Here is a 115343-nt window from a genome sequence, read left to right on the forward strand (position 1 = left end):
GGCATTTGGTGGATGCCTTGGCATGCACAGGCGATGAAGGACGTGATACGCTGCGAAAAGCCGTGGGGAGCTGCGAATGAGCTTTGATCCATGGATCTCCGAATGGGGCAACCCACCTTAAATGCTTGGAAAATCCAAACTGACTGCGGTCGGCTTGGGTTTCCAAGCATTGTTATAAGGTATCTACACCTGAATACATAGGGTGTAAGAAGCGAACGCAGGGAACTGAAACATCTAAGTACCTGCAGGAAAGGACATCAACCGAGACTCCGCAAGTAGTGGCGAGCGAACGCGGACCAGGCCAGTGGCAATTGTGATTAAAGTGGAACGCTCTGGAAAGTGCGGCCGTAGTGGGTGACAGCCCCGTACGCGTAGATATCACGATTGTCCTAGAGTAGGGCGGGACACGAGAAATCCTGTCTGAACATGGGGAGACCACTCTCCAAGCCTAAGTACTCGTGCATGACCGATAGCGAACAAGTACCGTGAGGGAAAGGTGAAAAGCACCCCGACAAGGGGAGTGAAATAGAACCTGAAACCGGATGCCTACAAACAGTCGGAGCCCGCAAGGGTGACGGCGTACCTTTTGTATAATGGGTCAACGACTTAGTGTAACGAGCAAGCTTAAGCCGGTAGGTGTAGGCGAAGCGAAAGCGAGTCTGAATAGGGCGTCATAGTTCGTTGCATTAGACCCGAAACCGAGTGATCTAGCCATGAGCAGGTTGAAGGTTGGGTAACACCAACTGGAGGACCGAACCCGCATCTGTTGCAATAGATTGGGATGACTTGTGGCTAGGGGTGAAAGGCCAATCAAACTCGGAAATAGCTGGTTCTCCGCGAAATCTATTTAGGTAGAGCGTCGAGCGAATACCCCCGGGGGTAGAGCACTGGATGGGCTATGGGGACTCACCGTCTTACTGATCCTAACCAAACTCCGAATACCGGGGAGTACTACTCGGCAGACACACGGCGGGTGCTAACGTCCGTCGTGAAAAGGGCAACAACCCTAACCTCCAGCTAAGGTCCCCAAGTCATGGCTAAGTGGGAAAGGATGTGAGGATCCCAAAACAACCAGGATGTTGGCTTAGAAGCAGCCATCATTTAAAGAAAGCGTAACAGCTCACTGGTCTAAATAAGGGTCTTTGCGCCGAAAATGTAACGGGGCTGAAGCCATGCACCGAAGCTGAGGATGTGTAGCAATACACGTGGTAGCGGAGCGTTCCGTAAGCTGATGAAGGGAGACCCGTGAGGGCTCCTGGAGGTATCGGAAGTGCGAATGTTGACATGAGTAACGATAAAGAGGGTGAGAGACCCTCTCGCCGAAAGACCAAGGGTTCCTGCTTAAAGTTAATCTGAGCAGGGTTAGCCGGCCCCTAAGGCGAGGCAGAAATGCGTAGTCGATGGGAACCACGTTAATATTCGTGGGCCTGGTGGTAGTGACGGATTGCACAAGTTGTTCATTCTTATTGGATTGGATGGGCAGCGGAGCGGTTCCAGGAAATAGCTCCACCGTATAGACCGTACCCGAAACCGACACAGGTGGTCAGGTAGAGTATACCAAGGCGCTTGAGAGAACTATGTTGAAGGAACTCGGCAAATTGCACGCGTAACTTCGGAAGAAGCGTGACCCCATGGTAGGCAACTATTGTGGGGTGGCACAGACCAGGGGGTAGCGACTGTTTATCAAAAACACAGGGCTCTGCGAAGTCGCAAGACGACGTATAGGGTCTGACGCCTGCCCGGTGCTGGAAGGTTAAGAGGAGAGGTGCAAGCTTTGAATCGAAGCCCCAGTAAACGGCGGCCGTAACTATAACGGTCCTAAGGTAGCGAAATTCCTTGTCGGGTAAGTTCCGACCTGCACGAATGGCGTAACGACTTCCCCGCTGTCTCCAACATAGACTCAGTGAAATTGAATTCCCCGTGAAGATGCGGGGTTCCTGCGGTCAGACGGAAAGACCCCGTGCACCTTTACTATAGCTTTACACTGGCATTCGTGTCGGCATGTGTAGGATAGGTGGTAGGCTTTGAAGCGGGGACGCCAGTTTCCGTGGAGCCATCCTTGAAATACCACCCTTATCGTCATGGATGTCTAACCGCGGCCCGTCATCCGGGTCCGGGACAGTGTATGGTGGGTAGTTTGACTGGGGCGGTCGCCTCCGAAAGAGTAACGGAGGCGCGCGATGGTGGGCTCAGACCGGTCGGAAATCGGTCGTCGAGTGCAATGGCATAAGCCCGCCTGACTGCGAGACTGACAAGTCGAGCAGAGACGAAAGTCGGTCATAGTGATCCGGTGGTCCCGCGTGGAAGGGCCATCGCTCAACGGATAAAAGGTACGCCGGGGATAACAGGCTGATGACCCCCAAGAGTCCATATCGACGGGGTTGTTTGGCACCTCGATGTCGGCTCATCGCATCCTGGGGCTGGAGCAGGTCCCAAGGGTTTGGCTGTTCGCCAATTAAAGCGGTACGTGAGCTGGGTTCAGAACGTCGTGAGACAGTTCGGTCCCTATCTGCCGTGGGTGTAGGAATATTGACAGGATCTGTCCCTAGTACGAGAGGACCGGGATGGACATATCTCTGGTGGACCTGTTGTCCTGCCAAGGGCATAGCAGGGTAGCTATATATGGACGGGATAACCGCTGAAGGCATCTAAGCGGGAAACCCACCTGAAAACGAGTATTCCCTATCAGAGCCGTGGAAGACGACCACGTTGATAGGCCGGGTGTGGAAGTGCGGCAACGCATGAAGCTTACCGGTACTAATAGCTCGATCGGCTTGATCGTTCTCATTGACTGTGCTCATCTCAAGGCGACCGCAAAGCGGTCGTCCTGACAAGGCGAAGGCGCCAGCCTTTGCCCGGTCCCGGCGAACACGAAGTGTTCGTCCGGTTGGAGCTCTAAAACGTGTTCAAAACGAAGTCATAGGACTTCACCAGCTTCTCAAACATAAAGTTGCGCTTTGCCGACCTGGTGGTTATGGCGGGGTGGCTGCACCCGTTCCCTTTCCGAACACGGCCGTGAAACGCCCCTGCGCCCATGGTACTTCGTCTTAAGACGCGGGAGAGTAGGTCGCTGCCAGGTCTGCAAAACGCAACTTTAAATCTTCTCACAATGAAACTGACTAACGGCAAACGCCGGAACAAAAGGCCGCTCACAAAGCGGCCTTTCGTGTTATAATACTCAGCAAGTCAATCAGACTTGCCATGGCGCGGGGTGGAGCAGCCCGGTAGCTCGTCAGGCTCATAACCTGAAGGCCGCAGGTTCAAATCCTGCCCCCGCAACCAAACAAATAGCCCGCCTCAGCGCGGGCTTTTTGTTTGGTAACGGGTCGAGGATTTAACGCCTAATCAGGGGCCCGCAAGCAGGCAAAGCCGACGCAGCGGGACAGAAAAATCACAAAGCCTGCCCCCGAAACCAAATCCTTCCCTATCGAAAAAAAAGCCCGCTGCTAAGCGGGCTTTTGGCGTTTTGAGGGCGAGGCGGGATCGCCGGGTGAATAAAGGCGGCATTGCCGTTGCGATCTGTGCGTGGCATCTTCCCGGCGGGGATGCCACGTCTCGCCTCGAGGTCGTTGGATGGCGGGTTTTCCATTTTCATTATCTAAGTCCATCTTCCTAACGGAGACTTGAATGAGTGTTGGCCTGATTGCCCTTCTTGATGACATCGCCGCCTTGGCCAAGGTGGCGGCGGCCTCGCTTGACGATATTGCCGGCCAGGCAGCCAAGGCAGGCGCAAAAGCGGCAGGCGTCGTCATCGATGATGCGGCAGTCACACCCCGCTACGTCACCGGATTTTCGGCGGCACGCGAAGTGCCGATCATCGGCAAGATCGCCGTGGGTTCGCTGAAGAACAAGCTTCTGATTCTGCTTCCCGCGGCGCTTATCCTCAGCCTCGTCGCACCGCAGGCGATCACGCCGCTGCTTATGATCGGCGGACTTTTTCTCTGCTACGAGGGCGTGGAAAAAGTCTACGCAGTGGTGCTGCCGCATGCAGCCCACGCCCATGAATCTGCACTCGAGACGACAAGCCTCGATGCGCAATCGCTCGAAGACGAGAAGGTCGTCGGCGCGATCAAGACCGATTTCATCCTGTCGGCCGAAATCATGGCGATTACGCTCGCCGCGGTGCCATCAGGCAACTTATTCACGCAGGCCGTCATCCTTGCGGTCGTTGGACTGGGGATAACGGCCATGGTCTATGGCGGCGTGGCGCTGATCGTGAAGGCCGATGATCTGGGTCTGATGATGGCGCGCTTGCAGACGGCGCCTCCGGCGGGGGCTTTCCTGCGCGGGATCGGTCGAGGGCTGGTCACGGGCATGCCTTATTTTCTGAAAGTGCTCGGTCTAGTCGGAACGGCTGCGATGATCTGGGTCGGCGGCGGCATCATCGTGCACGGCCTCGAGGCCTATGGCGTGGGCGGCCTTGCGCATCTCATCCATGATGCCGGGGAGGTGGCCTCCCATGCCGTTCCGGTTCTGGCCTCCGTGCTGCGATGGGCCGTCGAGGCCACCGGAGCAGGCATCGTCGGTATTGTCGCCGGCTTGATCACGATTCCGGTCGCAGGCTACGTGATCTCGCCGTTGTGGCGCTACCTCAAATCGCTCCTGCCGCGTCGCCGGCGGAAAGAGGCACTGGCGGACGGGAAAAAATGAAACTCTCGGATTCCCGCCCGCGAATGAGCTGCCCGCTCATCGGTCCGAGCCGCATTTCTGTCAGGATTGACCGACATCCGGGACCATAAGTCCCGCCTTGCGCAGCCCTTCAACGCGGTGGTTAAAGTCCTCTGGGTTTCGGAAGGGGAGGACGCGGCGGCGGCGTTCGATGGAGAAATCCGGATTGATCTGGAGCGCCTTCTCCCACGCCTGTCGGCACTTCTCCGGCCGAGTTGCGGGCGATTACGTGCAATTCGGAGAGCTTCGAGAGGTCGGTGATGATGTCTTCGCTGATCCCGTCGGAGAAATATTCCTGTTCGGCGTCGCCTCTCATGTTGTTGAAGGCCAGCACGGCGATGGAGGGTTTGTCGGGAACGGCCGCAGCTGAAGGCGGTCTCGTCGCGGGCGGTTCTCGCGGCGACCGTGCCGGGGCCGGCTGCGAGACGGGGCCGACCTGCAGCAAATAGACCCGCATCGGCTCAGCGATATTCTTGAGCTGGATTTGGCCGAGATCGGTCACGGCGAGATCAAGCCGCGCTCTCACCTGGCGGTAGGCATCTTCGGAAAGACAGATGGCGCCGGGCCTGGCAACTCCCTCCAAGCGGGCGGCGATGTTGACGCCGTCGCCCATCAGGTCGCCGCCGCTCTCCTCGACCACATCGCCCAGATGGATCCCGACCCGGAACTCGATACGATGCTCGGGGGGCACGCCGATATTGCGCTCGACCATGGCAGTCTGCACCTCGATCGCGCAGCGCACGGCGTCGACGACGCTGCGAAACTCGATGAGGCTTCCATCTCCGGTGCGCTTGACGACACGGCCGTTGTGCACGGCGATGGTCGGATCGACCAGATCGCTGCGCAATGTTCGCAGCCGCGCCAGGATGCGATCCTCGTCCGCACCGGCGAGACGGCTGTAGCCGACCACATCCGCGACCAGGATCGCCGCCAGTTTTCGAGTCACGCTCGTAGCCTCAGTTCGTCTTCGGACCGAAATAGCACAGTGTGACCGGCAACGTCGCCATCGCCTTCATGAGAAGGGGGCGCGTCAGGGCTTGACGATCGTTGGTAAAGCGGACGCGATGCCGCGGCTATTCTCCGTTTTTCAGCGAGAAGGCAAAGACGTAGTCGCCGACATCCCTCGAATATGGGGCGCCGCCAACCGATATCACGACATATTGCTTGCCGGTTTTGGGCGAGACGTAGGTCATCGGCGTTGCACTCGCGCCGACCGGCAGGGGATATTTCCAGAGCTCGTCACCGTTCTCGGCGTCATAGGCGCGGATATAATAATCCTGAAAGCCGGCAAAGAAGACGACACCGCCGGCAGTCGCCGACGTGCCGGCATAACTCGGCAGGCCCATCGGCATGGGCAGATTGCTTTTGATCTTGAATGGCCCGAGCTGTTCGGCAGTCCCGGCCGGGACCTGCCATGCGATCTTGCGGGTGTTCAGATCCACGGCTGTGACGGTACCGAAGGGCGGCTGCGTGCAGGGAACGCGGAGCCGCGATGTCCACATTTCGGTGGCCATGCCGTAAGGTGTTCCGCGCTGCGGGGCGGAGGGACCGTGTGCGGTCGTGGTGAGGGCAAAATCGACATATTCCCCGCGGGGAATGAGGGCGAAGAGGCTGGGCACGCGGATGTCGTTCAGGAAGACCCGGTTGTTGGGCAGATCGACCGATACGCTCCCCCAATTGAGGCCTCCAAGGTTTCCCGGCTGCTGAATCGCATATTGCGGGCCGATCGGGGTGAAATCGCCGTCGTAGCGCATCTTTCGAAAGGCGATGCGGCATGCCAGCTGATCGAACATCGTCAGTCCCCAGGCCGTCTGCTCCGTCACCCGTTCCGCACCGATTGTCGGCATGCCGACGGAATAGGGCTGCGTCGGAGACAATTTCTCCCCGGGCGCGCCGCCTTGCTGCGGCACCGGCTTCTCCTGAACCTCGGCAAGCGGTGCACCGGTCTGGCGGTTGAGCAGGAAAAGCTGCCCGCGCTTGGTGGTTTGCAGGAGAGCAGGGATTGTGGCGCCATTGCCGTCGGGAAGGTCGATCAGAACCGGCTGGGCCGGCAGGTCATAGTCCCAGATATCGTGATGCACGGTCTGGAACTTCCATTTCTCCCGTCCCGTCGTGACATCGATCGCCACCAACGTGGCGTTGTATTGATCGGCGAAGGCCGGACGATTGACGCCGTAATAATCCGGCGTGGTATTGCCGAGAGGCGCATAGATGAGGCCGAGCTTGTCGTCGAATGCGGCCGTCGTCCACATGTTGGGCGTGGCCCGCGTATAAGTCTGGCCCTCCGGCGGGAGTTTGGTGATCTCGGGGTTGCCGAGATCCCATGCCCATTCGAGCTCGCCGGTCACGACATTGAAGGCGCGGATGACGCCCGAGGGTTCGCCGACTTCCTGATTGTCTATGACCCAGCCTCCGATGACGATCAGATTGCGGGCAATCAGTGGCGCCGACGTCTGGAAATAATAACCTGACTTGACTTCACCCATGCCCTGGGAAAGCTGCACGGTGCCATTGTCTCCGAAGTCTCTGCAGGGCGCGCCGGTCTTGCTGTCGATCTCCAGGAGACGGGCATCGATCGTCGTCTGCACCAAGCGTTCATTGCAAAGACCGTCGGCGGATTGGGCCTCCTGGGGCATCTTGTAGTAGCCGAGACCGCGGCAGCGTTGCCAGTAGGGCGCCGCCGCCTTGGGATCGAAGGTCCAGCGGGGTTTGCCCGTATCTGCATCAAGCGCTGCGATCACATTTGTCGGCGTGCAGGTGTAGACCGTATCGCCGATCTGCAGAGGCGTGTTCTGATCGGCGCCATCGCTTTTACCGGTGCGATACGTCCAGGCAAGATCGAGCTTGGCAACATTGCCGCGGTTGATCTGATCGAACGGGGAGTAGCGATCTCCGGCCGTGCTGCGGCCATAGGATGTCCAGTCGGAGGGCGAGTTGTCACCCTTGGCGGTCTTGTAGGCGGGGATGCCGGCGGCGGGGCGAATCAGCCCATGCGGCGTGAAAGCAAGGCTGAAACCGACGGTGAAGAGGATCACCGCAATCAAGGTGCCGCCATAGAAGAGTTTGCGGTTGGCGGTTGGCGAAAGCGACGGCGCAAAGAGAAGTGCAAAGCCCGCCAGCGCGATGGGGGACATCAAACGCGCAAAGAGCGCCCAGAAATTGAAACCCGACTCCCATAGTGCCCAGGGAAGGGTGAAAACGGCGACAAGCAGCACGATAAGGGCGCCTGACGTCCGCCGGCGCCACAGCAGAAGCGCGGCAGCCAGATAGGCAGTCCCGGCGGTCGCGTAATAGGGCGAGCCGCCGAGGCTGAGCAGCAAGACGCCGCCTCCCATCAGACCCAATCCGGCGAAGGCGAGCGCAATAAAAAACAGGGTGGCCAGAAATTTCATGATTTCCTCATCCAATCCGCCGCCCGATCGCCTGGTCCAACTCCGACCGTCGCATGGCGCCCCCGGCAAGTGCAGGGCCATTGGGTCGATGGTCAGCTTTTCTCGTCCTCGGGAGAGGGGCGCTCTCTCGTTCAATTTTTCCTGATGTACCTCTGGTCACTGACACGTGGCCCCGACCCGGCAATGATGCCGCCGCCGCACTGCGGCAACAGTTTGGCATTCCAAATCGAGTCAATACTTCTGAAAGGGCCACAGATGTTTCTCGGCGAAAAGCTTGATCTAGCAAAAGGGCGACCGACAGGATTCGACTATATGCGATTGCTGTTAGCCTTCTCAGTGCTTTGGATACATACGGCCCGTGTCACCTACGGCGATGACCTGTTTCTCTGGGAGTCACCCTTCCGTCCTTTCATCAAATCGGTGCTGCCCATGTTCTTCGTCCTGAGCGGGTTCCTGGTGGCCGGCAGTCTTGAACGGTCGAAGACATTGATCTCCTTTCTCGGTAATCGGTTTATCCGGATCTACCCTGCGCTTGCGGTGGAGGTATTACTGGCTGCCTTTATACTCGGGGCGATCTATACAGAGTATGACCTCAGTGACTATTTCACCGATCCGCAGTTCTTTACCTATCTGCTGAATGTCACAGGTCACATCCACTTCAATCTGCCCGGCGTATTCCTGGATAATCCCGACGCCGCGATGGTGAACGGGCAGCTCTGGACGGTGCCCTTCGAGCTTGAGTGCTATGCCGCGATCGCCGCGCTGTTTCTGCTCGGCGTGGTCAGGCGGCGGGTGATCGCCCTTGTCGCAACGCCGGCTTTGATCATCGGCTTCGGTATCGCAAGGTATTGGAAGCACGAGAGCGATTGGGCAACGATGCCGACGACCGCGTCCGGTAATCTGCTCATCTGTGCGTTTCTCGTGGGGGTGACCTTCTATCTCTACAAGGACAAGGTTCTGTGGGATGTGAGAATTTTCCTTGCCTCGGCGGCAATCATATTATGGGCCTACTGGTTTACTTCCTTTGGGGATTTCATTGCCATTCCGGCAATGGGATATGTCACCGTCTTTCTCGGGCTGACCTCGCCCCGCAAGCTCGGCATTCTCAATGGGGCCGACTATTCCTACGGCGTCTTTCTCTATGGCTATCCCATTCAACAGGCGTTCGTGGCGCTCGGGCCTTGGGCGCATAACTGGTGGTTGAACGGTATTGTCTGCAGCATCGTTGCCACTTGCTTTGCCGCCTTCTCGTGGAGATTCATTGAAAAGCCGGCGTTGAAATTGAGGAAACAGGTCACTTGGCTTGAAAATCTCAGCCTCCAGCGCGGTGTAAAACGGCAATTGGCCGCCGCAGTCCCGAAATAGGCTCATCGATACCAGTCCCGAGGATATCAGCAGGGCTCGCCAGTCACCGGCGAGCCCTGTTTGGTTGAACCGTGGGCGATTGCCGGGGAGGAACATCCGCCTGTTGCGACGGCTGGGCGTGGAGCAGCCTTGCTGGACATCACTGACGTCGTCGCCATCGCCTGCTGGGACGATACCCGCCATTGGATCATCGCGCGTGCAGAGGCGTTATACGCTGCACACCTTCGGATGACATGCATTAAATCTTCCTGCATGCTCCAAGCATCTTTTGGTTTTGGACGACAGGACGGCCCTTGCGCATGAATAGCCGAATATTCTGCGCTTGAGTTGGTCGATTTGCTCAGGGGTTATTAGCAATATTTTAACAATAATCGATAAAATACTTTGATCGGACTTCGTTTCGACTTTGGGTTTGTCATGTCATTGAAGGCAGACGGTGGCTTGAAGGAGGCGTGGACAGAGGAGCAGACTAATGCTGAAGAGCGCGCTTATCGTGGTTGCTGTCTCCATCGCCGCCGGAGCGACCATACGCGCCTCGGCCTTTGCAATATTTGCATTTCTCCTAGTCGTTGCCTGGGGTGCCGTAATCCTGCTGAAAGGTTCTTCCTTTTCGGAAGCGATCGTCTACTGCCTCGAAGCGCTTGTCCTGATGGAAGTAAGCTATCTGGCGGGTCTATTTGCCTATTCGTTATGGGGGCATATCCAAGGGCGCCGGAGAAGGAACTCGATCACAGAACGCTCTCATATGACCGGCAAGCGTCCCCACGGATAATGCCGTGGCGGAGGAGGCAGGATGCGGCCTCGAGCTATTGGGGAAAACGGAACGATCCTATGCGTCCATTTTGGGCAATAGGGCATGCCGGGAAAGCAGAGCTGCCAGAGTCTTTGCCATGATCGCGAAATCCAACGCGAGTGTCCATTTGCGCAGATATTCGACGTCGAGCAAAACGCTGTTCTGATAACTGACGCGTTCGCTGATCTGCCAGTGGCCGGTCAGGCCGGGACGGACCGCGATATAGGCATAGGCATGTTCGCCGTAACGCGGCAGTTCTTCTTTGGGAATGGCGCGAGGCCCGACGAGGCTCATTTGCCCGAGTAGCACGTTGATCAATAGCGGAAGTTTGTCGAGGTTCGATCGCGTCAGGATGTCGCCGACAACAGTCACATGCAGGCCGGCTGTTGCGTCGGCTCCCGTCGTCCGAAACTTCAGGCAATCGAACTCTTTTCCTCTATAGCCGATCCGCCGATCGGAATTGAAGACGGTGCCCCGATCGCTTAGCGCTATGATGACTGCTACCGATAGAAGGATCGGCGACAGAAGGAATAAGAGAGACGCCGAAATGACGATGTCCAATGCACGCTTCAGAATTCTGCTGATCTTAGGGGATTTTGACGAATTGAATGGACGCCCTTGCCGTTGCACGCCGGTGCAATCCTGCCAAGGTTCAGTTAGGTTGATTCCCTGATTTTTTCCCGCCATCCGCGTCTCCGTTGGGCGAATTCCAGAAATAACAGCCAAAGCTTGTTTGAATATAATTTCGACGTCTGTGACTGAGGTCACAATGCTGAATATATTCTTTACTATCTGAAGATGCTCTTGGGGTTATTTAATATATTATTTGTAATGTAAAGCGTATAAGCAAAATGTTACTAATATTAATATGGATCTGTGGCGTTGTGCTTCTATGGTGGAGGTTTATTCTTCAATTAGACAATTGTCGTAAATTGTATAAAAATCCCAGCGTAGTTTCCAGCTGTTGCATCCTGTAGAATTCAATATAGATCGTGTTATATATAAATATGAGTGATCGTCATGATTTATGTATAAATTCAGAATATGTTTTTCTATTATTACTATTTACTTTCTAATTTAACGGATTACGAATGTTGCTGACGATATTAGTCTGCGTGGAGCCGCGCGTATGGACGGGGTGATTAGCACCAGAGATAAAAAGACTAGAGGAAGCGCGGCGCGAAGAGGCGAAGCGGTTACTTGCGGGCCAGTCGGTATTATATACGGCGGCCAAGGGGATTTGGATTACGAGTTCCCGTTTTGCCGTTCGGGTGTTCGAAAGTTTCGCCGCGGTGAGGTGATTGCCGGCGCCGGTGACGCCGTCGACATGTTCGCCCGCGTCCAGCGCGGAATGGTGAGCGCAAGCACGCCGCTTGCAGATGGGCGGGAGTTCATCGTGGAAATCATTCCAAAAGGCGGCTTGATCGGCGAATTGGAGGTGCTGCGCAAGCAATCCCTCAGCCTGGAATATCGGGCCTCATCGGACTGCGAACTGCACTACTTCGATGGTCGTTTGCTGCGGGATCTGTGTGCGAACGATCCGCAATTTCAGGTGAAGATCCTGTCGAAGGCGCTGGCGCGTGTTTCCGAACTCGAGCTGCGGATCATTTCCAACGCCGGATCGAGCCTAAGGCAGAGATTGGCCCGGACGCTGCTGCGCCTTTCTGCCTTGTACAAAGTGGATGCGCTACATAGCGGCGATGAGCTGATCATCTCCCAACATGACCTGGCCGCGACGCTGCCGGCGTCGCGCGAAAAGGTCAACCAGTGTCTGCGGCGCTTGCGCGAAAGCAAAGTGGTCGACGGCACGCAGGGCAAAATCCGCATTCTCAATCGGAAGGCGCTGGAAGCTTATGCCGAGGGTATGGAGTCGCTTGCTTGAGGGGCGCCTCGACAAAAGAATGCGGCAGCGAAAGCCTACAAAACCCGCCGCCGGCGGGTTTTGTGTTTGACGTGGTCGGAGCGGCTTCCCGACAATATAGGTTAGACTTCGCTTTCCGACGCATTCCTCCAGTATTTCCAGCCTTCACCCTGAATGAGCCCGTGATCGGAGAGATCCTTCCAACTTCGGTAGGTGCCGGTATCGTCGCAGACGAAGTCATCCATATCCCTGCTCGAGGAATATACGGCATATTCCTCCGTGTGTTGGGATCGGTGCGCCGCATCGGCAACCTTGTGCACGAAGCTCGACAGGAACTTGAAATGCAGAAGGGCGCCGGATACGCCGAGCGCTCCGCGCATGTCGCCCAAATTCAGGGAAAGCGGCCAGACCTGATGCGATGATTTGAGAAAAAGACGTTCACCCTCGATATAGACCAGAGGTATCTTGTTGAGCGCGGGGCCGTCCCAGAGCCGGTCGTGAAAATAGACCCGCCCGCGAACGCCGCCCTTGATCCATATCGTCTCGTTGCGTTCGTCGAAATGCGCGACATAGCCGGATCGGTCGAAGAGATTGCAGACCTCGAGCGGATTGCGGCCGGGTTCGCATATGTTTTCGAGAACGGGATGCGGGCTGTACATGTCGATCATCACCGAGCGCAGCGAACGGCCGCCGGTGGAGCCGATATAGGCGGTCAGTTGATCGATCGGCCGTGTGTCGCAATGCGGATAGACCAGGAACTCGTCGGCGTCGACATAGAGAACCCATTTCTCCTGGCAGTGCCGGTTGATGACTTCGTTGATCCAATCGTTCCCGAATCTCGCCGCCTTGTAGGATCCGTGCGCAGAAAGAAGGGAGACATCGTCGAAGCCGGACAGCAATTCGGCCGTGCCATCGGTGGAGCCGTTGTCGATGCAGATGAAGTGCTCGAAGCCGAGATCGCGATAATACTGCAGGAAGAATGCCAGCCGGTGGCCCTCGTCGCGGATGACGCAGATGACGACATGACGCGCCTGCTTGAGCCCGCTGCGCAGCAGGTCGTAGCGAACCTGCCGAGCCTTGAGCGAGCGGCGCAGGCGGGCTTTCGTATAGTGCGAAATACTGGCGGCGGAAGCCTTATAGCTCATAGTCTGTCCCGAACATTCGTTGTGCTTCCGCCTGCAAATAGAGGGGCGACCGCGATGCCGAGATCAGTCACGCGGATATTCGTCCTCAGGCGGACCATGCGTCACACGGCGTAATCGCCAACCAGCAGGCTCTGGACCCGCGGACTGGATCCATCCTTCTCGATTGCATGTTCGATGCGCGCCCGCATCGACCGGTACTTATAGAGGAGCTTACGATCGAAGCTTATTCCGCGATACAGCGAGTGGTAAATCGGATGTGCTTTGCGCAGATCGACATAGACTTGGCTTTCTCTATCGGTCCAAGGAAAGAAGGTGCCGTGCCACGGCTTCGGATGCGCCATATAATGGACGATCGACAAGGAGGACATGTTGACCAGATGAAGGAACTGCTTGGGAAAGTTCCAGCGGTTCGATATGAGGATGAGCGATGAACCGCAGACATAATTTAATGCGCCCTGATCATGCTTGCCCTCGCAGGCCTCGGGATTTCTAGCAAAAAGCTCAAGCGCCTCCTGTCCGATCCAGCCGTTGCGGTGGAATTTCAAGACCCCCGCGTTGAAATAGTGGCTGCTCTTTCCGGTGTCGAGGAAGTCATGGATCGCCGTGTAGTCGCGCGCCGCGAAAAACCTGCCCTCGGGCACAAAGGCATTTTCGAGCCTGCCGAGATCGCTGACGATCTGCGTGTCCCCATCGAGGTAGATGATCTGGGTATAGTTGGCAGGCAGGATTTCGCAAAGGACGAGCTTGGCCATCGTGCTGACGCTGATCCGCCCCTGGAAATGTGATCCGTCGAGCTTGCCGAGCGAATCCTGCAGCGCTTCGGTCGCATCGATCAAGTCGACCCCGCTCGCTGCGAGCAGGGCTTTCAGCTCCTCGAAATTATCGAGATGTTCCGACATCAGGACACAGACATCGGTCGCGGGGCTTGCGAATTTCCGAGCCTGAAGCGCCGAGAGAATAGTCGGAAATGAATATTCGACATCCGTGACGTAGACGACGCACTGATTGTTCATGTCCTCATCCTTCCGATCGTTCGCAACAGGGATGAATCGCCGTCGCCTTCCAAGTCGAGGGAACTGTTGTTGATTGAGCCGAAGGGCCTGTCGTATGAAAGCCCAGTCCGGTATATATTGCCGAGATGCAGTCTTGGCCGTTGGCTTATCGGCATCCGGCTGCCGGCGGTTTTCGTGTGTTTCATTGCTGAGATATTCACCATGAAGAATGCCCTGCCTGCGATGAGGCTGCGTTTCGATATCTTCTTCCCCGGCACGACGATGGGGGCCGAGGCGCATGTCGGGATACGGACAGACGAGGTATTCGGATGCTGATCACCGCGCTGATCGCCGCCGTGATTTCGATAGCTGCCGGTGCTTGCATCCGCGCTTGGGCTTTCGCAGTCTTTGCATTGCTTGTGGCCATCGGCTTCGGCGGGGTGGTTTTCGTGGACGGTTCCTCCGCAGTTGCGGCGATCGGATCCGGCATCGCTATCCTCGTGCTGATGGAGATCGGCTATCTGACGGGCGTCTTCCTGTCGGGTGTCCTGCGGCGCAATGCCAGGCTGCGGGAGAGCAATTCCGCAGGCAATGTTTCTGCCGCCAGCGAGCGTCAGCAGGGCTGACATTGAGGCTGCGACAGGCCACCATCCATGACGAAAGTCCTGAGCGGGCGTCATCGCGTTGCAAACATCGGCGCTCTCATTCGAGATGCCGATGCCTCCAGGCGCTGGTTCGCAGGCGATGAGGCCGCCCGATGCCGTGGGGCATAAGGTCCGGCCAGGCAGCCCGCGGCCAGCCCCGCCGAGGTGCTGAACAGCAAGCCGAGATCCGTGCCGCTGCCTGATATCGCCGCGGAGCCGATCTGTGCAATGGATGCCATCACGGCGGCGATTCCGATCGCATGGGTCTCGCGGTCGCCAAATTTGTACCGGCCGGCTGCCCTCACCAGGCTGTAGACGAAGACGGCGAACAGGACGGTGCCGGTCAATCCGACATTGGACAGCAATGCAGCGATGAAACTGGAGGCTCGAACCGTGCCCAGTCCGGCGCCAAAAGTGGCGGTATCGACGAATGCGATCAGTGCCAGCGTGTTCCAAGCGGTGCGCTCTTCGCCGGATTGCGATTGGAGCTTGTCCGATACGGTGGTGGTCAGGAGGCCGGCGATGGAATTCCATGCATCGGGGACAAGGCTGAGCGCGGTGATGGCGCAGGGGATGAAAAACAGCGTGATCGCAAGGAAAGTCACGTGCGGGGTCGTGGCGGGACCGCCGACCAGTCGTTTCAGGCAGAACAGCACGAACATGCAGACAATAAAGGCGCCCGCGACATAGGCGGTTGTCGAGGTGCAGAACACGATGGTGGGGCCGATCAGAAGCGTTGCCAACCCAGCCATACGGCTTTGGACGCGCTCCAGCCAAAGCATGAGCGTGAAGGCGAAATAAGCCAGTGCGACGGCGCCGTACATGCTCGCTTCGGGAAAGGGGCCGACGATACGCTTGAAGCCGTGGATGGTCTCGGCCGTATGCATCGTATAGTTCGCATTTCTGATGATATCGAGCACATGGGCCTGGCCGATCTGGAACGTTGCGAGGTCGATCAGCGCGAAGGCAAAACAGGCTATCGACGCCACGATCAGCTGCTGTGCGATGAAGCGGCCATAGCCGAGCCGGGCAAGCCCGGCGATGACGGCGAAGCAGGCGAGGTCGCCGAGCAGGTAGACGGACTGGCTGAGATTGGACGAACCCGGGGCCAGTGGAGCCGCGACCGTCGACATCATCCCCGAGGGATCTCTGGCGGAGGAGTAAACGAGGGTCGCGCCGGCAAAGATACGGGGTAAGAAGAAGGACGACACCACGGAAAACAGGATGTAGCAGGCAAACCAGAAGCCAGGCCCCGGATAGGCGATGCTGGCGAGCATCGCCTGCGTCTGAACCGGGCGCAGCAGGGCCGTCATGACGAGAAAGAGCACCAGAAGATGGCTCGGCTGGATGCTGCTGCCGCCGAGCGCCGGCAATTGCAGAGCCGCTGCGGCTCCCAGCAGCGTCGAAAGGCAAAGGGCGGTGATGGCAAAGCGCGCGCCGTTGAGCATGCTGAGCACGCCAAGCAGCAAAACCATGAAACCGATCGGCTCTATCGACATGCTTCAGATCCCACGCCGGAGGGCGAGCGGCGGAAGCATCGCTTTTGCCGAAAAGCGGCGTCCATCTTTCGGCGGGATGGGCAAGGCGAAAGCCGCCCGCTGTCGTCGATGATCACAGCCGTCTCCTAATTCGATCCTGACTGGGAGACCCAGCCGGGAGCCGGGCGATTGTCCCCGGCCACATCGGAAGACGGGACCGTCGAGCTCTGTTTCTGCGGTGCAGTCTGCGGCGGCGAAGCTGGCGTCTGAAGGTTGGTATCCAAACCGACCTCGATAAGATCGTGCGGCAGCAATGCGGTTTGCTCGTCCGCCACGATGCTGCGGGAGGTTCCGTCGTCGTTGCGGCGCACGATCCGGTAATTCTTCTGCGCCCTGCCGAGGCCCGGCGCCTCCGTGTTGATCTGCGCGAGTTGAGCGTCATAGCCGGCCTGTTCGCCCAGAAGCTGGGCCACCTGGATGTCGATCGTCGCCCTGCCGATCGCGAGATTGACCTGGTTCAGCAGGTCCTGGTTTTCGCTGTTCTGCCGGTTGACGATGTTGATCTTGGAACGGTCGGCCTCGCTGAGGCCCTGGCGCGCCGTGGTCAGAGCGACTTCGAGATCGATCAGTGTGCCTTGTGCATCCGCAACCCAGCGGTCGACCGAGACCTGGCGCGAATTGCTGACTAGGCCTTTGCTCACCAGGCTGTTGACATTGTCCAGTTCCTTCTGGGCAAGTTCGATCTGCCGTTTTTGTGAACTGATCTTGGCCTCCAGCGACTCGGCCTGCTGGCCATAGAGGCGGGTGAGGTCGTTCGCCGCTTCGATCTGGCTGGCGATGTCGACGCGCCGCAGCCGCATCAGGTTCAATTCCTGGGCCTTCAGCTTGTCCACGTCGGGTGTTCCCAGGAGTTCGGCGGGGATTTCGAAACTCTGCTCGCCGGCGATCTCGGCTCGCAGCCGCGCCTGCCGCATCAACAGATCGCGCCGGTTGAGGGCGGCCGTTCGGTAGGCGCCGGCAGCCTGGATCCGGTCGCGTTCGAAATAGGTATTGTCTTCGCGTTCCCGCAGGAAGCCGCCGGCGATGCTGACGGCCTTCATGACAGTCATGTTGGGCTCAAAAGCATAGCGGCCGGGGGTCTGCACGGTTCCGGTGACGAAAATCGGCGCATGCTCGGCGATCTCCAGGGCGATATACGGCTTGCCCGGAAGTGCGGACTTTTCGGCCAGCGCGCCGGCAATGGCATCGGCAAGTTGCTCGGTCGTCTTTCCATTCGCCTGCAGGTGGCCGGCGATCGGGATCGACAGATTGCCGGCATCATCAATGGTATAGACGCCATCGAGAGCCTCCCAGCTGGCATAGCGGGAATCCGATGACCGCCATTCGACGACGCGCAGCCTGACCTTGTCTTCCGGCACGAGAGTGAATGTTTGCGCGTGAGCGACGCTCCAGCCGGTCAGGCAGCAGAATGCCAGCAAGGCGAGTGCGGCGGAGACGAGGCGATCGAACAAGGATGTAGGCTGCATTGGTCTATCTCCGTTTCGTTGCGATCGACGGCGAAGGCATCTCGCGCGGCGACGGAGTGCCGAACTCGAGAATGCGGGACGGAGAGGCGCGGCCGACAAGAAGATCGGACAGCGCCAGCAAATTGCCGTTCAAACGTCCCCACCGGTCGATCAGGCGGTCCTTCAACAGGGCGCCCGACATATTTGCCAGGATGTTGCGGCCGATCTGCGCGATTGCACGGCCTTTCGACATCGTGCCCTTGCGGATCAGGTAGACAGGATTGGCGACCTGCGAATAGCCGAGCCTTCGGCCGGGCTGGCGTCCGGATCTGACGCCGAGATGCACGCCGCGGGCGCCTTCGACGTGCACGGACCGGCCGTGGCGGGCGATGGTCCTGCTGAAATCGACATCCTCGAGCCAGCCGTAAAGCGGCAGCTGCTCGTCGAAGGTCAGGGCGTGCTCGATAACCGGCGCAAGGCGAACCGCCATGTTGCATCCATAGGCGTTGTAGATATCCGCCACACGTTCGGCGGTTTCGCCGGCCGTCTCGAGAACCTCCAGGGCCTTCGGCATGCTGAGGCCCCCGTCGAGGACGCCGTCGGCCAGCACCTCGCCGGTCGCGATTGCCACCTCTGGCTTTGTTGCAAAGACGGCTGCCATGCGCGCCAGGAAAGTCGCGGCGGGAATGAAGTCGTCATCGAGGAAAATCAGAACGTCTGTATCGGCCGCCGCGGCCTGGATGATCCTGTTGCGCTGGGCGGTCAGGCCGCGGCTGCCGACGATGATTTCCACATCGCGGCGGCCGGCGAGCCCGGCGGCATCCTCGATGACAGGCACGCAGACGATGAGCCGTTCCGCCTGGTCCGGCAGGCCGGTGAGATAGTCGATCGTCTCCCGCAGTATCGAAGGGCGCCCCGCCGAGGCGATCCCCAAGGCAATCCGCAATGGACGGTCCTGTCTTGCTGCTCCTGCCGAAGGTGAGATCATGACTCTATTCTCTTCGGTGCATGGTTGATGATCGCGCCGACGATCTCGGCGCCGACATTGCGCATGGTCTCGATGACGCGCACGGTATCGTCGATCGAGGTGTGCCCATGCGAGGTGACCACGAGGACGCCATCCAGCTCCGGTGCGATCGCATTGGCATCAGGCGAAGTCGAGAATGCGGAAATATCGACGAATATGGCGTCGAATTCCTTTTTCAGGTCGGCGAAGCTCAACTGCGTGCGACGGGAACTGAGACGAACGGCCGGCGTCACTGCTTCCACCTTGCCGAGCGGCAGGAATTTCAGGGTCGGGGTGAGGGGCAACGCCGCCGTCTGGATCAGCTCGCCATTGTCGAGAACATCGACGAGACCTGCGGATGTATGAGGCGCGATCGATTTGCTGAGCGAGGATGTCTGCGCAGCCGCATCGATCAGCAGCGTGTGCGCGCCTGAAAGCGATGACAGCACCGCCAGTTCGCATGCAATGGTCGATGCGCCGCTGCCGGGGTCGACGGCGACGATCCCGATGACGACGCGGCGCTTGCGGCGAAGACCGACGATGGTTGCGCTCAATTCCGCCATGCCGGGAAGAACAGGATAGGCGGCCGTATTGCCGCTGTCCGTGCCGGCGGCGAGGAAGCGGGCAGGATGCCCGGTCCGGTTCTGCTTCGATCTTGCCAGCAAGGTGACGATGGACACTCCGCCGGCATCCGCGATCTGCTGAGGACGGACGATCCGGCGGTCGCTGGCGTGCCTTATCATGGCGAGCGCCATGCCGACGCCGAGGCCGACCGCCCCGGCAAAGGCGATGATGAGCGTGCTGCGCGGCCTTGCCTTCGAAAGAGGCAGTGTGGCCCGCGAGACGATCGTGGCGTCGGAGACGGGGTAGGTTATGCGCTGTTTGGCTTCGGTAAGCTGGGTCAGCGTGCTTTCATAAAGGGTGCGGCGGGCATCCGTCGCGCTCTGCAGCTCCGCAAGCTTGAACTGGTCGCGCGGATTGCTGTTGAATGTGTTCAGGGCGCTGGAGGCATCGGCTAGCCCGCGCTGCTGCTCCCTGATGAATTTTTCCAGCCAGTCGCTATATTGGCGGGAAGCATCGGCCTTCATTGCGATATTCTTCTGGATATATTGCCTGGCGAGCGTATCGGCGATGGCGACGGCCTTCTGAGGGCTCGATGCTGCAGCCGATATCTCGATGATCGTCGAACTCCCGATCCGGCGTATGTCCATCATGCTCTGCAGCGTGGCGATTGCCAGGTCGTGGAGCCGTTCCTCCTCTGTGCGCGGTCTGGGCGGCGTTTCACTCGTTCGCATGCCTGCCGCGTCCTGCCCCGTATCCACTTGAGCAGAAATTCCCAGAAGCCACTCCTTCGTCTTGTCGAGCAGCGAAGGTTTCCAATCGACAAAGTCGGGATCGCTATCAAGATCGAGCGCTCTTACCGTCCCGCCGATGACATCGCTCGATCGGGCAATCTCCAGCTGCCCTTCTATGAAGGCGTCTTCCGCGAAGGCTCTTTGAGCCTCGGAGCTGTTCACCTGGGGGAAGATCACAAGTTGCGTGGTGGCAACGTAAGTCGGCGCGGCGGTGATAAGGTAGCTGCCGGCCATTGCAAGAAAGGCAAAGGTCGTGGCCACGATCCATAGCCAGCGCATTCTGAGAAAAAAGAGCATGTCCCGCAGGGTCAGCGGCGCGTTCCCGCCAGCGGCTGCGGCGGCAGGCAGGGATAGGGGGGAAACACCGCTGAAGATCGTGCTTGAGGTCATGTCGTCCTAGTCCAAAATGGCGAGATTACGGAGCAACGAGGTACTGGCAGCTTGGAGGGGACGGGGAGAGCAGCGTATCTTCCGACTTCGGGCAGGATCGGCAGCTCTCTCATTTGAATGCTCAGTACGAGCCACGCTGCGAAAACAGAGCGGGGATGGTCTTGGCGATGATGATCAAGTCCCGGCCGAACGACCAGTTGTTGAGGTAGTGAACGTCGAGCGAAACCCGATGCTCGTAGCTGACATCGTTGCGCCCGCTGGTCTGCCAGTGACCGGTCAGTCCAGGACGGACGGCCATGTAGGCCCATATGTGCTCGCCGTAGCGCGGCAATTCCTCGGCGGTGATCGGCCGGGGGCCGACCAAGCTCATTTCGCCACGCAGGACATTGAACAGCTGGGGGAGCTCGTCGAGGCTCGACCGCCGCAGGATATCGCCGACGGCCGTGATTCTCGGATCATCCTTCAGCTTGTGCGTCGCTTCCCATTCGCTGCGCGCAGCCGGGCTGTTCTGCAGCAATTCGGCAAGCTGAACGCTCGCATCGGTCTTCATCGTGCGAAATTTGAGGCATCCGAACGGGGCTCCGCCGAAACCGATGCGCGTATGGGAATAAAAGACCGGGCCGCGGTCGGAGCACTTCACGATCATTGCGACGAGCAGCAGAAGCGGGGAAAGCAGGATAAGGGCGGTGATCGCCAACAGAAGGTCGAGGGCGCGCTTGGATGCTCTGGCTGCTGCACCAGGCTGGGACGCATGGATGTCGCCGCTTTTCGCAGGCCGTCCGACACGCGACCATGCCTCGAAACTATGTGCTTCCCATGCCATCGGGGGTCTCCAAAACTTTCCGATTAAGAACCGTTCAAAGTTTGCTGCGCCGCACTCTGGATGTCTGTTACCAAAGTCATAATCCTTAATAAATTCTTTATGCTACTAAAACGGTAGAAGAGAATTCCGATTGTACCTCGATCGATTTATTTTCATTCTAAATAAGAATCTAGCTCTCCTTGGGTGATTAATCTACAAAGCACCATTTCCATTTCTGGATATCCAAATTTGGGTTATTTCCGCTTTTTGATTGATAGGACTTTTCAATAGGCAGATGCATGAAATAATGTGGTCATTATTTTGGCATATCGATATTTTAATCGTCATAAATAATGTATTTTCCTTCTTAATCTAAATGTAGTCTCAATTTTTACACTGCCCATCGGCGATGTTATTTGACTTGGGTATTAAGCCAATATAGATGATGCAGTGCAGCATGCTTAATCGTTATTCGAGTATTGGAGTTATGCGCATGGACGGGGTGACACACGCATCAGATCGTCGGGCCGGCATCGGCAAGGCGGCGATATCGGCCACCAGCGGCATTCATCTCGGCAGCCGCATAGTGCTCGACGATGAATTTCTCTCCTGCCGGTCGAGCGTCCGGCGTTTCCGGCGCGGCGAGGTGATTGCCGGGGCTGGCGTCCTGATCGACATGTTCGCGCGCGTGCATTCGGGGGTGGTCAGCGCAAGCACGATGCTGCCCGACGGCAGGGAATTCATTGTCGAGATCATTCCAAAATCAGGTCTGATCGGCGAGCTTGAAGTTCTGCGCAGGCAGACGCTGAGCCTCGAATATCGAGCCGGCTCCAACTGCGAGCTGCATTTCTTCGAAGGTCGGCTGCTGCGCGACATGTATGCCAGCGATCCCAGCTTCCGCGAAAAGGTCTTTTCCAGGGCGCTGGCGCGTATTTCGGAGCTCGAGCTCCGGATCATCGCGAATGCGGCGTCGAGCCTGCAGTCGAGGCTGGCCAGCACGCTGCTGCGGCTTTCGGCTGTTTATGGAAAAGACCCGGCAAACAGCGGGGACGAATTGATCATCTCGCAAAATGACCTGGCCGCAACGCTGCCGGCGTCGCGCGAGAAGGTCAATCAATGCCTTCGGCGCCTGCGGGAAGGCAAGATCATCGACGGAGGGCAGGGTAAGATCCGCATTCTCAACCGCAAGGCGCTGGAGGCCTGTGCCAACGGCGCGGTTTCGGTGAAGTAATGCGCCCGTCGCTTTCCGAGGGCATCCGATCCACCGCAATAAGCGTCGGCCGCTTTCCCGGCCCCCGCGCGGCAAAGATCGATCGCGTGGTCGTCATCGACGACTATTCGGTGGCCAGAGGCGGCGCGACAGGCCTGGCGGTGCTGTCTGCCAAGCTTTTCCGCGGGCTCGGCATTCCCGTGACCTATATTTGCGGGGATGACGCCGCCAATGCGGAGCTTGCCGCACTCGGGGTCTCGATGGTCGGGCTGAACAGCTGCGACCTGCTCAGCGCCGAGCGTGCGAAGGCGTTCGTCACCGGCATTCACAATGGCGCCGCCGTCCGCATGGTGGCGAACTGGATTGCCGAAAAGGATACCGCCAACACCGTCTACCATGTACACGGCTGGCACCAGATCCTGTCTCCCGCGATTTTCAGGGCGCTGGCGCCGGTCGCCGGACGATGCGTGGTTCACGCGCATGATTTCTTCACGGCCTGCCCGAACGGCGCCTTCTTCGACTATCAGGCGCAGGAAGTCTGCCTGCGACGCCCGCTCGGCGGAAGCTGCATGGCGACGGCTTGCGACAAGAGAAGTTATTCGCACAAATTGTGGCGGGTCGCCCGCGGCTCGAATATCCTCCGGCTCTTGAAGGGGCAGGCCGATTTCGGCCGGATCATTCTGCTGCACGAGAAGATGGCGAGCTTTCTCGTCGGCGCAGGCTATCGGCCGGAACGGCTGACGACGATCCGCAATCCCGTCGCTCCCCTCTCCATCAAACGCATCGAGGCGGAGGCCAACGACGAGTTCGTGTTCATCGGACGGCTGGACGAGGAGAAGGGCGTTGAGGACGCCGTCGCCGCCACGCGCAAAGCCGGCGTCAGGCTCTGCGTGATCGGGGACGGGCCGCTGATGCCGCGGATCGCAGTGTCGGGAGATCACGTCAGGGCGCTCGGCTGGCAGTCGCATGCGGAGATCGGCCCGATCATCCGCAAGGCGCGTGCGCTGTTGATGCCCTCGCGCTATCCCGAGCCGTTCGGTCTCGTCGCGATCGAAGCGGCCAGGAGCGGTCTGCCGGTCATCATGTCGCGCAGCGCCTTTCTCGCCGAGGAAATGGAAAGAGCCGGCATGGCGCTTGCCTGCGATACGGCCGATGAAAGCGCCTTTGCCGATAGTTTGAGGCGATTCAGCCAAATGCCAGCGCAAGAGGTTCGCGCCATGAGCGAGCGGGCTTTCCTGATGTCGCCGGATCTCGCCTCGACACATGAGGAATGGCGCGATGCGCTGCTTGCCGAATACCACAGCCTGATTTCGACGAATGCGGTTTCCGAGCCGGCAGACGGCGCGGCGATACAAGGAGTATTCAGTTGACCCTTAAAGCAACGACCTCTCTTCCCGACGCGAGGGCATTTCTTGCCGATGCGCCCGTCATGGCGAAAAGACGCGCCGCCGAGGCCGGAAGCACAAAAGAGACCGGGAAACTTCGCGTCGCCATTGTGCACTATTGGCTCGTTTCGATGCGCGGTGGCGAGAAGGTTGTCGAAGAGCTGTGCCGGATGTTTCCGCAGGCCGATATTTTCACCCTCGTCTGCAACCGGGATCGCATCAGCGATTTTCTGAAGACGCGGAACATCCGCACGTCCTTCCTGCAGAAGATCCCCGGCGCCCAGCGGCACTATACCAAGATGCTGCCGCTGATGCCCTTCGCGCTCGAGCAGTTCGATCTGCAGGATTACGACCTGGTGCTGTCGAGCGAATCCGGGCCCGCCAAAGGCATCATCACGCGCGCCGACGCTCTCCATGTCTGCTACTGCCATTCGCCGATGCGCTACATCTGGGATCAGTTCCATGTCTATCGCCATGGCCTGCCCTGGGTGGGGCGCGCCTTGATGTCGCTTACCGCGCCCATGCTGCGCGCCTGGGATGTGACGACGTCCTCGCGCGTCGATGTGTTCGTCGCCAACTCCGATTATGTCGCAAGCCGCATCCGCCGCTTCTACGACCGGGACTCCGTCGTCATCCATCCGCCGGTTGCGATCGACGATTTTGCGGTGGGCAAGGGGAAAGGCGAATTCTACCTCTATGCGGGACAGCTCACCACCTATAAGCGGCCGGATATCGCCGTGCGCGCCTGCACCGAGGCCGGCCGGAACCTGGTGGTGATCGGCGAGGGCGAACAACTCCCTTATCTGAAGTCGATCGCCGGACCGACGGTCGAGTTTCTCGGCCATCAGCCCTTCAACGTGCTGCGCGACCACCTGTCGCGATGCCGCGCGCTGTTGTTTCCGGGCACGGAAGATTTCGGCATCCTGCCGGTGGAAGCGATGGCGTCAGGGCGGCCGGTTTTGGCCTTCGATGCCGGCGGCGCCCGGGAAACCGTGTCCGCGCCGCAGGTCGGCTTTCGCTTCGCTGAGCAGACGACGGAAGCCCTTCTGGAAACGATGGCAGCATTCGAAGAGGTCGAGGACGATATCGATCCACATGCCATCCGCGCGCACTCGCTGAAATTCTCCTCCGCCGTATTCCGTGATCGTCTGTCCGGTCTCATCGAGCAACAGCTGTCCAGCCATGAAGGCGGATCTGCCGGCGTCTTCGCAAGGCGGCCGGGCTGAAGCGAAAGGAACGCAGCAGCCCGCTTTGCCGCGCCCCGACCGAAACCGTCTCAACCTCTCGACGAGGAATAGATAAGCAGATCATGTCAAGCGTATCTCAGCGGACGGCGACGGCGAGCATCTGGACCATCAGTGGAAAATTCCTCGCGCGGATGCTCGATTTCGTCAGCCTCCTTGTCCTGGCAAGGCTGCTGAGCCCTGCGGATTTCGGCCTGGTCGCCATCGCGACGTCGGTCCTGGTCATCGTCGAGGCGGTCCTGGACCTGCCGTTGACGCAGGCGCTGATGCGTCAATCGTCGCCTTCGGACGAGATGTTCGCCACGGCCTTCACTCTCAGCCTGCTGAGGGGGCTCGCCATCAGCCTGCTGATGATGACCATCTCCTGGCCAATGGCGCTCATTTACGACGATTCCCGGCTTTTCGCCCTTGTCGCCGTTCTGTCGATCGCGCCTGCCATGCGCAGCATGATCAGCCCGCGCATGGTTCTTTTCATGCAGCGGTTCGATTTCAAACGCGAATTCGCGCTCGATCTCATCGCCAAGGGATCGACATTGCTGTTCGGGGTGGGTGTAGCTGTGGCGACAGGCAGCTATTGGGGGCTGGCGATCGGAGCGGTCGCCGGCCCGACGGCGGCGATGATCACCTCCTATGTCTTTGCGCCAATGCGACCGACGTTCAGCCTTTCCGAATGGAAGCATTTTCAGGACATGATCAGCTGGAATACCGTGTCGCAGGTGCTGAATTCGATCAATTGGCAGCTGGACCGGCTGCTTCTGCCGCGTTTTACGGGCTTGTCGACGTTCGGCGCCTTCAGCGTCGCCGACAATATCGCGGCTATTCCGTATCAAACCTTTGTCGGACCGTTGCTGCGCCCGCTGATGGCGGCCTTCTCCACGGTCGAAGACCGCCGCAACCTGATTGCCGCCTATCTGAAGGCGACGAATGCAATCACCTTCGTCGCGGCACCCGTTCTCATCGCGCTTGCCCTTCTCGCCGAACCGACCGTGCGTATCCTCGTCGGCGAGAAATGGGCATCGTCGGCGCCGATCCTGCAATGGCTGTGCCTTGTCAGCCTGCTCGGTCTTCCCACGAACATGATGCCGCCATTGGCCATGGTCATGAACAATACCCGTTATGTCGCTCTCAGGATGTTTGTCGAGTTCGCCGTGAGGGTGCCGGTCACCATTCTGGGCATCGCTTATTTTCAGGTGGCGGGGGCGCTCGGCGCGCGGATCGTGGCAGTCCTCGTCGCCTACGGCGCGTCGCTCGTCATTACGCGGCGGCTGATCGGCGCGAGTTTTGCCGCGCAATTGAATTCCTTTTGCCGGCCGCTGGCCGCGAGCCTGCCGATGATCGCCTTCCTGCTCTGGATGGAGCCGATGCTCGTCGCCATGCCCGTCGGTGTCACCCTTATCGTCTGCGTCGCGCTTTGCGGCGGGGTGGCAGCGGGCATTTTCTGGGTTGTCGCCTTGCTGCTGTGGCAGATGGTCGGAAGGCCTGATGGTATCGAAACGATCGTCGTTCAAAGGCTCATGCCGCGACGAAACGGGGTTCTCACTTCATGATCGGGAAAAGTGCAGCGCAATGATTGGTTCGGCGTTTTTAAAGGAGTAACAATGCGTTACGGGATATCTGCCAAAGGGCTCGGTCTGCTCGTCGTTCTCGGTCTGGGGGCGTTGCCCGGCCGGCCCAGCGTGGCCCAGGAACCGCTCAATATCGATGCATACCAGCTGACATTCGAGGAGAGTTTCGACAGCCTCGACGTTTCGGCCTGGGGAGAGAAAAGCTCACGCTGGATCGCCCATACGCCTTGGAATGGCGATTTCGGTGATGCCCGCTTCACCGATCCGGCTCCCGGCTTTCCGTTTACCACCGACCAGGGAATTCTGAAGATCGAAGCGCGCAAGGAGGCCGATGGCACCTGGCGCTCGGGCTTGCTGTCGTCGGTGAACCCGAAGGGCGAAGGTTTCTCGCAGCAGTTCGGCTATTTCGAAGCACGGATGAAGCTGCCGCCGGGCAAGGGCGTCTGGCCGGCCTTCTGGCTGATCGGGCTCGACCGGTCGAAATACACCGCCGAAATCGACGTGCTGGAATATTACGGCCGCGCGCCCTACGAATTCAGCATGGGTTTTCATATCTGGCGTCAGAGCCAGGGCGGCCAGAACTCGACCGGCGGCTATTGGAAAACGGTCGAGGACGGAATCTTAAACAGCGAGTATCATACCTACGGCGTCGATATCCAAGCCGACAAGACCACCTTCTATCTGGATCGCCAGTACCTCTGGAGCTTCGACACGCCGAAGGAGTTTCACATGCCGTTTTATCCGCTGGTCAATCTGGCGCTCGGCTCGGGATGGCCGATCGATGAAACGCCGAACCCTTCCATTCTGCTCGTCGACTATATCCATGTTTACAAGCGAAAGCCTGCCGACGCGGCGAATTGAACGACAGCTCACGGCGTCCGACCGGCCTATTGTGTGCGGCGGCAGCTGAGACCCGTTTCCGGGTCGAAGAGATGCATTGCCTCCTCGTCGAAGAAGAGGGTCAGTTTTTCGTTGTCGCCGATCGGCGTGCGCGGCGGCAGGCAGGCCATCAGCCGCTGATTTCCGGCAAAGGCGGTGACGACCAGTTCGGGGCCGGTCAGTTCCGAAACCTCCGCGGTTGCCTCGATCGATAGGCCGACGCCGTCGGTGCGAAGCGCCTCGGGACGGATGCCGAGGACGAGATCGCGGCCGTTGCCGGCCGCATCGCGGAAACGGGCGGGCAGGGGCAGAGTGGCATCGGAACCTGCAATCGCGAGCCGGCCATCGCGCACTGTCGCCTTCAGCAGGTTCATCGGCGGGGCGCCGACGAAGGTGGCGACATAGAGCGTTGCCGGATGGTTGTAGATCTCCTCGGGCGTGCCGAGCTGCTCGATGCGGCCGTCGCGCATGACGGCGATGCGGCTTGCCAGCGTCATCGCCTCGATCTGGTCATGGGTGACATAGACGACCGTGGTCTTCAGCATCTGGTGCAGCCGCTTGATCTCGGTGCGCATCTCCATGCGCAGCTTGGCGTCGAGATTGGAAAGCGGCTCGTCGAAGAGGAAGACCTCCGGCTTGCGCACCAGCGCCCGGCCGATCGCGACGCGCTGGCGCTGGCCGCCGGAGAGCTGGCTCGGCTTGCGGTCGAGGAGATTTTCGATCTGCAGGAGCTTGGCGGCGTCGCGCACCGCCTTGTCGCGATCGGGCGCCGGCACTTTTCGCATTTCCAGGCCGAAACCGATGTTCCGCTGCACCGTCAGATTGGGATAGAGCGCATAGGATTGAAAAACCATGGCGATGTCGCGGTCCTTCGGATGCACGCCGAGCACCGACCGCCCGCCGATCCTGACATCGCCGCTGGTTGCCTCGGCAAGGCCGGCGATGATGTTGAGCAGCGTGGACTTGCCGCAGCCCGACGAGCCGAGCAGCACGAGGAACTCACCGCTTTCCAGGGAAATGTCGATGCCTTTCAGCGTCTCCACCTCGCCATAGGTCTTGCGGATGTTTTGGATGCTGAGCGCGCTCATGACACGGGCTCCTGAGGAGACGATGGCTCGCCATAGCTGCGGGGAAGGGTGGAGATGGCGCGCGAGGCGACCTCGGTCCCCGCTCTCAGGCAGGAAACCAGAGGTTCATCCTTTGCGAGCGCGGCGAGGAAACCGGCGTTGAAGACATCGCCGGCGCCGATCGTATCGACGACCTTGACGACGGGCGCGGCCGCCGACACCGAGAGGCCATCCGGCCCGATCGCGACGGCGCCGTCCGGGCCGCGCTTGACGACGACGATCGCGCCTTCCGGCATATGCGACCTGATCTCACGGGCGGCCTCGATCGGATCGTTGACGCCGGCAAGCGTCGTCGTCTCGACCTCGTTCAGGAGGGCGATGCCGCTGCGGGAAAGCCAGGCGCGGGCGGCATCGCAATTTTTTTCGGTCCAGCCGTCGAGCGGCCAGCCGGTATCGAGCGCGACGGTGATGTCGTGGCTGTCGGCCCAGTCGAAGAAGGCGTCATATTCGCTCGCCAGGTCGTCGGTCAGAAAGCCGCCGCAGAGAAGCGCGTAACCGCCGCGCAGCCTTTCGCCGTCGATGACCGCGAAGACGTCCGCGAGGCTGAAGCGTGGCAGATGGCCGGTCGTCGTGAAGAAGGTGCGCTCGCCGTCCGGATGGGTGATGCCGACGGAAAGCGTCGTTCTCTCGGGGCGCACCGGCCAATTTCTGGAACGATGACCGAAGGCTTCCGCCAGCCAGCGGCCGAACTGGTCGCTGCCGATATTGGCGGCAATCTCGAATTCGATGCCGAGCGCCTGCCAGGCGAGCGCACTGTTGCCGGCCGATCCGCCGACCCTGAGCTCGTCATGATCGACGATGATTTCCGTCCCGGCTTTCGGCCAGGGGGCGGCCGGTCCGAGGATGAGATCGACATTGACGTTGCCGATGACTGCAAGCGGCCGCATTCATTCACTCCGGGTAATCTTGGTGGACCGGACAGGCGTTCCGGCATTCTCCACGCGGGCGTCGGCGAAGGCGATCATCAGCCGCTGGGCAACCGGCAGCATGGCGAAGATCGCCGCGAGGCCCGTCGCCGGGGCAAAACGGATCGTCACCGCCCCGGCGACCGCGGCTTCGTTCGAGGCGTCGAACAGGACGACAGGCGCGCCGGTCTCGACGGCGGAGACCGCCATGGCGGTGACGAGGCCTGATGTCCCGTCCAGGCCGCGGAACAGCACGAGGCCGATCTCCGGTCCCAGCATCTCCATCGGACCATGGCGCAGCTGGCCGCCTTCGAGAGAAAAGCAGGGGCGGCGCGAAAGCTCCGCCAGCCCGAGGGCCAAAGCCTCGGCGACGCCTTGCAGGCGGCGGCCGGAGGTGACGACGGTCGAGACGGTTTCGAGTGCGGCAAGCGCCGCTGAGACGTCATGGTCTTCGGGCGTCTTGAGGACGGCAAGTGCGCCCGTGGGATCTTCACCGAGAGCGGCCAAGATCGCGAGATGCAGGGCGAAGGTCACGGTCAGGCTGCGGGTAGCGGCGAAGGCGAGTTCGGTGCCGCCGCTGCCGATCAGTGAGGGGGCGGTTCTGGCGAGGAAGGAACTGCCTTCGAGCGTCAGGCCGAAGGTCTCCTGCGTGCCGCCGGTCTCGTTGAACCAGCGCACCACTTCAGCGCTCTCGCCGGATTGCGAGGTGACGAAGATTGTCTTGCCGGCGATCGGCAGCGGCTGGCCGAGCTGCTCGGAGAGCGGCAGGGCGACGGCCTCGATGCCGAGGGCGCGGTAGAGCGGCTCGACGGCGCGGTTGACCGCATGCGAGCCGCCCATGCCGATCAAAAGTAGCCGTCCGGTCTTCTTCAGCGAGGCGGCAGCTCTTGCCGCCATGGGGGCGGCGGCTTCATAAGAGGCGATCGCATCGGCGTGCTGGCGCGCCATTTCGCGATCGATCGCCGCAAGTCCGGCCGGCCGGATTCTGTCTGTTGTCATCGTCATCCCTTGACGCCGCCGCTGGTAAGCCCTGAAATCAGGGCGCGTTGCATGACGAGACCGATCAGCACCGGGGGCAGGGCGGCGAGCACGCCTGCCGTGGCGATCAGTCCGTAATCGGAAACGCGCCCGCCGGCGAGATCGGCAATGGCGACGGTCAGCGTCTTGGCGCGCTGGTCCGAGGTGAAGAGCAGCGCATAGAAGAATTCATCCCAGGCAAGCAGGAATGCGAAGAGGCTCGATGTCGCGACCACAGGGGCGGCGAGCGGCAGCGTGATGATCCTCAGCGTCTGGAACAGGCCGGCGCCGTCGATCATCGCGGCGGATTCGATCTCGCGCGGGATGGAATCGAAGCCGGATTTCATCAGCCAGGTGGTGAAGGGCGCCAGGATGGTGAGATAGACCAAGGCAAGGCCGAAGACGTTGTTCAGCATGCCGAGATGAGAAAGCCCCATATAGAGCGGCACGGCGAGCGCCACCGGCGGCAGCATATAGGTGGCGATCACCATCGACAGCGACCACCCCACCGAGGGCGTGCGCGACACGGCCCAGCCGGCCGGAATGGCGAGCGCGATGGCGGCGATCGTCGCCATGCCCGCCACCTCGATGCTGTTGCGCAGCGACGAGGTGAAGGCGGCGCCGGCACTGTTCTCCAGCGTCGAAAGCAGCACGGCGTAACGGGAGAAATCCGCTGTCTGCGGCCACCAGCGCAGCGGCTTTGCGGCAAGGTCGGCGGCCGGCGAGATGCTCATGATGAAGAGCCACAGGATCGGCGCCAGGATGACGGCGGCAAGCAGCAGCGCGCAGACATGGATGAAGGCGGAAAAGAGCGGATTTTGGCGTTCCATCAGGCCGCACTCCCGGCGGTCTTGCGCACTAGGGCGGCATAGCCGGCGGCAAGCAGCGTCACCAGCAGCGTGACGATCAGAGCCAGCGATGCGCCGGAGCCCGCCCGCTGGAACGAGAAAGCTTCCTGATAGACGAGGATCGACAGCGTGCGGGTGCTGTTGGCCGGGCCGCCGCGGGTCATGACCCAGATGATGTCGAAGACCTTGAAGGCTTCGATCGTGCGCAGCACCAGCGCCACCATCAGCGGGCCGGCGAGATAGGGCAGGATGACGAAGCGGAAGCGGGCGAAAGCGCCGGCGCCGTCGACCAGAGAGGCGGCGGTGATGTCGCGCGGCACGGCCTGGAGCGCGGCAAGCGCGATCAGCGCCACCAGCGGGAAGTTCTTCCAGCAGTCGGCGACGATGAGGGCCGCCAGCGCCGTGCCCGGCTCGCCGAGCCAGGAGCGATAGGCATCGAGCAGACCAAGCTGCGTCAGCGCGGCGTTGAGCGCACCGTACTCAGGATTGTAGATCAGCCGCCAGAGCGTAGCGTTGACGACGGTCGGCAGCGCCCAGGGCAGGATCATCAAGGCGCGCAGCGCGGTGCGGCCGCGGAACTGCTGGTTCAGCAGGAGGGCGGCAAGCACGCCGATCACCATCTCGGCGGCGACCGAGACGATCGCGAACCATGCTGTGGTGACGAGCGTGCGCTGGAAATTCGATCCGGAGAGCATCTTCACGTAGTTGTCGATGCCGACGAAATTGCCGCCGGTGCCGACGAGCTTGGCATCGGTGAAGGAGAGGCCGACGGTATCGACCAGCGGCCAGCCGATGACCGAGATCATGACCACGAGAAGCGGCAGCATCAACAGCCACGCGCGCGTTGTCAGCCATGTGCCCGACATCGAGGCGACCCTTTTTCATTCTTAGGTTATCGAGCCGGGCGACGACAGGCGCCGCCCGGGGTTCATGCCGGGCTCAGAGGCCGCTGTTGTCGGCGGCCGACTTCAGTGCGTCCTCAGGCGTCGACTGGCCAAGCAGCGATTCCTGGATCGCCTGCTGCAGCGCCGTCGAAAGTTCCTGATATTTCGGCGTCGTCGGGCGCGGATACATGGCGGCAAGGCCGACCTTGGCGGCCGAGATCAGCTCTTCCTGGCCCTTGGTAACGGCCGGGTCCGCGTAGGAGGAGGCCCAGATCGGCAGGCTGAGCTTGGCATAGGCGTTCTGTGTCGCCTGCGAGGTCATGAAGGTGATGTATTTCCAGGCCTCGTCGGGATGTTTGCTGGCGGAGGTGATGCCGAGGCCCATGGAGCCGTTGACGGCCGAAGCCTCGCTCTTGCCGGCGACACCCGGCGCCGGCACGACGCCGACCTTGCCCGCGACCTTGCTGTCCTTCGGGTCGTTGGCCATGTTGTACATGTAGGTCCAGTTCAGCGCGAAAGCGGCATCGCCGTTTTCGAAGACTTTGCGGACGTCCTCTTCCAGGAACTCCTTGGAGTTCGGATTGGTCAGGCCGGAGGCATAGCTCCCGACCATGTATTTCAGGGCGTCGAGGCCGCCACCGGTCTGGAAGGCCGGCTTGCCGTCCTTGAGGAAATCGCCGCCATAGGCGCTGACGAGGGTGGTGTAGTCGCAGATCGCCGCTTCGGCCTGCGACCAGCTCCAGGCGATCGGGGTGGCGAGCAGACCCTTGTCCTTGATGGTCTTGGCCTGCTCGGTCAGCTCGTCCCAGGTCTTCGGCGGCGCCTTGATGCCGGCCTTTTCGAGGATTTCCTTGTTGTAGAACAGGTATTTGGTATCGAGGATCCACGGCATGCCGTAATATTTGGCGTCATATTGCACGGTGGTCCAGGCGCCCGGCAGTACGCCTTTCTTCATCTCCTCTGTGATGCGGGAGGAGACGTCGACCAGCACCTTGTTGGTGGCATATTCGGCCGGCCAGATGACGTCGAAGAGCACGACGTCGTAACCGCCGCCGGAACCCTGCGCCAGCACGGTCTTGTCGTGCAGGCCTTCATAGGGGACGAATTCGAGATTGACCTTGATATCAGGGTTCGCCTTGGCGAAGGCATCGGTCATGGCGCGCACATCGGCCTCGCTGTAAGCGGCCTGCGCCATGAAAAGCGCGTTCAGCGTCGTCTCGGCGAAAGCGTGCGGTGCAAGAGATGCGCCGATCAAAGCCGCACCCAGAAGCGTCTTGGTAAAGGATTTCAGCATTGCAGCCTCCAGTTTTTGACATTTGCGCATTGCCGAGGGCCTGCGCCATCGGTGTCGAGAAATCGTCTCGGAGCGTCGTCGGAGCCGTTGTCGGCGTCCTGCGTTCCCTGGAACTCTCCGGTCCCTTATTAAGTCAATTGTCTTGACTTATTACTTCTTCAACATTCTACTGGAGTCAAGAGGCAATTGCACATGAATGACAGCAGGCCGATCCGGGCCAAGAGCGGCACCAATCACGAAGGCACCAGCGCGCATAACCGGCGCGTGATGATCGATGCCTTGAGGATCAATGGTCAGCTTTCACGGGCCGATCTGGCGCGGGCGACATGGCTGACCAAGCAAACGGTGTCCAATATCATCGAGGAACTCGAGCGTGATGGGCTCGTCCGCTCGCAGGAGCCGGTGCGCAAGGGCAGGGGGCAGCCTTCGACGCCCTACCGGCTGGTGCCCGAAGGCGCCTTCGCGATCGGCCTGCAGATCGATCGGCATGTGACGCGGGCGGTCGCCGTCGATCTCATCGGCAGCGTTCTCGTGCGCGCAGAAGCCGGCCTTCCGCCCGGAGGCCCGTCGACGGGAACAAAGGTCATCCTCGATCTCGTCGCCGATGTTCGTTCCAGGCTTGCCGGCATCGTCCAGCAGTCGGAAAAGCGGCTGGTCGGCCTCGGTGCCGCCATGCCGGGACCCTTCGGGGTCGCCGGCAGCGGCGACGATCCGTGGATGATGGAGGCCTGGCAGAAGTTTCCGCTGTTGGAAACGCTGACGGCCGGCACCGGGCTCGATGTCGGCCTGCAGAACGATGCCGCGGCGGCGGCGACTGCCGAGCGCATGGTGGGAGCCGCCCATGGCCTTGATCATGCCGTCTGCCTTTTCGTCGGCTACGGCATCGGTGCCGGCATCATTCTGAATGGCGAGCTCTACCGGGGCGCCAACGGCAATGCCGGTGAGATCGGCATGGCGCTGCTGTTTGCCGACGGCAAATCGACGCCGCTCGAACATCGCGCTTCGCTCGCCTCGCTCTATCAGCATCTCGCGGCCGATCCCGCCGACCCTAACCTGCATGCACGCATCAACGACCTTGCCTCAAAGGGCGATCAAAGCATCGAGACCTGGGTCGAGGCGGCGGCGGTGGACCTGCGCTGGAGCATCCATCTCATTGAAACGGTCTTCGATCCGCAGACCGTGATCCTCTGCGGCAGCGCGCCGGAAGCGCTGGTGAACAAGTTGATAGCCGCCATCGGCCCGCTGCTGCCCTCGATCGCCGAACGACCCGGCCGCATGCTGCCGCGCCTGCAGCCCGGCATGGCCGATCCCTGGTCGGTGGCGATCGGCGCTGCCGCCGGACCGATCAGCCGTGCATTCGATCCCCGGTTCGCTGCAATTTTGAAGGATTTCCTCTAATTTCAGAGCTAAAACCAGGCGTTGCACACCAGTGCAATGGCGGGGAGATAGTCGGTTTTGCAAGTTTTCATGCGCCCGTATCTCCGAATAAGGATGCTGCGTTGCAATATAGGCAAATATTGAAAACCCTTGAAATTCATAAATATTCGCATACAAATATAATTGTTCGGCAGTGCGCTGGGGAGGCTGGCGGGGCTTCTCTAAATATAGCCTCGGCTGCGGCAAATAATATCCGAATGAAGGTTTTGTGACGGCACGATTTCGATCGTTTCATGTCATGTAATATTCATTGGCCGCGGCAATATGGACCAGTTAATAGGGCGTGCGCCGAAAGTGCGCGTCCCTTTTACGTTCGAGGTTCTCATGCAATCCAAGCTTCTCGGCGCCGTTGGCGCCCTTCTCGCCACAGCGTTTCTTGCCGGTCCCGCTGCCGCCGCCGAAAAGACCAAGATTGACTTCTGGTTCGGCAATTCCGGTGACATCGCAAAGCGTGTCCAGGAACAGTGCGATCGCTTCAATCAGTCGCAGGCCGATTACGAAGTCGTCTGCACCAGCCAGGGCAGCTACGACGCTTCCCTGCAGAACACGATCGCCGCCTTCCGCGCCGGCAAGCAGCCGACCATCGCGCAGGTCTCCGACGCCGGCACGCTCGATATCATGCTTTCCGGCGCCTACTACCCGGCCAATCAGCTGATGACCGACATGGGTTACACCGTCGACTGGAAAGATTATTTCTCCGGCATCGCAAACTATTATGCGACGTCGAAGGGCGAGATGTATTCCTTCCCCTTCAACTCCTCGACCGCACTGCTCTACTGGAACAAGGATGCCTTCGCCAAGATCGGCAAGGACCATGCTCCGGCCACCTGGCAGGAAGCCGGCGAAGATTTCAAGGCTCTGAAGGATGCCGGTTATGCCTGCCCGCTCGCCTTCGACATCTCCAGCAACGAAGTCTGGCAGTACGTCGAGCAGTTCGAAGCCGTCAACGGCGAAGCGATCGCAACGAAGAAGAACGGCTTTGAAGGCCTCGATGCCGAGCTGACCTACAACAAGAACCCGCTGCTGGTCAGCTACATCAAGGACCTCAAGTCCTGGTACGACAACAAACTTGCCTTCATCAAGAACAAGGCCGTCGGCCAGACCTTCGTCGAAGCCTTCGCCGCCGGCGATTGCCAGGTCATCCTCACCTCGGTCGGCGACCACGGCAATATCGGCCGCACCGCCAAGCAGGGCATGAACTGGGGCGTCGCCATGCTCCCGACCTATGGCACTGCGACCCGCCACAGCTCCTATGTCGGCGGCGCTTCGCTCTGGGTTTTGAAGGGGCATACCGACGCCGAATACAAGGCTGCCGCTGCCTTCTTCAACTTCATCGCCAAGCCGGAAGAAGCCCTCACCTGGTCGACCGTGACCGGCTATATCCCGGTTCGCAACTCCGGCTTCGAATATCTGAAGAAGCAGGGCTTCTACGACAAGGCACCGTACGCCGGCCGCGAACTCGCCATCCAGAGCCTGACCGCATCGCCCGCCGACGATACGGCGCCGCACGGCATCCGCCTCGGCGGTCTGCTGCAGGTTCGCACCGAGCTCGCCAACGGCCTGCAGGCTATCTTCGTCAACAATGCCGACGTCCAGGCTTCGCTCGACGGCGCTGCCGAACGCGGCAACCAGCTGCTGCGCCGCTTCCAGCAGACCTACAAGAACGTTCAGCTCCCCTGATCGGCTGGTATCAGCCGCACCCGGCCCGCTTGCGCGCGCCGGGTGCGTCTCTGCAAGCTTTCTCATCGGTCGCGGATGCGAACTGCCGCCGCGCCTAAACCAATCATGGCGAAAACGACCACTCATGGAAAAGCGCGTCACTTTCTCCTCGACGACGATCGGACTGCTCTTCGCATTTCCGATGCTGCTGCTGATCTTCGTCTTCTTCTACTGGCCGAGTGCGCAGGCGCTCTATTGGGCGTTCACGCTCGAGCAGCCATGGGGCGGCGGCAATGCGTGGGTCGGTTTCGACAATTTCAAGCAGCTGCTCAGCGATCCGATCTATTGGGAGTCGATCACCCGCAGCATGATCTTCGGCTTCAGCTCGACCGCCATTGCCATGGGGATGGCGCTCATCCTGGCGCTGTTGACGGATCGTGAACTGCGCGGCCACAAAATCTACCGGTCGGTCTTCGTCTGGCCTTACGCGATTGCCGCGCCCGCCCTCGGACTCGCCTTCCGCTTCATTCTGGCGCCGGAGGCCGGCCTCCTGTCGGTCATCAACCATGTCTGGCCCGGCCTGTGGAACCCGGCGCTCGACGGCAAGGACGCGATGATTGCCGTCATCATCGCCTTTTCCTGGAAATATATCGGCTATAATTTCATCTTCTTCCTCTCGGCCCTTCAGGGGATTCCGCGCTCGCTGATCGAGGCGGCCGCCATGGACGGCTCCGGGCCGCTGCGCCGCATGTGGGATCTCCAGCTGCCGCTGCTGACGCCGACATTGTTTTTCCTACTCGTCATCAACATCACCGAAAGCTTCCAGGATTCCTTCGGCATCGTCGACGTCATGACCCAGGGCGGACCGGCGCGCGCGACTGAGCTCATGGTCTACAAGATCTATTTCGACGGTTTCAGGGGGCTCGATTATTCGGGCGCTGCCGCCCAGTCGATCATCCTGATGGCGCTCGTTGTTCTTCTCACCATCTTCCAGTTCCGCTTCATCGAGCGGCGCGTGCACTACAAGTGAGGTCGCGGACATGATCGAACGCACGCCGATATTCAACTTCATCTGCTATACCATTCTCGCGCTCGGCATGGTGATCGCGCTTCTGCCATTCGTCATCGTCATCATCGCATCGACGCTCGATCTGGAGACGGTCAATCGCGTGCCGCTGCCGCTGACCCCGGGTTCGCATTTCTGGGAAAATGCGCAGGCTGCCTGGACCCGCGCCGATCTCGGCAACAAGTTGATCCACAGCATCATCTTCGCCACTGCGGTCGGCGCCGGCAAGGTCATCCTTTCGGCCATGGCCGCCTTCTCGATCGTCTACTTCCGCTTCCGCGGCCGGCACCTGATCTTCTGGATCATCTTCATCACGCTGATGCTGCCGCTGGAAGTGCGCATCGTGCCGACCTATTCGATTGCCGCCAACGCGCTGCAGCCTTTCCAGACGATCCTCGATATCACCGGAATCACCGCGCTGGTCGCCTGGGTGTCCGGCATTCAGATCAAGCTCGAATGGGGCCTTTTGAATTCCTATACCGGCCTCGTGGCGCCGCTCGTCGCCACCGCGACCGGCACCTTCCTTTACCGCCAGTTCTACCTGACGGTTCCGGACGAGCTTGCCGAGGCGACGAAGATGGATGGCGCCGGCGCCGTCCGCTTCTTCATCGACATCCTGCTGCCGCTGTCGCGCTCGAACATGATCGCGCTGTTCACCATCATGTTCGTCTGGGCCTGGAACCAGTATCTCTGGCCGCTGCTCGTCACCACCGATCCGAATATCGGAATTGCGGTGACCCAGCTCAAGACCCTCATCCCGTCCGAATTCGGCCTGCCGGACTGGAACGTCGCCATGGCCGGTACACTTATCATCATGTCGCCGCCGTTGCTGCTCGTCATCCTGATGCAGCGCTGGTTCGTGCGCGGCCTTATCTCCACCGAGAAGTGAAGGAGCAGTCCTGTGGCACCGATCTCAATCCGTGATGTGAAGAAAAGCTACGGCAAGCAACCCGTCGTTCACGGCGTCGACCTGGAGATTCAGTCCGGCGAATTCATCGTCATCCTCGGTCCGTCCGGCTGCGGCAAGTCCACGCTGCTGCGCATGATCGCCGGCCTCGAGGAAATCAGCGGCGGCGACATTGCCATCGACGGGCGCGTCGTCAACCAGCTGGAGCCGCGCGAGCGCGGCTGCGCCATGGTGTTCCAGAACTATGCGCTCTATCCGCACATGACGGTCGCGGAGAATATCGGTTATGCCTTGAAGGTGGCCGGTGTGGCGAAGGCCGAGCGCAGCCGCCGCGTCGCCGAGGTTGCCAAGGCGCTCAGCCTCGAACCCTTCCTCGACCGCCGGCCGGCCGCTCTTTCCGGCGGCCAGCGCCAGCGCGTCGCCATGGGGCGCGCGATGATCCGCGAACCGAAGGTGTTCCTCTTCGACGAGCCGCTGTCGAACCTCGACGCCAAGCTGCGCATCGCCATGCGCGCCGAAATCCGCCGCCTGCATCGCCGTCTCGGCGCCACCTCGATCTTCGTCACCCATGATCAGACCGAGGCGATGACGCTGGCCGACCGGCTGGTGGTGATGAACGGCGGTAGGGTCGAGCAGGTCGGCACGCCGGAGGAGGTCTATCATCATCCGGTGTCGCGTTTCGTCGCCGGCTTCGTCGGCACGCCGGCGATGAACCTGCTCGAAGGCACGATCAACGATGAAGGCGTGTTCGTCTACGACCAGAGCCGCAAGGTCGCGCTGCCGCACGAACGCGCCGCATCGCTGAAAGGCAAACGCGTCGTGCTCGGCATGCGCGCCGAGGCCGCCCGTCTGGTGGCGCCGGATGCGCCCGGGGCCTTGGTGGCAACGGCCGACTTCATCGAGGAGCTCGGTGCGAGCCGTGTCGTCCATGCCGATTTCGACGGGCTGCCCTTCGCCGTGGCGTTGACCGAGGCCGTGACCGTGAAGTCGGGTGATCCGATCGGCATCGCGATCGATCACAACGCGATCCACCTTTATGCCGCCGATACAGGCCGGATCATCGAAAACCCTGAGATGAGCGGGGCGGATACGGTTCACGCCTGACGGCGTCGGTATGCATCAGCGATGGATCGGGTCGATCCAGGGCACGTTTTCCGGCTTTTCCACCGGTTCGATATCGAGATTGACGACAACAGGTTCCTGGCCTGAGCGGACGAGCACGCATTCCAGCGTCTCGTCGCGGCTGGCATTGATTTCCTGGTGCGGCACATAGGGCGGGACATAGATGAAGTCGCCGGGGCCGGCCTCGGCGGTAAATTCCAGATGCTCGCCCCAGCGCATGCGGGCCTTGCCTTTGACGACGTAGATGATGCTTTCGAGATCGCCGTGATGATGCGCGCCGGTCTTGGCGTTGGCATGTATCGTCACGGTGCCGGCCCAGATCTTCTCGGCGCCGGCGCGCGCATTGTTGATGGCGGTGGCGCGGTTCATGCCCGGCGTCTGCGCGGTGCTGGGATCGAGCGAATTGCCGGGAATGACCTTGACGCCATGTTCCCGCCAATCGATGTGAGAATGCTCGTGGTCGTCGCTCATGCGCTGCCTCCATCTTCGGTGTAAACAATCTAGGTAGGCGCCGCGCAGCGGCCAAGTGGATTTATCTTCAAGGAAAGCTTTTCACCCGATGAGCCACCTCCCGCAAATCGACTACGAGACGGCTTCGCAAGAGGTTCGCGCGGCGTATGATGAAGAGATCAGGCTGCGCGGACGCATGACCAACATGAAGCGGACTCTCCTGCATTCGCCGGTCGCCCATCGCATCTATGCCGAGTGGTTCACGCTGCGGGCCGAGCTCGATCCCGTCATCAGCGACCGCGAGATCTGGATCTTCTCGCATGCGATCTCGAAGGCGGCGAAATCGAAGATCGCCATCACCTTCTTTCGCCGGGCGCTGATCCGCAAGGGCTTCGATCCCGACGCGCTGGAATTTTCCGAGGAGGAGGCTTTGCTCCACGCCTTCGGCAAGGCGATCGTCGCCGATTCCAACGCCGTTCCGGTCGAGCTCTGGGCGAAGCTGAGACAACGATATGAGACCAAGGTGCTGGTCGATCTCGTCGCCTTTGCCGGCATCATGCTGGCCACCGCCGTCTTCAACAATGTCGTCGGGGTCGATTTCGACCCCGAGCTTGAAGCCTTTGCCGAAGGCGCGGCTTCGACCTAGCCGCCGAGCGAGGCGATCGCCGCCCTGACCGCGTCGGCGCCGGATCTGGTTGGCCGGTATTCCAGGCCGACGGCGCCGTCATAGCCGTTGGCGAAGATCCAGCTGAGGCGGTGGGCAAGGTCGATGCCGCCGGAGCCCGGTTCGTTGCGGCCGGGATGATCGGCGACATGAACATGGAAAACACGGTCGAGACGGCCGTCGAGCACCTCTTCAGTGCGTTCGTCCATCACGGCGGAATGGTAGATGTCGTAGACGATGCCGATCTCGGGACGGGCGACCTCATCGATGATGTCGAGGCCCTCGCGGGTCGAATCGAGGAAATAGCCGACATGGTCGATGCGGATGTTGAGCGGCTCGACGCCGAGGCGCACACCGCTGCCTGCAAGAATATCAGCACCGGCCTTCAGCATTTCGGTGAGCGCCCGGCGCTGCTCTTCGCGGCTCACGCCCGGAAGATCGTTGCCGGCCTGGGCAATCAGCACCGGCGCGCCGAGACGCTTTGCCGCGGCGACAGACTGGGCCAAACCTAGCAGCCAGGCCTGCCGGTTGCCGGCATCGGTCAGCGCGATCATCGGCTCGGCGACGAGGCTGGTAACGGCAAGACCGGTTTCATCAAGTGCTGCCTCCATCGCGTCCAGATCCTTGTCGGTCCAGCGCCAGAATTCGATCGCCGTCAGGCCGCCCGCATGAGCGCGGCGGATGCGATCGGGAAAGCTGTCGCCCTCTTCGGCAAACAGCCACTCTATGCAGGCTGAATAACGTCGCATGAAAACTCCTCGCATGTGCGGATGCAGGCTGCGACAGATCGGTGGCTGCCGCAAGAGGCGTCTCAGTGCTTGACGCCCGGTTTCATTGGCGGAACACTTGGCACATCGGGCCGGACCTGCCGGCCGCTTGCGCGGAGGAAAATATGGATCTGGGACTGAAGGGAAAGACCGCCGTCATAACAGGCGCCTCTGTCGGCATTGGCTTGGCGATCGCCGAGGGGCTGGCGGCCGAGGGCTCCAATCTCGTGCTGGCCGCCCGCGGCGGCGAACGGCTCGAGGCGGAAGCCGCCCGGATCGCCGAGAAGTACGGCGTCGGCGCCGCCGCTATTGCCGCTGATGTGGCGACGGTTGCGGGAACCGAGGCGATCATTGCCGCGGCGGCCGAAAAAGGCGGCGCCGATATCCTCATCAATAATGCCGGTACCGGCTCGAACGAGACGGTGATGGAGGCGCCCGACGAGAAGTGGCAGAGCTATTGGGACCTGCATGTGATGGCCGCCGTGCGGCTGGCGCGCGGCATCGCGCCGCAGATGAAGAGGCGCGGCGGCGGTGTCATCCTGCACAATGCCTCGATCTGCGCCGTCCAGCCGCTCTGGTACGAGCCGATCTACAATGTCAGCAAGTCGGCGCTGATGATGTTTTCGAAGACGCTTTCCACGGAGCTCATCCCGGACAATATCCGCGTCAACTGCGTCAATGCCGGCCTGATCCTGACGCCCGATTGGATCAAGACCGCCAAGCAGTTGACGGCCGAAACCGGCGGGAACTGGGAGGGCTATCTGCAGAGCGTCGCCAATGAGCACGCCGCCTCCAAACGGTTCGGGACGCCGGAAGAGTTGGCAAACGTCTTCGTCTTCCTGAGTTCGGAGCGCGCGAGCTATTGCATCGGTTCCACCTATTTCGTCGATGGCGGCATGCTGAAGACGATCTGAGCGAGGCTACAGCGCTCGGCGTTCCTTCCAAGGTCGCCGGGCAGCCTGTGGACGTTGCCGATATAAGCTATAAATAATAGCTATTTTGTTGTATGTTCACGTTTTTGACGCTATTTGCCTGCTATTGGCGGGATAAATACTGCGTTTTCTACAGGGCAACGACGATGCTGACGAAAAAGGGAAAATATGGGCTGAAGGCGCTGGTGGATCTGGCGCGGCTGGCGCCGGGTGAGACCGCCTTCATCAATGACATCGCCGCCCGCAACAATATCCCGAAGAAGTTTCTCGATACCATCCTGCTCGAACTGCGCAATGTCGGCATCCTGCGCTCGAAAAAGGGGCCGGGCGGCGGCTATTCCCTGTCGCGGCCGGCCTCCGAAATCCGCATCGGCCACGTCATCCGCACGCTCGATGGGCCCTTAGCGCCGATCCGCTGTGCCAGCCGCACGGCTTACGAGGCCTGCGACGACTGCGCCGATCCGGAAACCTGTCAGGTGCGGCGCTCGATGACCGATGTTCGTGACGCGATCGCCGCCATTCTCGACAATATGAGCCTCGAGCAATTCGTCGCCACCGGCGGCCGCATCGACGGCACCAAGGAAGCATTGCCGATCTCCGCCGCCAGCTGAATTGAATGCATGTCGCCCGGAAGTGTGTAGCGGTTCCGGGATAACGACATGCATCAAAACAAGGAGCTAAAGCGCCTCGCATGAATCAAGTTTGATGCGACGCGCTTTAGGCGTCGCCGGGCTTCGACTGATATTCGCCTGCGGCACGCACCAGTTTCTCGCGCGGTAGCGACAGCGCATGAATGCGGGCATTGCGCCAATGCCGGTCGAGATTGAGTCCGATGCCGGCCGATGTTTCCCCTGCCAGTTCGAACAGCGCGTTTGCGGTGTCGAGTGCCGTTTCTCCGGCAAGGATCGCGGCCGCCGAGGCGGAGAAATGTGCCTCCGCCATCGCCGCCTCTGCGGGATTGACCTGGGCAATGTCGAGTTTGCGGCCAGCCCGTTCCAAGGCTGCCGCGGTCGCTTCGATGCGGATGGCGCGTTCGCCGATCCGGGCAAGGACCGCCGTATCGCGATCGCCAATGGCCGCCATCAGATCGCTCCATGCGGCCCGGGCGATACCCAGGCTGACACTTGCCTTGAGCAGCAGGCCGAGCGAGGTGCCGGTCGAAACGTCGGAGGAGGGGGCAGGCGCCATCGCATCGGCATTGACGTGAAGCGTGCCGACGATCGCCGTCGCCGCGCCATTGGTGCGCTGGCCGAAGCCGTCCCAATCGTCGACCACCTGCAGGCCTCCGTCATTGCGTGCGAGGTAGAGCGTCACAAGGCGGCTGGGTGGAGCGGTGGCGGCAGCCGCGATCCAGTCGGCAAATAAAATGCCGGGCGCTTGCCGTGTTCGCCCGCTCAGTCGGCAGCCCGGGCCTTCGGCCGTAAGCTCGGCCCCGTCGGCGAAGGTGGCGCCGGCAAAGCGGTCACCGAGCAGCACACGGGCAAACAGCGATGCCTGCAGATCCTCAGTTGCCTGGGTGCGCAGCGTTTCCAGCACGCAAAAATGGTTTTCCAGCGCCTCGCCGATCGAGGCATCGCCTTCGGCAATGATTGCGACGATTTCAGCGAGCAGCGCGTTCGACACGTCGAGCCCTTGATGGTCGGGCGGAACAGTGACTGCCGTCAGTCCCGAAACCGACAGCGCGTCGAGTTCGGCAAAGGGCAGCACGCGGTTGATATCGCGTTCGCTCGCCTGATGCCGGAAGGCGGCGGCGAGGCTGCGGGCGGTGGATATCGCCTCCTCTTCACTTTCGATGCGATGCGCAGGAGGCCTCACTTTGACCTGAAACTGCGATACCGTTCCCATCGGTCACTCTTTCCTACAGCGCTCCGCGTCTTTTCGGATGGGCGAAGAACGCTGCAACAGGTTGACTCGGCGCCTCGTGCTTTCCGAAAATCGCTCTGATTGTCGCGCCGATGGCAGGGATACAGGAGTGAGGGATCGGCCCTCGAATGATAAGGCCGGTTTTTCTACAAAACCCCAAGGCTTTGAATTTTCTTACTAGCTTGATTGCCTTTTTTTCGCCTCTACTTACCGTCAAGTGGGGCTTCCTTGATTGAGAAACATGATGAGCGATACTCTTGCTCGCAACGGCGAGGTTTCGAAAATGGCACGCCAGTCGAGACCACGTCTGACGCTGGATATTGCCGCGATCCCGACCTATGCGATCGGCGACATTCATGGACGCTACGATCTGCTTGCGAAAGCCGAGGCGGCGATCCTGCGCGATGCCGCGCGGCTGCCGGGGCGCAAGCTGATTGTAACGCTTGGCGACTATATCGACCGTGGGCCGGAATCGGCCCAGGTCATCGCTCACCTCATGGAGCCGCCGCCGGATGATTTCGACCGTATCTGTCTTGCCGGCAATCATGAAATCGCCATGCTCGACTATATCGACGGCTGGATCTCCTATGACGAGTGGATGCGGATGGGTTCGGCGGAGTCGCTGAAATCCTATGGACTCGATCCGGAGCATCTGCCGCTGGTCTTTCCCTCCGGCGCGAAGCTCGATTCCTTCATCCGCCAGTCGCTGCCGCACACGCATATCGATTTCATGCGGGCCATGCCTGTCATGCTGGAGACGCCAAGCGTGATTTTCGTGCATGCCGGCATCAATCCGAAGCTGCCGCTCGGCGAGCAGACCGACGAGGATCTGGTCATGATCCGCCAGCGGTTTCTCGAAAGCCGGGTGCCGTTGCCGAAGCTCGTCGTTCACGGTCACACGCCGAACGACGAGCCCGACATACGGCCGAGACGGCTCAATCTCGATACGCGCGCCTATCGCAGCGGCAAGCTGACCGTCGCCCGCCTCTGGCAAGGTAAGGTGCATCTGTTTTCCACCTGACTGCCTGCCTTATCGGCCGGCTGTCGAAGCGGATCAGACCGTCTCGCTCTCAACCGCAACGGTCTCGACCGATTTCTCTGCCGGCCGGCGGCGGCGCCAGCCGCGCAGCACGACGTAGAAGACCGGCGTCAGGAACAGGCCGAAGATCGTCACGCCAAGCATGCCCGAAAAGACGGCGGTGCCGAGCGACTGGCGCATTTCGGCGCCGGGGCCGGTGGCGATGGCAAGCGGCAGAACGCCGAAGATGAAGGCGAATGCCGTCATCAGGATCGGGCGCAGGCGAAGATGGCTGGCCTCGATGGCCGCTTCCACCGGCGACTTGCCTTCGTCTTCCGCCTGCCTGGCAAACTCGACGATCAGAATGGCGTTCTTGGCCGCAAGACCGATCAGCACGATCAGGCCGATCTGTGTCAGGACGTTGTTGTCCATTCCCCTCAGCGAGACCCCGATCAGCGCCGCGAGCACCGCAAGCGGCACGATGAGAATGATCGCCAGCGGCAGAACCCAGCTTTCATATTGTGCCGCCAGCGCCAGGAAGACGAAGACGACGGACAGGGCGAAGATGTAGACGGCGGTGTTGCCGGTATGGGTCTCCTGATAGGCGAGTTCCGTCCATTCGAAGGTGGTCCCTTGCGGCAGGATCTTCGCCGCCAGCGCTTCCATCTTGGCGATGGCATCACCCGTCGATGTGCCTGGCGTCGGGTTGCCCTGAAGCGGCACCGAGACGTACATGTTGTAGCGTTGGACAAGCGCCGGGCCGCTGGCATCCTGGATATCCATCAATGTTCCAAGCGGAACCAGGGCGCCGGTCGCCGATCGAACCTTCAGGGCGAGGATATCTTCCCTGTCCATGCGATATTGCCGGTCGGCCTGCGCGCGCACCTGGTAGACGCGGCCGAACGCATTGAAATCGTTGACGTAGGCGACGCCGAGATTGATCGAAAGCGCGTTGAAGATGTTGGGGATCGGCACGTTCAGGAAGCGCGCCTTGTCGCGGTCGATCGACAGGAAATATTGCGGGCTTGCATCCGAGAATGTCGTAAAGACACCGGTCAGCCCTTCCGTCGTGGCCGCCGCGCCCATCATCTGGCGGGCGAGGCCGAGCACGCGCGTCATGTCGGCGTTTTCAAGATCGGAAATCTGCATCTTGAAGCCGCCGGAATTGCCGACGCCGCGCACGGATGGCGGCGGGATGGCGATGATGAAGGCTTCCTGGATGCTCTGCAGCTTGCCGTAAAGCTCGCCGATGATCTTGTTGGCGTTCTCACCGCCTTCCTCGCGTTCGGCGAAGGATTTGAACGGCACGAAGACGACGCCGGCATTCGAGGCATTGGTAAACGTCGCGCCGCTGAAGCCGGCAAATTGCACGGCGTTGCCGACGCCGGGCACGGTGCGGGCGATGTCGCCCACCTGTTTGACGACGGCATCGGTGCGCGCGAGCGAGGCGCCGTCCGGAAGCTGTATGACGACGATCGCGTAACCCTGGTCCATGGTCGGGATGAAGCCCGCGGGAACGCGCGTGCTCATGTACCAGGTTGCTCCGAGCAGGCAGACGAAGGCGACCATCGCCGCCGTCAAACCGACCCAACTGCGGACCAGATGCCGGACGGTCCATGAATAGCCGGAACTCATCCTGTCGAAGCCGCGATTGAAACCGTCCGCGAGACCTCTGCCAAACCGTGTGGCGATATTCGTGCGCCTGGTTTCGTGGTCGTGGGGTCTCAGTAATATGCCCGCAAGGGCGGGCGACAATGTCAGCGAATTCAAGGCCGATATCGCGGTGGTGACCGAGATCGTCACGGCGAACTGCCGGTAGAACTGGCCCGATATGCCGGGGATGAAGGCTGTCGGCACGAACACGGCGATCAGCACCAGCGAGATGGCGACGACGGCGGTTCCGACTTCGTCCATCGTCACATGGGAAGCCTGTTTCGGCGTCATCCCGCGCGCCAGATTGCGCTCGACGTTTTCCACCACGACGATCGCGTCGTCGACGACGATGCCGATGGCGAGCACAAGCCCGAACAGGGTCAGCATGTTGAGCGAAAAACCGAAGGCCAGCAGGACGGCGAAGGTGCCGATCAGCGAGACCGGGATGGCGACGATCGGTATGATCGCGGTTCGCCAGGACTGCAGGAAGACGAGAACGACGATCGCCACCAGGATGGCCGCCTCTGCGATGGTTCTATAGACCTCGCTGATCGAATCCGAGATGAATTCCGTGGTGTCGTAGACGATGCGATATTCCAGGCCCTCCGGGAAATTCTGGGAGATGTCCTTCATCAGGGTCTGGACCTGATGGGCCGTGTCCAGCGCATTGGTTCCCGGCCGGGCGAAAATGCCAAGGGCGACCGCCGGGTCGTTGTTGAGATAGCTGTTGGTGACGTAGTCCTGGGCGCCGAGTTCGATGCGGGCGACATCCTGCAACTGCACGAGCCGGCCGGCTCCCGTCGATTTGACGATGACGTAGCGGAATTCGCGCACATCGGAGAAACGCCCGTCCGTTCGCACCGTATATTCGAAGGCGTTCTTGCCGGTCACCGGCGGGGCGCCGATCTTGCCGCCGGAGACCTGGACGTTCTGGTCCCTCAGGGCGGAGACGACGTCGTCGGAGGTCATGCCGTAGGCGGAGAGCTTTTCCGGATCCAGCCAGATGCGCATCGAATACTGGCGCTCGCCGAAGATCTGCACGTCGCCGACGCCGTCGAGGCGGACGAGAACGTCGCGGATGCGGTTGCGGGCATAGTTCGAAACGTAAAGCTGGTCATAGCGATGCGAGGGCGACAGCAGGTGCACCACCATCATCAGGTCGGGCGAACTTTTGTCGGTGGTGACGCCGAGCCGCTGGACTTCCTCGGGAAGGCGGGGCAGTGCGATCGAAACGCGGTTCTGGACCAGCACCTGCACCTTGTCGAGATCGGTGCCGAGCTTGAAGGTGATCGTCAGCGACATGGCGCCGTCGGCGCTGGAATAGGACGACATGTAAAGCATGTCTTCGACGCCGTTGATCTGCTGTTCGAGCGGGGTCGAAACGGTGTCGGCGATCGTCTGCGGGTCGGCGCCGGGATAGGAGGTGCGCACGACGATGGTCGGCGGCGCGATCTCCGGATATTGGGAGACCGGCAATTGCGTGTAGGCGATGCCGCCGACGACGAGAAAGAGAATCGAGATGACGGCCGCAAAGATCGGCCGGTCGACGAAGAAGTGCGCGAATCTCATTGTCCGCTCTCCGCATCGGCGGCTTCCGGCGGAGTGTCCTGCCGTTCCTGCGGCAGTTCGCTCATTTGAGGCGTGATCGTCGAACCCGGCCGGGCGCGCATCAGGCCGTTGACGATGATCGTCTCGCTGCCGTCGAGGCCCTCGCGGATCACCCGGTAGCCGTAGAGCCGCGGGCCGGGCCTTACGGGCTTGGTCGAAACCTTTCCTTGCGGGTCAACCACATAGACGACACGCTCGTTCTGATCCGAGCCGATTGCCTCGTCCGGGACGAGAATGGCCTTATAGGTATTGGAGGCTGCGACCTGGACGCGGCCGAAGAGGCCCGGCTGAAGGATAAGATCGGGATTTGGCAGACGTGCACGGATGCGGATGGTGCCGCTCTCGTTGTCGACCCGGTTTTCGGCGAAATCGAGTTTTCCCTTGAAGGGTTTGGCTGTGGGATCCGAGATCGCGACGGACACATCGACGCCGCCGCCGCCCAGCTGAAGATCCTTGCCCTGCTTGCGCGCGGTATCGGCAAAATTCAGCAGGCGGCGTTCGTCGACGTCGAAATAGAAATCGATCGGATCGAGCGAAACGATGGTGGTGAGCACCGTCTGGTCGGCCTGCACGAGATTGCCGGTCGAGATCAGGCGGCGGTCGATGCGGCCGCTGAGCGGCGCCTTGATCTCGGTATATTCCATGTCGAGAGCAGCGCGGTCGGCTGCGGCCTGGGCGCCGCGGACATTGGCCTCGGCGGAATCGAATTCGCGGCGGCGATCGTCCAGCGTCTGCGCCGACTGGCTGCCGCTCGATGCGAGCGACTGGGCGCGTTTGTACTGCGCATCGGCAAAGACGAGAGCGGATTGGGAGGCTTCGAGCGACGCCTTTGCCTGGTTGAGCGCTGTTATGAACGGCCGCTGGTCGATGACGAAGAGCAAGTCGCCCTGCTTCACCAAAGCGCCGTCCTCGAAATGGACTTCCTGCAGATAGCCGCCGACGCGCGAGCGGACGGAGACTTCGTCGACCGGCTGGAAACGGCCGATGAACTCGTCATTGTCGATGACATCGCGCACCACCGGCTTTGCGACGGTGACGGGAGGAGGGGCGGATGGGGCGCCCTGCGCCATCGCGGCCAGAGGCATGAACGTGGCGATACAGCCAAGCACCAACATCCGACGAAGCGCGTAAGTCATACCGGTCCCTCCAATCTCGACAGCCGATCGACTGCCGCCGAAGCTAAGATGAAGTGATGCTATTCGTATCTTGCTGCCGTGAACGAAGGCCTCGGCCCCCGCGATTTCCTCCGGCGTCCAATCTTGGGAAAGGAAGGCCGGCACGCAATGCACATCGGAAAAAATCGTAACGCTATGGAACTGGATATAAACGGCAGAGGCGAAAAATAGCAAATGCCAATTGGCTGCGGTTGCCGAATCCATCAAAACGTCATGGGCAAGTCAGCTCTCGACGATCTCGTCGCGGCCGGGCGGCAGGACGGCAAGTTCGGCCCAATCGAGTTCCTGTTCCAGCATGTGGAAGACATCGTCGTCGATCTCGCCGGCACGGCGCATCACTGCCAGTTTGCGGCGTTTTGCGGCAATGACGCTGCGGCGTTGCTTGTCGAGCCTGCTGACCTCGCGCGGGTGTTTCCCGTCGGCGGCGATCTCGCGCTCCGAGGTGTAGACGTCGCGCAGGATGCGGGTGGCTTTGTCCTCGCCGTCGGTAAGTTCGGCCAGCGCTGCATCGAGCAATGCGACCCGGGCCCTGGTGAGGTCGCGATCCAAAGAAGTGTCCGGCTCGAATTTCAGCAAGCGGATCAGCGGTCCGAGCGTCAGGCCCTGGACGATGAGCGTGCCGAGAACGACGGTAAGCGCGCTGAGCAGGATGATGTCGCGATCGGGGAAGTCGATCGGCAGAGCGAGCGCGGTCGCCAACGTGACGAGGCCGCGCATGCCGCACCAGCCGGCCAGCAGGCTGGTCGCGAAGGTGGGAACGGCTTGTCTGGTGTAGCCGCGCTCGGCGAGGAAGGTGATCGCGCGGTTATAGAAGAGCACCCAGGCCAGACGCACGAGAATGACGGTGACGAAGACCGCGGCGGCCAGGATGATCGCGAAATTCAGCCGGCCGGGATCGAGATCGAGGACGATCTGGCGGACCTGCAGGCCCATCAGCAGGAAGGCCAGCACGTTGAGGAGGAAGACCGCCGCGTCCCAGACCGAATAGGAATGAATGCGGTGGCGGGCCGTCTGGCGCTCGGGCATGTAGCGGGCGATCACCATCGCATAGACGACGATGGCGAGGATCGCCGAAAGATGCAGCCGCTCGGCGATGATCCAGGTGCCGAAGGTGGCGACGAATTCGAGCAGGGTGCCGCCGAGCGTGCCGGCGAGCTTCAACCCGACGACCATGTAGAGACGGCCGAGGAGATAACCGAGGATGAGGCCGCCCGGCACCGCCAGCGCCAGCTCCGCCAGGGCGCCGGTGAAGAAGGTGGGGCTTGCGGCGGCCGCCACCGCGGCGCTGAAGATCAGCAGCGCCACGGCATCGTTGAGAAGGCTTTCGCCTTTCAAGATCACATAGGTCTGGCGCGGCAGGTCGAAGCGGTCGAGCATGGCGGTCGCCGCCGCCGCATCCGGCGGCGCGACGATGGCGCCGAGTGCGATGGCCGCGGCAAGCGGCAGGCCGGCCATGGTCACGCCGACGGCGGCAACGGCTGCGGCCGTCACGATCACGGCGATGGCGGCAAGCGAGAAGAGCGGCAGCCAGTTTCGTCGCAACGTCCGCGGCGGCAGATCGTAGGCGGCGTCGAAAAGCACCGGCGCGATCAGCAGCGCCAGTGCCAGTTCGGGATCGATCGCAACCTCGGGCGCCCAGGGCACGGCGGCGACGATGACGCCGGCGATCGCCAGCATGGTGGGATAAGGGATGCGGAATTTCCTGGAGAATTGCAGGAAGACGATCGCCACCAGCAGCAGCGTCAGCATGCTTTCGAAGAATGCCATCGAACTCCCCAATGCGTGCTTCCGTCGGAGGCTGTTCCTGCGGCGGAAAGTTAGGGCGGGGCGGTGCCACGGCTACTGTCCGGTGTCTCGAAAGGACCGCGGGAGGGAAGCGCAGCACAGGCTCGACCGGCCTGCGGCATTTTCGCCGCGGTGGGCGATTCTGTCGTCCACGCCCTTGTGCATCGTACAAGCTCAATATATCTACCGCTATTATAAGTATGCTTATAAATTAACGATCGCAGGTTTTCATGAGCGCCACGCCCACCCTCGGCTTCCTTCTCCACGACGTCGCACGGCTGCTGCGCAAGCGGTTCGAGCAACGCGCGAAGTGCCTTGGGCTGACCCGGTCGCAATGGCAGACGCTGGCCTATCTTTCCAACAATGAAGGCATCCATCAAAGCGGCCTTGCCGAAATCCTCGAGGTCGAGCCGATCACGCTGGTGCGCATTCTCGATAAGCTCGCCGAACGCGGGCTGATCGAGCGCCGCCAGCACCCCACCGACCGACGCATATGGCTGCTCTACATGCGCGACGAGGCGCATCCGCTGCTTGCCGAGATGCGCGAGCTTGGCGACACCACCCGCGCCGAAGCGTTGCAAAGCATTACGGCCGAGCAGCGCGAGCAGCTTTTCCACATCCTATCCGTAATGAAGACGAACCTGGTTCAGGCATGCCGGAGCCCGGTCGACGAGAATGAGACGAACGATGGCTGATCAATCCCCCCTCCGCGTCGTTGCCGACGCCAATGCCAAGACACCAGTCGAAGAAAACCAAGCCAAACAGCAGGAAACGGTAGCCGAAGCGCCTTCATCCAATTCAGCGCCGGCTGCCGCCGTGGCTGCGCCTGGCGGCAACAAGGTCCGCCGCCGGCGCAGCCTCACGCGGCCGATCCTGTTCGCCCTGCTGCCGGTGGCCCTCGTCGTCGGCGGCTACTATTACGTCAATGGCGGGCAGGTGATGTCGACCGACAACGCCTATCTCCAGGCCGATATGGTCGGGCTGACCACCGATGTCTCGGGCATCGTCGAGAAGATCGACGTGCATGAGAACGAGGCGGTCAAGGCGGGGCAGGTGCTCTTCAGTCTGAGAGCCGATTCCTTCAAGATCGCGCTCGACGGCGCCAAGGCGCAGCTCGGCGTGCAGCGCAACCAGATCATGAACCTCAAGGCCAGCTACCAGCAGTCGCTGGCAGAGATCACCCAGGCGCAAGCCGATCTGCCTTATTACCGCGATCAGTTCGACCGGCAGCAGAACCTCGTCAACAATGGCAGCGCCACGCAATCGGCCTATGACGAGGCCAAGCATAATCTCGAGGCTGCCGAGCAGAAGGTGAGCGTCGCCAAGGCTGAAGCCGCAACCACGCTTGCTCAGCTCGGCGGTTCCGCCGACCAGCCGACCGAGGAGAACCCGCTCTATCTGCAGGCCAAGTCGAATGTCGACAATGCCCAGCGCGAACTCGACCACAGCGTCGTCAAGGCGCCGTTCGACGGCATCGTCACCAATGTCAACGCGCTGCAGGTCGGCTCCTATCTGCAGGCCTCGCAGCAGGCATTCTCGCTCGTTGCCACCGATCACCTGTGGATCGCCGCCAGCCCGAAGGAAACCGAGCTTACTTATGTCAAACCCGGCCAGACAGCCGAGATCTACGTCGACACCTATCCCGGCGTGATGTGGAAGGGCAAGGTCGAGAGCATCAGCCCGGCCTCCGGCTCCAGCTTCTCGCTGCTGCCGGCGCAGAACACCACGGGCAACTGGGTGAAGGTCGTCCAGCGCATTCCGATGCGCGTCAGCATCGAAGACACCGGGGGCAAGCCGCCGCTTCGCGTCGGCATGAGCACGGTCGTCGATGTCGAGACCGGCCATATCAGAGGCTTGCCCGATTTCGTCAACAAGCTTCTGGGCCGGCCCCAGGGCGGGGATCATGAGTAACGTTTCCGCTTCCCCGGCGACCCCGGTTGCCAATCGCGGCGCGATCACGGCTTGCGTCATTCTCGCCGTCATCATGCAGGCACTGGACACGACGATCGCCAACGTGGCGCTGCCCTATATCCAGGGCAGCGTGTCGGCCTCCGCCGACCAGATCAACTGGGTCCTGACCTCCTACATCGTCGCGGCGGCGATCATGACGCCGCCCTCGGGCTTCCTTGCCGCCAAGTTCGGCCGCAAGCGCGTGCTGCTCGTCGCCATATCAGGCTTCGTGGCGGCCTCGGTTCTCTGCGGCCTGGCGCAATCGCTCAACCAGATCGTTGCCTTCCGCCTGTTGCAGGGCCTGTTCGGCGCATCGCTGGTGCCGCTTTCCCAGGGCATTCTCCTCGACATTTATACGGTCGAGGAACGCGGCTCGGCCATGGCCCTTTTCGGCGTCTCGGTGATGGTCGGGCCGGTCCTCGGCCCGGTCATCGGCGGCTGGCTGACCGACAATATCAGCTGGCGCTGGGTGTTCTACATCAACGTGCCGATCGGTGCGCTCGCCTTTGCCGGTATCGTCATCTTCGTTTCGGAAACGAATAGGGATGCGCTCGCCAAGCTGGACTGGTTCGGTTTCGGGATGATGAGCCTGTTCATCGCCTCGCTGCAGCTCTTCCTCGATCGCGGCGAGCAGCTCGACTGGTTCTCCTCCGGCGAGATCATGGTCGAAGCGGTCATCTGCGCCGCCGCCTTCTATCTGCTTCTGGTGCATACGCTGACGGCCGAGAAATCCTTCGTCAATCCGAAGTTGTTCCTCGACCAGAATTTTTCGATCAGCATAATCTTCATCTTCGTGATCGGCATCACCTATCTCGCCTCGCTGGCGCTGATGACGCCCTATCTGCAGACGCTGATGGGCTATCCCGTCATCACCGCCGGCATCGTCATGGGGCCGCGCGGGCTCGGCACCATGCTGTGCATGTTCATCGTCGGGCGGCTGATCGGCAAGGTCGATACGCGCTGGCTGCTGGTGCTGGGCCTCGGGCTGACCGCCTGGGCGATGTACGACATGACCGGCTGGACGCCCGATGTTTCGCAATGGACGATCGTCTCGGTCGGTTTCATCCAGGGCGCCGGCCTCGGTTTCCTGTTCGTGCCGCTGACGACGATCGCTTTCGCCACGCTGCCCGCCCATATGCGCGGCGACGGCACCGGCCTCTACAACCTGTCGCGCAACATCGGTTCGTCGGTCGGTATCTCGATCGTCTCGGCGCTGATCGTCGAGAATACGCAGAGCAATCATGAATCGATCGCCGCCTATGTGACACCGTTCAACCACGCCTTCAACGCGGTGGCAGCGCAGGGGCTCAGCCCGGTGACGGCGGCCGGGCGCGCTTCGCTCAACGAGATCATCACCCTGCAATCGACGATCATCGCCTATATGGACGATTTCAAGCTGTTGATGCTGATGTCGCTCGCGGTCATTCCGCTGGTGCTCTTGCTGCGCAAGCCGAAGGCGGCGCCCGCCGTCGACCACAGTGCGGTGATGGAATAATCAGCGAAACGGCTTGCTCAGATGACGCGATCCCTGAATGCCGAAGCGCCATGGCACTTCGGCATTTTTGGTGATGCCGATACGCTTTCCCGAGATGATCGGCACCGGCACGGACGGCGTCAGCGCATAGGGCGCGCGGTCGAGCAGCCTGTCGTTGATCTCGATGTCGATGCCGAGCGCCTGGCAGAGTTTGCCCGGGCCGCTGCAGAGCGCCGTCAGCCTGTCGGTGCCGCGCCGCTCCATCATCAAAGGGATTCCCGTTTCCGGCTCGATCGCCCGGATCAGCACGGCCGAGCCCGTATGGCAGACGAAGTTCAGGCACCAGTACATGCCGTAAATGCGGTAGATATAGACATTGCCGGGCGGGCCGTACATGGCGCCGTTGCGCTTGGTCGGGCCGCGGAAGCTGTGCGAGGCCTCGTCATCGGGAAAATAGGCTTCGGTCTCGGTGATCCGGCCGCCGGCGCCGTCGACCGTGAGGTGGCAGCCGAGCAGATCACGGGCAACGGCGATCGCGTCGCGCTCGAAAAACGCCCTGAGGCTTTCGCCGGTGAGCGCGCCGGCGCCGGTCGCGCCCGATATCATTCCACTCTCGGTCATGGCCGACGCAGATAACATCCAGTGCATCCGCCGTCATCCCGAAACCGCTTCATACTTTGGGCCCACCCGCTTCAGCGGCCGGCGCTCGGATCGCGCATCGGGATCGAGGATGATGTGACCGAGACCGGGTCGCTCGCCGGGAAGGAATCCTCCAGGCCTTCCTCCAGCTCTTCTTCGAGCAAAGCGGGATCCTTGCCGCGCGCGCCGTCGCCATGGACAGGTTCGATGGCCACCGCAAGCAGGGTTTTGGCCCGCGAGACGGCGTTTTCCGGGGTCAGTTCAGGCGTGCTTCGCAGCGTCACGGCAATGCTGTCTTCACCTTCGCCGCCGAATTCGACAACGAAGCCGTCTTCCGTCTGGTAGACGGTGATATCGTTGAGTGCCATCGCCGCTCCCCCCAAACGCTCATATTAGCAAAGCGCGTTTTGCGACTTTTGTCGAGCGAAGACCTTCACCAGCCAGTCGATGAAAACGCGTACGCGCGGCGAAAGCTGGCGGTTGCGGGGGTAGAGCAGGGAGACCGGCGTCGGGGTCGGCGGAAAATCCTTGAGCACATGGATCAGCGTTCCCTCGGCAAGATCTTTTTCAGCGTGATAACGCGGGATCTGGATCAGGCCGAGGCCTATTCTCGCCGCTGAAATGTAGCTTTCGGCGGCGTTGACGGCGACGGCGGCGGGAATGCGGATCTCATGCACCACGCCGTCGACGGTGAATTCGAGCGGCAACTGGCTGCCGGTGCCGCTGGAGCGGAAGCCGACCATGCGGTGGCCGGCAAGCCGGTCTGGATGCTGCGGCAGGCCATGGGCGGCGATATAGGCAGGGGAGGCGAGCGTGATCTCGTCGAGCATGGCGACACGCCTGATGATCATGTCGCTATCCCCGGGCGTGCCGGCGCGCAGCACGCAGTCGATGCCTTCGCGCACGAGATCGACCAGCCGGTCGCCCTCGCTCATGTAGAATTCGATCTCGGGATAGGTCCGGAGAAAAGACGGCAGGCTCGGCAGCACGAAATGGCGGGCGAGGGTGCCGTGCACATCGACGCGCAGCAGGCCCTTTGGCCTGGCGCCGGCAAAGGCGCCTTCGGCATCCTCGATATCGGCAAGGATCGACAGGCAGCGCTGGTAATAGGCTTCGCCGTCCAACGTCGGGCTGACATGGCGTGTCGTGCGCTGGAGAAGGCGCACGCCGAGGCGGGCCTCGAGCTGCTTCACCGCATCGGTGACGGTCGAGCGCGGCAGGCCGGTGTCTTGGGCGGCAAGGGTGAAGCTGCGACGCTCCACGACGCGGCAAAACACCCGCATGGCATCGAATCTGTCCATCTATTTGTTCGCTATTTCCGGATAGTGATGTCGAATAATGCCTGATTATCCGCAAGAGGAAAAGGCACATCTTTTTCTCATCGAAACGCGATGAAGGAGAACGGCAATGGCTTCCAACGAAAACGGCAAGGTCGCACTGGTCACCGGCGCTTCCCGCGGCATCGGCGCGGCGGTCGCCAAACGCCTCGCCAAGGACGGTTTTACCGTCGTCATCAATTACGCCGGCAATGCGGCTCCGGCAGAGGAACTCGCCCGGGAGATCGAGCAGGCCGGCGGCAAGGCGCTGACCGAGAAAGCCGATGTCAGCGATGCGCAAGCCGTCCGCCGCATGTTCGATGCCGCGCAAACCGCCTTCGGCGGCGTCGACGTGCTCGTCAACAATGCCGGCATCATGATGCTCTCGTCGCTCGCCGAGGCCGATGACGCCAATTTCGACCGGCAGATCGCCGTCAACCTCAAGGGCACTTTCAATACGCTGAAGGAAGCGGCCAGGCGCTTGCGCGACGGCGGCCGGATCATCAACTTCTCCACTTCAGTCGTCGGGTTGAAGCTCGAGACCTACGGTGTCTATGCCGCCACCAAGGCTGCCGTCGAAACGTTGACGGCGATCATGGCCAAGGAGATGCGCGGCCGCAACATCACCGTCAACGCCATCGCGCCCGGTCCTGTCGCCACCGATCTTTTCCTCAATGGCAAGTCGGAGGAGCTCGTCGCCCGCATGGCGAAGATGAATCCGCTGGAGCGTCTCGGCACACCTAAAGACATCGCCGCCGCCGTGGCCTTTCTCGCCGGTCCGGACGGCGGCTGGATCAATGGTCAGACGCTGCGCGCCAATGGCGGCATGATCTGACGGGCTCCGTGCTCGCAATTATGTGAACGGGCTTGCGGAATTTTCCCTTACAATCCTGCGGAGAGTGCGTATATCTATTTTATCGCGAAAGAGTGGAATTCCCTGCCGCTCTTTTCCGAACCTCCACAGCCTGCCGCGCCCTCCTGCGGTGCGACAGGCTTGATGTTCAAAGTTGCACATTGCGGTCCGTTGAAGGTTTCCCCGCCTTCCGGGCCGTATTTCTTTTGGCGCTCAGAAGTCGTTCAATCTCGCCTCTACCAGAAGCTTTACCAGCCAATCGACAAAGACGCGAACCTTGTTGCTGAGGTGGCGGTTCGGGGGGTAGACGACGTAGAGCGGCAGCGGATCGCGGCGCCAGTCCGGGAGCACGCGGACGAGGTCACCCTTTGCCATCGGCTCACGCGCCATGAAGATCGGCACCTGCGCAATGCCGAGACCCGTCAGCGCAGCCGTCAGATAGGTGCGGCTATCGTTGACCGAGGCGATGTAACGCGGATTGGTCTCGATCACCTCGTTGTGCCGGCGAAATTCGAAGGGCAGCGTTCGGTTGTTTTGGGCGCGGAAATAGTTGACGGAGTAATGATCGGCCTCCAGATCCTCCGGCCGTTCGGGCATGCCGAATTTCTCGATATAGCTTGGCGACGCACAGGTGATCATCTCGACTTCGGAGACACGCCGCGCGATCAGCGACTGGTCGGCCGGCGTGCCGCCCCGTAGCGCGCAGTCGACATTTTCCGCAAGATAATCGACCGTGCGGTCGCCGACACCGAGGTCGATGCGGATATCGGGATAACGCTGATAAAAATCGCAGAGTGCGGGAACGACGATCCAGTCGGCGAAAGCACCGGCCATTTCGACACGCAGCCGCCCGCTCGGCAGGCTCTGTGAATTGGAGAGGCTGCCGTCGAGTTCCTCCAGCTCCGAAATGATCTGGGCGGCGCGTTCGTAATAGAGCGCGCCGTCCGTGGTCACCATCACCCGGCGCGTCGTGCGATTCAGAAGCTTGGTGCGCAGATGCGCCTCCAGGCCCTGGATGAGGTTGGTTACCGTCGCCTTGGGCATGGCGAGCATGTCGGCGGCGCGGGTGAAATTGCCCGTCTCCACCACGCGGATGAAGACGCGCATTGCCGAGAGCTGATCCATCGGTTTGAAATCCGCAGTTTGCGTTGCACCATTGTTCGAGATATGGAACAGTGTAATCGCGATATCGCTTCTTATTCCCTGGTTGGAATAACAATATCTTTTTTGTGCAAAATGCAAGCGGCAGGCGTTGTCTGCTTGTGGCTGGTGCAAAAGAGACCGGATATGACGGTGGAATGGAAAGATATGATGCTGGATAAGGTGGCCATCGGCCCCGTTTCCGCACGCATCTACCAGGGCGCCGATTACGGCAAGGGTCCGCCCATCGTGCTTTACCTGCATGGCGGCGCGTTTCTCGACAGCGAGACGAATGTCGACAGGCCGGTGGCGATGAGCCTCGCCAAATCAGGCGCCATCGTCGCCGCCGTTGATTACAGCAGCCTGTCCGGCAACCTGTTTCCGAAGGCGCTGGAAGTTTCCTTCTCCGTTTTCACCTATCTCGCCAACAAGCGCGCTGCCGGTCTTGGCGACCGCAAGTCGCTGCTCTTCGTCGCCGGCGAAGAGGCGGGCGGCAATGTCGCCGCCGGCGTGGCGCTGAAGGCCCGCGACCAGATGCCGGATGCGCTCGACGGCCAGGTGTTGATTTCGCCGCTGCTCGATCCCTTCATGGGCACGTCCTCGATCCGCAAGGCCGAAGCGATCGGCATGCGTCAGCGCTGGACGGAGGGCTGGAGCCATTACTTGAGCGGCGGCGGCTGCCACCCCTATGCGGCGCCCTGCCTCTGTTCGCGTCTTTCCGGCGTTGCGCCGGCGCTGATCTTCACCGCGGAGGACGATCCTCTGCACGATGAAACACTCGGCTACGGTGCCCGCCTGAAAAAGGCCGGCGTCGGTGTACACCAGCATGTCCTTCCCGCCGGGACGGGCTGGCCCTCGATTTATGGTGGGAAATCCGAAGGAGTGCCCGACTGGCAGGAGCATGTCAGCCGCCATTTCGGAAGCTTCCTTCGAGATGTAAGCGTCCAACCGCAATTGCATTGAAGATGATCTGATATTTCGGCGGCTTGGGGCCGCAAGGAGAGTACTGATGACGTCCAGAAGTAAGCGCTGGGCCCTGGTGGGCGCCGGCATGGGCCTTATTGCGTCGGTTTCAGGCGCTGCATTGTTTTTCGAACTGCCGATGAGCACGACCGCCACGGCCGCGTCCGCCCCGGCGCAGCCGCCTGCCGTGCCGGTGACGGTTGCCGTCGTCGCGGCGCGTGACGTGACGGCCTGGGAGAGTTTTTCCGGCCGTCTCGAAGCCGTCGACCGTGTCCAGGTTCGTTCCCGCGTCGCCGGCGCCATCCTGTCGGTGGCCTTCCGCGAAGGGGCGCTGGTCAAGCAGGGCGATCTGCTCTTCACCATCGACCCGGCTCCCTATCAGGCGAGCGTGGCGCAGGCGCAGGGCCAGGTCGCTTCGGCCGAAGCCAAGGTCAGCCTGGCGCAGACCGAGCTCGATCGCGGCCGCAGGCTTTCCGACAACCGCACCATCTCCCAGAGTGATCTCGATCAGCGCCAGAGCGCGCTGGCCGAGGCGCAGGCGGGGCTGCGGTCGGCGCAGGCCGCACTGCAGTCGGCCCAGCTCGATCTTGATTACACCGAGGTGCGCGCGCCGGTTTCCGGCCGCATCGGCAAGATCGAGGTGACCACCGGTAACCTGGTTGCGGCCGGTTCGGCTTCGCCTGAACTGACGACGCTCGTTTCGGTCGATCCGATCTATGCGAGCTTCAATGCCAGCGAAGAAATGGTCACGCGCGCGCTTGCCGATCTTCCCCAGACCGACAGCGCCCTGCCGCCGGTCGAGCAGATCCCGGTCGAGGTCGGCACGCTTGCCGACAGCGGCACGCCGATCAAAGGCAAGCTGCAGCTGATCGACAACGAGGTCGATGCAGCAAGCGGTACGATCGGCGTGCGCGCCGTCTTCGACAATCCGGGCGGTCGTCTCATCCCCGGCCAGTTCGTGCGGGTGCGCATGGGCCAGCCGAAGGCCGAGAACAAGATCGTCATCAGCGACCGCGCCGTCGGCACCGACCAGGACAAGAAGTTCGTCTTCGTCGTCGATGCCGAAAACAAGGTCGCCTACCGGCAGGTTCAGCTCGGCACGCTGGCCGACGGCCAGCGTGTGGTCGAAAGCGGCCTGAATGCCGGCGAAAAGATCGTCGTCAACGGCCTGCAACGCATTCGTCCGGGTGCCGTCGTCATACCTGAAATGGAAGAGAAGGTCGCGACCGCGCAGTAAGGACTTCGCCTTCCCGGGGGGCAAGGCAATGCCTCGCCCGGGGAGGGCTGATACCCGAAATGATATGACCTGCCGGTGGCCCTCAAGCCGCCGGAGAGGGACGTTGCATCCATGTTCACCCCGGAGAGGGCTTTGAAATGAACATCTCCAGATTCTTTGTCGACCGTCCGGTCTTTGCCGGCGTTCTCTCAGTCCTCATCGTGGTTGCCGGCCTGATCGGCCTCAGGGCGCTGCCGATTTCCGAATATCCGGAGGTCGTGCCGCCGTCGATCGTCGTGCGCGCCACCTATCCCGGCGCCAACCCGTCGGTCATCGCCGAAACGGTGGCCACACCGCTCGAAGAGCAGATCAACGGCGTCGAGGGCATGCTCTACATGTCCAGCCAGGCGACATCGGACGGCGTGCTCAACGTGACCGTCACCTTCAAGCTCGGCACCGACGCCGACAAGGCGCAGCAGCTCGTGCAGAACCGTGTGTCGCAGGCCGAACCGCGGTTGCCGGCGGAAGTCCGCGCCCTCGGCATCACCACGGTCAAGAGTTCGCCGGACTTCATCATGGTCGTCAACCTCGTCTCCGACGGCGACAATCACGACATCACCTATCTTCGCAATTACGCGACGCTGAATATCAAGGATCGGCTCGCCCGCATCGCAGGCGTCGGGCAGGTGCAGGTCTTCGGCGCCGGCGACTATTCCATGCGTGTGTGGATCGACCCGCAGAAGGCTGCCGAGCACGATCTCGCCGCCAGCGACATCAGCAACGCCATCAGCTCGCAGAACGTTCAGGCGGCCGCCGGCATCATCGGCGCGTCGCCGAGCCAGCCGGGTGTGGACCTGCAGCTGAACGTCAATGCCCAGGGCCGCCTGCGCACGCCCGAGGAGTTCGGCAACATCATCGTCAAGACGGGCGCCAGCGGCGAGATCACCCGCCTTCGCGATGTCGCCCGCATCGAGCTCGGCGCGGCCGATTATACGCTGCGTTCGCTGCTTGACGGCAAGCCGGCCGTTGCCGTTGCCGTGCTTCAGGCGCCCGGTTCGAACGCGATCGAAATCGCCGACAATGTGCGCGCCACCATGGATCAGCTGCAACTGGCCATGCCCGAGGGCGTCAAATACGAGATCGTCTACGATACGACGAAATTCGTGCGCGCCTCGATCGAGAAGGTCATCGACACGCTGCTCGAAGCCATTGCGCTCGTCGTTCTCGTCGTCATCCTGTTCCTGCAGACGTGGCGCGCCTCGATCATCCCGCTGATCGCGGTTCCGGTGTCGATCATCGGCACCTTCGCGGTCATGTATGTCTTCGGCTTCTCGATCAACGCGCTCAGCCTGTTCGGGCTGGTGCTGGCGATCGGTATCGTCGTCGACGACGCGATCGTCGTGGTCGAAAACGTCGAGCGCAATATCGAGCACGGGCTGTCGCCGCGGGCGGCCACCTACAAGGCGATGAAGGAGGTCTCCGGCCCGATCGTCGCGATTGCGCTGGTCCTCGTCGCGGTCTTCGTTCCGCTCGCCTTCATCTCCGGCCTGTCGGGCCAGTTCTATCGGCAGTTCGCGCTGACGATCGCAATCTCGACCGTCATCTCGGCCTTCAACTCGCTCACCCTGTCGCCGGCGCTGGCAGCCCTGCTGCTGAAGAGCCATCATCAGCCGAAGGACTGGCTGACGCGGTTCATGGACGCCATTTTCGGCTGGTTCTTCCGCGGCTTCAACCGGGTCTTCGGCGCCGGCTCGAATGCCTACGGCAAGGGCGTGGGCGGATTGCTGTCGCGCAAGAGCATCGTCATGGTGATCTACCTGGCGCTGGTCGGTGCGACCTACAGCCTGTTCAGCACGGTCCCCGGCGGCTTCGTGCCGTCGCAGGACAAGCAGTATCTGATCGGCTTCGCCCAGCTGCCGGATGCCGCAAGCCTCGACCGCACTGAAGACGTGATCAAGCGCATGACCGACATCGCTCTGGCGCAGCCGGGCGTCGCCAATGCGATCGCCTTCCCGGGCCTGTCTATCAACGGCTTCACCAACTCCTCGAATGCCGGCATCGTCTTCGTGACACTGAAGGATTTCGAGGAGCGCAAGACGCCGGATCTTTCGGGCGGCGCCATCGCCATGGCGCTGAACCAGAAATTCGCAGCCATCCAGGATGCCTTCATCGCCATGTTCCCGCCGCCGCCGGTCAACGGTCTCGGCACGACGGGCGGTTTCAAGCTGCAGATCGAGGATCGTGCCGGCCTCGGCAACCAGGCGCTCGACGAAGCGACCAAGGCCGTGCTTGCCAAGGCCTATCAGACGCCTGAGCTTGCCGGGCTGTTCTCCAGCTTCCAGATCAACGTGCCGCAGCTCTATGCCGATCTCGACCGTGCCAAGGCCGAGCAGCTCGGGGTTTCCGTCACCGACGTCTTCCAAACGCTGCAGATCTATCTCGGTTCGCTCTATGTGAACGACTTCAACGCCTTCGGCCGCACTTACAGCGTCCGGGTGCAGGCCGATGCGAAATTCCGCGCCCAGCCGGAAGATATCGGCCAGTTGAAGGTCCGTTCGGCATCGGGTGAGATGATCCCGCTTTCGGCCTTGCTGAAGGTGGAGCCGAGCACCGGTCCGGAGCGTGCGAACCGTTACAACGGCTTCCTCGCTGCCGATATCAACGGCGGTCCGGCACCGGGCTTTTCGTCCGGCCAGGCGCAGGCCGCAATCGAGAAGATCCTGCACGAGACCCTGCCGGCAGGCATCGACTTCGAATGGACGGATCTGACCTATCAGCAGATCCTTGCCGGCAATTCGAGCATCGTCGTCTTCCCATTGGCGCTATTGCTCGTCTTCCTGGTGCTGGCCGCCCAGTATGAAAGCCTGACGCTGCCCCTTGCGATCATCATGATCGTGCCGATGGGTGTGCTGGCCGCGCTGACAGGCGTCTGGCTCACCGGTGGAGACAACAATATCTTCACCCAGATCGGTCTTGTGGTGCTTGTCGGACTATCGGCGAAGAACGCGATCCTGATCGTGGAATTCGCCCGCGAACTGGAGTTCGAAGGCCGGACGCCACGGGAAGCTGCGGTGGAAGCCAGCCGCCTTCGTCTTCGTCCGATCCTGATGACCTCGCTGGCCTTCATCATGGGCGTCGTGCCGCTCGTCGTCTCCACCGGCGCCGGCGCCGAGATGCGCGCGGCCATGGGTGTCGCGGTCTTCTCGGGCATGATCGGCGTGACCTTCTTCGGCATCTTCATGACGCCTGTATTCTACGTGCTGCTGCGGCGGCTGGCGGGCAACCGTCCGCTCGTCCAGCACAAGCCGGACGAACACAAGGAAGAAGAGGCGGAGGTCATCCGGCTCGCGGCGGAATAACGGAATTCAACCTTCCTTTGTCGAGTAAATCGGGCGGGAACTTCGGTTCTCGCCCGTATCGTTTTGCGCATGGTTCGGCATCCGACAAAATGCGCTCCGCCGATTAAAACGATTTGCATTGGTGGGCGAGGGGACTATCAAAGACTGACAACAGTTGGGAGGACTGAATGACAGGTTCGAGCAGAGGTCATGACGGCAGGCGGATCGCCTTTCTCGGCACCGGGCTGATGGGCGCGCCGATGGCGCGCCGGCTGCTCGGTGCGGGCTTTGCCGTCACCGTCTGGAATCGCGATCGCGGCAAGGCGGAGGCCCTTGCAGGCGACGGCGCGATCTGTGCGGAAACACCCGGGGATGCCGTTTCGGGGGCTGATGTCGTCATCACCATGCTGACCAACGCCGAAGCCGTCGGAAACGTTTTGTTCGACAGCGGCGTGGCCCATGCGGTGGCGTCCGGCGCTATCGTTATCGACATGAGTTCAATCGCCCCGCATTTTGCCCGTGATCATGCGGCGCGGCTTGCTGAGCGCGGCATCGCTCATGTCGATGCGCCGGTTTCCGGCGGCGTCGTCGGAGCGGAGGCCGGTACGCTGGCGATCATGGCGGGCGGCGACGAGGCGGTGATCGAAAAGTTTCAGGACGTCTTTGCGCCGATGGGGCGTGTCACCCGCGTCGGTCCAAGCGGGGCAGGCCAGCTTGCCAAGCTCGCCAACCAGCAGATCGTCGCGGTGACGATCGGCGCCGTCGCCGAAGCGATGATGCTGATTGCGGCCGGCGGCGGCTCGCCGGCAGCCTTCCGCGACGCCATTCGCGGCGGTTTTGCCGAGAGCCGTATCCTTGAACTCCACGGCAAGCGCATGGTCGAGCGGCAGTTCACTCCAGGCGGTTCGTCCAGCAATCAGCTGAAGGACCTGAACGCCGCCATGGAGACCGCCGCCGCGCTGTCGCTGACGCTGCCCCTGACTGCGGCGGTGCACGCCGAATTCAGCGAATTCGTCGCAAACGGCAATGGCGAGAAAGATCATAGCGGCCTTCTCCTGCATCTCGAAGAGAAGAATGCCCTGCCCGGAGGCAAGAGGTGACGGACAGCCATTCTCCGAAGCGACGCCTGCGTTCGCAGGATTGGTTCGACAATCCCGACCATATCGACATGGCAGCGCTCTATCTCGAGCGTTTCATGAATTACGGTATCACGCCGGAAGAGCTGCGCTCCGGCAAGCCGATCATCGGGATTGCCCAGAGCGGCAGCGATCTCACCCCTTGCAACAGGGTGCATGTCGAGCTTGCCAAGCGCGTGCGCGACGGCATTCGCGATGCCGGCGGCATTCCGATCGAATTTCCCACGCATCCGATCTTCGAGAACTGCAAGCGCCCGACGGCTGCCCTCGACCGCAATCTCGCCTATCTCGGCCTCGTTGAAATCCTCTACGGCTATCCGCTCGACGGCGTCGTGCTGACGACCGGCTGCGACAAGACCACGCCTTCGGCGATCATGGCGGCGTCGACGGTCGATATTCCGGCGATCGTGCTCTCCGGTGGGCCGATGCTCGACGGCTGGCACGAGGGGGAACTGGCGGGCTCCGGCACGGTGATCTGGCGGATGCGGCGAAAATATGCGGCAGGCGAGATCGATCGGGAAGAATTCCTGCAGGCGGCGCTCGATTCGGCACCATCCGTCGGTCATTGCAATACGATGGGCACGGCATCGACGATGAACGCCCTTGCCGAGGCGCTCGGTCTTTCGCTGACCGGCTGCGGCGCCATTCCGGCCGCTTACCGAGAACGCGGCCAGATGGCCTACCGCACCGGGCGGCGCGCCGTCGAGATCGTCTTCGAGGATCTGAAGCCGTCCGATATCCTGACCCGCGAGGCTTTCCTCAACGCCATCCGCACCAATTCGGCGATCGGCGGTTCCACCAACGCACAGCCGCATCTGGCCGCGATGGCCAAGCACGCCGGCGTCGAGCTTCATCCCGACGACTGGCAGGTGCACGGCTTCGACATCCCGCTGCTGGCCAATGTCCAGCCGGCCGGCGCCTATCTCGGCGAGCGCTATCATCGGGCCGGCGGCACGCCGGCGATCATGTGGGAATTGCTGCAGGCCGGAAAGCTCGATGGCGGCTGTCGGACCGTGACGGGCAGGACGATGGCCGAGAACCTGCAGGGCAGGGAGGCCCGCGACCGCGAGGTTATCCGGCCATTCGGCGAGCCGCTGAAGGAGCGGGCCGGCTTCCTCGTTCTCAAGGGCAATCTCTTCGATTTCGCGATCATGAAGATGAGCGTCGTCTCGGAGGATTTTCGCCGGCGCTACCTTCAGGAACCGGGGCGTGAAGGCGTCTTCGAGGGCAGGGCGGTGGTTTTCGACGGTTCCGAGGACTATCACAAGCGCATCAACGATCCCGACCTCGGCATCGACGAAAATACCATCCTCGTCATCCGCGGCGCCGGGCCGCTCGGCTGGCCGGGTTCGGCTGAGGTCGTCAACATGCAGCCGCCGGATCACCTGCTGAAACGCGGCATCAGCAGCCTGCCGACGATCGGCGATGGCCGCCAATCGGGCACGGCCGACAGCCCCTCGATCCTCAACGCTTCGCCCGAAAGCGCTGCCGGCGGCGGTCTCGCCTGGCTTCGCACCGGCGACATTATCCGCATCGACTTTAACCACGGGCGCTGCGACATGCTGGTCGACGAGACGGAGATCGAACGGCGCAAGGGCGACGGAATTCCGCCGGTGCCGGCGGATGCGACGCCATGGCAGCAGATCTATCGCCGCTCGGTGACGCAATTGTCGGACGGCGCGGTTCTCGATGGGGCGGCGCAATTCCGCCGGATTGCGAAAAATCCACCGCGGCACAACCATTGATCCTGGAAGGCGCCGTGGATTGCAAGTTCTTTGATCCAAAAGGGGAAATCGTAACGGACGGTTCACCTAGTGACTAGTTCGATCATCGGGACAAGGCTTCATTAATGCCGGCTTGAGACCATATTGCAGTTATGGAAGCTTCTAAGGCTGAGACCGCGTTGCCAGAAAATAGACCCACACGATCCGAACAAGAGTTTCAGGATCTTCTGCGCCGGCTCGAACTCGCTCTCGATGCATCCCGGATCGGTGTCTGGGAGCACAGCATCGAGCAGGACGGGATCTTGTGGGATGCGCAGATGCATCGCCTTTATGAGACTGGGGAGAGCTTCCGCCTGGTGCCGGCATCGCTTTGGTCGAACGCGATCCATCCCGACGATCGCGAGCAGGCCGAACGCGACTTCGATGAGGCAATTGCAACACGGGGCGCCTATAATTCACAATTTCGGATCGTGCTGCCGAGCGGCGAAATCCGCCATCTGCGCTCACGCGCGCATTTCTACGTGGATGCGGAGGGGCTGCCCTCCTTCATCGGCGCCGAATGGGATGTCACCGCCGACGTCCTGCTCAACGCCGAACTCGCGGGCCAGAAGATGGTGGCCGAGGCGAGAGCGCTGGCGCTCGAGGAAAGCAATGCCCGCATCGAGCATGTCGCCGATCACGATTATCTCACCGGCCTGCCGAACCGGCGCCTTCTCGACAAGCGGCTCGCCGAGTTGCCGGCCGACAGGAGCATCACGACGCTTGGCGTGCTGCATCTCGACCTCGACCAGTTCAAGCAGATCAACGACAGCCACGGTCATGCGGCAGGCGACGCCGTGCTCAGGGCCGCGGCCCTTCGCATCACTGCCGCCATTCCCGCAAATGGCATGGTCGCCCGCGTCGGCGGCGACGAATTCGTCATCGTGCTGGTCAATTTCAGCGATCTCACCGAGCTGAAGCTGATTACCGACGACCTTCAGCGCCGGCTCCGGAAGAAGATCCGCTTCGGTCAGGAGATGCTGCAATCCGGCGCCTCGATCGGCGTTTCCTGGAGCGGCGATCGGCGGGCGCGCAGCCTGCTTGCCGAATCCGATCTGGCGCTCTACCAGGCCAAGAAGCTCGGGCGCAACCGCGTCGAATTCTTCACACGGCAACTGCAGGAGGACCTGCGCGCCAAGCGTCGCCTCGCCGAGGAACTGAAGCTCGGGCTGGAGCGCGGCGAGATCGTTCCCTATTATCAGGTGCAGCTCGACGCCCGGACGCGTGATGTCATCGGCTTCGAGGCTCTGGCGCGCTGGAAACATCCCGAGAAGGGCGTGCTCGCCCCGGGGGTATTCCTGAAGATCGCCGACGAGCACGGGCTTGCGGCCGAGATCGATGCGGCGATCCTGAAGAACGTTCTCGAGGACCGGCTGTTCTGGCTGTTGCAGGGCCTGGCGGTTCCGCGCATCGCCGTCAACATCTCGGCATCGCGCCTTGCCGATCCGACGTTGCTCGGCAAACTGAGGAAACTCGACATTCCGCCCGGCGTGATCGTCTTCGAACTGGTCGAGACGATCTTCCTCGACGACAGCGACGAAAAACTGCTCGATCATATCGGCGATATCAAACAGATGGGCATCGACATCGAGATCGATGATTTCGGATCCGGCCATGCCTCGCTCATCGGTCTCGTCAAGCTGCGGCCGAAGCGGCTGAAGATCGACCGACAGCTCATCGCCGAGGTCGTCACGTCAGCCGAACAGCGGCGCGTGGTGGGGTCGATCGTGGAAATCGCCAAGGCGCTCGATGTCGAGGTGATCGCCGAGGGCATCGAGACCGAGGCGCATGCCTTCGTGCTGGCGCAGCTCGGCTGCGATGGCCTGCAGGGTTACGCGTTCGGTTATCCCGCACCGGCGGCCGAGACGGCTCGCCTTTTTTCACCGATGGCGAGCGGGATCGAAAAGCAGAAGACCGCGATCGGTGGAACGGCCCGGTGATCCGTCGGTGGGGACCGCCGGCGCGCTTTCGCGGCCGCGAAGAGATAATTGGCGCGCAAGTAATTTTCTTGAGCTTGCATCGGCATTGTTTCATGCTAATGCGGAAACGAAGCTTTCTGCATTGCATCGAAAAATGATTATACGCGTGGTCAAGATCATGAGCGCGGCTTTCCATCATTCGCAGGTGCAATCGGGAAGCCGGGGGCCTGACAATTGCTTTGCCGTTGCCGGGATGGACTTGCGGGACATTCAATCTGGGAAAGTCGCATGAATTCGGAATTTGCCGTTCGTTCGATGCGGCCCGGCGAACTGGAACTCGTGCTCGAATGGGCGCGTCAGGAGGGCTGGAACCCGGGCCTCGACGATTCGCTCGCATTCCTTGAGGCCGATCCGTCGGGTTTTTTCGTCGGCGCCGTCGGTGAAGTTCCCGTCGGTTCGATCTCGGTCGTCAAATACGGCGAGAGTTTCGCCTTCCTCGGCCTCTACATCGTCCATCCCGATTTCCGCGGCAAGGGTTACGGCAAGGCGATCTGGGAGACGGGCATATCAAGCGCGGGGGACCGTACGATCGGCCTCGACGGCGTCGCCGCCCAGCAGGACAACTATCGCAAGGCCGGCTTCGAACGCGCCTATTCCACCATTCGCTACGGCGGCGTCGCCACCACCTTGCCGGTCTCGGCGCTTGCCGCGCAGCCGGTCATGGATTCGCGTCTCGAAGGCCTGCAGCGTTATGATTCGGCGATCTTTCCGCAGCCGCGGGATGGCTTCCTTGCCGCCTGGTGCACCGCTCGCAAGGGCCGTCGCTCGGCGGTGGTGCGCAAGAGCGGCAAGATCCGCGGTTACGGCACGATCCGCCGCTGCTACGAGGGTTACAAGATCGGGCCGCTCTTTGCCAACGATGCCGACAGCGCCGCAGCGCTGCTTGCCGAATTGATCCCCGAGGCGAAGGGGGCTGCTCTCTTCATCGATATCCCCGCGGAGAACCAGGAGGCGGTGGCGCTTGCCGAAGGCCTCGGCCTTCGACCGGTGTTCGAGACGGCGCGCATGTATCGCGGGCCGGCGCCGGCCACTCCGCTGAAGCACGTCTTCGGCGTGACGACGCTGGAGCTTGGTTAGAGCGATGCGTCAATCCACGGGTGAGGCCGGAACGGTCGGAGCCGAGGCTTTCGGCCGGCCCTTTTCGGCGATGGCGATGCCGCCCAAGGTCAGTGCCAGCGCGATCATGTGGAAGGACTGCAGCCTCTCGCCGATCAGGGCGACGGAGAGCAGGGTTCCGAACACCGGCACGAGATTGATGAACAGGCCGGCCCGATTGGCGCCGATCGCCTCGACACCCTTGATATAGAGGATCTGCGCCAGCAGCGACGGGAAGGTTGCTGTGTAGAAAGTGATGACCCAGCCGGCCTGATCCGGCCATTGCGCGGCGCCCCGGCCTGCCTCCCAAAGGAGCAGCGGCACCGAGGTCAGCATGGCGCCGAGCGCGGGGAACGCCATGAGCGTGCGCCAGTCGACGGGCGGCTTCCAGCGCAGGAAGATCGTATAGACCGAATAGGCGGCAATGGCGATCAGCATCAGCCCGTCGCCGCGGTTGAGGCTTAATTGCAGCAGCGTTGTCAGGTCGCCGTGAGCGGCGGTCAAAGCGACGCCGATCAGCGTCATGCCGAAGCCGAGACATTGCGCCAGCGAGATGCCGGTACGGAAGAACATGAAGTTCAACAGGAAGATCAGCATCGGGATGCCGGCCTGCTCGATGGCGACATTGATCGCCGTCGTGTACTGCACGGCGGAATAAAGCATGGCGTTGAAGAGCGTGTAGCCGATGACGCCGTAGAAGAACAGCAGCGGCAGGTTCTTCCTGGCCACCGGCCAGTCCCGCTTGAGCTGCGGCACCGAGATCAGGGCGATCAGCGCCACGGCGATGAACCAGCGCAGGAAGGTCAGCATCATCGGGCTGATATGGCCGACTGCGAGCTTGCCGGCGACGGAGTTGCCGCCCCAGCAGAGGGTGGCGACAACGAGGCAGATGTAGGCCGTGGCTTGCAAGAGCGCTTTTCCCGTCTTTCCGCGACCGCCGAGCGGCGTTTTGTGACGGGCAATAGCCTGCCGGCTGCTGATTTGTCACGTAAAAAGCCCAATCACCTGTGACAACAGGGTCGCTTTCCCAAAAACAAAGCTTTATAGATGCGCGGGTTTGAGCAGGTGCGCGGTTTTCCGCCGGTAACAGGAAGAGTTGGATGACGAACGTAGTCGTGGTCGGTTCGCAATGGGGTGACGAAGGCAAGGGCAAGATTGTCGACTGGCTTTCAGAGCGCGCGGATATCGTTGTGCGCTATCAGGGCGGACATAATGCCGGCCATACGCTCGTCATCGACGGCACGAGCTACAAGCTGTCGCTGCTGCCGTCCGGCGTCGTGCGCCCGGGCAAGATGGCGGTGATCGGCAACGGCGTCGTCGTCGACCCGCATGCGCTGATCGCCGAGATCGGCCGGCTGGAGGCCCAGGGCGTGACGGTGACGCCTGACAATCTGCGTATCGCCGACAATGCGACGCTCATTCTGTCGCTGCACCGCGAGCTCGACGCGATGCGCGAGGATGCGGCGTCGAACAGCGGCACCAAGATCGGCACGACACGCCGCGGCATCGGCCCTGCCTATGAAGACAAGGTCGGCCGCCGCGCCATCCGGGTGATGGATCTTGCCGATCTCGACAGCCTTGCCGGCAAGGTCGACCGTATTCTGACGCATCACAATGCGCTTCGCCGCGGCCTCGGCGTCGCCGAAGTCAGCCACCAGACGATCATGGACGAACTGACCTCGATCGCCGATCGGGTCCTGCCGTTCCGTGACACCGTCTGGCTCTTCCTCGACAAGGAGCGCCGCAAGGGCTCCCGCATCCTCTTCGAAGGCGCGCAGGGCAGCCTGCTCGACATCGACCACGGCACCTATCCTTTCGTGACCTCGTCGAACACCGTGGCCGGTCAGGCTGCGGCCGGTTCCGGCATGGGGCCGGGCTCGCTCGGCTATATCCTCGGCATCACCAAGGCCTATACGACGCGCGTCGGCGAAGGCCCGTTCCCGACGGAGCTGAAGGATGCGATCGGCGAGTTCCTTGGCGAAAAAGGCCATGAATTCGGCGTGGTGACCGGGCGCAAGCGGCGCTGCGGCTGGTTCGATGCCGCGCTGGTGCGCCAATCGATCGCCACCAACGGCATCACGGGCATCGCGCTCACCAAGCTCGACGTGCTCGACGGCCTCGAGGAACTGAAGATCTGCGTCGGCTATATGCTCGACGGCGAACAGATTGATCATCTTCCCGCAAGCCAGGGAGCACAAGCTAGGGTCGAACCGGTCTATATCACGCTGGAAGGCTGGAAGGAATCGACCGTCGGCGCCCGCAGTTGGGCGGACCTGCCGGCACAGGCGATCAAATATGTTCGCCAGGTCGAAGAGCTGATCGGGGCGCCTGTCGCGCTCCTTTCCACCAGCCCGGAGCGGGATGACACGATACTTGTGACCGATCCGTTTGAGGATTAAGCTCACGGGTCACTGTGGAGGATAGTTCGGTCGGGTGCCGGACTTCTTGAGAAAGTACTGATGGCGGATTTTATTGCAGTTATTCGGCGGGCCGTTGACGGCCTGGCTGAAAATACCCCCGAGATGCGGGTGAAAGTCTACGAACGTGCCCGCGGCGCAGTGCAGCGGCAGCTCGAGAACATGAAGCCGCGTCCGCCGGAAGCCATGCTGCAACGCCAGCTCGAAAAGCTCGAGGCCGCCATCCGCGAAGTGGAGGGCGAACATTCCGAGGCGCTGCCGCTCGATGAGACGGTTGCTGCCGTCGCCGCGCCGGAATTCGCCGAAGAACAAGCGGCTCACGACGAAGGCGAACCGGCGTCTGCATCGGAGACCGTCGTCGAAGAGCCTGTCGACGAAGCCGATGCGGAACCGCAGGCGGCCGACGCCGCCGGCGAGCCCGATCACGTAGAAGCTGGTGCGCCGCAGGAGCCCCAGGAAGAGCTCGCGGACGAGGAACCTCTCTCCGAGGAAGCACCCAGCCTCCCCACGTCCGTTGCGGCCGAAGCCACCGCTCCCGCGCAGGCAGAGACACCGGCTCCTGCCGAAACATACTGGCATCCCTCGCATGAAGAGGAAGGGCCGGCCGAGGAATGGCATTCCGGCGAGCGACGCGACGTCGCTGCCGAGGCTTGGCCTGCAGATGATGAGCGCTGGCAGCAGCCCGTCGAGCATCGCAACGACGAAGCCGACGAATATCATGCCGACGAGCAGCATGCCGCGGAAGAGACCGCGGCCGAACCGCCGGTGGTGGAAAGCCAAGAGCCGGAGGCCGAAGAGGCTTACGAACCCGTCGCGCCGCTCCAGCCGATCACTCGCGGCATAGAGCACGCTTCCAACCGTCTGGTGGAGCCGGTCGCCGATTTCGATCGTCCGCAGGAATTCGTCGAGCACAGCCGCGAGGAGCCGCTGCAGGCTGACGCGGCTGGCCATTTCGATCCCGTATGGGCCGAGCCCGCCGCCGAAACACCGGCTCCGGCGCCGAAGGACGCGGAAACCGAATGGGCGGAAGAGGAGCTCCGGCAATATTCGCAGACGGCGCCGACCACCCCGGATACCTCGGCGCGCGCCTTCGAGGAGGTGATATCGAGCCTCGAAAAAGCGGCACCTGCGGCCGTCATGCCGGCGGCCAAGGAAAGTTTCTCCTGGGAGACCGCAGCCTTCGACGATCTGCCGCCGATCGAGGCCGGCAGCAATAAGAAGGCGCCGGTCGCCTCGCATTTCGATGATGTCGATATTTTCGCGGAAGTGCACAACGGCAAGCCGGCGGCTGCCGGCGGCGCGCCGAGCGAGGACTGGCGCGAGGCGAAGGCGCTGCGCGGCTACGACCGCCGCGGCTCGGTCGCGGCTGACGACGACGACGCCAATCCGGCGATGGATATCGACCAGATGGTCGCTTCCAAGCTGCAGGGCAAGAATTTCCGGATGGAGCCGAAGCGCCGCCGCTTCGGCATCGGCACCGTCATCACCCTCATCTTCGCGCTCATCCTGATCGGTGGCGGCGCCTATGCCGGCTGGATGAACAGAGAAGCGCTGGTGGCGATGGTCGATGGTCTCGTCAGTTCGGCACCATCGCAAGCGACCAGGAACGAGGCAGCGACACCGCCAGCCAGTTCCGCGACGCCTGCCGAGCCCGGCGCGGCAACGCCGGCCCAGCCGACCACGCCGGAAGCGCAGAATACGCCAGCGGCGCCTGCGCAGCCGAACCCGCAGGTGGCGTCAATGAACAATGACGGCGCCGCGGCCAATTCGAAATTCACCCAGCGGCTGCTGACGGATGGGACCGAGGTCGACAGCGGACCGGCGACGGCGCCGGGAACGCCGACTGCGGAAGGAAAATCGGTCGCCGAACAGAATGTCGCGGCAGCGGACACGCCGCCTGCGACCGCGCAGGGCGATGTCGCGCCGGCCGAAACGCCGACGCCGAACGGCCCGGTGGCTTCGCCCCAGCAGAGCGCTCCCGTCGGCTCGTCGCAGAAGATGTTCCTCTACGAGGAGCGTATCGGCCAAAGCTCGCCGACGGCGATCGAGGGATCGGTCGTCTGGAGCTTGCAGCACGAGGCCGGCCAGGGCGGCCGGCAGGAGGCGACGGTACAGGGCAACATCACCGTGCCGGAGCGCAATCTCTCGGCTCTGGTCACCTTCAAGCGCAATTCCGATCCGTCGCTGCCGGCAAGCCATCTCGTCGAGATCGTCTTCTCGCTGCCGCCGAATTTCGAAGGCGGCAGCATCGACAGCGTCCAGCGCATCTCGATGAAGCGCACCGAGCAGGATCGCGGCGACGCGCTGATCGCGGTTCCGGCCAAGATCACCGACGATTTCCACATGATCGCGCTCAACGACTATCCCGATGCGCGCAAGGCCAATCTCGACCTGATGTCGACCCGCAGCTGGATCGATATTCCCGTCACCTACCGCAACGGCCGCCGCGCGCTGCTGACTATGGAAAAGGGCAATACGGGAACGGATGCCTTCAATACCGCAATCAAGGAATGGACCGCGCTCGGGGATGTGTCGACGAGCCAGTGAGGTGTTGCGCGAGGGGTATTTCATTGCCCTTCGCTTGCGCTCTCCTTCGGTTGCCGCCGCTTTTCCCGGTTGGGTGAAGAATATGCTTGGCGGCATCCGTTCCTCCGGGCAAGCGGCTTGGTTCCCCTCTGCTCCCCAGCGGGGAGAAGGTGGCCCGAAGGGTCGGATGAGGGGGCCGCACGGCACACCCGTCACGATTGCCCTTCGCTTTCGCTCAGCGCATTCGCTCTGCCGCTCACCCCCTCATCTGCCTGCCGGCATCTTCTCCCCGCTGGGGAGAAGGGGAAATGCCGCGACGCCGCGTCCTTCTCAAACGCTCACAACACAAACCAAAAACGCCACCTCCCGCGTAAGGAGATGGCGTTTCAATTCTTAAAGTTCAGCCCTATCAGGCCGTGGCTTCGACGACGCGGACGGCCTTGGCGCGTTCCTGGGCTTCCTTGCGGACAGCGTCCTGCACCTTTTCGAAGGCGCGGACCTCGATCTGGCGGACGCGTTCGCGGCTGATGTCGAATTCCGTCGACAGGTCCTCCAGGGTCACCGGATCCTCGGCGAGACGGCGAGCCTCGAAGATACGGCGTTCGCGTTCGTTCAGCACGCTCATCGCTTTCGCCAGCATGCGCCGGCGGGTGTCGAGCTCGTCCTGTTCGATCAGTACGTCTTCCTGGCTGTCATGGTCGTCCACCAGCCAATCCTGCCATTGGCCGCTGTCGCCTTCCGCCGCCTTGATCGGCGCGTTCAGCGAGGCGTCGCCGGACAGGCGGCGGTTCATCGAAATGACCTCCTCCTCCGAGACGTTCAGCTTGGTGGCGATTTCGGAGACGTGCTCCGGCTTCAGGTCGCCGTCATCGATCGCCTGAATGCGGCCTTTCAGCCGGCGCAGGTTGAAGAACAGGCGCTTCTGATTGGCGGTCGTGCCCATTTTCACGAGCGACCACGAACGCAGAATATATTCCTGGATCGAGGCCTTGATCCACCACATGGCATAGGTGGCAAGGCGGAAGCCGCGCTCGGCATCGAACTTCTTGACGGCCTGCATCAGCCCGACATTGCCCTCGGAGACGACTTCGCCGATCGGAAGTCCGTAGCCGCGATAGCCCATCGCGATCTTGGCGACGAGGCGAAGATGGCTGGTGACGAGCTTATGGGCGGCGTCGCGATCGCCATGCTCGGCATAACGCTTGGCGAGCATGTATTCCTGCTGCGGCTCAAGCATCGGGAATTTGCGGATTTCGTCGAGGTAACGATTGAGACCGGCTTCGCCGGCGGTAATGGACGGCAAGGTATTTCGGGCCATAGTGCACCCTCCTAAAGTGAATTCCGGTTCCCGTTGGAAACGCGTCCCCGCGTTAAAAATGGCAAACCGGGACATGCGGCTCTACTGCGAGCCCGCACTAAGTCAATATACAGATAAGTGTGGCGAAACGGCGGTTCAAGGTGCCGCTCACGCAGCTGTGAGAGGGGTCGGAGACGACGCCTCTATCCCCGCAATGCCTCGACCAGTTCCACCATATCATCGGGTAGCGGCACTTCGAAATGCATAATTTCGCCGGTTCGGGGATGCTCGAACTGCAGCATGAAGGCGTGCAGCGCCTGGCGGTTAAAGCCATTGACGACCTTGCGGATTTCTTCGGGCAGGCGATTGGCCTTGGTCTTGAAGCCGGCGCCGTAAACCGTATCGCCGAGCAGGGGGTGGCCGATATGGGCCATATGCACGCGGATCTGGTGGGTGCGGCCGGTTTCGAGGTGGCACTCGACCAGCGAGGCAAGCGCCGTCGCGTCCGGGTTCTCCTGGAAGCGCTCGATCACCTCGTAATGCGTGATCGCCTCGTCGGCGTCATGACTGTCAGGGCGCTTGACGGCGCGGCGCGTGCGATCGCCGGTCGCGCGGCCGAGCGGCGCGTCGACCGTTCCCGTCAGCGAACGGGGCCGGCCCCAGACGACGGCTTGATAGGCCCGCTCCAGCGGCATGGTCCGGCCATGGTCGGCAAACTGGAGCGAGAGGTGGCGATGGGCAATGTCGTTCTTGGCGACGACCATGACGCCTGTGGTGTCCTTGTCGAGCCGATGGACGATGCCGGGGCGGCGCACGCCGCCGATGCCGGAGAGTGTCGCGCCGCAGTGATGGATCAGCGCGTTGACCAGCGTCCCCGTCCAGTTGCCTGCGGCGGGGTGGACGACGAGGCCGGAAGGCTTGGAGATGACGATGAGGTCTTCGTCCTCATGGAGGATATCGAGCGGGATGTCCTCGCCCAGCGGCGTCGGGTCCTCCGGCTCGGGCAGGGTGATCTCGAAACTATCGCCGTTGCGCACCTTGCGCTGCGGATCGGTGACGGGTTCGCCGCGCAGAAAAACCTGGCCGTCCTTGATCAGCGCCTTGATGCGGCTGCGCGAAAATTCCTCGCCAAGCTGCGCCGTCAGCCAGGCGTCGAGCCGGCCTTCGGCGGTTTCATCGGCAGTCAGGACTTTTCTATTGCCGGCTGCTTGTTTAAAGGGGTCGCTCAAGACGCTTCTTCTCCGACGTATTTTTTTAGAACGGGACGCACAGATGACAGCAATCGAGCCAGACGACCAGGAAGAGAAGCCCCTTGATCCGGCGATGGAAAGTGTCCGGCGCAAGATGGTCCGCCTGCAGATCGTTTCCGGCGCCATCATGTTCGTGAGCCTTATGGCGGTCTTCGGTGCGGTTGTCTACAAGACGATGCGCGAGCCGAAGCAGACGGCGGCAGCCGTTTCCGCCGCCGGTGTGCCTTCGGATGCGCCGCTGGCGGCGACAGTTTCGTTGCCGTTTGGCTTCAAGGTGCAGTCCACTTCGTTTTCGGCAGGGCAGATCCTGTTTTACGGCGAAACGGCCGAGGGCAAGAGCAAGGCGCTGGTCTTCGACCTCGCGACCGGCCGCACCGTCGCCGACGTCAGCGTCGCGGGCAATTGAGGCCGGCATGGCCGCCGTCCCGATCGTCATCGACAGCGCCGATGATCCGCGCATTGCCGAATTCCGCAATATCCGCGAGCGCGATCTGACGGGCCGGGAAAACCGCTTCATCGCCGAAGGCACCGTCGTGCTGCGCATGCTCGCAGAAGCGCATGCGCAAGACCGCGGCTTTTTTGCCGAAAAGGTCCTGCTACTGCGCAACCGCGTCGACGGCGTGCTGCCGATCCTGGAGCGGCTGCCGGCCGATGTGCCGGTCTATGTCGCCGAGGCCGATGTGCTGGACGGCGTCGTCGGATTCCATCTGCATCGCGGCGTTCTGGCGCTCGGCCGGCGGGAGGATCGCGGTGAGGCGGCCCTTCTCGACGCACTGCCGGAACGGGCGCTGGTGCTCGTCGGCTGCGGCATTTCCAATCATGACAATGCCGGCTCGATGTTCCGCAATGCGGCCGCTTTCCGGGCGGATGCGGTGCTTCTCGACGAGACCTGCTGTGACCCGCTCTACCGCAAGGCGCTGCGTGTCTCGGTCGGTTCGGTGCTGAGCGTTCCGCACAGGCGCGGCGGCAAGGCGCTGGATGTGCTGCTGTCGCTTGCCGAAAGAGGCTTTGCCATCTGGACGCTTTCGCCGCACGGCAAGACCGATATCCGCGCCATTCCCGCCTCACCACGCATGGCGCTCGTCGTCGGCACGGAGGGGGAGGGGTTGCCGGAGGCGCTGCTTTCGCGCTTCCAGAGCGCGCGCATCCCGCAGTCGGAGGAGCTCGACAGCCTCAACGCCGCGACGGCAACGGGCGTCGCGCTGTTCTCCATGGCGTCGGCGATGGGCCGGATTTAAATTGCGATCGTAAAGCGCGTCGCATCGACCTTGATTGATACGACGCGCTTCAGTCCTTTGTTCGGATGCATGCCGCTACCCCGGAACCACGTCACACTTCCGAGCGACATGCATTAGCGCTGGGGATCGGCGATGATTGCTGCTGCTCTGTCGGCAAGGCTGACGCGATCGTTTTGGTTCTTTTCCCCACCGTCGGCGAGAAGCGTGCGGATCGGCGAGGAGGGCCCCTCGTTGAGTGCGGTCAGCGCCACCATGTTGGCGGCGATCGAGGCGATCTCCTCACGGATCGCGCCATCGCGTCCGGTCACAGTCTTTGCCTTCTGCAGACGCTCGGCAAGGGCGGCGCTGCGCTTGCGCACATCCTCGCCGATCTCCGCCGTGACAACGGCGGTGTCGGGCATGGATGTTGCCGGGTCTTCGGCCGTCGGTTCCGCCGGCAGCTCCGCGGCCATCCCGGCAAGGCCGGCGTCGCGCAGGGCGCGGTTGACCTTGCGGATCTCGGCATTGGCGGCCTTCAACTGCTCCTTCAACTTGGCGATCTCCTGCTGGCGGCGAGCGACCAGTGTTTCCTTTTCGGCGGCGGAAGCGCTGTCGCGCGCGGCCTTGTCCTCCAGGCGGATCACCATGTGCTGCTGCTGCGTCAGTTTCTGTTCGGCATCCTTGGCGCGCTTCTGCAGCAGGTTGACGTCCTGGCGCAACGTGTCTCGTTCGTCGCGCAGCGCGTTGGCGCGGAATTTCAGGCTCTCCGCCTCGGTTTCGCGTGCGGCCAGATCGATCTTCAGCCCATCGGTCTGCTCACCAAGCTTGCTCAGCCGCGTCCTCATCGCCGCCAATTCGCTCTCTTTGTTGGCCACGGACTGTTCTGCAATATGGAGATTGGTCTTCAGCTGGCTGATATAATTTTCGTCCTTGCGCAGGCGCGAGCGCTGCTCGGCCGCGTCGACATGCATCTCGCCGATCTGGGCCTGCAATTCGCCGATCTCGGCGGCAAGCCTGCCGGCATCGACGGCGAGCGCGTCATGGCGAAGCTGGAGCGACAGGGATTTCTCGCGCTCACGCAGCAGGTCCTGAGTGGTCCGGGCATTCTCGGCGGCATAGAGGGCGCGCACCATATCCTTCTGGGCGCGAACCTCCTGCGGGGTGAGCGGCATGGTCGCCTTCAGGCGGTTCTCGGTATACCAGACGATACGGCGGTGAACGGCGGGCGAGACCAGAAAGACGAGGAAGGCCGCGGTCAGGAAGCCCAATCCGAACAAGAGAGCATATTCGATCACGGCGCGGCCATCGATTCGAAGGTTGATAAGAGGTCAGCCGCGATGATTAAGCACGCATGACGCATATGGGCAAGGCCGCCGATGCGGGCGGCGGCGCTTTCCAGCGGCTTTGCGGCCTCAGAAGGGGTTCCAGGTCGGCGCCTGGGTGATCTTGAGGTAGCCGACATTGACACCGAGGCGGGCGCCGACGCCGGTGCGGATCGGCACGACCAGCACGTCATTGTTCTTGAGCAGCGTCATGCCGAAACCGGCGATCACATAGGCCGAGCCGCTGACGCCGCCGAAGCGGGCATAGATGCCGTTGACCGAGGGCAGGTCGTAGACCAGCATCATCACGCGGGAGCCCTGGCCGCCGTAGTCGAGGCCGAGCGAAGGGCCCTGCCAGTAGAGGTTATGTTCGCCGGCATTCTTGGTGTTCAGCTGGCCTTCGCCGTAGGTAAGGCCGGCGATGAAGGCGCCGCCGCCTTCCTGCCCGAGAATGTAGCCATTCGGCAGGCCGTATTTCTGGAAGGCACTTTCGACGACTTTGGCAAGCCCGCCGCTGGCGGACCCGAAGAAGGAGTGGCCGGCATCGACGATTTCCTGCATCGTGTACTGGCCGTTGTCCTGGGCGGAGGCAGGTCCGGCGACCATCAGCGAGGAAAAGACGAGGGCCGAAAGCAACCTGCAGAAGCCGATCAATCGGTGCGGAAATCGAGGGCGCATGGTGTCATCCGTTCGTCGTTTGGCTGGAGCGGGCAACCGCTCGCGGCGATTGGTGCATTTTGCGCCGATGATCTTAACAATCGGTTTACCAAATATGGTGTCATTATGGCACCGAGTCCGATCGCAAACTTCGCGCAATTTTGATGAAGCATATTCCCGGGCGCGATGAAATTGCCGCCCCTCAGGAGACGATGATGTCCAAGAACCCCAATCTTACCTTGTCCGGCCCGGATCTGGCCGCGCTTCTTTGCAGCCGCGTTTGCCACGATGTCATTTCACCGGTCGGTGCGATCAATAACGGGCTGGAACTCTTGGATGAGGGTGGTGCCGACGCCGATGCGATGGACCTGATCCGTACCAGCGCGCTGAATGCTTCCGTCCGCCTGAAATTCGCACGCCTTGCCTTCGGCGCTTCGGGTTCTGTCGGCGCTTCGATCGATACAGGCGAGGCCGAGCGCGCAGCCAAGGATTTCGCCATCGCCGAGAAGAAGACCGAGGTGATCTGGAACGGGCCGCGCGCCATCGTCGCCAAGAACCGGGTCAAGCTGCTGCTCAACCTCTTCCTCGTTGCCTATTCCGCAATTCCGCGCGGCGGCGTGCTCGAGGTGACGCTTGAGAATCCCGAGTTCGACGCCAGGTTCAAGCTGACGGCCAAAGGCAAACTGATGCGCCTGCCGCCGAAATTCGTCGAGATATCGACCGGCACGATCGAGGAAGCGATCGACGCGCATTCGATCCAGCCCTATTACACCGTGCTTCTGGCGCAGGAGTGCGGAATGACGCTTGATCACAGCGCCAGCGCCGAGGAACTGGTGTTCACGGCGGTGGCCGCGGCGGCCTGATTTCGCACGGGAACGGGTGTCGGTGCCCGTCCGGTAACGATTCCTTAGCCTGATGGACCTATCCTCCAGGGTTGTAAGAGGCCTCTCGCTGCGACGAATGCGGGGGGCAAAGGAGCGCCCATGCAAAGGTTCATGATCACCGATAATTCGGATATCGTCCGCAAGGTCGGCAAGCGCATTCTCTCCGAACTCGATTTTCTCGTCAGCGAGGCCTCCAACGCCGGCGAAGCGCTGCAGCGCTGCCAGACGGAGCTGCCGGAATATCTGATCGTCGATTCCGGCATGGAAGGCGCTCTCGACCTCATCGCCGCCATTCGCGCCATGGACGGTGGCAAAGAGGTCAAGATCTATTACTGCGTCGTCGAGGCGGATCTGAAGAAGCTGATGGCGGGCAAACGGGCCGGCGCCACCGATTTCCTGCTGAAGCCGTTCGACCGCAAGATCCTGACCGCCGTCTTCGGAAACCGCGCGATCGCAGCCTGACGGCAGGTCTCCTCTTCCCATGCAGCCTCGCCGGCACTCCGTTTTCTTGATCGAAACGGAGAAGGTTCGACCGCTGATCCAGCCCCAGATCCCTTCTATTGAGGCGGCTTCTCATGGGCCAGGCAGAAACGAAAAATCCCGCCGGAAGGGCGGGATCTTCGTTATCCGATAAGGGGGACCGGAAAATCAGGCGGTTTCGGCGTATTCGGCACCATCCGGCTCTCGCAGAACGTAGCCGCGGCCCCAGACGGTCTCGATGTAGTTGGCGCCGCCGGCGGCGTTGGCAAGCTTCTTGCGGAGCTTGCAGATGAAGACGTCGATGATCTTCAGTTCCGGTTCGTCCATACCGCCGTAAAGATGGTTCAGGAACATTTCCTTGGTGAGCGTAGTGCCCTTGCGGAGCGAAAGCAGCTCCAGCATCTGGTATTCCTTGCCGGTCAGGTGCACACGCTGGCCGCCGACTTCGACAGTCTTGGCATCGAGGTTGACGATCAGTTCGCCGGTCATGATGACCGACTGAGCGTGGCCCTTGGAGCGGCGGACGATGGCGTGGATACGGGCGACGAGCTCGTCCTTGTGGAAGGGCTTGGTCATGTAGTCGTCGGCGCCGAAGCCGAGGCCGCGAACCTTGTCTTCGATGCCGGCCATACCAGACAGAATGAGGATCGGTGTCTTGACCTTGGACAGCCGCAGCGTGCGAAGCACTTCATATCCGGACATGTCGGGCAGGTTCAGATCGAGAAGGATGATATCATAATCATACAGCTTGCCCAGATCGACGCCTTCTTCACCGAGATCGGTGGTATAAACATTAAAACTTTCTGATTTCAGCATCAACTCGATGCTCTGCGCCGTCGCGCTATCATCCTCGATGAGAAGTACCCGCATAATTATCCCCTTTACCGCCGCCGAAAGGTGGTCTGGCCCCCTACACGATACCGAACACGCTACGTGATTTGGAAGCTGCCACGAAATGGTTAACAAATTCTAATTCACTCTGGCAAGGAGTATCGAATTTATTAAATATTTTTTCCATTTCTCTGTTTTCCAATAGGAATCTCAAATGGCGCTTCTAATCTTCTACATTAGGAAAAAGCGCTAAGTGATTCATCCGACTCGCCAATGAAAAGGTTCGAACTTAATGCCGCGGCATTTACCGACCCTTAAATCATCGGGCCTATCATTAACGATGCCCGTAAACGAAAGGTTACCAGCGGTAGGTATTTGTTAATATCGCAGGAAATTTTTTAGCAAACCGTGTCAAAGCGGCGCGCAGGGCGGTTTCAAGTTGAGCCGGGGTCTCGCATCACGGGAGTAATGCGTATGAAGTCGCGAGAGAGTCTCGTTCGCCTGAAAGAGTTCCAGGTGAACGAAAAACGACGTCAATTGCAGCAATTGCAGATGATGATGTCCGAATTCGAACGGATGACGAAGGATCTGGAGAGCCAGATCGTCGTCGAGGAAAAGAAGTCCGGTATCTCGGATCCGAATCACTTTGCGTATCCGACCTTCGCCAAGGCCGCGCGTCAGCGTGCCGACAACCTGCAGGTTTCGATCAAGGAACTGAAGATGCAGGAAGAGTCGCTGGAAATGGCGCTCGAAGAGATGCAGGCGGAATATGCAAGGGCGACGGCGCTGGAAGAACGTGACACCAGCGCCCGCGCAAGGGCTTAAAAAACGGCGGGCGCCGGCTTCGGCGCCCTGGGATCGCCACTGAGAAGCCATGTATGACGGGCGCGCTGTCCGTCATACATGGCTTTTGGTGTTTGCGCCGTGGTGTGTCGTCCGCCTGAAGCCGCCGCTTCAGGCCAGAATCAGTTCACCACATCCTGCCATTCCGGATGGCGCTGCGCCTGCGCCTTGAAGAAGGGGCAGAGCGGGATGATCTTCCAGCCGCCGGCGCGGGCCGCCTCGACCGCGTGCAGCGCCAATGCCTGGCCGACGCCCTTGCCGCGCAGCGCATCGGGAACGGCGGTGTGATCGACGATGACGAGTTTCGCCGATGTGCGCGAATAGGTCATCTCGGCCTGATGCCCTTCGACCTCGGCCGCATAACGGCCGCCGGAAGCGCCTTCCTCGTTTCGAATGTCCATTGTCTTTCCTCGCAGAGGGATGGGGATATTGTCGTCGGCGACGGTGACATGGGGACGCGATCATGCCAAGCCGGCAAGGCAATCGCTGGAGGAGACGGAGTGTTCATGAAAAATGTCGAGTCGGCGCGAGGTTCGGGCCTATGAGCGCGCTTTCGATGATCCGCCCCGTTCTGCTCGTCGCCGCGCCGTTCCTCCTGGCGCTCGGTCTCATCCTGCCGCTGGTCCGTTTCGAAACGCTGTATTTCTTCGATCGGACCCCGTCGCTCATCGAAATCGTCGTCTCGCTCTGGCAGGGCGGGGATGGGCTGCTGGCGGCGATCGTCGCATTGGTCTCGATCGTGCTTCCGTTTCTGAAGATGATCGGGATCTCCGCGGAAGCAGCGGGTGCCGGCGGCGGGGCCGGCAGCCTGTTTTATCGTCGCGTCGTGCCGCATCTGTCCAAGTGGTCAATGATGGACGTGCTGCTGGTCGCGATCGTCATTGCGGCGGCGAAGACAACGGGGCTGGCGGATGCCTTCACGCAGCCGGGCCTCTGGTGCTACGCGGCCTCGTCAATGATTTCGGGCCTTCTTCATTCCCTTATGGGAGATGCGTCCGGCCCGAAATAAATCTCGATGATGGCGTGCGATCAGTGACGATATTGCTGGATGCGCGTCGTGCGCAGGCCGGCGAGACCGTGGCTGTTGATCGACGATTGCCAGGAGAGGAACTCTTCGACCGTGAGCGTATAACGCTCGCAGGCCTCTTCCAAGCTCAACAGGCCACCGCGAACAGCCGCGACAACCTCTGCCTTCCGCCGGATCACCCAGCGCCGCGTATTGGGCGGCGGAAGATCCGCGATCGTCAGGGGGCTGCCATCGGGGCCGATGACATATTTCACTCGGGGACGTATCATTTCGGTCATTGGACTCTCTACACAACGCAAGACCACGGACGCCACTCTAGCCTGCCACATTTAAAAATTGCCTAAGCCCATCGTAAGACTTTGATAACAAATTTAGACGCCCCACCGGACCGGCGATCTGCCGCCCCGCGATCTTGCCGCGACCCGCAAATGGGGGCTTGCAAATATGACTGATGTCCCGAGAAGAGCTTTGTCGAGCCTGACATAGGGATGAGCGTCAGATCTCTCTCTGTTCTTCCCGCTCTATTAGGCCGGCTTGCTTGATGTCCTCGACATGCCGAGCAAAAGCCGTGTTTGCCGAGCTCCGGCACGCAACCTCTCGCTGCCGGCGGCGAGGTCCGGCGAAGCAGGCGACACGTCGTATGAAGATGAAAAAATGCGAGCATGCGCGCGGCGATTGCATTGAGGATGCTGGATTTTTTGCCTTCGCGGACCGGTCGCGCGACATCTCGTCGAGTGCGGCAAGGAACGGCTCGGCGAGATCGCAAAGTTTGCGGGCTTCAACTTTTATCGGCTGCCGGCTTTCCCCCGAAAGCGGTTCATCAGCAGCCGGCCGGAAAGCCTTCGGTTCTTTCCGGCCGGCGATTTTCCTTTCCTGCAGCCGATTGCTGACCGCGATGAAGCGGACGATCGGGCCGATCTTCGGTGAGGGGCGTTTGCGGGCGGCGGCGCCAAAACAACCGCCGCTTCACCCCGCTTTTTCAGATGCATACGCTGAAGAATTTTTCGTCTGTGCGCTCGCACGACGCTGATCTGAAACAATACACATTCGCCTTCTCAGTGCCCGCACTGATGCAGGCGATGGCACGCGACGCGAAATCGCATGCGGCTCAGCGAAGCAGCGACGAGATTGCGATCATTCTCGGTCTCGTCGCATAGGGTGGGGAGTTGTCCAAAGAGCGCGACGCGCAAGCTCGATGCGGTCAGCCGCGGGAGGCGGCCGGCAGAGCATTCGGGTACCGGCCGCCTTGAGGCAGCCGGTCCCTTCTCAAATTCTTAGAAGCCTTTTCCGCGAGTCAGCTCGGACACGACGGTTCCGGCAATGATGCGGATATCCATCACGATCGAGAAATTGGCGACGTAATAGAGATCGCTGACGATGCGGGCACGCGCCTTGGCCGGACGATCGGTCGGGCCGCGCAGGCCGCGCATCTGGGCAAGACCCGTCATGCCGGGGCGCATGGCGTGGCGCTGATGGTATTCCGGGACGAGCTCTTCGTAGAGCATGCCGCCGGCGCGCATGCCGATCGCATGGCAGCGCGGGCCGACGACGGACATGTGACCCATCAGCACGTTCAGCAGCTGCGGCAGCTCATCGACGTTCGTGCGGCGCAGGATGGCGCCGACCCGGGTGATGCGCGGGTCGTTCTTCACCGTCTGGGCAATACCCGAGACATCGCAGAGATCGGTGCGCATCGAGCGGAACTTGTAGACCTTGATGGCCTTGCAGTTCTTGCCCCAGCGGGTCTGCTTGAAGAGCACCGGTCCCGGGCTGTCGAGCTTGATCAGCAAAGCGACGAACAGCAGGAAAGGGGCAAGGACGAGGAGGGCGCTCAACGACGAAACGATGTCGAACGCCCGCTTCAGGACAAGATCCATCCACGGCGCCTGCGGCGCATCGCTATGGATAACAGGGGTCTGGATCTTCAGGCTCGGCAGCTCGCGGCGGCTCGGCCGGAAGGCCTCATTCGAAATGGTGTTGTTTAGTTCCGTGATGCTCAAGGATCGTACTCTGTTGTCTTCGAGGGGCGCGGCGGCAATAGGCGATCAATGGTTAACCCTGTCACCAGGGCTGCACTCAGGTCTTGGTAACCCTACTAAAACGGAAAAATGCGACAATTGTGTAATGGTGTCCAGAGAAATATCGCATCGCAATAAATCTTTCGCATCTGCGTTAAGTTGAGGCAAGCTCATGATATTTCGTTAATAATTGGAATTTCGTCAAGGTTTCTAGGCCTTTGGCGAGGGCTTCCGGGGGGCGTCGGACGCGTTGGTTCGGCACGCGACCGACGGTCGTCAGGGGGTATTTTTAACCAATTTCGACGCGAATTTTTTTTGGCCGGGATGCTTGGTCGTTCCCAAACTGTGTCAGAATATGACAAAATCAAGGCGGGATCGGTGACAATCCGGCGCGGGAAAAGTGGAAAAACGGGTTCAGGCCGAGAATCAGCTGATCCGGTTGGGTGTTTGCGAATCGCTCGCCGACTGTCTGCCGAGGCTTCGGTCGCGCGCCGCATGTTCAGGGATTGATGCGGGTGGTTACGCCGGTTCGAGGACGCGTTTCGTGCCGCCCCAGGAGATGAAGTTCGGGTTGGCGAAGTCGAAATCGGCTGCGGCGCCCGTCTTGCCATAGGTCAGCGGCGCTCCGTCGAGCGTCACCGTCGAACCGCCGGCGGCGCGCAACACCGCGTCGCCGGCCGCCGTGTCCCATTCCATCGTGCGGGTAAAGCGCGGATAGACGTCGGCCTTGCCTTCGGCCAGCAGGCAGAATTTCAGCGAAGAGCCGATATTGGTGCATTTGGAGATGGCGTGGTGGGCGAGGAAGCTTCCGGTCTCGGGGCTGTTGTGGCGAAGGCTGGCGAGTGCCAGCCTGTCGTCCGGCTGTTCGCGCACGGTGATGGCGCTGCGCGCACCGACGGTGAAATCGTCGGTGACGACGAGCCTTTCGGCGTGGCCGCGTTCGCCCGAGAAGGCAAGACCGAGTGCCGGGGCGTAGACGATGCCGGCCACCGGGGCGCCATTCTCTATATAAGCGATGTTGACAGTGAATTCCTGCCGCCCATCGACGAATTCTCGCGTGCCGTCGAGAGGATCGACCAGGAAGAAGCTGCGACCGGCGATGTCGGGCACTTTTCCGGCGGCGACCGATTCTTCGGCTACGACGGGTATTTCGGGATAATCTCCGGCGAGATGAGCGAGGATGATGCGTTCGGCCTCCTCATCGGCGACCGTGACCGGACTTGCATCCGCTTTCATGGCGACCGGGAAGCCTTGGCGCAGGACCGTGATAATGGCCTTGCCGGCTTCGAGCGCCGCCCGTTCAAATGTCCTCAGCATTGTCCTTTTGCCGTTCGCCACGCGGGCCGAGCACCCCACTGTCGCTCGTCCGCAAACCATCCCTGTCACCAGATACTTGATATGGTGTTTCGCATCGCGCTCTGCATCCCCTAACGCAGTTCCACGAAGCTACCATAAGTTTTCAGCCTTGTCAGACGAAGAAGAGGCATTTGCTCGTGAAATGCTATTCGCAAAAGTCGTGGGCTCGGGGTCTGAATTTGCGCCAACTTCCAATTCTATGGAATAGCTTACGCGGCAGGCAACTCAGGGAAATCGTCGGCGATATCTCCGAATCGTTAAGTCAGTGGCAGTTTCTGATCAAAAACAGGCCTTTCTTTGCCGATTTTCTGTGGATTTTGGTTCAAAATGCGCCATTTAGGCCTGTTCTGACAAGAATTTGTCGGAGTAAATCCTTTTTGTCTTCACATTTCCAACGAAACCGGTATGCATTCGGCCTATGAGGTTCTCTGAAACGGGGAACCGAAGAACCAAAAAGAGATGCAGCCTGTTCGGTTCGCATCCAGGGGAAAACGACATATGGAGTATTTCGTCCAGCAGCTCTTCAACGGGCTGACGCTTGGATCCATCTATGGCCTTGTGGCTATTGGCTATACGATGGTCTACGGCATTATCGGCATGATCAATTTCGCCCATGGCGATATCTTCATGCTCGGTGGTTTCGCCGCTCTTATCGTCTTTCTCGTCCTCACATCCATCTTCGCAGGTCTCCCGGTGGCAATTCTGCTGCTGGCGATGCTTGTCGTTGCGATGCTGATGACGAGTTTGTGGAATTGGACGATCGAGCGCATCGCATACCGCCCGCTGCGCGGTTCCTTCCGCCTGGCGCCGCTGATCACGGCGATCGGCATGTCGATCGTATTGTCCAATTTCATCCAGGTGACGCAGGGTCCGCGCAACAAGCCGATCCCGCCGATGATCAGCTCGGTCTATCAGTTCGGCAACATCTCGGTGTCGCTGAAACAGATCGTCATCATCGTGATCACGGTCGTGCTGCTCGCCGTCTTTTGGTACATCGTCAATCGTACCGCACTCGGCCGTGCCCAGCGCGCCACGGAGCAGGATCGCAAGATGGCGGCGCTGCTCGGCGTCAATGTCGACCAGACGATTTCCATCACCTTCGTCATGGGTGCGGCGCTGGCTGCCGTCGCCGGCACGATGTATCTGATGTATTATGGCGTCGCTTCGTTCGCCGACGGCTTCACGCCGGGGGTGAAGGCCTTTACTGCAGCCGTTCTCGGCGGCATCGGCTCATTGCCGGGCGCCGTTCTCGGCGGGCTGATGATCGGCCTGATCGAATCGCTGTGGTCGGCCTATTTCACCATCGCGTACAAGGATGTCGCGACCTTCGCCATCCTCGCTTTCGTGCTGATCTTCAAGCCGACGGGTATCCTCGGACGGCCGGAAGTCGAGAAGGTATAACGTCATGGCAAACATTGAAAATTCTGCAGGCAAGCCCGATGCCGGACTTGTCCGTAAAGGCCTTACCGAAGCCCTTTTCGCCGCCGTCCTTTCGTTCGGTATGTTTGTTCTCTATGTCGGCCTCAAGACCGACCAGAACATCAACAACGAGCTGATCATCGTCCAACGCTGGGGGCTGCTTGCGATCTTCGTCGCTGTCGCTGCGATCGGCCGCTTCGCCACGGTGGTTTTCCTGCGGCCGCATCTCGACAGCCGCAAGCTGGCAAAGGCGAGACAGGGCGAACTCGCCATCTCAACCGAGAAGAGCTTCTTCCACCGGCATTTCCTAAAGATCGCGCTGATCGCCCTGCTGCTTTATCCCATGGTGGTGGTGGCGATCAAAGGCCCGCAGGGTTCGCTGACATATGTCGACAATTTCGGCATCCAGATCCTGATCTACGTGATGCTCGCCTGGGGGCTGAACATCGTCGTCGGCCTCGCCGGTCTGCTCGATCTCGGCTATGTCGCCTTCTATGCGGTCGGCGCCTATTCCTATGCGCTGCTTTCGAGCTATTTCGGCCTGTCGTTCTGGGTTCTCCTGCCGCTTTCCGGCATTTTCGCCGCACTCTGGGGCGTCATCCTCGGCTTCCCGGTGCTGCGCCTGCGCGGCGACTACCTCGCCATCGTCACGCTCGCCTTCGGTGAAATCATCCGCCTCGTCCTCATCAACTGGACGGATGTCACCAAGGGGACTTTCGGTATCTCGAGCATTCCCAAGGTGACGCTCTTCGGCATTCCCTTCGACGCGACGGCCGGCGGCTTTGCCAAGATTTTTCACCTGTCGATGTCCTCGGCTTACTACAAGATCTTCCTTTTCTACCTCATCCTGGCGCTCTGCATGCTGACCGCCTACGTCACCATCCGGCTGCGCAGCATGCCGATCGGGCGTGCCTGGGAAGCGTTGCGTGAAGACGAGATCGCCTGCCGCTCGCTCGGCATCAATACGGTGACGACCAAACTCACAGCCTTTGCGACGGGGGCGATGTTTGCCGGTTTCGCCGGCTCCTTCTTTGCTGCTCGTCAGGGCTTCGTTTCGCCGGAATCCTTCGTCTTCTTGGAATCTGCTGTCATCCTCGCCATCGTCGTCCTCGGCGGCATGGGTTCTCTGACAGGCATTGCGATCGCCGCAATCGTCATGGTCGGCGGCACCGAGGCGTTGCGCGAAATGGACTTCCTGAAAGTGATTTTCGGGCCGACTTTCACGCCAGAATTGTATCGCATGCTGATCTTCGGCCTCGCCATGGTCGTGGTCATGCTGTTCAAGCCGCGCGGTTTCGTCGGTTCGCGTGAACCGACCGCCTTCCTCAAGGCGCGCAAGGCAATATCCGGAAGCTTCATCAAGGAGGGCCACGGTTGATGAGCCCCGTTACCAACACGATGTCCAGCGATACGCTGCTCAAGGTCGAGCACCTGTCGATGAAGTTCGGCGGCCTGATGGCCATCAACGACTTCTCCTTCGAAGCCAAGCGCGGCGACATCACCGCGCTGATCGGGCCGAACGGTGCCGGCAAGACCACCGTCTTCAACTGCATCACCGGCTTCTACAAGCCGACGATGGGGATGATCACGCTCAACCAGAAGAGCGGCAAGCAGTATCTGCTGGAGCGTCTGCCGGACTTTCGCATCACCAAAGAAGCCAAGGTGGCACGCACCTTCCAGAACATCCGGCTGTTTTCCGGCCTGACGGTCCTCGAAAACCTGCTCGTCGCCCAGCACAACAAGCTGATGAAGGCGTCGGGTTATACGATCCTCGGCCTCATCGGCATTGGTCCCTACAAACGGGAGGCGGCTGCATCGATCGAGTTGGCCCGCCATTGGCTCGAGAAAGCCGATCTGATCGACCGCGCTGACGATCCGGCAGGCGATCTGCCCTATGGCGCCCAGCGGCGTCTCGAGATCGCCCGCGCCATGTGCACCGGCCCCGAGCTGCTTTGCCTGGACGAACCGGCTGCCGGCCTGAACCCGCGGGAATCGGCAACGCTCAATGCGCTGCTGCAGAACATCCGCGCCGAAACCGGAACATCCATCCTGCTCATCGAGCATGACATGTCGGTGGTCATGGAAATCTCCGACCACGTCGTCGTGCTCGAATACGGCCAGAAGATTTCCGATGGCACGCCGGATCACGTCAAAAACGATCCGAAGGTCATCGCGGCCTATCTCGGTGTCGAGGATGAGGAAGTGGAAGAGGTGATCGCAACCGTCGAGCAGCTCGAAGGAGGCGCAAACTGATGGGCGATGAAGTAATGACCGGTCAATCGCTCCTTCAGGTGAATGGCGTCGAAACCTATTATGGCAATATCCGTGCGCTGGCCGGCATCGATGTCCACGTCAACAAGGGTGAGATCGTCAGCCTGATCGGCGCCAACGGCGCCGGCAAGTCGACACTGATGATGACGATCTGCGGCAGCCCGCAGGCCCGGACCGGCTCGGTCATCTTCGAGGGCCGCGACATCACCCATATGCCGACCCACGAAATCGCCCGCCTGCGCATCGCGCAGTCGCCTGAGGGACGCCGCATCTTCCCGCGCATGACGGTTCTGGAAAACCTCCAGATGGGCGCCGGCCTCGACAATCTCAAATATTTCGCCGAGGACGTCGAGAAGATCTTCGCGCTCTTCCCGCGTCTGAAAGAACGCCACGCCCAGCGCGGCGGCACGCTTTCGGGCGGCGAGCAGCAGATGCTGTCGATCGGCCGCGCACTGATGGCGCGCCCGAAGCTCTTACTTCTCGACGAACCTTCGCTCGGCCTTGCGCCATTGATCGTCAAGGGTATCTTCGAGGCGATCCGCAAGCTCAATGAGCAGGAAGGCCTTACCGTGTTCCTGGTCGAGCAGAATGCCTTCGCGGCGCTCAGGCTTTCGCACCGCGCTTACGTGATGGTGAACGGCAAGGTAACGATGAGCGGCTCCGGCAAGGAACTGCTCGCCAATCCCGAGGTCCGCGCCGCCTATCTCGAAGGCGGAAGACACTAGGTCGAAGGAGGAGTTTGATATGCAGGGACTTTTCTTCGAAAGCGATAACGGCGCCCGGGTGGTAATCCGTGCGCTGGTCGTGCTGATTGGCTTCTGGACGGCCTGGCGGGCCGGCAAGGCGGTTGCCGATGGCTGGAACAACTATCCGCTGGTGGTCGTCTATACCTTCCTGCTGGCCTGGGCGATGCAGTTTCTGCATCATGCCCTGTTCAATGGGCCGATGCTCAGTGCTCTCTATTACGGCATTGATTTCGTGACGCTGCTGGTCTTCGCGACGGCTGGCTTCCGCCATCGCCGCACCAATCAGATGGTCAACAACTATTACTGGCTGTACGAAAAAACTTCCGCGTTTTCGTGGAAGGACAAACATTGACAGTCCGTTGAAACTAGGCATGAATTGCCTTCAGAGTGGAACAGCTTTCCTGGCGCAGTCAATGGTGGGTAATGCGTTGGGCCTTGGACCGGAACCCGCCCAAAAATTGGGAGTAACAATATGAAGAAGTCTCTTCTGTCGGCAGTGGCTCTGACGGCGATGGTCGCCTTCAGCGGCAACGCATGGGCCGACGTTCTCATCGCTGTCGCTGGTCCGCTGACCGGCCCGAACGCCGCGTTCGGCGCTCAGCTCCAGAAGGGCGCCGAGCAGGCGGCCGCCGACATCAACGCTGCTGGCGGCATCAACGGCGAGCAGATCAAGATCGAGCTCGGCGACGACGTCTCCGACCCGAAGCAGGGCATCTCGGTTGCCAACAAATTCGTTGCTGACGGCGTCAAGTTCGTCATCGGCCACTTCAACTCGGGCGTTTCGATCCCGGCTTCGGAAGTCTATGCCGAAAACGGCATCCTCGAAATCACCCCGGCTGCTACGAACCCGAAGTTCACCGAACGGGGCCTCTGGAACACGTTCCGTACCTGCGGCCGTGACGACCAGCAGGGCGCCATCGCCGGCAAGTATCTTGCCGATCACTTCAAGGACGCCAAGATCGCCGTCGTTCACGACAAGACCCCTTACGGTCAGGGCCTTGCAGACGAAACCAAGAAGGCGATGAATGCCGCCGGTGTGACGGAAGTCATGTACGAAGGCATCAATGTCGGCGACAAGGACTTCTCGGCCCTCATCGCCAAGATGAAGGAAGCCGGCGTCTCGATCATCTATTGGGGCGGTCTGCACACTGAAGCCGGTCTCATCATCCGCCAGGCGGCCGATCAGGGCCTGAAGGCAACGCTGGTTTCGGGCGACGGTATCGTTTCGAACGAACTGGCCTCGATCGCTGGTGACGCTGTCGCCGGTACGCTCAACACCTTCGGCCCCGATCCGACGCTGAACCCGGCGAACAAGGAGCTCGTCGAAAAGTTCAAGGCCGCCGGTTTCAACCCGGAAGCCTACACGCTCTATTCCTACGCTGCGATGCAGGCGATCGCCGGTGCTGCCAAGGCTGCCGGTTCGGTGGATCCTGAAGCCGTTGCCACGGCCATGAAGGAAAAGGGTCCGTTCCCGACGGTTCTCGGCGACATTTCGTTCGACGAAAAGGGCGACCCGAAGATTCCTGGCTACATCATGTACGAATGGAAGAAGGGCGCGGACGGCAAGTACACCTACGTCCCGCAGGAAGCTAAGTAAGCTTAGCCTCCCTTTTTGACAGATGAGATTGAAGCCCGGTTCCGACCGGGCTTCTTTGCTTTACCGAGGTTTCAAATTCCGTCCTCCGCGGCGGCGCTTATCTGCTGCCGACGGTTTCCCGGTATCATTCACATTTCGTGCAGCACATGCGTGGCTTTTACCGCGGCCGAGGCGCGGTTCTCGACGCCGAGCTTCACGTAGATCTGTTCGAGGTGCTTGTTCACGGTGCGCGCCGACAGTCCCAATATTTCGCCGATGTCGCGGTTGGCCTTGCCTTTGGCGATCCAGAGCAGCACTTCGGATTCGCGCTGGGTCAGCGAAAAGCGCTGGCGCAGCATCTCGTCGTCGCTGCGCTGGTTGGCGGCGGTGAGACGGAAGAGATATTCGTCGGGGCCGATCGCGCCGAGGAAGGCGAGCTGCAGCGCCGCCTGGCCGGCATGGGCGATCGAGATGATGCCGTCGCGCACGGCGGCTGCGCGGTCGCGCATCCAGCCGGCGATATGGCGGACGACGATTTCCATGCCGTCGTCGCTGCCCATGGCGGCATTGACCAGCCGTGTCGCCTGCGGAGTCGACCAGTGGATCGCGCCGTCGCCTTTGACCGCCAGCAGATGGCGGCCGGCGGCGTCGAGCGCCACGCGGGCGCTCTGCGCCGAGCGGGCGTTGCGCAGATGGACACGGATGCGGGCGCGCAATTCGTCGATATTGATCGGCTTGGCGAGATAGTCGACACCGCCGGATTCCAGCGCGTGGACGACATGCTCGGTCTCCGTCAGACCGGTCATGAAGATGACGGGCACTTGCGCCACCGCCGCATTCGCCTTCAGCCGGCGGCAGGTCTCGAAGCCATCCATGACGGGCATGACGGCGTCGAGCAGGATGAGATCGGGCGTGATGCGCTCTACGATGCCAAGGGCTGCGGTGCCCGAGGTGGCAATCAGCACGGAGAAGCCGGATTGCTCGAGCGCGTCGGTCAGGAAGCCCAGCGCTTCGGGCGAGTCGTCGACAAGCAGAACGATGTCGCGGGGGAGGGCCGGCTCAGCCAATGGATTCCACCTTTTCGTCGAAGTCGTGCAGGAAAGTCATGAAGCCGGCGAGATCGAAGGCGGCGACATAGGCGCGAAGTTCTTCGGTGAATGGCTGATTTGCCTCCACCTTGGCAAGGTCCGAAAGCTTGGCTTCGATGCCTCTGATATAGCCGATCTCGCCGAGCCGCAGCAATTCCTGCACATGGGCAGCACCCGGGCTCCGCATCGGCGCTTCGGTTTTGACAGGAATAGCGGGCGAGGCGTCGGCATAGACCCATTTCAGCCCAAGGTGCAAAGCGAGCTTGTCGCGCAGCTGACGGATGTCCACCGGCTTGCCGATCGCATCGTTGTGGCTGTCGTCGCTGTCGCCGAGAACGGCGGCATCGCCGATATTGGCCGAAAGCATCACTATAGGCGCTGTCTGGCCGGCCTCGCGCAGGCGCGAGACCAGCTGCCAGCCGCTCATGCCGGGCATCAGGATATCGACGAGGAAAAGATCAGGCATGATGCCCTCGATCAGCGTCAGGCATTCGCCGCCGCCTGCTGCCGTCAGAACGATGAAATCGAGAGGCGCCAGGATTTCGCGCATCATCTCGCGATGGTCTTCGTTATCGTCGACGACGACCACCGTGCGGCGCGGGCCGTCATAACCCACGATGCGCTTTTCTTGCGGCGCGGCGGCCACGGCGCGCATGACGGCCGACAGCATGAGGCGGACGCGGAACGTCGAGCCCTCGTCCTTGACGCTCGAAACCGCAATCTCGCCGCCGAGCGTGTTGGTCAGAAGCCGGGTGATGGTAAGGCCGAGGCCAAGACCCGGCATCGGCCTCACGCTGTCGGCCTCGCCGCGCTGGAAGGGTTCGTAGATGCGCGTTAGATCCTTTTCAGCGATGCCGCGGCCGGTATCGGCAACGGTGAAGGTCGCGACCTGGCTGCGATAGCCGACATCGAAGGTGACGCTGCCCTCGTCGGTGAATTTGATGGCGTTGGAGAGCAGGTTGACGAGGATCTGGCGCAGCCGCTTTTCATCGGTGCGGACAAATTGCGGCAAGGCCGGCGAGCGCTCGTGCAGGAAGGCAAGCCCCTTCGCCTGCGCCTGCGGGCGGAACATGTCGACGATCTGGTCGAGGAAATCCTGGATATTGATCTCATTGGAATAGACCTGCAGGCGGCCGGCTTCGATCTTGGAAATATCGAGCAGGCCGTCGATCAGCCCGGAGAGGTGTTCGGCGCTGCGGCGGATGACCTTGATCGAGGATTGGCGCGGCGCCGGGATGGTCTCGTCGCGCTCGAGGATCTGGGCATAACCGAGCACGGCGTTGAGCGGCGTGCGCAACTCGTGGCTGAGGCCGACGACGTAGCGGCTCTTGGCGCGGTTGGCGGCTTCGGCGGTCTCCTTGGCGTTCTGCAGGGCGGTGTCGGTCTTCTTGTGGGCGGCGATCTCCTTGAGCAGCAGCGTGTTCTGGCGCGAGGATTCCTCCTCGGCGACGACGCGGCTGTCATGGGCGAGCACGTAGAACCAGCAGACGATGCCTGATATTACCGAGAAGACGAAGAAGACGATGAGGATGGTGCGGTTGACCACCTCCGCCGTCTCGGGTGAGGCGGCGGCGACCTGGTGGGCGATCATCGCCAGGATCGCGCCGATAGCGGTCAACGCCAGCGCGACGGCGATGCCATAGCGGCCGAGGCGCGTCGTCAGCTTGCTGAGAACGGTTTCCGGCAGCAGCACCTTGGCGACGGTGCCGACCTGCGCGTTGAAACGGGCGGCGGGCTTGCACATGTCGTGGCAACGGCTATCGAGCGAGCAGCAGAGCGAGCAGATCGGCGCGGCATAGGCCGGGCACCAGGCCATGTCCTCCGGCTCGAAGGGATGTTCGCAGACGGAGCAGGTGATGCTCGTCAGGTTCTTCCAGCTGTGGCGCGGCTTGCGGGCGAGATAGAACTTGCCTTTCGTCGCTGAGGCAAGTGCCGGCGAGGCGATCAGCGCGATGACGAGGGTGATATAGGGAGCGAGCGAGGCGGCGGTCGCGCCGAAGGCGCCGAAATGGGCAATCAGCGAGACCGTCGCCGACAGCGTCATGGCGCCGAGGCCGACCGGATTGATGTCGTAGAGATGGGCGCGCTTGAACTCGATGCCGGGCGGAGCGAGGCCCAGCGGCTTGTTGATGAAGAGATCGGCGGAGATCGTGCAGAGCCAGGCCATGGCGATGATCGAGAAGATGCCGAGCGTCTCCTCCAGCAGCCGGTAGATGCCGAGCTCCATCAACAGCAGGGCGATCGCGACGTTGAAGACCAGCCAGATGACGCGGCCGGGATGGCTGTGGGTCAGCCGCGAGAAAAAGTTCGACCAGGCGAGTGAGCCGGCATAGGCATTCATCACGTTGATCTTCAGCTGCGAGACGACGACGAAGGCGGCCATCAATAGCAGCGCGGCATTCTGCCAGGGCACCATATAGCCGAAAGCGGTCAGATACATCTGCGCCGGATCGGCGGCACGATCGACCGGCACGCCCGAGGCCAGGGTCAGCACGACGAGGAAGGAGCCGGCCAGCAGCTTTGGCGCGCCGATGACGACCCAGCCGGGTCCGGCAAGGAAGACGGCCAGGCGATGGCGCCACTTGCGCCGCGGCTCCGGCGGCAGGAAGCGCAGGAAGTCGGCCTGCTCGCCGATCTGCGACATCAGCGCCAGAATGACGGCCGAGGCGGCGCCGAACTGCACGAGATCGAATTCGGCGACGGTGCCGGGCGGGCCCGAGGCATGGCGGATGCCGGCAAAGGCGCGCCAGAGATCGAACTTTTCCCAATCCATGAAGGCGATGAAAATGAAGGGCAGGATGTTCAGCACGATCCAGAAGGGCTGGGTGATCAGCTGGAACTTGCTGATCAGCCGCACGCCGTGCGTGACCAGCGGGATCACCATGACGGCGCTGAGGATGTAGCCGATCCAGAGCGGAATGCCGAGGGTGAGCTCCAGCGCCCCGGACATGATCGAGGCCTCGATCGCAAACAGCATGAAGGTGAAGCTCGCATAGATCAGCGAGGTGATGGTTGAGCCGATATAGCCGAAGCCGGCGCCGCGGGTCAGAAGGTCGATATCGACGCCGTGGCGGATGGCATAGCGGCTGATCGGCAGGCCGATCGCCAGCATGGCGATCGAAGCGACGATAATGGCATAGAAGGCGTTGGTGGTGCCGTAGGAGAGGGTGATGGCGCCGCCGATCGCCTCGAGCGCCAGGAAGGAGATCGCGCCGATCGCCGTCTGCGCGATACGCTGCGAGGAGAAATGGCGGGCGCTCTTTGCGGTGAAGCGCAGCGCATAATCTTCCAGCGTCTGGTTGGCGACCCAGCGATTATATTCGCGTCTTACCGGAATGATGCGTTGGCGCGCTGCCATGTCTTCCTTCCGGCATTCCGGTTGGGCCTATCGTCTCGAAACAGTTTTGGCGGGATGCGTGAGAAAGGCAAGGGCGGAGCACTGGCAGATTCACGGAACCGCCATATTTTTGAAGCCGGTCTGTCACACTGGGCCTCTAACTCTCCCGCCGTTCCCTCAACCATTTCAGGTATCACCCATGTCTGTTTCAAGCCTTTTCCGCCTGAGCACCGCCCTCGTCTGCCTCGTTTCGATCGTGCCGTCGCTTGCCGGCGCCGAGCAGGCCACGGCGGCGAAAGCGCCTTATGTCGAGACCGGAAACACCAACAAGCGCGGGGAGGCCTGCTTCTCGACGGTGGACACCAATGCTGCCGTTCATCTTCTCTCCGGTTTCCTCGAAATCTGGACCCCGCGCACGCCCTTCGTCGATGCGGGCGTGGAAGCCCCGGCCAAGGACAATTGCCCGGCGGTCGCCAAGACGGATTGGGATGGCATTCCCCTCAGCACGACCGATGGTCAGGTCGTCAACAAGCTGGTCCATGATGCGAACATCGCCTATGTCGTCAAGGCGACGCGGGCGCGGACGGCCGAGCAGGCGGTCGCCGCCTATCTCGACGACCGGCGCGGCAAGAATGCCAGTATCGTCGATGGCCTCGGCCCGCTGACGGCTGCCTGGAAGGCCGGTTCCAAGCAGACCACCACGATCACCGAGGTGGCGGCCGATGCGACGACGGTCAAATATGACGACAAGGGCAACAATCGCGGCGCCGGCAGCAAGCCGGACACGGAAAACAAGACCGATGCCAACCCGGACATGGGTCTTGCGATCGACTTCATCAACGCCGCCAGCGGTGACGGCTCGACGGAGCCCGCCAAGCGCTATTTCAAATATGGCCGTCCCTATCGCTGGAGCCAGGACGTGTCGGTTGTCCCGACCTTGGTGCCTGCCAAGAGCGGCAAGCCGGTCGAGGATGGCGGTTTCCCGAGCGGCCATACGGCGGAAGCCTGGCGGGATGCGCTCGCCATGGCCTATCTCGTGCCGCAGCGTTTCCAGGAAATGATCACGCGCGCCAGCGAGCTGGGTGAAGACCGCATCCTTGCCGGCATGCATTCTCCGCTCGATGTGATGGGCGGCCGCATGCTCGGCACCGCGACGGTCGTCTACAATCTGAACAAGGCCGACAATACAGCGTTGAAGAGCGACGCCTACGCCCAGGCGCAGTCTTGGCTCATCGCCAAATCCGGCGTTGCCGATGCGGGCGCGCTCGAAGTGGCGGCGCATGCGGCGCCGATCGGCGCGGACCGCTTCGCCGATCATGCCGCCAACCGTGCCTATGTGCTGCAGCGTCTGAGCTACGGACTGCCGACCATCCATGCGACCGACCAGCCGGCGCGCGTGCCGGAGGGCGCCGAAGCGCTTCTCGAAACGCGCCTGCCCTATCTCGACGGCGAACAGCGCCGCGAGGTGCTTGGCACAACGGAGATCGCTTCCGGCTATCCGCTTCTCGATGATGCGGAAGGCTACGGCCGCCTCAACCTGTTTGCCGCCGCCGATGGTTACGGCGCCTTCGACCAGGACGTGGGCGTGACGATGGACGCAGCAAAGGGCGGCTTCAATGCGATCGACAGCTGGCGCAACGACATCGGCGGCAAGGGCAGGCTGGTGAAGCGCGGCAGCGGCATTCTCGGCCTTTCCGGTGCCAACAGCTATGCCGGCGGCACCGTGCTCGAAGAGGGCGCTCTGCTGGCCGGGTCGTCTTCGGCTTTCGGCACCGGCGGCCTGACGGTCAATGGCGGTTCGCTCGTGGTGGCGGCCGACAAGCCGTTGACCGTCGGCGGCGACTACCAGCAACTCGCCAACGCGACGGCAAAGCTGGCGCTCGGCACGAACGGCGCCGGCACGCTTGTTGTCGCGGGCAAGGCGGCGCTCGCCGGCGATCTCGACGTGACGCTTGCCGATGGCTTTGCCCCGGCACCCGGCACGAAGATCGAGATCCTGAAGGCCGGCAGTGTCGCCGGCGCCTTCGGCAAGGTCACCGTTTCCGGCCACAAGGCCAGCCTTTCCTATGGCCCGACATCGGTCACCCTGACGATCGACGGATAATTCTTCTCGAACCAAGAGGGCATTCCCAATTGCGGGGATGCCCTTTGCCTTCCGCTGTGTCCGTTTGCCCCCTGCGCCTACGTCATTTTGCGTATGTGTTTTTGCGATGCAGCACCCGATAGTCCCTTCGGCAACAGTTAAATTCCGTTTCCGGCCTGTTGCGGAACAAGAAGAGGGGCTCAACCAGATGAATCTCAGATCCACGATCACCGGCGCTGCGCTCGGTGCCGTCATGGCGGCATCGGCCGCTTTCCACGGCGCGGCTGCCGCCGACGACACGATCAAAGTCGGCGTATTGCATTCGCTTTCCGGCACGATGGCGATTTCCGAAACCACGCTGAAAGACGCCATGCTGATGCTCATCGACGAGCAGAACAAGAAGGGCGGCCTTCTCGGCAAGAAGCTCGAGGCCGTCGTCGTCGATCCGGCTTCCGACTGGCCGCTGTTTGCCGAAAAGGCTCGCGAGCTGATCCAGAAGGACAAGGTTGCCGCCGTCTTCGGTTGCTGGACGTCCTCGTCGCGCAAGTCCGTTCTGCCGGTTTTCGAAGAGCTGAATTCGCTGCTCTTCTACCCCGTGCAGTATGAGGGCGAAGAATCCTCGCGCAACATCTTCTACACCGGTGCTGCTCCGAACCAGCAGGCAATTCCGGCCGTCGACTACCTGATGGAAAAAGAAGGCGTCAAGCGCTTCGTGCTCGAAGGTACAGACTACGTCTATCCGCGCACGACCAACAAGATTCTCGAGGCATACCTGATTTCGAAGGGTATTCCGAAAGAAGACATCATGACCAACTACACGCCGTTCGGCTTCTCCGACTGGCAGACCGAAGTTGCCAAGATCAAGGAATTCGGTTCGGCCGGCAAGAAGACCGCCGTCGTCTCGACGATCAACGGCGACGCCAACGTTCCGTTCTACAAGGAACTGGGCAATAAGGGCATCAAGGCAACCGACATTCCTGTAGTCGCCTTCTCGGTCGGTGAAGAAGAGCTTGCCGGTCTCGACACCAAGCCGCTTGTCGGCCATCTCGCTGCCTGGAACTATTTCGAGTCGGTCGAAAGCCCGGCCAACAAGAAGTTCATCAAGGACTGGCACGCTTACACCAAGAACGACAAGCGCGTGACGAACGACCCGATGGAAGCTGCGTATATCGGCTTCAATGCATGGGTTAAGGCCGTCCAGGCTGCCGGCACGACCGATACCGACAAGGTTCTCGACTCCATCATCGGCGTCAGTGTTCCAAACCTCTCCGGCGGTTATGCGACCGTCATGCCGAACCACCACATCACCAAGCCCGTGCTGATCGGTGAAATCCAGGCCAACGGCCAGTTTGAAATCGTCCAGCAGACGCCCGCCGTCGTCGGCGACGAATGGTCCGATTACCTGCCTGATTCCAAGGACCTGATCTCCGATTGGCGTAAGCCGATGTCCTGCGGCAACTTCAACGTTGCCACCGGCAAGTGCGGCGGCAAGGGTTCCTGAGCACGCCCCCGATCAGATGATTGCTTGAAGACTTCCGTCCGGGTTCGATCCCGGGCGGAAGCTCCGTCCCAGCGATTACGCCGCAAGGCCAACACTATCCAGGGCGAGAAAGCCGATGTATCGCGCTATAAAAATTTTCCTCATCACGCTCTGCCTCACATTTTCGGGGCTGGCATTCTCGGGCCTCGCATTTACGGGCTTGGCAACATCGAGCGAAGTTCGGGCAGAGAATGATATCCACCTGCTTATCGATGCGCTCGGCGTCGGCGACTTCCCGGAACGCGAGGCGGCCATCAAGGCGCTGGTCGCCTCCAAGGACCCGCATGTCAGCCAGATCCTGCAACAGCTGAGCGACGGCCTTCTCTACGTCAATTCCGATGGCGGCCCGGTGCTCCTCCAGGGCGGCACCGATGACGAACCGACCTATTCCGATCCGATCAGCGGCGAAGCCGCTGCCGATGTCGATCCTGACATGATGACCAAGGTCAAGATCAACAATGCACTTCGCGGCGTCATCAGCGCCGCCACCAGCCAGCTGACGCTGATGAGCCCGGATCGTTCGGCGCGGCTTGCCGCGGCACAGGGACTGCTGAAAGATGCCGATCCCGCCAATCTCGACCTGCTGAACGCGGCGCTTGCGGCTGAAAAGGACGCCGAGATCAAGAATACGATGGAAGCGGCGCGCGCGGTGCTGCTGCTGAAGACGGATGCGAGCGTCGAAGACAAGAAAGCTGCGATCGATACGATCGCGGCTCGCGGCAATCGTGATGCTCTGACCATTCTCACGACCACACTCGAAACCGCGCCTGATGACCTCAAGCCGGCGATCCAGGCAGATATCAGCACCATCAATCGCAGCCTGGCGCTGTGGGATATCGTCCAGAACGTCTGGTACGGATTGTCGCTCGGCTCGGTGCTGCTGCTTGCGGCGATCGGCCTTGCCATCACCTTCGGCGTCATGGGCGTCATCAACATGGCACATGGCGAAATGGTGATGATCGGCGCCTATACGACCTACGTGGTGCAGGAAACGATTACCTCGGCCTATCCCTCGCTTGCCGATTATTCGCTGGCCTTTGCGGTCCCGGCCGCCTTCGTCTTCACCGGCCTCGTCGGCCTCGTCATCGAACGATCAGTCATCCGCTATCTCTACGGCCGGCCGCTCGAAACGCTGCTCGCCACCTGGGGCGTGTCGCTGATCCTCCAGCAGGCCGTGCGCAGCATCTTCGGCCCGACCAACCGTGAGGTCCGCAATCCGACCTGGATGTCCGGCGTCTTCGATCTCGGCGGGCTCTCCATCACCTGGAACCGGCTATGGATCATCGTCTTTTCGATGGTTGTCTTCGTGACACTGCTCCTGCTGCTCAAGCGCTCAGCCTTCGGCCTGCAGATGCGCGCCGTCACGCAGAACCGCCGCATGGCATCGTCGATGGGCATCCGCACCGGCTGGGTCGACGCCTTCACCTTCGCGCTCGGTTCGGGCATTGCCGGTATTGCCGGCGTGGCGCTCAGTCAGATCGACAACGTCTCGCCGAATCTCGGCCAATCCTACATCATCGACAGCTTCATGGTCGTCGTCTTCGGCGGTGTCGGCAACCTCTGGGGCACGCTGGTCGGCGCGCTCTCGCTCGGCGTCGTCAACAAATTCCTCGAGCCCTTCGCCGGCGCCGTGCTCGGCAAGATCCTGGTGCTCGTCCTCATCATTCTCTTTATTCAGAAGCGTCCGCGCGGGCTCTTCGCACTCAAAGGAAGGGCGGTGGAAGCATGATAACGGCCTTCCTTCTCCGGTCTCTCGATCGCAGGATCTCGATCGCCGTCGCCTTGTTGCTGGCGGCCGCCATTCTGGTGCCGGCGCTGAACCTTGCGACCGGACCCACCCATCCGCTGCATATCCCCACCTATATCATGGCGCTGTTCGGCAAGTATCTGACCTATGCGCTGCTGGCGCTGGCGCTCGATCTCGTCTGGGGTTTCTGCGGCATCCTCTCGCTCGGCCATGGCGCCTTCTTCGCCCTCGGCGGCTATGCGATGGGCATGTATCTGATGCGTCAGATCGGCTCGCGCGGCGTCTATGGCGACCCGGTGCTGCCGGATTTCATGGTGTTCCTGAATTGGAAGGAACTGCCCTGGTTCTGGTACGGTTTCGATCAGTTCTGGTTCGCGGCGCTGATGGTGCTTGCCGTGCCCGGCCTGCTCGCCTTCGTCTTCGGCTGGTTCGCCTTCCGCAGCAGAGTCAACGGCGTCTATCTCTCGATCATCACCCAGGCGATGACCTATGCGCTGCTGCTCGCCTTCTTCCGCAACGACATGGGTTTCGGCGGCAATAACGGCATGACCGACTTCAAGGACATTCTCGGCTTCAATGTCCAGGCTGACGGCACGCGTGCGGCCCTCTTTGCGGCAACCGCGGTCTTCCTGGGGCTATCGCTGATTGTTGCGTCGGCGATCGTGCGCTCGAAGTTCGGCAAAGTGCTGGTCGGCGTACGCGATGCCGAAAGCCGCACGCGCTTTCTCGGCTACCGCGTCGAGCACTTCAAGCTCTTTACCTTCGTCGTCTCGGCGATGATGGCGGGCATTGCCGGCGCGCTCTACGTGCCGCAGGTCGGCATCATTAATCCCGGCGAATTCGCTCCTGCCAACTCGATCGAAGTCGTCATCTGGACGGCGGTCGGCGGGCGGGCGACGCTGATCGGGCCGATTATCGGCGCGATCCTCGTCAATGGCGGCAAGACGATCTTCACCGGTCTCTTCCCGGAGTTCTGGCTATTTGCGCTCGGCGGTCTCTTCGTCGCCGTCACGCTGTTTCTGCCGAAGGGCGTGGTCGGCACGATCGCCCACTATCTCGGCAAACGGAAAACCGCTTCCGCTGTGATGCCGCCGGCGGCGCAGGAAGACGGCATCGAGCCGAAAATCCAGGCAGCGGAGTGAGCACCATGATTCCCGACGTCAAACCCAACAGCGTGCTTTATCTCAATGGCGTTTCGGTTTCCTTCGACGGCTTCAAGGCATTGAATTCGCTGTCGATCGTCATCGAACCCGGCGAACTGCGCGCCATCATCGGCCCGAACGGCGCCGGCAAGACGACGATGATGGACATCATCACCGGCAAGACCAGGCCCGATGAGGGCGAAGTGTTCTTCAACGGCACTGTTGATCTCACCAAGAAGGACGAGGCCGATATCGCTGAGCTCGGCATCGGCCGCAAATTCCAGAAGCCGACGGTCTTCGAAAGCCACACGGTGTGGGACAATCTGGAGCTGGCGCTGAACCGCCGCCGCGGCGTGTTCTCTACGCTGTTCTATCGGCTTTCGGGCGAGGACAGAGCGCGTATCGAGGAAATCCTCGACACGGTGCGGCTGACGCACCGCCGTAACGAACTGGCCGCCAACCTGTCGCATGGGCAGAAGCAGTGGCTGGAGATCGGCATGCTGCTGGCGCAGGAGCCGAAGCTCTTGCTCGTCGACGAACCGGTGGCCGGGATGACCGATGCGGAAACGGCGGAGACGGCGATCCTGCTCAAGGACATCGCCAGGACCCGCTCGGTCGTCGTCGTCGAGCACGACATGGGCTTCATCCGCGACCTCGGCGTCAAGGTGACATGCCTGGCGGAAGGCTCGGTGCTGGCTGAGGGATCGATCGATTTCGTCAGCTCGGATCCGAAGGTGATCGAGAACTATCTGGGGCGGTGATCCATGCAACTTAGAGGCTTGAACCTGACAAAAGAAAACGCTCTAAAACGGGCGGGTTTTATTGTGGGGTTTCATCATGGCTTTTCTCGGTATTCTGGTCGCGGCGATCAGCGGCGCGGTCATCTGGTATTGGCGTTTTAAGATGGTGCGTGAGGCGGGAAGCGAGATCATCGATTCCGTCGAGCGCATGCGGGGCACTTACAGGCGCGGAAAGCGCCGCAAGCAGGCGGAGGCGGCGCCGCTCGCCTCGATCGCCGATCCGGCGATTGCGGCGGTGGCTTTCTTCTTCTGCCTTGCCAAGGAGAAGCCGATGTATCTCGACGCGGCCAAGGATGTCATTCGCAGCCGCATGAAGGGCATCATCCGGCCTGGCGATATGGACGAGGTGCTGGTTTTCGGCGAATGGGCGTCCAAGAACGTCACCAGTGCCGAAGACCCGATCCGCCGGTTCCGGGATCTCTGGTTAAAGGCGCTCGACATGCAGGAGCGCCGGCAACTGATTGATATTGCCGAGGACGTGGCCGCGGCCGGCGGCGAAAGAACGAAAGAACAGGAGTACGCCCTGCTGATGCTGAGGCGTACGCTGATGAACTGATGGGGAATGGGTGAACGGATGCTGACAGTCGAAAACGCAAATCTGCATTATGGCGCGGCGCAGGCGCTGCGCGGCGTCTCCGTCAAGGCGGAGATGGGCAAGATTACCTGCGTGCTGGGGCGCAACGGCGTCGGCAAGAGTTCGCTTCTGCGTGCGGTGACCGGCCAGCATCCGCTGTCGGCCGGCACCGTCATCTTCAACGATACCAGGCTGAACGGCCTGCCGCCCTTTGCCCGCGCCAAACAGGGCATCGGCTATGTGCCGCAGGGGCGGGAAATTTTCCCGCTGCTGACGGTCAAGGAAAATCTCGAAACCGGCTTTGCTCCGCTCGGCCGCCGCGACCGCAACATCCCCGACGATATCTTCAGTCTTTTCCCGGTGCTCAAGTCGATGCTGTCACGCCGCGGCGGCGATCTTTCCGGCGGGCAGCAGCAGCAGCTGGCGATCGGCCGGGCGATGGTGACGCGGCCGAGGATTCTCGTGCTCGATGAGCCGACCGAAGGCATTCAGCCGTCGATCATCAAGGATATCGGCCGGGCAATCCGTTACCTGCGTGATTCCACCGGCATGGCGATCCTGCTCGTCGAACAATATCTCGATTTCTGCCGGGAGCTTGCCGACTACGTCTACATCATGGATCGCGGCGAAATCGTCCATGAAGGCCTTGCCGAGACGCTGGATACGCCGGAGGCCCGCCGTCATTTGACCGTCTGACCGGCAAATGCCGTATTTTTCGGCAACTGGCGGAGCTTCTTTCAAATCTGCCGGGTCCGTTGCGGCTATCCTTGGACGGCATGGGAATTGCTTGCTTTCCGTTACCCGCGCGATTGAAATGGAAAACCGGTGGCGCGACCGAGAGGCACGATATGGTGATTGCGGCGGCAGGCACGAGACCGCAAAGAGCGGAAGGACGCGGGCATCTGGCGGCAAAGCTGCTCGACGGCCGCACGCGTCTGCGTGAGCTCTATCAGGAAGGGGCGGCGAAGATCCGGCTGCCGGATACGTTCGATGCTTCGATGGAAGCCGTCATCATCAACACTGCAGGCGGGCTGACCGGCGGCGACCGGATGGACTGGAGCATCGTTGCCGGTGCCGGCACGAAGATCGACGTCACCACCCAGGCTTGCGAAAAGATCTACAAGGCATCGGCCGGCACGGCCGAGGTGACGACCAGCATCAAGGTCGGAGCCCAAGCCCGCGTCGACTGGCTGCCGCAGGAAACGATCCTTTTCGATCGCGCCGCACTTTTTCGCCGGCTGGATGTCGATCTAGATGAGAGCGCCGAGTTTCTGGCCGTCGAAGCCATACTGCTCGGCCGCAAGGCGATGGGCGAGATGGTGGAGACCGGGCTTTTCCGCGACCGCTGGCGCATCCGCCGCTCCGGCCAGTTGATCCACGCCGAGGAGCTCAGGCTTTCAGAAGGGGTGGCGGCGCTGGCGGCACGTCAGGCGGTACTCGGGGGACAGGTGGCCTTTGCGACGCTGCTTTATGCCGGGCCGCTTTCGGAAGCCTATCTCGGCAAGGTGCGACCGCTCGTCGAAGGCTCGATGGGCGGTGCGAGCGCCTGGGACGGCAAGCTCGTCGTCCGCCTTGCGGCAGCCGACGGCTTTTCGCTCAGAAAAATCCTGATCCCGGTCATTTCCGCCTTGCGCAATGGTGCGCCCGTGCCGAAAGTCTGGAATCTATAAGTTCAATAAGCAGGTAGATGATGAACCTCACTCCGAGAGAAAAAGACAAGCTGCTGATATCCATGGCGGCGATGGTGGCGCGGCGGCGGCTGGAGCGCGGCGTCAAGCTGAACTACCCGGAAGCGATTGCGCTGATCAGCGATTTCGTCGTCGAAGGCGCCCGTGATGGCCGCCCGGTCGCCGAGCTGATGGAGGCCGGCGCCCATGTGATCGGCCGCGACCAGGTGATGGAAGGCGTTGCCGAGATGATCCACGACGTGCAGGTGGAGGCGACCTTCCCGGATGGAACCAAGCTCGTCACCGTTCACGAACCGATCCGGTAAGGAGACGGATATGCTCGAGCTCAGGCCCAATTGCGAATGCTGCGACAAGGATCTGCCGCCGGAAAGCAGCGAGGCACGGATCTGCACCTATGAATGCACCTTCTGCGCCGATTGCGTCGATGGCGTGCTCAAGGGCGTCTGCCCGAATTGCGGCGGCAATCTTGTTGCCAGACCCATCCGGCCGGCGGCGATGCTCGCCAAACATCCGGCGTCGACGAAGCGTGTGCTGAAGGCCGAGGGCTGCGCGCCCAGGGCGGCTTAAGGAGATAAGATGATTCCGGGTGAGATCATTGCCGCCAGCGGCGACATCGAACTGAATGCCGGCGCGCCGACGGTGACGCTGGAGGTTTCCAATACCGGCGACCGGCCGGTGCAGGTCGGCAGCCACTATCATTTCGCCGAGACCAATGCCGGGCTCTCCTTCGACCGGGCGGCGGCGCATGGCAAGCGGCTGGATATTCCGGCGGGAACGGCGGTGCGCTTCGAGCCGGGACAGACGCGCTCGGTGACGCTGATCCCGCTTTCCGGCAAGCGCGAAGTCTATGGCTTCCGTCAGCTGGTGATGGGCAAGCTTTAACGGAGGGATGCATGCGTTTGAATATCTGCCTCATCGGGGCGGCGATGCTGCTGATGGCCGATGGCGGTTCCGCTCAGGATATCGATTGCCAGAATCCCAAGACGCAATCGGATATGACTTCTTGCGAAGCGGCGCGCCACGAGACCGCCGACAAGGCGTTGAATGCGCAATACAAGAAGACCCGTGCCGCTCTTGCCGCGGTCGACAAGGATCTCGACGGCGACATGAAGGGCGCGGAGCAGGCGCTGGTCAAGGCGCAGCGCGCCTGGATCGATTATCGTGACGCCGAGTGCGACGCCTTCGGTTTCCAGGCCCGCGGCGGCACGATGGAGCCGATGCGGGTTGCCGGCTGTCTCGCCAATATCACCGACAAACGCACGAAAGAGCTGAAAGAACTCGAAGACACGATGAGCAATTAAGGTGATCAAGAAGATCGTGATCGTCGGCAATGGCGAGGTCGCAGAGGCGGAAGCAGGCGTGATCGATGCCGCCGATTTCGTCATCCGCTTCAACGATTGCCGTTCCTACGGGACCGGCGGCACCCGGACGGATGCCGTTGCGGTCTGCAATACCGGCCGGCCGGCAAAAGCGATGCTCGGCGCGCCGCAATGGCGTGCCCATCCCGGCGTCGTTTCGGCCCGCGAAATCTGGAGCGTGCGCGACCCGGAAAAATTCGCCGCGATGCGGGCGCCGCTTGCCGTCTCGCATCCCGATCTCGACGATTTCTGCGACGATTATACGGACGCGTTCGCTGCCTTCTGCGCGGAGACCGGTAAGACGCATGTCGTCATCGGCAAGGCGGTCCACGAAGCGGTTGACGCCTCGCTTTCGGCCTTTGCGCCGGCGCCCTATGTGGTGCCGAGCAGCGGCACGATCGTCATCGCCGAAGTGCTGGACAAATATGCCGAGGCCGAGGTGATGCTGGCTGGCTTCGGTCACGCCGGCTGGGAATGGCATCCGTTTGCGGCCGAAAGGCAGCTTGTCGATACCTATGTTGCCGCCGGCCGCCTCTCGCGGCTTAGCGGAAAAATGTTTTTCTCTTCCTCCCATGGAGCTTGATGAATGCCCTACAAGATCTCCCGCGCCGCCTATGCCGGCATGTTCGGACCGACGACCGGCGACAAGGTGCGCCTTGCCGATACGGAACTCTTCATCGAGATCGAGAAGGATTTCACCACCTATGGCGAGGAGGTGAAGTTCGGCGGCGGCAAGGTGATCCGTGACGGCATGGGCCAGAGCCAGGTGACACGGGCGGACGGCGCGGTCGATACCGTCATCACCAATGCGGTGATCGTCGATCACTCCGGCATCTACAAGGCCGATATCGGGCTTAAGGACGGTCGCATCGTTGCGATCGGCAAGGCGGGCAATCCCGATATGCAGCCCGGCGTCAATATCATCGTCGGCCCGGGCACGGAGGCGATCGCCGCCGAAGGCAAGATTATCACTGCCGGCGGCATGGACAGCCATATCCACTTCATCGCGCCGCAGCAGATCGAGGAAGCGCTGATGTCGGGCATGACCTGCATGCTCGGCGGCGGCACGGGGCCGGCGCATGGCACGCTTGCCACCACCTGCACGCCCGGGCCCTGGCATATCGCGCGGATGATCGAAGCGGCCGATGCCTTCCCGATGAACCTCGCCTTTGCCGGCAAGGGCAATGCCTCGCTGCCGGGCGCCTTGACCGAAATGGTGCTGGCCGGCGCCACCTCGCTGAAGCTGCACGAGGATTGGGGCACGACGCCTGGCGCCATCGACTGCTGCCTGTCGGTCGCCGACGAATACGACGTGCAGGTGATGATCCACACCGATACGCTGAACGAAAGCGGCTTCGTCGAGGATACGATCGGCGCCATCAAGGGCCGCACCATCCATGCCTTCCACACCGAAGGGGCGGGCGGCGGGCACGCGCCCGATATCATCAAGATCTGCGGGCAGCCGAACGTCATTCCCTCGTCCACCAATCCGACCCGACCCTATACGGTCAATACGATTGCCGAGCATCTCGACATGCTGATGGTCTGCCATCACCTGTCGCCGTCGATCCCCGAGGATATCGCCTTTGCCGAAAGCCGCATCCGCAAGGAGACGATCGCCGCTGAAGATATCCTGCACGATATCGGCGCCTTCTCGATCATCTCATCCGACAGCCAGGCCATGGGCCGTGTCGGCGAGGTGGCGATCCGCACCTGGCAGACGGCCGACAAGATGAAGCGCCAGCGCGGCCGGCTGAAGGAGGAAAAGGGCGACAACGACAATTTCCGCGTCCGCCGCTATATCGCCAAATATACGATCAACCCGGCGATCGCCCATGGGCTCAGCCACGAGATCGGCTCTGTCGAAGTCGGCAAGCGCGCCGACCTCGTGCTCTGGAACCCGGCCTTCTTCGGGGTGAAGCCCGACATGGTGCTGCTCGGCGGCTCGATCGCCGCCGCGCCGATGGGCGATCCGAACGCCTCGATCCCAACGCCGCAGCCGGTGCATTACCGGCCGATGTTCGCCTCCTACGGCAAGAGCCTCACCAATTCCTCCGTCACCTTCGTCAGCCAGGCCTCGCTCGATGCCGGCCTGAAGGGCCGGCTCGGGGTCGCCAAGCAGCTCGTGGCGGTGAAGAATACCCGCGGCGGCATCTCCAAGGCGTCGATGATCCACAACGACCTGACACCGGAGATCGAGGTCGATCCGGAGACCTACGAGGTCAGGGCGAACGGCGAATTGCTGACCTGCGAGCCGGCGACGGTGCTGCCGATGGCGCAGCGCTATTTCCTGTTTTAGGCACACGGCCCTCTGTGCGACGGATGGCTCCGATGATGACAGGCATCCGCTGGCTGTTGCGGACCGTATTCCTGCTCGTGTTTCTGGCGGTCTGCGGAACCTTCATTCCCCGCCCGCTGATTGCCCCGGTCAAGGCGTCGTCGTCGGCGGCGGCGCATCGGATTCTGCTGCTGTCCGGACCGATCCATACCGATATCGCCATTCCGCTCGACGAGGAGACGCGGGCTGCCTTTTCCTTTCTCGCCGAGACCGGTTTTCCGCTCGGTCATCCGGATGCGGAATGGCTCATTGTCGGCTGGGGCGGCCGCGCCTTCTATCTGGAAACCCCGAGCTGGTCGGAGCTGAAGCCGCTGCCGGTGCTGCGGGCGCTGACGATCGACCGTTCGGTGCTGCATGTGGACCTTGCCGGTAATATCGTTGAGCCGCAGCCGAGCGTTGCGGCATTCGATGTCAGTGACGATCAATTGGCGCGGCTGCGCAATTTTATCGCGGACAGCTTCATTCGCGACGCGGGCGTGGTGACGCCGATCGCGGATGCGGGTTACGGCGAGATCGACCGGTTCTTTGAGGCCAAGGGATATTTCAACGCCCTCTTCGGCTGCAACACCTGGACGGCTGCCGCACTCCGCTCGGCGGGGCTCCGGACCGGCTTATGGAACCCGCTTCCACAATCATTGCGATTGTCTATGGGTGTCTACAATTGAACCAGCCGCCGGTCGGTCTGCTCTTAAGGTGAATTGTAAAATTCACTCTCCACTCGGTTGTAAAAATCGGTGGAGAAACCGATATTTCCCCCAGTTAGACCATTCTGGAACAGCCGCGCGGCGCGGCCTGATAAAGCTGTTTTAAATCAAACGTCTAAGTGTCTCTCTGCACTGTCCGATTCAGGGATAGGAAAGCTGCATCTCCTGCTAGAAAAAATCTGTCCACCGAAAGGTCCGAAACCGTTCGAATTTTAACGACTGGATTAAGACACCCGCAGCAATTGGGCTCCTATCAATGCCTTGAAACGCCGGGCAGGAAGGTCGATTCTCATGAGAAACTGGATGTCGCTGCAGGCCGATTTCGGCGATTTTCAATATCGCGGGAATGTCTATGTCTTTGCCTTGAAGATGAGCTTTCTCACTATCATTCTCTCCGGCGTCATCATGGCGCTGACCATACCGACGCTCGGGTTTTTCGGGCTGCTGCCGGTGACGCTCTGGCACGCGATCGGTTTCGGCGCTATTTTTTCCTGGCTCGTCGGCGGCACGGTTTCCGGCATGCTGTCGCTGGCCGCCGGTTTTGCCCTGCATGAGCTGACGCTGTCGCGGGCCGAGTTCGAAAAGCTCAGCCGCACGGACACGCTTTCGGGCCTGTTGAACCGCCGCGCCTTCACAGAGGCGCTCGAGAACACCGAGGGCAATGCCTCGCTGGTTATTTTCGATGTCGACCGCTTCAAGGCGATCAACGATCGCTTCGGTCACGGCTGCGGCGATGCCGTCATCACCGCGGTTTCGGCCATACTCATATCCGCCTTCGATGAAATGTCCGTTGTCGCAAGGCTGGGTGGGGAGGAGTTCGGCGTCATCGTCTCCGGCGAGCCGCTGGAGGCGCGGATGGAGCGCATCGAAGGCGTCCGGGCCCGGATCGCAAACGATGCCATCGCGGCCGAAGGGCACGATATACGCATCACCGTTTCCGGCGGTATTGCCGATCTCGCCGCCGGGCGCAGCAAGCAGGCGGTCTATGCTTCGGCAGACCGGGCGCTCTACCTCGCCAAGGCGCTGGGACGCAATCGCGTCGTACACGAGCGGGAAGGCCTGCATCATGCCTGGCACGGAATGGCCGATAATGGCCTCGATGCCAAGGGCAGGGGAGCCGAGAGCGACAACGTGATGCAGGCTTACGGAATATAAAAACCCGACGCGGGCATAAAGGCCATTGGTGCTTGCATCGGGAAAGGCTATTTTGCATGGTCGTCGTCTCATCAAAACGGACATATCATGCAGCGCGTCACCTCCTATCTTCCCGCCGGAACCCCGTCCTCCCATCCGACCGCCCAGGTCAAGCTGCCGCACGATCTGCGCCATCTGCGCCGCAAGCTACTGCATCTGGAAAATGGCGAGATGGTCATGCTCGATCTCAAGGATCCGGTGCTTTTCGCCAATGGCGACCTGCTGGTGCGCGACGATGGCGAGCTGATCGAGATTCTCGCGGCCGATGAGAAACTCTTCGAGGTCCGCGGCCGCGACCGTACGCATCTGGTCGAGCTTGCCTGGCATCTCGGCAATCGTCATCTCGCGGCCCAGATCGAGGAAGACCGGATCGTCATCCTGCGCGACCACGTCATTCGCAGCATGCTGCAGGGGCTCGGCGCCACCGTCCTCGACATCGATGAGCCCTTCCAGCCGGCGCGCGGCGCCTATCATTCCCACGGCGCGCATTCGCACGATCACGGTCATGCGGCGCATGACCACGGGCATACCGCGCATGACCACGGGCATGAGCACAAACATGATCACGGCCACGACCATGTGCATGGGCCGGGATGTAGTCATGACCATGATCACGACCACGGGCATCACGGCCACAAGCACGACTGAGGCTCGATGACTGGGGATTACGAGCTGCAGGCATTGCTGCGCCTGACGGCATGGCTCTCGCCGGCCTTTCCGATCGGCAGCTTTGCCTATTCGGGCGGGCTGGAGCGGGCCGTGGCCGATGGGCTGGTCACGGATGCCGCCTCGCTTGCGGGCTGGATCGGCACGCTGATCGGCCATGGTTCGGTCTGGAACGATGCGGTGCTGCTGGCCGAAAGCCACAGGTGTCCCGGAGAACCAGCGCGG

General features: G+C 61.5%; 100 protein-coding genes, 1 tRNA gene, 2 rRNA genes and 1 pseudogene (2 of these 104 only partly in view). 66 read left to right on the forward strand and 38 right to left on the reverse strand.

Annotation, left to right across the window (positions count from 1 at the left end; genetic code table 11):
- The 4 genes from QMO80_RS17390 to QMO80_RS17405 all read left to right on the forward strand — a co-directional run.
- A 23S ribosomal RNA gene (locus QMO80_RS17390) occupies positions 1-2782 on the forward strand (it extends 16 nt beyond the left edge of the window).
- A gap of 182 nt (positions 2783-2964) precedes the next feature.
- Positions 2965-3079 (forward strand): 5S ribosomal RNA (rrf, locus tag QMO80_RS17395).
- 126 nt (positions 3080-3205) lie between these two features.
- A tRNA-Met gene (locus QMO80_RS17400) sits at positions 3206-3282 on the forward strand.
- Between the two features lie 345 nt (positions 3283-3627).
- Positions 3628-4650 (forward strand): DUF808 domain-containing protein, encoded by a 1023-nt coding sequence (locus QMO80_RS17405; RefSeq protein ID WP_283197638.1) that lies wholly within the window; start codon positions 3628-3630, stop codon positions 4648-4650.
- A gap of 226 nt (positions 4651-4876) precedes the next feature.
- Here QMO80_RS17405 and QMO80_RS17410 read toward each other — a convergent pair.
- Positions 4877-5614, reverse strand: a pseudogene (locus tag QMO80_RS17410) (adenylate/guanylate cyclase domain-containing protein); the annotation flags it as partial.
- Between the two features lie 127 nt (positions 5615-5741).
- Positions 5742-8060, reverse strand: a complete 2319-nt coding sequence (locus QMO80_RS17415) for a membrane-bound PQQ-dependent dehydrogenase, glucose/quinate/shikimate family (RefSeq protein ID WP_283197639.1) — start codon at positions 8058-8060, stop codon at positions 5742-5744.
- 255 nt (positions 8061-8315) lie between these two features.
- On the opposite strand from QMO80_RS17415, the gene QMO80_RS17420 reads away from it, so the two are divergent.
- Positions 8316-9425, forward strand: coding sequence for an acyltransferase (locus QMO80_RS17420; protein WP_283197640.1), 1110 nt, complete (start codon positions 8316-8318; stop codon positions 9423-9425).
- Between the two features lie 472 nt (positions 9426-9897).
- A complete protein-coding gene (locus QMO80_RS17425) occupies positions 9898-10197 on the forward strand; it encodes a hypothetical protein (RefSeq protein WP_283197641.1) in 300 nt (99 codons plus the stop codon).
- Between the two features lie 57 nt (positions 10198-10254).
- Here QMO80_RS17425 and QMO80_RS17430 read toward each other — a convergent pair whose 3' ends face one another.
- Entirely contained in the window at positions 10255-10905 is a 651-nt protein-coding gene (locus tag QMO80_RS17430; RefSeq protein ID WP_283197642.1) for a sugar transferase, read from the reverse strand.
- 442 nt (positions 10906-11347) lie between these two features.
- On the opposite strand from QMO80_RS17430, the gene QMO80_RS17435 reads away from it, so the two are divergent.
- Positions 11348-12100: a Crp/Fnr family transcriptional regulator gene (locus tag QMO80_RS17435; protein ID WP_283197643.1), complete on the forward strand. Its 753-nt coding sequence runs from the start codon at positions 11348-11350 to the stop codon at positions 12098-12100.
- A 101-nt stretch (positions 12101-12201) separates the two neighbouring features.
- Here the strand turns inward: QMO80_RS17435 and QMO80_RS17440 are convergent, their stop codons facing one another.
- Both QMO80_RS17440 and QMO80_RS17445 read right to left on the reverse strand, forming a co-directional pair.
- The gene (locus QMO80_RS17440; RefSeq protein WP_283197644.1) at positions 12202-13224 is read right to left on the reverse strand and encodes a glycosyltransferase family 2 protein; all 1023 of its coding nucleotides are present in this window, start codon (positions 13222-13224) and stop codon (positions 12202-12204) included.
- Positions 13225-13325: 101 nt separating this feature from the next.
- On the reverse strand, positions 13326-14237 hold the full coding sequence (locus tag QMO80_RS17445) for a glycosyltransferase (protein ID WP_283197645.1): 912 nt from the start codon (positions 14235-14237) through the stop codon (positions 13326-13328).
- A gap of 308 nt (positions 14238-14545) precedes the next feature.
- Here QMO80_RS17445 and QMO80_RS17450 point away from each other — a divergent pair, with 308 nt between their 5' ends.
- Positions 14546-14842 carry a hypothetical protein gene (locus QMO80_RS17450; protein ID WP_283197646.1) on the forward strand — a complete coding sequence of 99 codons (297 nt, stop codon included), beginning with the start codon at positions 14546-14548 and terminating at the stop codon, positions 14840-14842.
- Positions 14843-14892: 50 nt separating this feature from the next.
- Here QMO80_RS17450 and QMO80_RS17455 read toward each other — a convergent pair whose 3' ends face one another.
- The 5 genes from QMO80_RS17455 to QMO80_RS17475 all read right to left on the reverse strand — a co-directional run bounded on the left by QMO80_RS17455 (position 14893) and on the right by QMO80_RS17475 (position 21417).
- Positions 14893-16359, reverse strand: a complete 1467-nt coding sequence (locus tag QMO80_RS17455; protein ID WP_283197647.1) for a hypothetical protein — start codon at positions 16357-16359, stop codon at positions 14893-14895.
- Positions 16360-16484: 125 nt separating this feature from the next.
- Entirely contained in the window at positions 16485-17864 is a 1380-nt protein-coding gene (locus tag QMO80_RS17460; protein ID WP_283197648.1) for a polysaccharide biosynthesis/export family protein, read from the reverse strand.
- A 4-nt stretch (positions 17865-17868) separates the two neighbouring features.
- The gene (locus QMO80_RS17465; protein ID WP_283197649.1) at positions 17869-18831 is read right to left on the reverse strand and encodes a glycosyltransferase family 2 protein; all 963 of its coding nucleotides are present in this window, start codon (positions 18829-18831) and stop codon (positions 17869-17871) included.
- Positions 18828-20594, reverse strand: coding sequence for a Wzz/FepE/Etk N-terminal domain-containing protein (locus QMO80_RS17470; protein WP_283197650.1), 1767 nt, complete (start codon positions 20592-20594; stop codon positions 18828-18830). The genes QMO80_RS17465 and QMO80_RS17470 overlap by 4 nt, the downstream gene beginning before the upstream one ends.
- A gap of 121 nt (positions 20595-20715) precedes the next feature.
- Positions 20716-21417 carry a sugar transferase gene (locus QMO80_RS17475; RefSeq protein ID WP_283197651.1) on the reverse strand — a complete coding sequence of 234 codons (702 nt, stop codon included), beginning with the start codon at positions 21415-21417 and terminating at the stop codon, positions 20716-20718.
- Positions 21418-21889: 472 nt separating this feature from the next.
- Between QMO80_RS17475 and QMO80_RS17480 the strand changes: the two genes are divergently transcribed.
- From QMO80_RS17480 to QMO80_RS17500, 5 genes are all read left to right on the forward strand, one after another.
- Positions 21890-22627: a Crp/Fnr family transcriptional regulator gene (locus QMO80_RS17480; RefSeq protein WP_283197652.1), complete on the forward strand. Its 738-nt coding sequence runs from the start codon at positions 21890-21892 to the stop codon at positions 22625-22627.
- The gene (locus QMO80_RS17485) at positions 22627-23976 is read left to right on the forward strand and encodes a glycosyltransferase family 4 protein (protein ID WP_283197653.1); all 1350 of its coding nucleotides are present in this window, start codon (positions 22627-22629) and stop codon (positions 23974-23976) included. Before QMO80_RS17480 ends, QMO80_RS17485 begins: the two co-directional genes overlap by 1 nt.
- On the forward strand, positions 23973-25217 hold the full coding sequence (locus QMO80_RS17490) for a glycosyltransferase family 4 protein (protein ID WP_283197654.1): 1245 nt from the start codon (positions 23973-23975) through the stop codon (positions 25215-25217). Before QMO80_RS17485 ends, QMO80_RS17490 begins: the two co-directional genes overlap by 4 nt.
- 83 nt (positions 25218-25300) lie before the next feature.
- The gene (locus QMO80_RS17495) at positions 25301-26782 is read left to right on the forward strand and encodes a lipopolysaccharide biosynthesis protein (RefSeq protein ID WP_283197655.1); all 1482 of its coding nucleotides are present in this window, start codon (positions 25301-25303) and stop codon (positions 26780-26782) included.
- Positions 26783-26833: 51 nt separating this feature from the next.
- Positions 26834-27661: a glycoside hydrolase family 16 protein gene (locus QMO80_RS17500; protein ID WP_283197656.1), complete on the forward strand. Its 828-nt coding sequence runs from the start codon at positions 26834-26836 to the stop codon at positions 27659-27661.
- 26 nt (positions 27662-27687) lie between these two features.
- On the opposite strand, the gene QMO80_RS17505 is transcribed toward QMO80_RS17500, so the two are convergent.
- The 6 genes from QMO80_RS17505 to QMO80_RS17530 all read right to left on the reverse strand — a co-directional run bounded on the left by QMO80_RS17505 (position 27688) and on the right by QMO80_RS17530 (position 33754).
- Positions 27688-28767, reverse strand: a complete 1080-nt coding sequence (locus tag QMO80_RS17505) for an ABC transporter ATP-binding protein (protein WP_283197657.1) — start codon at positions 28765-28767, stop codon at positions 27688-27690.
- Positions 28764-29693, reverse strand: coding sequence for a PfkB family carbohydrate kinase (locus QMO80_RS17510; RefSeq protein WP_283197658.1), 930 nt, complete (start codon positions 29691-29693; stop codon positions 28764-28766). Before QMO80_RS17510 ends, QMO80_RS17505 begins: the two co-directional genes overlap by 4 nt.
- The gene (locus QMO80_RS17515) at positions 29694-30716 is read right to left on the reverse strand and encodes an SIS domain-containing protein (RefSeq protein ID WP_283197659.1); all 1023 of its coding nucleotides are present in this window, start codon (positions 30714-30716) and stop codon (positions 29694-29696) included.
- Positions 30713-31558 carry a carbohydrate ABC transporter permease gene (locus QMO80_RS17520; protein WP_283197660.1) on the reverse strand — a complete coding sequence of 282 codons (846 nt, stop codon included), beginning with the start codon at positions 31556-31558 and terminating at the stop codon, positions 30713-30715. The genes QMO80_RS17515 and QMO80_RS17520 overlap by 4 nt, the downstream gene beginning before the upstream one ends.
- Positions 31558-32442: a carbohydrate ABC transporter permease gene (locus QMO80_RS17525; RefSeq protein ID WP_283197661.1), complete on the reverse strand. Its 885-nt coding sequence runs from the start codon at positions 32440-32442 to the stop codon at positions 31558-31560. The genes QMO80_RS17520 and QMO80_RS17525 overlap by 1 nt, the downstream gene beginning before the upstream one ends.
- A 73-nt stretch (positions 32443-32515) precedes the next feature.
- A complete protein-coding gene (locus QMO80_RS17530; RefSeq protein WP_283197662.1) occupies positions 32516-33754 on the reverse strand; it encodes an extracellular solute-binding protein in 1239 nt (412 codons plus the stop codon).
- A 192-nt stretch (positions 33755-33946) separates the two neighbouring features.
- Between QMO80_RS17530 and QMO80_RS17535 the strand changes: the two genes are divergently transcribed.
- The 5 genes from QMO80_RS17535 (at position 33947) to QMO80_RS17555 (ending at position 39927) form a co-directional block, all read left to right on the forward strand.
- Positions 33947-35152 carry an ROK family transcriptional regulator gene (locus QMO80_RS17535; protein ID WP_283197663.1) on the forward strand — a complete coding sequence of 402 codons (1206 nt, stop codon included), beginning with the start codon at positions 33947-33949 and terminating at the stop codon, positions 35150-35152.
- 363 nt (positions 35153-35515) lie between these two features.
- Complete coding sequence (locus QMO80_RS17540; protein WP_283197664.1) at positions 35516-36871, forward strand: extracellular solute-binding protein; 1356 nt, start codon at positions 35516-35518, stop codon at positions 36869-36871.
- 124 nt (positions 36872-36995) lie between these two features.
- Positions 36996-37880 (forward strand): carbohydrate ABC transporter permease, encoded by an 885-nt coding sequence (locus QMO80_RS17545; RefSeq protein ID WP_283197665.1) that lies wholly within the window; start codon positions 36996-36998, stop codon positions 37878-37880.
- A gap of 10 nt (positions 37881-37890) precedes the next feature.
- The gene (locus QMO80_RS17550; RefSeq protein ID WP_283197666.1) at positions 37891-38805 is read left to right on the forward strand and encodes an ABC transporter permease subunit; all 915 of its coding nucleotides are present in this window, start codon (positions 37891-37893) and stop codon (positions 38803-38805) included.
- 12 nt (positions 38806-38817) lie between these two features.
- On the forward strand, positions 38818-39927 hold the full coding sequence (locus tag QMO80_RS17555) for a sn-glycerol-3-phosphate import ATP-binding protein UgpC (protein ID WP_283197667.1): 1110 nt from the start codon (positions 38818-38820) through the stop codon (positions 39925-39927).
- A 15-nt stretch (positions 39928-39942) separates the two neighbouring features.
- On the opposite strand, the gene QMO80_RS17560 is transcribed toward QMO80_RS17555, so the two are convergent.
- Entirely contained in the window at positions 39943-40416 is a 474-nt protein-coding gene (locus QMO80_RS17560; protein WP_283197668.1) for a cupin domain-containing protein, read from the reverse strand.
- A gap of 88 nt (positions 40417-40504) precedes the next feature.
- On the opposite strand from QMO80_RS17560, the gene QMO80_RS17565 reads away from it, so the two are divergent.
- Positions 40505-41041: a hypothetical protein gene (locus QMO80_RS17565; protein WP_283197669.1), complete on the forward strand. Its 537-nt coding sequence runs from the start codon at positions 40505-40507 to the stop codon at positions 41039-41041.
- On the opposite strand, the gene QMO80_RS17570 is transcribed toward QMO80_RS17565, so the two are convergent.
- Entirely contained in the window at positions 41038-41808 is a 771-nt protein-coding gene (locus tag QMO80_RS17570; RefSeq protein WP_283197670.1) for a TIM barrel protein, read from the reverse strand. The two genes, QMO80_RS17565 and QMO80_RS17570, sit on opposite strands and share 4 nt — an antisense overlap.
- 143 nt (positions 41809-41951) lie before the next feature.
- Here QMO80_RS17570 and QMO80_RS17575 point away from each other — a divergent pair, with 143 nt between their 5' ends.
- A complete protein-coding gene (locus QMO80_RS17575; RefSeq protein ID WP_071086874.1) occupies positions 41952-42740 on the forward strand; it encodes an SDR family NAD(P)-dependent oxidoreductase in 789 nt (262 codons plus the stop codon).
- 164 nt (positions 42741-42904) lie between these two features.
- The gene (locus tag QMO80_RS17580) at positions 42905-43369 is read left to right on the forward strand and encodes an Rrf2 family transcriptional regulator (protein WP_283197671.1); all 465 of its coding nucleotides are present in this window, start codon (positions 42905-42907) and stop codon (positions 43367-43369) included.
- A 106-nt stretch (positions 43370-43475) separates the two neighbouring features.
- Here the strand turns inward: QMO80_RS17580 and QMO80_RS17585 are convergent, their stop codons facing one another.
- Positions 43476-44603: a monooxygenase gene (locus QMO80_RS17585; protein ID WP_283197672.1), complete on the reverse strand. Its 1128-nt coding sequence runs from the start codon at positions 44601-44603 to the stop codon at positions 43476-43478.
- Between the two features lie 262 nt (positions 44604-44865).
- Here QMO80_RS17585 and QMO80_RS17590 point away from each other — a divergent pair, with 262 nt between their 5' ends.
- Positions 44866-45642 carry a metallophosphoesterase family protein gene (locus QMO80_RS17590; RefSeq protein ID WP_283200214.1) on the forward strand — a complete coding sequence of 259 codons (777 nt, stop codon included), beginning with the start codon at positions 44866-44868 and terminating at the stop codon, positions 45640-45642.
- A 33-nt stretch (positions 45643-45675) separates the two neighbouring features.
- Here the strand turns inward: QMO80_RS17590 and QMO80_RS17595 are convergent, their stop codons facing one another.
- The 3 genes from QMO80_RS17595 to QMO80_RS17605 form a co-directional block, all read right to left on the reverse strand.
- Positions 45676-48861, reverse strand: coding sequence for an efflux RND transporter permease subunit (locus QMO80_RS17595; protein WP_283197673.1), 3186 nt, complete (start codon positions 48859-48861; stop codon positions 45676-45678).
- On the reverse strand, positions 48858-50036 hold the full coding sequence (locus QMO80_RS17600) for an efflux RND transporter periplasmic adaptor subunit (RefSeq protein ID WP_283197674.1): 1179 nt from the start codon (positions 50034-50036) through the stop codon (positions 48858-48860). Before QMO80_RS17600 ends, QMO80_RS17595 begins: the two co-directional genes overlap by 4 nt.
- Before the next feature lie 261 nt (positions 50037-50297).
- A complete protein-coding gene (locus tag QMO80_RS17605) occupies positions 50298-51842 on the reverse strand; it encodes a sodium:proton antiporter (RefSeq protein ID WP_283197675.1) in 1545 nt (514 codons plus the stop codon).
- A gap of 248 nt (positions 51843-52090) precedes the next feature.
- Here QMO80_RS17605 and QMO80_RS17610 point away from each other — a divergent pair, with 248 nt between their 5' ends.
- Genes QMO80_RS17610 through QMO80_RS17620 form a run of 3 tightly spaced genes read left to right on the forward strand, consistent with a single transcriptional unit; the run spans position 52091 to position 55305 of the window.
- Positions 52091-52555: a MarR family winged helix-turn-helix transcriptional regulator gene (locus QMO80_RS17610; RefSeq protein ID WP_283197676.1), complete on the forward strand. Its 465-nt coding sequence runs from the start codon at positions 52091-52093 to the stop codon at positions 52553-52555.
- A complete protein-coding gene (locus QMO80_RS17615; protein WP_283197677.1) occupies positions 52548-53771 on the forward strand; it encodes an HlyD family secretion protein in 1224 nt (407 codons plus the stop codon). The genes QMO80_RS17610 and QMO80_RS17615 overlap by 8 nt, the downstream gene beginning before the upstream one ends.
- Positions 53764-55305, forward strand: coding sequence for a DHA2 family efflux MFS transporter permease subunit (locus QMO80_RS17620; protein WP_283197678.1), 1542 nt, complete (start codon positions 53764-53766; stop codon positions 55303-55305). Before QMO80_RS17615 ends, QMO80_RS17620 begins: the two co-directional genes overlap by 8 nt.
- Here the strand turns inward: QMO80_RS17620 and QMO80_RS17625 are convergent, their stop codons facing one another.
- Genes QMO80_RS17625 through QMO80_RS17635 form a run of 3 tightly spaced genes read right to left on the reverse strand, consistent with a single transcriptional unit; the run spans position 55306 to position 57224 of the window.
- Positions 55306-55923 carry a DNA-3-methyladenine glycosylase gene (locus tag QMO80_RS17625; protein WP_283197679.1) on the reverse strand — a complete coding sequence of 206 codons (618 nt, stop codon included), beginning with the start codon at positions 55921-55923 and terminating at the stop codon, positions 55306-55308. It lies immediately after the preceding gene.
- 53 nt (positions 55924-55976) lie between these two features.
- Positions 55977-56291: a hypothetical protein gene (locus QMO80_RS17630; RefSeq protein WP_283197680.1), complete on the reverse strand. Its 315-nt coding sequence runs from the start codon at positions 56289-56291 to the stop codon at positions 55977-55979.
- A gap of 24 nt (positions 56292-56315) precedes the next feature.
- Positions 56316-57224 (reverse strand): LysR family transcriptional regulator, encoded by a 909-nt coding sequence (locus QMO80_RS17635; protein WP_283197681.1) that lies wholly within the window; start codon positions 57222-57224, stop codon positions 56316-56318.
- Positions 57225-57330: 106 nt separating this feature from the next.
- On the opposite strand from QMO80_RS17635, the gene QMO80_RS17640 reads away from it, so the two are divergent.
- Positions 57331-58074: an SDR family oxidoreductase gene (locus QMO80_RS17640; RefSeq protein WP_283197682.1), complete on the forward strand. Its 744-nt coding sequence runs from the start codon at positions 57331-57333 to the stop codon at positions 58072-58074.
- 231 nt (positions 58075-58305) lie between these two features.
- Here QMO80_RS17640 and QMO80_RS17645 read toward each other — a convergent pair whose 3' ends face one another.
- On the reverse strand, positions 58306-59217 hold the full coding sequence (locus tag QMO80_RS17645; protein WP_283197683.1) for a LysR family transcriptional regulator: 912 nt from the start codon (positions 59215-59217) through the stop codon (positions 58306-58308).
- Positions 59218-59379: 162 nt separating this feature from the next.
- Between QMO80_RS17645 and QMO80_RS17650 the strand changes: the two genes are divergently transcribed.
- The 7 genes from QMO80_RS17650 (at position 59380) to QMO80_RS17680 (ending at position 70704) form a co-directional block, all read left to right on the forward strand.
- Positions 59380-60195 (forward strand): alpha/beta hydrolase fold domain-containing protein, encoded by an 816-nt coding sequence (locus tag QMO80_RS17650; RefSeq protein ID WP_283197684.1) that lies wholly within the window; start codon positions 59380-59382, stop codon positions 60193-60195.
- A 46-nt stretch (positions 60196-60241) separates the two neighbouring features.
- Positions 60242-61432 carry an efflux RND transporter periplasmic adaptor subunit gene (locus QMO80_RS17655; protein ID WP_283197685.1) on the forward strand — a complete coding sequence of 397 codons (1191 nt, stop codon included), beginning with the start codon at positions 60242-60244 and terminating at the stop codon, positions 61430-61432.
- A 137-nt stretch (positions 61433-61569) separates the two neighbouring features.
- Positions 61570-64770, forward strand: coding sequence for an efflux RND transporter permease subunit (locus QMO80_RS17660; RefSeq protein ID WP_283197686.1), 3201 nt, complete (start codon positions 61570-61572; stop codon positions 64768-64770).
- 167 nt (positions 64771-64937) lie between these two features.
- Complete coding sequence (locus tag QMO80_RS17665) at positions 64938-65849, forward strand: NAD(P)-dependent oxidoreductase (RefSeq protein ID WP_283197687.1); 912 nt, start codon at positions 64938-64940, stop codon at positions 65847-65849.
- Positions 65846-67630: an IlvD/Edd family dehydratase gene (locus QMO80_RS17670; RefSeq protein WP_283197688.1), complete on the forward strand. Its 1785-nt coding sequence runs from the start codon at positions 65846-65848 to the stop codon at positions 67628-67630. Before QMO80_RS17665 ends, QMO80_RS17670 begins: the two co-directional genes overlap by 4 nt.
- Before the next feature lie 131 nt (positions 67631-67761).
- Positions 67762-69588, forward strand: a complete 1827-nt coding sequence (locus tag QMO80_RS17675; RefSeq protein ID WP_283197689.1) for a bifunctional diguanylate cyclase/phosphodiesterase — start codon at positions 67762-67764, stop codon at positions 69586-69588.
- Positions 69589-69855: 267 nt separating this feature from the next.
- Positions 69856-70704 carry a GNAT family N-acetyltransferase gene (locus QMO80_RS17680; RefSeq protein WP_283197690.1) on the forward strand — a complete coding sequence of 283 codons (849 nt, stop codon included), beginning with the start codon at positions 69856-69858 and terminating at the stop codon, positions 70702-70704.
- A gap of 9 nt (positions 70705-70713) precedes the next feature.
- On the opposite strand, the gene QMO80_RS17685 is transcribed toward QMO80_RS17680, so the two are convergent.
- On the reverse strand, positions 70714-71631 hold the full coding sequence (locus QMO80_RS17685; RefSeq protein WP_283197691.1) for a DMT family transporter: 918 nt from the start codon (positions 71629-71631) through the stop codon (positions 70714-70716).
- Positions 71632-71822: 191 nt separating this feature from the next.
- Here QMO80_RS17685 and QMO80_RS17690 point away from each other — a divergent pair, with 191 nt between their 5' ends.
- Positions 71823-73121 (forward strand): adenylosuccinate synthase, encoded by a 1299-nt coding sequence (locus tag QMO80_RS17690; protein WP_003590514.1) that lies wholly within the window; start codon positions 71823-71825, stop codon positions 73119-73121.
- 60 nt (positions 73122-73181) lie between these two features.
- Positions 73182-75686 (forward strand): hypothetical protein, encoded by a 2505-nt coding sequence (locus tag QMO80_RS17695; RefSeq protein ID WP_283197692.1) that lies wholly within the window; start codon positions 73182-73184, stop codon positions 75684-75686.
- A 388-nt stretch (positions 75687-76074) separates the two neighbouring features.
- Here QMO80_RS17695 and rpoH read toward each other — a convergent pair whose 3' ends face one another.
- A complete protein-coding gene (rpoH, locus tag QMO80_RS17700) occupies positions 76075-76983 on the reverse strand; it encodes an RNA polymerase sigma factor RpoH (protein WP_049731684.1) in 909 nt (302 codons plus the stop codon).
- A 182-nt stretch (positions 76984-77165) separates the two neighbouring features.
- The gene (locus QMO80_RS17705) at positions 77166-78191 is read right to left on the reverse strand and encodes an RluA family pseudouridine synthase (protein ID WP_283197693.1); all 1026 of its coding nucleotides are present in this window, start codon (positions 78189-78191) and stop codon (positions 77166-77168) included.
- Between the two features lie 43 nt (positions 78192-78234).
- On the opposite strand from QMO80_RS17705, the gene QMO80_RS17710 reads away from it, so the two are divergent.
- Positions 78235-78618: a hypothetical protein gene (locus QMO80_RS17710; protein WP_283197694.1), complete on the forward strand. Its 384-nt coding sequence runs from the start codon at positions 78235-78237 to the stop codon at positions 78616-78618.
- Positions 78619-78625: 7 nt separating this feature from the next.
- On the forward strand, positions 78626-79450 hold the full coding sequence (locus QMO80_RS17715; protein WP_283197695.1) for an RNA methyltransferase: 825 nt from the start codon (positions 78626-78628) through the stop codon (positions 79448-79450).
- Positions 79451-79563: 113 nt separating this feature from the next.
- Here the strand turns inward: QMO80_RS17715 and QMO80_RS17720 are convergent, their stop codons facing one another.
- Both QMO80_RS17720 and QMO80_RS17725 read right to left on the reverse strand, forming a co-directional pair.
- Positions 79564-80724 carry a hypothetical protein gene (locus QMO80_RS17720; RefSeq protein WP_283197696.1) on the reverse strand — a complete coding sequence of 387 codons (1161 nt, stop codon included), beginning with the start codon at positions 80722-80724 and terminating at the stop codon, positions 79564-79566.
- 117 nt (positions 80725-80841) lie between these two features.
- A complete protein-coding gene (locus QMO80_RS17725) occupies positions 80842-81429 on the reverse strand; it encodes a DUF1134 domain-containing protein (RefSeq protein ID WP_097620376.1) in 588 nt (195 codons plus the stop codon).
- A 194-nt stretch (positions 81430-81623) separates the two neighbouring features.
- Here QMO80_RS17725 and chpT point away from each other — a divergent pair, with 194 nt between their 5' ends.
- Both chpT and QMO80_RS17735 read left to right on the forward strand, forming a co-directional pair.
- Entirely contained in the window at positions 81624-82271 is a 648-nt protein-coding gene (gene chpT / locus QMO80_RS17730; RefSeq protein ID WP_283200215.1) for a histidine phosphotransferase ChpT, read from the forward strand.
- Between the two features lie 120 nt (positions 82272-82391).
- Positions 82392-82754 carry a response regulator gene (locus QMO80_RS17735; RefSeq protein ID WP_003566026.1) on the forward strand — a complete coding sequence of 121 codons (363 nt, stop codon included), beginning with the start codon at positions 82392-82394 and terminating at the stop codon, positions 82752-82754.
- Positions 82755-82940: 186 nt separating this feature from the next.
- On the opposite strand, the gene ctrA is transcribed toward QMO80_RS17735, so the two are convergent.
- Positions 82941-83642 (reverse strand): response regulator transcription factor CtrA, encoded by a 702-nt coding sequence (gene ctrA, locus QMO80_RS17740; protein WP_003542362.1) that lies wholly within the window; start codon positions 83640-83642, stop codon positions 82941-82943.
- Between the two features lie 435 nt (positions 83643-84077).
- On the opposite strand from ctrA, the gene QMO80_RS17745 reads away from it, so the two are divergent.
- Positions 84078-84428, forward strand: coding sequence for a hypothetical protein (locus QMO80_RS17745; protein WP_003566024.1), 351 nt, complete (start codon positions 84078-84080; stop codon positions 84426-84428).
- Between the two features lie 140 nt (positions 84429-84568).
- Here the strand turns inward: QMO80_RS17745 and QMO80_RS17750 are convergent, their stop codons facing one another.
- Positions 84569-84847 carry a GNAT family N-acetyltransferase gene (locus QMO80_RS17750; protein ID WP_283197697.1) on the reverse strand — a complete coding sequence of 93 codons (279 nt, stop codon included), beginning with the start codon at positions 84845-84847 and terminating at the stop codon, positions 84569-84571.
- Positions 84848-84909: 62 nt separating this feature from the next.
- Here QMO80_RS17750 and QMO80_RS17755 point away from each other — a divergent pair, with 62 nt between their 5' ends.
- Positions 84910-85455: a paraquat-inducible protein A gene (locus QMO80_RS17755; protein ID WP_283197698.1), complete on the forward strand. Its 546-nt coding sequence runs from the start codon at positions 84910-84912 to the stop codon at positions 85453-85455.
- Positions 85456-85475: 20 nt separating this feature from the next.
- On the opposite strand, the gene QMO80_RS17760 is transcribed toward QMO80_RS17755, so the two are convergent.
- On the reverse strand, positions 85476-85751 hold the full coding sequence (locus tag QMO80_RS17760) for a DUF1153 domain-containing protein (protein WP_007533628.1): 276 nt from the start codon (positions 85749-85751) through the stop codon (positions 85476-85478).
- A gap of 362 nt (positions 85752-86113) precedes the next feature.
- Here QMO80_RS17760 and QMO80_RS17765 point away from each other — a divergent pair, with 362 nt between their 5' ends.
- A complete protein-coding gene (locus QMO80_RS17765; RefSeq protein WP_283197699.1) occupies positions 86114-86503 on the forward strand; it encodes a hypothetical protein in 390 nt (129 codons plus the stop codon).
- 244 nt (positions 86504-86747) lie between these two features.
- On the opposite strand, the gene QMO80_RS17770 is transcribed toward QMO80_RS17765, so the two are convergent.
- Together QMO80_RS17770 and cysQ are read right to left on the reverse strand one after the other, a co-directional pair.
- Positions 86748-87473, reverse strand: a complete 726-nt coding sequence (locus QMO80_RS17770) for a sugar transferase (RefSeq protein WP_283197700.1) — start codon at positions 87471-87473, stop codon at positions 86748-86750.
- Between the two features lie 537 nt (positions 87474-88010).
- The gene (gene cysQ, locus QMO80_RS17775) at positions 88011-88808 is read right to left on the reverse strand and encodes a 3'(2'),5'-bisphosphate nucleotidase CysQ (protein ID WP_283197701.1); all 798 of its coding nucleotides are present in this window, start codon (positions 88806-88808) and stop codon (positions 88011-88013) included.
- 537 nt (positions 88809-89345) lie between these two features.
- Here cysQ and QMO80_RS17780 point away from each other — a divergent pair.
- The 6 genes from QMO80_RS17780 to QMO80_RS17805 all read left to right on the forward strand — a co-directional run bounded on the left by QMO80_RS17780 (position 89346) and on the right by QMO80_RS17805 (position 94880).
- The gene (locus QMO80_RS17780; protein ID WP_049731672.1) at positions 89346-90248 is read left to right on the forward strand and encodes a branched-chain amino acid ABC transporter permease; all 903 of its coding nucleotides are present in this window, start codon (positions 89346-89348) and stop codon (positions 90246-90248) included.
- A gap of 4 nt (positions 90249-90252) precedes the next feature.
- On the forward strand, positions 90253-91644 hold the full coding sequence (gene livM / locus QMO80_RS17785) for a high-affinity branched-chain amino acid ABC transporter permease LivM (protein ID WP_283197702.1): 1392 nt from the start codon (positions 90253-90255) through the stop codon (positions 91642-91644).
- The gene (locus tag QMO80_RS17790) at positions 91644-92519 is read left to right on the forward strand and encodes an ABC transporter ATP-binding protein (protein WP_283197703.1); all 876 of its coding nucleotides are present in this window, start codon (positions 91644-91646) and stop codon (positions 92517-92519) included. Before livM ends, QMO80_RS17790 begins: the two co-directional genes overlap by 1 nt.
- A complete protein-coding gene (locus QMO80_RS17795; protein ID WP_283197704.1) occupies positions 92519-93262 on the forward strand; it encodes an ABC transporter ATP-binding protein in 744 nt (247 codons plus the stop codon). The genes QMO80_RS17790 and QMO80_RS17795 overlap by 1 nt, the downstream gene beginning before the upstream one ends.
- Before the next feature lie 19 nt (positions 93263-93281).
- On the forward strand, positions 93282-93635 hold the full coding sequence (locus QMO80_RS17800; RefSeq protein WP_283197705.1) for a DUF6867 family protein: 354 nt from the start codon (positions 93282-93284) through the stop codon (positions 93633-93635).
- Between the two features lie 120 nt (positions 93636-93755).
- Positions 93756-94880 carry a branched-chain amino acid ABC transporter substrate-binding protein gene (locus QMO80_RS17805; RefSeq protein WP_283197706.1) on the forward strand — a complete coding sequence of 375 codons (1125 nt, stop codon included), beginning with the start codon at positions 93756-93758 and terminating at the stop codon, positions 94878-94880.
- Positions 94881-95008: 128 nt separating this feature from the next.
- On the opposite strand, the gene QMO80_RS17810 is transcribed toward QMO80_RS17805, so the two are convergent.
- Positions 95009-95926: a DNA-binding response regulator gene (locus QMO80_RS17810; protein WP_283197707.1), complete on the reverse strand. Its 918-nt coding sequence runs from the start codon at positions 95924-95926 to the stop codon at positions 95009-95011.
- Positions 95919-99305 (reverse strand): ATP-binding protein, encoded by a 3387-nt coding sequence (locus QMO80_RS17815; RefSeq protein ID WP_283197708.1) that lies wholly within the window; start codon positions 99303-99305, stop codon positions 95919-95921. Before QMO80_RS17815 ends, QMO80_RS17810 begins: the two co-directional genes overlap by 8 nt.
- 178 nt (positions 99306-99483) lie before the next feature.
- Here QMO80_RS17815 and QMO80_RS17820 point away from each other — a divergent pair, with 178 nt between their 5' ends.
- The 18 genes from QMO80_RS17820 to QMO80_RS17905 all read left to right on the forward strand — a co-directional run.
- Positions 99484-101388 carry a phosphatase PAP2 family protein gene (locus QMO80_RS17820; protein ID WP_283197709.1) on the forward strand — a complete coding sequence of 635 codons (1905 nt, stop codon included), beginning with the start codon at positions 99484-99486 and terminating at the stop codon, positions 101386-101388.
- 187 nt (positions 101389-101575) lie between these two features.
- A complete protein-coding gene (urtA, locus tag QMO80_RS17825; RefSeq protein WP_283197710.1) occupies positions 101576-102868 on the forward strand; it encodes an urea ABC transporter substrate-binding protein in 1293 nt (430 codons plus the stop codon).
- A 115-nt stretch (positions 102869-102983) separates the two neighbouring features.
- Positions 102984-104636: an urea ABC transporter permease subunit UrtB gene (gene urtB, locus QMO80_RS17830; RefSeq protein ID WP_283197711.1), complete on the forward strand. Its 1653-nt coding sequence runs from the start codon at positions 102984-102986 to the stop codon at positions 104634-104636.
- Positions 104633-105796 (forward strand): urea ABC transporter permease subunit UrtC, encoded by a 1164-nt coding sequence (urtC, locus tag QMO80_RS17835; protein ID WP_283197712.1) that lies wholly within the window; start codon positions 104633-104635, stop codon positions 105794-105796. The genes urtB and urtC overlap by 4 nt, the downstream gene beginning before the upstream one ends.
- Before the next feature lie 5 nt (positions 105797-105801).
- A complete protein-coding gene (gene urtD, locus QMO80_RS17840; RefSeq protein WP_283200216.1) occupies positions 105802-106557 on the forward strand; it encodes an urea ABC transporter ATP-binding protein UrtD in 756 nt (251 codons plus the stop codon).
- A gap of 76 nt (positions 106558-106633) precedes the next feature.
- On the forward strand, positions 106634-107152 hold the full coding sequence (locus QMO80_RS17845) for a hypothetical protein (RefSeq protein ID WP_283197713.1): 519 nt from the start codon (positions 106634-106636) through the stop codon (positions 107150-107152).
- An 18-nt stretch (positions 107153-107170) separates the two neighbouring features.
- A complete protein-coding gene (urtE, locus tag QMO80_RS17850) occupies positions 107171-107866 on the forward strand; it encodes an urea ABC transporter ATP-binding subunit UrtE (RefSeq protein WP_283197714.1) in 696 nt (231 codons plus the stop codon).
- A 152-nt stretch (positions 107867-108018) separates the two neighbouring features.
- On the forward strand, positions 108019-108840 hold the full coding sequence (locus tag QMO80_RS17855; protein ID WP_283197715.1) for an urease accessory protein UreD: 822 nt from the start codon (positions 108019-108021) through the stop codon (positions 108838-108840).
- 20 nt (positions 108841-108860) lie between these two features.
- Positions 108861-109163 carry an urease subunit gamma gene (locus tag QMO80_RS17860; protein ID WP_064695492.1) on the forward strand — a complete coding sequence of 101 codons (303 nt, stop codon included), beginning with the start codon at positions 108861-108863 and terminating at the stop codon, positions 109161-109163.
- A 10-nt stretch (positions 109164-109173) separates the two neighbouring features.
- Positions 109174-109425 carry a DUF1272 domain-containing protein gene (locus tag QMO80_RS17865; protein ID WP_088937950.1) on the forward strand — a complete coding sequence of 84 codons (252 nt, stop codon included), beginning with the start codon at positions 109174-109176 and terminating at the stop codon, positions 109423-109425.
- Between the two features lie 9 nt (positions 109426-109434).
- Positions 109435-109740, forward strand: a complete 306-nt coding sequence (locus tag QMO80_RS17870) for an urease subunit beta (protein ID WP_003542314.1) — start codon at positions 109435-109437, stop codon at positions 109738-109740.
- Positions 109741-109751: 11 nt separating this feature from the next.
- A complete protein-coding gene (locus QMO80_RS17875; RefSeq protein ID WP_283197716.1) occupies positions 109752-110159 on the forward strand; it encodes a lysozyme inhibitor LprI family protein in 408 nt (135 codons plus the stop codon).
- Between the two features lie 16 nt (positions 110160-110175).
- A complete protein-coding gene (locus QMO80_RS17880) occupies positions 110176-110799 on the forward strand; it encodes a Urease operon accessory protein (RefSeq protein ID WP_283200217.1) in 624 nt (207 codons plus the stop codon).
- Between the two features lie 3 nt (positions 110800-110802).
- Positions 110803-112515 (forward strand): urease subunit alpha, encoded by a 1713-nt coding sequence (ureC, locus tag QMO80_RS17885; RefSeq protein ID WP_283197717.1) that lies wholly within the window; start codon positions 110803-110805, stop codon positions 112513-112515.
- A gap of 32 nt (positions 112516-112547) precedes the next feature.
- Entirely contained in the window at positions 112548-113219 is a 672-nt protein-coding gene (locus QMO80_RS17890; RefSeq protein WP_283197718.1) for a TIGR02117 family protein, read from the forward strand.
- A 330-nt stretch (positions 113220-113549) separates the two neighbouring features.
- Positions 113550-114413 (forward strand): GGDEF domain-containing protein, encoded by an 864-nt coding sequence (locus tag QMO80_RS17895; RefSeq protein WP_283197719.1) that lies wholly within the window; start codon positions 113550-113552, stop codon positions 114411-114413.
- A gap of 87 nt (positions 114414-114500) precedes the next feature.
- Complete coding sequence (gene ureE, locus QMO80_RS17900; protein ID WP_283197720.1) at positions 114501-115100, forward strand: urease accessory protein UreE; 600 nt, start codon at positions 114501-114503, stop codon at positions 115098-115100.
- A 6-nt stretch (positions 115101-115106) separates the two neighbouring features.
- Positions 115107-115343, forward strand: partial view of an urease accessory protein UreF gene (locus tag QMO80_RS17905; protein ID WP_283197721.1) — the 5' end (the start) only. It continues 435 nt past the right edge of the window; only the first 237 of its 672 coding nucleotides appear in the window; the start codon lies at positions 115107-115109; its stop codon lies off the right edge, out of view.

The sequence above is a fragment of the Rhizobium sp. BT03 genome (genome assembly GCF_030053155.1).
Classification (GTDB): Bacteria; Pseudomonadota; Alphaproteobacteria; order Rhizobiales; family Rhizobiaceae; genus Rhizobium.

Excerpts from the sequence above, each read along its gene's own strand:
- QMO80_RS17875 (WP_283197716.1), top strand. The coding sequence starts at position 109,752 with ATGCGTTTGAATATCTGCCTCATCGGGGCGGCGATGCTGCTGATGGCC.
- QMO80_RS17660 (WP_283197686.1), top strand. The coding sequence starts at position 61,570 with ATGAACATCTCCAGATTCTTTGTCGACCGTCCGGTCTTTGCCGGCGTT.
- QMO80_RS17625 (WP_283197679.1), bottom strand. The coding sequence starts at position 55,923 with ATGTTATCTGCGTCGGCCATGACCGAGAGTGGAATGATATCGGGCGCG.
- QMO80_RS17790 (WP_283197703.1), top strand. The coding sequence starts at position 91,644 with ATGAGCCCCGTTACCAACACGATGTCCAGCGATACGCTGCTCAAGGTC.
- QMO80_RS17605 (WP_283197675.1), bottom strand. The coding sequence starts at position 51,842 with ATGGCATTCTTCGAAAGCATGCTGACGCTGCTGCTGGTGGCGATCGTC.
- chpT (WP_283200215.1), top strand. The coding sequence starts at position 81,624 with ATGTCCAAGAACCCCAATCTTACCTTGTCCGGCCCGGATCTGGCCGCG.
- QMO80_RS17480 (WP_283197652.1), top strand. The coding sequence starts at position 21,890 with ATGGACGGGGTGACACACGCATCAGATCGTCGGGCCGGCATCGGCAAG.
- QMO80_RS17630 (WP_283197680.1), bottom strand. The coding sequence starts at position 56,291 with ATGGCACTCAACGATATCACCGTCTACCAGACGGAAGACGGCTTCGTT.
- QMO80_RS17615 (WP_283197677.1), top strand. The coding sequence starts at position 52,548 with ATGGCTGATCAATCCCCCCTCCGCGTCGTTGCCGACGCCAATGCCAAG.
- QMO80_RS17435 (WP_283197643.1), top strand. The coding sequence starts at position 11,348 with ATGGACGGGGTGATTAGCACCAGAGATAAAAAGACTAGAGGAAGCGCG.
- QMO80_RS17735 (WP_003566026.1), top strand. The coding sequence starts at position 82,392 with ATGCAAAGGTTCATGATCACCGATAATTCGGATATCGTCCGCAAGGTC.
- QMO80_RS17675 (WP_283197689.1), top strand. The coding sequence starts at position 67,762 with ATGGAAGCTTCTAAGGCTGAGACCGCGTTGCCAGAAAATAGACCCACA.
- QMO80_RS17565 (WP_283197669.1), top strand. The coding sequence starts at position 40,505 with ATGAGCCACCTCCCGCAAATCGACTACGAGACGGCTTCGCAAGAGGTT.
- QMO80_RS17715 (WP_283197695.1), top strand. The coding sequence starts at position 78,626 with ATGGCCGCCGTCCCGATCGTCATCGACAGCGCCGATGATCCGCGCATT.
- QMO80_RS17665 (WP_283197687.1), top strand. The coding sequence starts at position 64,938 with ATGACAGGTTCGAGCAGAGGTCATGACGGCAGGCGGATCGCCTTTCTC.
- QMO80_RS17655 (WP_283197685.1), top strand. The coding sequence starts at position 60,242 with ATGACGTCCAGAAGTAAGCGCTGGGCCCTGGTGGGCGCCGGCATGGGC.
- QMO80_RS17485 (WP_283197653.1), top strand. The coding sequence starts at position 22,627 with ATGCGCCCGTCGCTTTCCGAGGGCATCCGATCCACCGCAATAAGCGTC.
- QMO80_RS17640 (WP_283197682.1), top strand. The coding sequence starts at position 57,331 with ATGGCTTCCAACGAAAACGGCAAGGTCGCACTGGTCACCGGCGCTTCC.
- QMO80_RS17755 (WP_283197698.1), top strand. The coding sequence starts at position 84,910 with ATGCCAAGCCGGCAAGGCAATCGCTGGAGGAGACGGAGTGTTCATGAA.
- QMO80_RS17405 (WP_283197638.1), top strand. The coding sequence starts at position 3,628 with ATGAGTGTTGGCCTGATTGCCCTTCTTGATGACATCGCCGCCTTGGCC.
- QMO80_RS17820 (WP_283197709.1), top strand. The coding sequence starts at position 99,484 with ATGTCTGTTTCAAGCCTTTTCCGCCTGAGCACCGCCCTCGTCTGCCTC.
- QMO80_RS17460 (WP_283197648.1), bottom strand. The coding sequence starts at position 17,864 with ATGCAGCCTACATCCTTGTTCGATCGCCTCGTCTCCGCCGCACTCGCC.
- QMO80_RS17620 (WP_283197678.1), top strand. The coding sequence starts at position 53,764 with ATGAGTAACGTTTCCGCTTCCCCGGCGACCCCGGTTGCCAATCGCGGC.
- QMO80_RS17860 (WP_064695492.1), top strand. The coding sequence starts at position 108,861 with ATGAACCTCACTCCGAGAGAAAAAGACAAGCTGCTGATATCCATGGCG.
- QMO80_RS17560 (WP_283197668.1), bottom strand. The coding sequence starts at position 40,416 with ATGAGCGACGACCACGAGCATTCTCACATCGATTGGCGGGAACATGGC.
- QMO80_RS17895 (WP_283197719.1), top strand. The coding sequence starts at position 113,550 with ATGAGAAACTGGATGTCGCTGCAGGCCGATTTCGGCGATTTTCAATAT.
- QMO80_RS17710 (WP_283197694.1), top strand. The coding sequence starts at position 78,235 with ATGACAGCAATCGAGCCAGACGACCAGGAAGAGAAGCCCCTTGATCCG.
- QMO80_RS17800 (WP_283197705.1), top strand. The coding sequence starts at position 93,282 with ATGCAGGGACTTTTCTTCGAAAGCGATAACGGCGCCCGGGTGGTAATC.
- QMO80_RS17465 (WP_283197649.1), bottom strand. The coding sequence starts at position 18,831 with ATGATCTCACCTTCGGCAGGAGCAGCAAGACAGGACCGTCCATTGCGG.
- QMO80_RS17545 (WP_283197665.1), top strand. The coding sequence starts at position 36,996 with ATGGAAAAGCGCGTCACTTTCTCCTCGACGACGATCGGACTGCTCTTC.
- QMO80_RS17610 (WP_283197676.1), top strand. The coding sequence starts at position 52,091 with ATGAGCGCCACGCCCACCCTCGGCTTCCTTCTCCACGACGTCGCACGG.
- QMO80_RS17690 (WP_003590514.1), top strand. The coding sequence starts at position 71,823 with ATGACGAACGTAGTCGTGGTCGGTTCGCAATGGGGTGACGAAGGCAAG.
- QMO80_RS17415 (WP_283197639.1), bottom strand. The coding sequence starts at position 8,060 with ATGAAATTTCTGGCCACCCTGTTTTTTATTGCGCTCGCCTTCGCCGGA.
- QMO80_RS17425 (WP_283197641.1), top strand. The coding sequence starts at position 9,898 with ATGCTGAAGAGCGCGCTTATCGTGGTTGCTGTCTCCATCGCCGCCGGA.
- QMO80_RS17550 (WP_283197666.1), top strand. The coding sequence starts at position 37,891 with ATGATCGAACGCACGCCGATATTCAACTTCATCTGCTATACCATTCTC.
- QMO80_RS17495 (WP_283197655.1), top strand. The coding sequence starts at position 25,301 with ATGTCAAGCGTATCTCAGCGGACGGCGACGGCGAGCATCTGGACCATC.
- QMO80_RS17795 (WP_283197704.1), top strand. The coding sequence starts at position 92,519 with ATGGGCGATGAAGTAATGACCGGTCAATCGCTCCTTCAGGTGAATGGC.
- urtC (WP_283197712.1), top strand. The coding sequence starts at position 104,633 with ATGATAACGGCCTTCCTTCTCCGGTCTCTCGATCGCAGGATCTCGATC.
- urtA (WP_283197710.1), top strand. The coding sequence starts at position 101,576 with ATGAATCTCAGATCCACGATCACCGGCGCTGCGCTCGGTGCCGTCATG.
- QMO80_RS17570 (WP_283197670.1), bottom strand. The coding sequence starts at position 41,808 with ATGCGACGTTATTCAGCCTGCATAGAGTGGCTGTTTGCCGAAGAGGGC.
- QMO80_RS17430 (WP_283197642.1), bottom strand. The coding sequence starts at position 10,905 with ATGGCGGGAAAAAATCAGGGAATCAACCTAACTGAACCTTGGCAGGAT.
- QMO80_RS17695 (WP_283197692.1), top strand. The coding sequence starts at position 73,182 with ATGGCGGATTTTATTGCAGTTATTCGGCGGGCCGTTGACGGCCTGGCT.
- QMO80_RS17650 (WP_283197684.1), top strand. The coding sequence starts at position 59,380 with ATGACGGTGGAATGGAAAGATATGATGCTGGATAAGGTGGCCATCGGC.
- QMO80_RS17540 (WP_283197664.1), top strand. The coding sequence starts at position 35,516 with ATGCAATCCAAGCTTCTCGGCGCCGTTGGCGCCCTTCTCGCCACAGCG.
- QMO80_RS17765 (WP_283197699.1), top strand. The coding sequence starts at position 86,114 with ATGAAGATGAAAAAATGCGAGCATGCGCGCGGCGATTGCATTGAGGAT.
- rpoH (WP_049731684.1), bottom strand. The coding sequence starts at position 76,983 with ATGGCCCGAAATACCTTGCCGTCCATTACCGCCGGCGAAGCCGGTCTC.
- QMO80_RS17440 (WP_283197644.1), bottom strand. The coding sequence starts at position 13,224 with ATGAGCTATAAGGCTTCCGCCGCCAGTATTTCGCACTATACGAAAGCC.
- QMO80_RS17595 (WP_283197673.1), bottom strand. The coding sequence starts at position 48,861 with ATGAGATTCGCGCACTTCTTCGTCGACCGGCCGATCTTTGCGGCCGTC.
- urtB (WP_283197711.1), top strand. The coding sequence starts at position 102,984 with ATGTATCGCGCTATAAAAATTTTCCTCATCACGCTCTGCCTCACATTT.
- ctrA (WP_003542362.1), bottom strand. The coding sequence starts at position 83,642 with ATGCGGGTACTTCTCATCGAGGATGATAGCGCGACGGCGCAGAGCATC.
- QMO80_RS17585 (WP_283197672.1), bottom strand. The coding sequence starts at position 44,603 with ATGGGAACGGTATCGCAGTTTCAGGTCAAAGTGAGGCCTCCTGCGCAT.
- QMO80_RS17725 (WP_097620376.1), bottom strand. The coding sequence starts at position 81,429 with ATGCGCCCTCGATTTCCGCACCGATTGATCGGCTTCTGCAGGTTGCTT.
- QMO80_RS17760 (WP_007533628.1), bottom strand. The coding sequence starts at position 85,751 with ATGACCGAAATGATACGTCCCCGAGTGAAATATGTCATCGGCCCCGAT.
- QMO80_RS17535 (WP_283197663.1), top strand. The coding sequence starts at position 33,947 with ATGAATGACAGCAGGCCGATCCGGGCCAAGAGCGGCACCAATCACGAA.
- QMO80_RS17445 (WP_283197645.1), bottom strand. The coding sequence starts at position 14,237 with ATGAACAATCAGTGCGTCGTCTACGTCACGGATGTCGAATATTCATTT.
- QMO80_RS17745 (WP_003566024.1), top strand. The coding sequence starts at position 84,078 with ATGAAGTCGCGAGAGAGTCTCGTTCGCCTGAAAGAGTTCCAGGTGAAC.
- QMO80_RS17420 (WP_283197640.1), top strand. The coding sequence starts at position 8,316 with ATGTTTCTCGGCGAAAAGCTTGATCTAGCAAAAGGGCGACCGACAGGA.
- QMO80_RS17645 (WP_283197683.1), bottom strand. The coding sequence starts at position 59,217 with ATGGATCAGCTCTCGGCAATGCGCGTCTTCATCCGCGTGGTGGAGACG.
- QMO80_RS17470 (WP_283197650.1), bottom strand. The coding sequence starts at position 20,594 with ATGACCTCAAGCACGATCTTCAGCGGTGTTTCCCCCCTATCCCTGCCT.
- QMO80_RS17520 (WP_283197660.1), bottom strand. The coding sequence starts at position 31,558 with ATGGAACGCCAAAATCCGCTCTTTTCCGCCTTCATCCATGTCTGCGCG.
- ureE (WP_283197720.1), top strand. The coding sequence starts at position 114,501 with ATGCAGCGCGTCACCTCCTATCTTCCCGCCGGAACCCCGTCCTCCCAT.
- QMO80_RS17580 (WP_283197671.1), top strand. The coding sequence starts at position 42,905 with ATGCTGACGAAAAAGGGAAAATATGGGCTGAAGGCGCTGGTGGATCTG.
- livM (WP_283197702.1), top strand. The coding sequence starts at position 90,253 with ATGGCAAACATTGAAAATTCTGCAGGCAAGCCCGATGCCGGACTTGTC.
- urtD (WP_283200216.1), top strand. The coding sequence starts at position 105,802 with ATGATTCCCGACGTCAAACCCAACAGCGTGCTTTATCTCAATGGCGTT.
- urtE (WP_283197714.1), top strand. The coding sequence starts at position 107,171 with ATGCTGACAGTCGAAAACGCAAATCTGCATTATGGCGCGGCGCAGGCG.
- QMO80_RS17450 (WP_283197646.1), top strand. The coding sequence starts at position 14,546 with ATGCTGATCACCGCGCTGATCGCCGCCGTGATTTCGATAGCTGCCGGT.
- cysQ (WP_283197701.1), bottom strand. The coding sequence starts at position 88,808 with ATGCTGAGGACATTTGAACGGGCGGCGCTCGAAGCCGGCAAGGCCATT.
- QMO80_RS17805 (WP_283197706.1), top strand. The coding sequence starts at position 93,756 with ATGAAGAAGTCTCTTCTGTCGGCAGTGGCTCTGACGGCGATGGTCGCC.
- QMO80_RS17855 (WP_283197715.1), top strand. The coding sequence starts at position 108,019 with ATGGTGATTGCGGCGGCAGGCACGAGACCGCAAAGAGCGGAAGGACGC.
- QMO80_RS17680 (WP_283197690.1), top strand. The coding sequence starts at position 69,856 with ATGAATTCGGAATTTGCCGTTCGTTCGATGCGGCCCGGCGAACTGGAA.
- QMO80_RS17505 (WP_283197657.1), bottom strand. The coding sequence starts at position 28,767 with ATGAGCGCGCTCAGCATCCAAAACATCCGCAAGACCTATGGCGAGGTG.
- QMO80_RS17600 (WP_283197674.1), bottom strand. The coding sequence starts at position 50,036 with ATGACTTACGCGCTTCGTCGGATGTTGGTGCTTGGCTGTATCGCCACG.
- QMO80_RS17750 (WP_283197697.1), bottom strand. The coding sequence starts at position 84,847 with ATGGACATTCGAAACGAGGAAGGCGCTTCCGGCGGCCGTTATGCGGCC.
- QMO80_RS17510 (WP_283197658.1), bottom strand. The coding sequence starts at position 29,693 with ATGCGGCCGCTTGCAGTCATCGGCAACGTCAATGTCGATCTCATCCTC.
- QMO80_RS17590 (WP_283200214.1), top strand. The coding sequence starts at position 44,866 with ATGAGCGATACTCTTGCTCGCAACGGCGAGGTTTCGAAAATGGCACGC.
- QMO80_RS17475 (WP_283197651.1), bottom strand. The coding sequence starts at position 21,417 with ATGGCATGGGAAGCACATAGTTTCGAGGCATGGTCGCGTGTCGGACGG.
- QMO80_RS17780 (WP_049731672.1), top strand. The coding sequence starts at position 89,346 with ATGGAGTATTTCGTCCAGCAGCTCTTCAACGGGCTGACGCTTGGATCC.
- QMO80_RS17635 (WP_283197681.1), bottom strand. The coding sequence starts at position 57,224 with ATGGACAGATTCGATGCCATGCGGGTGTTTTGCCGCGTCGTGGAGCGT.
- QMO80_RS17530 (WP_283197662.1), bottom strand. The coding sequence starts at position 33,754 with ATGCTGAAATCCTTTACCAAGACGCTTCTGGGTGCGGCTTTGATCGGC.
- QMO80_RS17845 (WP_283197713.1), top strand. The coding sequence starts at position 106,634 with ATGGCTTTTCTCGGTATTCTGGTCGCGGCGATCAGCGGCGCGGTCATC.
- QMO80_RS17865 (WP_088937950.1), top strand. The coding sequence starts at position 109,174 with ATGCTCGAGCTCAGGCCCAATTGCGAATGCTGCGACAAGGATCTGCCG.
- QMO80_RS17815 (WP_283197708.1), bottom strand. The coding sequence starts at position 99,305 with ATGGCAGCGCGCCAACGCATCATTCCGGTAAGACGCGAATATAATCGC.
- QMO80_RS17575 (WP_071086874.1), top strand. The coding sequence starts at position 41,952 with ATGGATCTGGGACTGAAGGGAAAGACCGCCGTCATAACAGGCGCCTCT.
- QMO80_RS17455 (WP_283197647.1), bottom strand. The coding sequence starts at position 16,359 with ATGTCGATAGAGCCGATCGGTTTCATGGTTTTGCTGCTTGGCGTGCTC.
- QMO80_RS17515 (WP_283197659.1), bottom strand. The coding sequence starts at position 30,716 with ATGACGATGACAACAGACAGAATCCGGCCGGCCGGACTTGCGGCGATC.
- QMO80_RS17500 (WP_283197656.1), top strand. The coding sequence starts at position 26,834 with ATGCGTTACGGGATATCTGCCAAAGGGCTCGGTCTGCTCGTCGTTCTC.
- QMO80_RS17870 (WP_003542314.1), top strand. The coding sequence starts at position 109,435 with ATGATTCCGGGTGAGATCATTGCCGCCAGCGGCGACATCGAACTGAAT.
- QMO80_RS17890 (WP_283197718.1), top strand. The coding sequence starts at position 112,548 with ATGATGACAGGCATCCGCTGGCTGTTGCGGACCGTATTCCTGCTCGTG.
- ureC (WP_283197717.1), top strand. The coding sequence starts at position 110,803 with ATGCCCTACAAGATCTCCCGCGCCGCCTATGCCGGCATGTTCGGACCG.
- QMO80_RS17525 (WP_283197661.1), bottom strand. The coding sequence starts at position 32,442 with ATGTCGGGCACATGGCTGACAACGCGCGCGTGGCTGTTGATGCTGCCG.